The organism is Paraburkholderia sp. RL17-347-BIC-D, from assembly GCF_046027915.1.
Taxonomy (GTDB): Bacteria; Pseudomonadota; Gammaproteobacteria; order Burkholderiales; family Burkholderiaceae; genus Paraburkholderia.
Genome location: NZ_JARESS010000009.1, coordinates 56,536 through 171,878 on the forward strand (window position 1 = coordinate 56,536; position 115,343 = coordinate 171,878).

99 protein-coding genes and 1 pseudogene (2 of these 100 only partly in view) are annotated in these 115,343 nt (G+C 62.9%); 49 read left to right on the plus strand and 51 right to left on the minus strand.

The window, feature by feature from the left end; all coding sequences use genetic code 11:
• Together P0D96_RS14560 and P0D96_RS14565 are read right to left on the minus strand one after the other, a co-directional pair.
• Positions 1-271: the 5' portion of a cytochrome ubiquinol oxidase subunit I gene (locus tag P0D96_RS14560; RefSeq protein ID WP_408314025.1), read on the minus strand. Its footprint begins 1,142 nt before the window's first position; the window shows 271 of its 1,413 coding nt (coding positions 1-271); the start codon lies at positions 269-271; its stop codon lies beyond the left edge, outside the window.
• Between the two features lie 188 nt (positions 272-459).
• Positions 460-654, minus strand: coding sequence for a hypothetical protein (locus P0D96_RS14565; protein WP_408314027.1), 195 nt, complete (start codon positions 652-654; stop codon positions 460-462).
• A 376-nt stretch (positions 655-1,030) separates the two neighbouring features.
• Here P0D96_RS14565 and P0D96_RS14570 point away from each other — a divergent pair, with 376 nt between their 5' ends.
• Positions 1,031-1,852 carry an alpha/beta fold hydrolase gene (locus P0D96_RS14570; RefSeq protein WP_408314029.1) on the plus strand — a complete coding sequence of 274 codons (822 nt, stop codon included), beginning with the start codon at positions 1,031-1,033 and terminating at the stop codon, positions 1,850-1,852.
• A gap of 124 nt (positions 1,853-1,976) precedes the next feature.
• Here P0D96_RS14570 and P0D96_RS14575 read toward each other — a convergent pair whose 3' ends face one another.
• Positions 1,977-2,519 carry a DUF2867 domain-containing protein gene (locus P0D96_RS14575; protein WP_132382830.1) on the minus strand — a complete coding sequence of 181 codons (543 nt, stop codon included), beginning with the start codon at positions 2,517-2,519 and terminating at the stop codon, positions 1,977-1,979.
• Between the two features lie 393 nt (positions 2,520-2,912).
• Here P0D96_RS14575 and P0D96_RS14580 point away from each other — a divergent pair, with 393 nt between their 5' ends.
• Positions 2,913-3,749, plus strand: a complete 837-nt coding sequence (locus P0D96_RS14580; RefSeq protein WP_408286055.1) for an NAD-dependent epimerase/dehydratase family protein — start codon at positions 2,913-2,915, stop codon at positions 3,747-3,749.
• A 29-nt stretch (positions 3,750-3,778) separates the two neighbouring features.
• A complete protein-coding gene (locus P0D96_RS14585) occupies positions 3,779-5,071 on the plus strand; it encodes an MFS transporter (protein ID WP_408314031.1) in 1,293 nt (430 codons plus the stop codon).
• Between the two features lie 163 nt (positions 5,072-5,234).
• On the opposite strand, the gene P0D96_RS14590 is transcribed toward P0D96_RS14585, so the two are convergent.
• From P0D96_RS14590 to garL, 3 genes are all read right to left on the minus strand, one after another.
• Positions 5,235-7,241, minus strand: coding sequence for a glycoside hydrolase family 28 protein (locus P0D96_RS14590; RefSeq protein WP_408314144.1), 2,007 nt, complete (start codon positions 7,239-7,241; stop codon positions 5,235-5,237).
• A gap of 249 nt (positions 7,242-7,490) precedes the next feature.
• Positions 7,491-8,384, minus strand: a complete 894-nt coding sequence (locus tag P0D96_RS14595; protein WP_408178429.1) for a 2-hydroxy-3-oxopropionate reductase — start codon at positions 8,382-8,384, stop codon at positions 7,491-7,493.
• A gap of 31 nt (positions 8,385-8,415) precedes the next feature.
• On the minus strand, positions 8,416-9,216 hold the full coding sequence (gene garL, locus P0D96_RS14600; protein WP_408314032.1) for a 2-dehydro-3-deoxyglucarate aldolase: 801 nt from the start codon (positions 9,214-9,216) through the stop codon (positions 8,416-8,418).
• A 222-nt stretch (positions 9,217-9,438) separates the two neighbouring features.
• On the opposite strand from garL, the gene P0D96_RS14605 reads away from it, so the two are divergent.
• Positions 9,439-11,022, plus strand: a complete 1,584-nt coding sequence (locus P0D96_RS14605) for an aldehyde dehydrogenase (NADP(+)) (RefSeq protein ID WP_408314034.1) — start codon at positions 9,439-9,441, stop codon at positions 11,020-11,022.
• 98 nt (positions 11,023-11,120) lie between these two features.
• On the opposite strand, the gene P0D96_RS14610 is transcribed toward P0D96_RS14605, so the two are convergent.
• The 3 genes from P0D96_RS14610 to kdgD form a co-directional block, all read right to left on the minus strand.
• Positions 11,121-11,864: a FadR/GntR family transcriptional regulator gene (locus tag P0D96_RS14610; protein WP_132382844.1), complete on the minus strand. Its 744-nt coding sequence runs from the start codon at positions 11,862-11,864 to the stop codon at positions 11,121-11,123.
• A 201-nt stretch (positions 11,865-12,065) separates the two neighbouring features.
• Positions 12,066-13,433: an MFS transporter gene (locus P0D96_RS14615; RefSeq protein ID WP_408314146.1), complete on the minus strand. Its 1,368-nt coding sequence runs from the start codon at positions 13,431-13,433 to the stop codon at positions 12,066-12,068.
• 192 nt (positions 13,434-13,625) lie between these two features.
• On the minus strand, positions 13,626-14,543 hold the full coding sequence (kdgD, locus tag P0D96_RS14620) for a 5-dehydro-4-deoxyglucarate dehydratase (RefSeq protein WP_132382848.1): 918 nt from the start codon (positions 14,541-14,543) through the stop codon (positions 13,626-13,628).
• 236 nt (positions 14,544-14,779) lie between these two features.
• On the opposite strand from kdgD, the gene garD reads away from it, so the two are divergent.
• From garD to P0D96_RS14655, 7 genes are all read left to right on the plus strand, one after another.
• Positions 14,780-16,369, plus strand: coding sequence for a galactarate dehydratase (garD, locus tag P0D96_RS14625; RefSeq protein WP_408178425.1), 1,590 nt, complete (start codon positions 14,780-14,782; stop codon positions 16,367-16,369).
• Positions 16,370-16,423: 54 nt separating this feature from the next.
• Positions 16,424-17,266: an NAD-dependent epimerase/dehydratase family protein gene (locus tag P0D96_RS14630; protein WP_408178424.1), complete on the plus strand. Its 843-nt coding sequence runs from the start codon at positions 16,424-16,426 to the stop codon at positions 17,264-17,266.
• Positions 17,263-18,192 (plus strand): SMP-30/gluconolactonase/LRE family protein, encoded by a 930-nt coding sequence (locus tag P0D96_RS14635; protein WP_408314035.1) that lies wholly within the window; start codon positions 17,263-17,265, stop codon positions 18,190-18,192. The genes P0D96_RS14630 and P0D96_RS14635 overlap by 4 nt, the downstream gene beginning before the upstream one ends.
• Positions 18,193-18,819: 627 nt before the next feature.
• A complete protein-coding gene (locus P0D96_RS14640) occupies positions 18,820-19,812 on the plus strand; it encodes a TRAP transporter substrate-binding protein (RefSeq protein ID WP_408314036.1) in 993 nt (330 codons plus the stop codon).
• 146 nt (positions 19,813-19,958) lie between these two features.
• Positions 19,959-20,438: a TRAP transporter small permease gene (locus tag P0D96_RS14645; protein WP_132382858.1), complete on the plus strand. Its 480-nt coding sequence runs from the start codon at positions 19,959-19,961 to the stop codon at positions 20,436-20,438.
• 7 nt (positions 20,439-20,445) lie between these two features.
• Positions 20,446-21,798 carry a TRAP transporter large permease gene (locus P0D96_RS14650; protein ID WP_408314038.1) on the plus strand — a complete coding sequence of 451 codons (1,353 nt, stop codon included), beginning with the start codon at positions 20,446-20,448 and terminating at the stop codon, positions 21,796-21,798.
• Between the two features lie 98 nt (positions 21,799-21,896).
• A complete protein-coding gene (locus P0D96_RS14655; protein WP_132382860.1) occupies positions 21,897-23,096 on the plus strand; it encodes a porin in 1,200 nt (399 codons plus the stop codon).
• A 26-nt stretch (positions 23,097-23,122) separates the two neighbouring features.
• On the opposite strand, the gene P0D96_RS14660 is transcribed toward P0D96_RS14655, so the two are convergent.
• The 4 genes from P0D96_RS14660 to P0D96_RS14675 all read right to left on the minus strand — a co-directional run bounded on the left by P0D96_RS14660 (position 23,123) and on the right by P0D96_RS14675 (position 25,312).
• On the minus strand, positions 23,123-23,260 hold the full coding sequence (locus P0D96_RS14660) for a hypothetical protein (RefSeq protein WP_408178422.1): 138 nt from the start codon (positions 23,258-23,260) through the stop codon (positions 23,123-23,125).
• A 16-nt stretch (positions 23,261-23,276) separates the two neighbouring features.
• Positions 23,277-23,462 carry a 4-oxalocrotonate tautomerase gene (locus P0D96_RS14665; protein ID WP_106280598.1) on the minus strand — a complete coding sequence of 62 codons (186 nt, stop codon included), beginning with the start codon at positions 23,460-23,462 and terminating at the stop codon, positions 23,277-23,279.
• A 52-nt stretch (positions 23,463-23,514) separates the two neighbouring features.
• Positions 23,515-24,291, minus strand: a complete 777-nt coding sequence (locus P0D96_RS14670) for a class II aldolase/adducin family protein (protein ID WP_408178421.1) — start codon at positions 24,289-24,291, stop codon at positions 23,515-23,517.
• 70 nt (positions 24,292-24,361) lie between these two features.
• Complete coding sequence (locus P0D96_RS14675; protein ID WP_408314148.1) at positions 24,362-25,312, minus strand: urea transporter; 951 nt, start codon at positions 25,310-25,312, stop codon at positions 24,362-24,364.
• Between the two features lie 254 nt (positions 25,313-25,566).
• Between P0D96_RS14675 and P0D96_RS14680 the strand changes: the two genes are divergently transcribed.
• Positions 25,567-26,121 carry a putative glycolipid-binding domain-containing protein gene (locus P0D96_RS14680; RefSeq protein WP_408286043.1) on the plus strand — a complete coding sequence of 185 codons (555 nt, stop codon included), beginning with the start codon at positions 25,567-25,569 and terminating at the stop codon, positions 26,119-26,121.
• Here the strand turns inward: P0D96_RS14680 and P0D96_RS14685 are convergent.
• The 11 genes from P0D96_RS14685 to P0D96_RS14735 all read right to left on the minus strand — a co-directional run bounded on the left by P0D96_RS14685 (position 26,096) and on the right by P0D96_RS14735 (position 36,949).
• Positions 26,096-27,058 carry an alpha/beta fold hydrolase gene (locus P0D96_RS14685; RefSeq protein ID WP_408314040.1) on the minus strand — a complete coding sequence of 321 codons (963 nt, stop codon included), beginning with the start codon at positions 27,056-27,058 and terminating at the stop codon, positions 26,096-26,098. The genes P0D96_RS14680 and P0D96_RS14685 overlap by 26 nt on opposite strands.
• Positions 27,055-27,936 (minus strand): metal-dependent hydrolase, encoded by an 882-nt coding sequence (locus tag P0D96_RS14690; RefSeq protein ID WP_408314042.1) that lies wholly within the window; start codon positions 27,934-27,936, stop codon positions 27,055-27,057. The genes P0D96_RS14685 and P0D96_RS14690 overlap by 4 nt, the downstream gene beginning before the upstream one ends.
• Before the next feature lie 81 nt (positions 27,937-28,017).
• Positions 28,018-28,926, minus strand: coding sequence for an SDR family NAD(P)-dependent oxidoreductase (locus P0D96_RS14695; RefSeq protein ID WP_408314044.1), 909 nt, complete (start codon positions 28,924-28,926; stop codon positions 28,018-28,020).
• Positions 28,927-28,979: 53 nt separating this feature from the next.
• Positions 28,980-30,581, minus strand: a complete 1,602-nt coding sequence (locus tag P0D96_RS14700; protein WP_408314046.1) for a flavin-containing monooxygenase — start codon at positions 30,579-30,581, stop codon at positions 28,980-28,982.
• 123 nt (positions 30,582-30,704) lie between these two features.
• The gene (locus tag P0D96_RS14705; protein ID WP_408314048.1) at positions 30,705-31,700 is read right to left on the minus strand and encodes a sulfonate ABC transporter substrate-binding protein; all 996 of its coding nucleotides are present in this window, start codon (positions 31,698-31,700) and stop codon (positions 30,705-30,707) included.
• Between the two features lie 472 nt (positions 31,701-32,172).
• Positions 32,173-33,030 carry a MerR family transcriptional regulator gene (locus tag P0D96_RS14710; protein WP_408314050.1) on the minus strand — a complete coding sequence of 286 codons (858 nt, stop codon included), beginning with the start codon at positions 33,028-33,030 and terminating at the stop codon, positions 32,173-32,175.
• Positions 33,031-33,282: 252 nt separating this feature from the next.
• On the minus strand, positions 33,283-33,876 hold the full coding sequence (locus P0D96_RS14715) for a GNAT family N-acetyltransferase (RefSeq protein ID WP_408314052.1): 594 nt from the start codon (positions 33,874-33,876) through the stop codon (positions 33,283-33,285).
• Positions 33,877-34,056: 180 nt separating this feature from the next.
• Positions 34,057-34,341, minus strand: a complete 285-nt coding sequence (locus P0D96_RS14720; RefSeq protein WP_408178412.1) for a hypothetical protein — start codon at positions 34,339-34,341, stop codon at positions 34,057-34,059.
• Between the two features lie 56 nt (positions 34,342-34,397).
• On the minus strand, positions 34,398-34,961 hold the full coding sequence (gene ddpX, locus P0D96_RS14725; protein WP_408178411.1) for a D-alanyl-D-alanine dipeptidase: 564 nt from the start codon (positions 34,959-34,961) through the stop codon (positions 34,398-34,400).
• 22 nt (positions 34,962-34,983) lie between these two features.
• The gene (gene sapR, locus P0D96_RS14730) at positions 34,984-35,880 is read right to left on the minus strand and encodes a sap1 transcriptional regulator SapR (RefSeq protein WP_132382874.1); all 897 of its coding nucleotides are present in this window, start codon (positions 35,878-35,880) and stop codon (positions 34,984-34,986) included.
• A 178-nt stretch (positions 35,881-36,058) separates the two neighbouring features.
• Entirely contained in the window at positions 36,059-36,949 is an 891-nt protein-coding gene (locus P0D96_RS14735; RefSeq protein ID WP_408178410.1) for a DMT family transporter, read from the minus strand.
• Positions 36,950-37,233: 284 nt separating this feature from the next.
• On the opposite strand from P0D96_RS14735, the gene P0D96_RS14740 reads away from it, so the two are divergent.
• On the plus strand, positions 37,234-40,608 hold the full coding sequence (locus tag P0D96_RS14740) for an autotransporter outer membrane beta-barrel domain-containing protein (protein ID WP_408314054.1): 3,375 nt from the start codon (positions 37,234-37,236) through the stop codon (positions 40,606-40,608).
• A 214-nt stretch (positions 40,609-40,822) separates the two neighbouring features.
• Positions 40,823-41,350 (plus strand): hypothetical protein, encoded by a 528-nt coding sequence (locus P0D96_RS14745; RefSeq protein ID WP_132382880.1) that lies wholly within the window; start codon positions 40,823-40,825, stop codon positions 41,348-41,350.
• 52 nt (positions 41,351-41,402) lie between these two features.
• Here P0D96_RS14745 and P0D96_RS14750 read toward each other — a convergent pair whose 3' ends face one another.
• From P0D96_RS14750 to P0D96_RS14760, 3 genes are all read right to left on the minus strand, one after another.
• Positions 41,403-42,479: a TAXI family TRAP transporter solute-binding subunit gene (locus P0D96_RS14750; protein ID WP_408314056.1), complete on the minus strand. Its 1,077-nt coding sequence runs from the start codon at positions 42,477-42,479 to the stop codon at positions 41,403-41,405.
• Between the two features lie 193 nt (positions 42,480-42,672).
• Positions 42,673-43,947, minus strand: a complete 1,275-nt coding sequence (locus P0D96_RS14755) for a zinc ribbon domain-containing protein (protein WP_408314058.1) — start codon at positions 43,945-43,947, stop codon at positions 42,673-42,675.
• A 375-nt stretch (positions 43,948-44,322) separates the two neighbouring features.
• Positions 44,323-45,858 carry an MDR family MFS transporter gene (locus P0D96_RS14760; protein WP_408314060.1) on the minus strand — a complete coding sequence of 512 codons (1,536 nt, stop codon included), beginning with the start codon at positions 45,856-45,858 and terminating at the stop codon, positions 44,323-44,325.
• A gap of 74 nt (positions 45,859-45,932) precedes the next feature.
• Here P0D96_RS14760 and P0D96_RS14765 point away from each other — a divergent pair, with 74 nt between their 5' ends.
• Complete coding sequence (locus P0D96_RS14765) at positions 45,933-46,727, plus strand: TetR/AcrR family transcriptional regulator (RefSeq protein ID WP_408314062.1); 795 nt, start codon at positions 45,933-45,935, stop codon at positions 46,725-46,727.
• A gap of 65 nt (positions 46,728-46,792) precedes the next feature.
• Here P0D96_RS14765 and P0D96_RS14770 read toward each other — a convergent pair whose 3' ends face one another.
• The gene (locus P0D96_RS14770; RefSeq protein WP_408286132.1) at positions 46,793-47,512 is read right to left on the minus strand and encodes a ribonuclease activity regulator RraA; all 720 of its coding nucleotides are present in this window, start codon (positions 47,510-47,512) and stop codon (positions 46,793-46,795) included.
• Between the two features lie 479 nt (positions 47,513-47,991).
• On the opposite strand from P0D96_RS14770, the gene P0D96_RS14775 reads away from it, so the two are divergent.
• Positions 47,992-48,504, plus strand: coding sequence for a response regulator (locus P0D96_RS14775; RefSeq protein WP_408286020.1), 513 nt, complete (start codon positions 47,992-47,994; stop codon positions 48,502-48,504).
• A 136-nt stretch (positions 48,505-48,640) separates the two neighbouring features.
• Here P0D96_RS14775 and P0D96_RS14780 read toward each other — a convergent pair whose 3' ends face one another.
• Positions 48,641-49,216: a Fur family transcriptional regulator gene (locus P0D96_RS14780; RefSeq protein WP_132382892.1), complete on the minus strand. Its 576-nt coding sequence runs from the start codon at positions 49,214-49,216 to the stop codon at positions 48,641-48,643.
• 133 nt (positions 49,217-49,349) lie between these two features.
• Positions 49,350-49,976 carry a glutathione S-transferase family protein gene (locus P0D96_RS14785; protein WP_408178402.1) on the minus strand — a complete coding sequence of 209 codons (627 nt, stop codon included), beginning with the start codon at positions 49,974-49,976 and terminating at the stop codon, positions 49,350-49,352.
• A gap of 215 nt (positions 49,977-50,191) precedes the next feature.
• On the opposite strand from P0D96_RS14785, the gene P0D96_RS14790 reads away from it, so the two are divergent.
• A complete protein-coding gene (locus P0D96_RS14790; RefSeq protein ID WP_408286018.1) occupies positions 50,192-51,877 on the plus strand; it encodes an ATP-binding domain-containing protein in 1,686 nt (561 codons plus the stop codon).
• Between the two features lie 27 nt (positions 51,878-51,904).
• Here P0D96_RS14790 and P0D96_RS14795 read toward each other — a convergent pair whose 3' ends face one another.
• Entirely contained in the window at positions 51,905-52,852 is a 948-nt protein-coding gene (locus tag P0D96_RS14795) for a phosphoribosyltransferase (RefSeq protein ID WP_408314064.1), read from the minus strand.
• 250 nt (positions 52,853-53,102) lie between these two features.
• On the opposite strand from P0D96_RS14795, the gene P0D96_RS14800 reads away from it, so the two are divergent.
• Both P0D96_RS14800 and P0D96_RS14805 read left to right on the plus strand, forming a co-directional pair.
• Positions 53,103-53,648 (plus strand): putative pterin-binding protein, encoded by a 546-nt coding sequence (locus P0D96_RS14800; RefSeq protein WP_408314065.1) that lies wholly within the window; start codon positions 53,103-53,105, stop codon positions 53,646-53,648.
• Positions 53,618-55,474, plus strand: coding sequence for an ATP-binding protein (locus P0D96_RS14805; protein WP_408314067.1), 1,857 nt, complete (start codon positions 53,618-53,620; stop codon positions 55,472-55,474). Before P0D96_RS14800 ends, P0D96_RS14805 begins: the two co-directional genes overlap by 31 nt.
• 81 nt (positions 55,475-55,555) lie before the next feature.
• On the opposite strand, the gene P0D96_RS14810 is transcribed toward P0D96_RS14805, so the two are convergent.
• From P0D96_RS14810 to P0D96_RS14820, 3 genes are all read right to left on the minus strand, one after another.
• Entirely contained in the window at positions 55,556-56,410 is an 855-nt protein-coding gene (locus P0D96_RS14810; RefSeq protein WP_132382904.1) for a helix-turn-helix domain-containing protein, read from the minus strand.
• Positions 56,411-56,704: 294 nt separating this feature from the next.
• Positions 56,705-58,045: a type II toxin-antitoxin system HipA family toxin gene (locus P0D96_RS14815; protein ID WP_408314069.1), complete on the minus strand. Its 1,341-nt coding sequence runs from the start codon at positions 58,043-58,045 to the stop codon at positions 56,705-56,707.
• Between the two features lie 2 nt (positions 58,046-58,047).
• Positions 58,048-58,302, minus strand: a complete 255-nt coding sequence (locus P0D96_RS14820) for a helix-turn-helix domain-containing protein (RefSeq protein ID WP_310815576.1) — start codon at positions 58,300-58,302, stop codon at positions 58,048-58,050.
• Between the two features lie 263 nt (positions 58,303-58,565).
• Here P0D96_RS14820 and P0D96_RS14825 point away from each other — a divergent pair, with 263 nt between their 5' ends.
• The 6 genes from P0D96_RS14825 to zwf all read left to right on the plus strand — a co-directional run bounded on the left by P0D96_RS14825 (position 58,566) and on the right by zwf (position 64,983).
• Positions 58,566-59,906, plus strand: a complete 1,341-nt coding sequence (locus P0D96_RS14825) for an NAD(P)/FAD-dependent oxidoreductase (RefSeq protein WP_408314070.1) — start codon at positions 58,566-58,568, stop codon at positions 59,904-59,906.
• Between the two features lie 35 nt (positions 59,907-59,941).
• Positions 59,942-60,574: a cysteine peptidase family C39 domain-containing protein gene (locus P0D96_RS14830; RefSeq protein ID WP_408314072.1), complete on the plus strand. Its 633-nt coding sequence runs from the start codon at positions 59,942-59,944 to the stop codon at positions 60,572-60,574.
• A gap of 97 nt (positions 60,575-60,671) precedes the next feature.
• Positions 60,672-60,923 carry a hypothetical protein gene (locus tag P0D96_RS14835; RefSeq protein ID WP_132382914.1) on the plus strand — a complete coding sequence of 84 codons (252 nt, stop codon included), beginning with the start codon at positions 60,672-60,674 and terminating at the stop codon, positions 60,921-60,923.
• A gap of 200 nt (positions 60,924-61,123) precedes the next feature.
• On the plus strand, positions 61,124-62,230 hold the full coding sequence (locus tag P0D96_RS14840) for a potassium channel family protein (protein WP_408314073.1): 1,107 nt from the start codon (positions 61,124-61,126) through the stop codon (positions 62,228-62,230).
• Positions 62,231-62,275: 45 nt separating this feature from the next.
• Entirely contained in the window at positions 62,276-63,211 is a 936-nt protein-coding gene (lhpI, locus tag P0D96_RS14845; RefSeq protein WP_408314075.1) for a bifunctional Delta(1)-pyrroline-2-carboxylate/Delta(1)-piperideine-2-carboxylate reductase, read from the plus strand.
• Positions 63,212-63,501: 290 nt separating this feature from the next.
• Complete coding sequence (gene zwf, locus P0D96_RS14850) at positions 63,502-64,983, plus strand: glucose-6-phosphate dehydrogenase (RefSeq protein WP_408178393.1); 1,482 nt, start codon at positions 63,502-63,504, stop codon at positions 64,981-64,983.
• A 356-nt stretch (positions 64,984-65,339) separates the two neighbouring features.
• Here the strand turns inward: zwf and P0D96_RS14855 are convergent, their stop codons facing one another.
• From P0D96_RS14855 to tssJ, 4 genes are all read right to left on the minus strand, one after another.
• Positions 65,340-65,819, minus strand: a complete 480-nt coding sequence (locus P0D96_RS14855) for a DUF2778 domain-containing protein (RefSeq protein ID WP_408178392.1) — start codon at positions 65,817-65,819, stop codon at positions 65,340-65,342.
• A 181-nt stretch (positions 65,820-66,000) separates the two neighbouring features.
• The gene (icmH, locus tag P0D96_RS14860) at positions 66,001-66,780 is read right to left on the minus strand and encodes a type IVB secretion system protein IcmH/DotU (protein WP_408178391.1); all 780 of its coding nucleotides are present in this window, start codon (positions 66,778-66,780) and stop codon (positions 66,001-66,003) included.
• Positions 66,777-68,123 carry a type VI secretion system baseplate subunit TssK gene (tssK, locus tag P0D96_RS14865; RefSeq protein WP_408178390.1) on the minus strand — a complete coding sequence of 449 codons (1,347 nt, stop codon included), beginning with the start codon at positions 68,121-68,123 and terminating at the stop codon, positions 66,777-66,779. The genes icmH and tssK overlap by 4 nt, the downstream gene beginning before the upstream one ends.
• Positions 68,124-68,231: 108 nt before the next feature.
• Positions 68,232-68,858, minus strand: coding sequence for a type VI secretion system lipoprotein TssJ (gene tssJ / locus P0D96_RS14870; RefSeq protein ID WP_408286130.1), 627 nt, complete (start codon positions 68,856-68,858; stop codon positions 68,232-68,234).
• Between the two features lie 363 nt (positions 68,859-69,221).
• Here tssJ and P0D96_RS14875 point away from each other — a divergent pair, with 363 nt between their 5' ends.
• The 9 genes from P0D96_RS14875 (at position 69,222) to tssA (ending at position 80,042) form a co-directional block, all read left to right on the plus strand.
• Entirely contained in the window at positions 69,222-69,908 is a 687-nt protein-coding gene (locus P0D96_RS14875) for a tetratricopeptide repeat protein (RefSeq protein WP_408178388.1), read from the plus strand.
• A 36-nt stretch (positions 69,909-69,944) separates the two neighbouring features.
• Positions 69,945-70,493, plus strand: coding sequence for a type VI secretion system contractile sheath small subunit (tssB, locus tag P0D96_RS14880; protein WP_106280696.1), 549 nt, complete (start codon positions 69,945-69,947; stop codon positions 70,491-70,493).
• A gap of 14 nt (positions 70,494-70,507) precedes the next feature.
• On the plus strand, positions 70,508-71,998 hold the full coding sequence (gene tssC / locus P0D96_RS14885; protein ID WP_132382930.1) for a type VI secretion system contractile sheath large subunit: 1,491 nt from the start codon (positions 70,508-70,510) through the stop codon (positions 71,996-71,998).
• 72 nt (positions 71,999-72,070) lie between these two features.
• Positions 72,071-72,574, plus strand: a complete 504-nt coding sequence (locus tag P0D96_RS14890) for an Hcp family type VI secretion system effector (protein WP_020070381.1) — start codon at positions 72,071-72,073, stop codon at positions 72,572-72,574.
• An 85-nt stretch (positions 72,575-72,659) separates the two neighbouring features.
• Positions 72,660-73,139 (plus strand): type VI secretion system baseplate subunit TssE, encoded by a 480-nt coding sequence (gene tssE, locus P0D96_RS14895; protein ID WP_408286003.1) that lies wholly within the window; start codon positions 72,660-72,662, stop codon positions 73,137-73,139.
• 135 nt (positions 73,140-73,274) lie between these two features.
• The gene (gene tssF, locus P0D96_RS14900) at positions 73,275-75,113 is read left to right on the plus strand and encodes a type VI secretion system baseplate subunit TssF (RefSeq protein WP_408314078.1); all 1,839 of its coding nucleotides are present in this window, start codon (positions 73,275-73,277) and stop codon (positions 75,111-75,113) included.
• The gene (gene tssG, locus P0D96_RS14905; protein WP_132382934.1) at positions 75,077-76,171 is read left to right on the plus strand and encodes a type VI secretion system baseplate subunit TssG; all 1,095 of its coding nucleotides are present in this window, start codon (positions 75,077-75,079) and stop codon (positions 76,169-76,171) included. Before tssF ends, tssG begins: the two co-directional genes overlap by 37 nt.
• A 35-nt stretch (positions 76,172-76,206) precedes the next feature.
• Positions 76,207-78,882 carry a type VI secretion system ATPase TssH gene (gene tssH, locus P0D96_RS14910; protein ID WP_408314080.1) on the plus strand — a complete coding sequence of 892 codons (2,676 nt, stop codon included), beginning with the start codon at positions 76,207-76,209 and terminating at the stop codon, positions 78,880-78,882.
• Positions 78,883-78,935: 53 nt separating this feature from the next.
• Positions 78,936-80,042, plus strand: coding sequence for a type VI secretion system protein TssA (tssA, locus tag P0D96_RS14915; RefSeq protein ID WP_408286128.1), 1,107 nt, complete (start codon positions 78,936-78,938; stop codon positions 80,040-80,042).
• A gap of 94 nt (positions 80,043-80,136) precedes the next feature.
• On the opposite strand, the gene P0D96_RS14920 is transcribed toward tssA, so the two are convergent.
• From P0D96_RS14920 to P0D96_RS14935, 4 genes are all read right to left on the minus strand, one after another.
• Positions 80,137-81,093, minus strand: coding sequence for an OmpA family protein (locus tag P0D96_RS14920; RefSeq protein ID WP_408285994.1), 957 nt, complete (start codon positions 81,091-81,093; stop codon positions 80,137-80,139).
• Positions 81,094-81,097: 4 nt separating this feature from the next.
• Entirely contained in the window at positions 81,098-82,090 is a 993-nt protein-coding gene (gene tagF / locus P0D96_RS14925; RefSeq protein WP_132382940.1) for a type VI secretion system-associated protein TagF, read from the minus strand.
• Positions 82,087-85,971, minus strand: coding sequence for a type VI secretion system membrane subunit TssM (tssM, locus tag P0D96_RS14930; protein WP_408314082.1), 3,885 nt, complete (start codon positions 85,969-85,971; stop codon positions 82,087-82,089). The genes tagF and tssM overlap by 4 nt, the downstream gene beginning before the upstream one ends.
• A 259-nt stretch (positions 85,972-86,230) precedes the next feature.
• Positions 86,231-87,076: a M15 family metallopeptidase gene (locus P0D96_RS14935; protein WP_408314084.1), complete on the minus strand. Its 846-nt coding sequence runs from the start codon at positions 87,074-87,076 to the stop codon at positions 86,231-86,233.
• Positions 87,077-87,200: 124 nt separating this feature from the next.
• On the opposite strand from P0D96_RS14935, the gene P0D96_RS14940 reads away from it, so the two are divergent.
• Both P0D96_RS14940 and P0D96_RS14945 read left to right on the plus strand, forming a co-directional pair.
• Complete coding sequence (locus P0D96_RS14940) at positions 87,201-88,145, plus strand: hypothetical protein (protein ID WP_408178381.1); 945 nt, start codon at positions 87,201-87,203, stop codon at positions 88,143-88,145.
• Between the two features lie 173 nt (positions 88,146-88,318).
• The gene (locus tag P0D96_RS14945) at positions 88,319-89,461 is read left to right on the plus strand and encodes a nucleoside hydrolase (protein ID WP_408178380.1); all 1,143 of its coding nucleotides are present in this window, start codon (positions 88,319-88,321) and stop codon (positions 89,459-89,461) included.
• 41 nt (positions 89,462-89,502) lie between these two features.
• Here the strand turns inward: P0D96_RS14945 and P0D96_RS14950 are convergent, their stop codons facing one another.
• Positions 89,503-90,459 (minus strand): LysR family transcriptional regulator, encoded by a 957-nt coding sequence (locus tag P0D96_RS14950; protein WP_408178379.1) that lies wholly within the window; start codon positions 90,457-90,459, stop codon positions 89,503-89,505.
• Positions 90,460-91,193: 734 nt separating this feature from the next.
• Complete coding sequence (locus P0D96_RS14955) at positions 91,194-92,246, minus strand: NAD(P)-dependent alcohol dehydrogenase (protein ID WP_132382952.1); 1,053 nt, start codon at positions 92,244-92,246, stop codon at positions 91,194-91,196.
• A gap of 317 nt (positions 92,247-92,563) precedes the next feature.
• Between P0D96_RS14955 and P0D96_RS14960 the strand changes: the two genes are divergently transcribed.
• A complete protein-coding gene (locus tag P0D96_RS14960; RefSeq protein ID WP_408314086.1) occupies positions 92,564-93,532 on the plus strand; it encodes an AraC family transcriptional regulator in 969 nt (322 codons plus the stop codon).
• A 25-nt stretch (positions 93,533-93,557) separates the two neighbouring features.
• On the opposite strand, the gene P0D96_RS14965 is transcribed toward P0D96_RS14960, so the two are convergent.
• From P0D96_RS14965 to P0D96_RS14975, 3 genes are all read right to left on the minus strand, one after another.
• Positions 93,558-94,334: a molybdopterin-dependent oxidoreductase gene (locus P0D96_RS14965; protein ID WP_408314088.1), complete on the minus strand. Its 777-nt coding sequence runs from the start codon at positions 94,332-94,334 to the stop codon at positions 93,558-93,560.
• The gene (locus P0D96_RS14970) at positions 94,331-94,963 is read right to left on the minus strand and encodes a cytochrome b/b6 domain-containing protein (protein WP_408178376.1); all 633 of its coding nucleotides are present in this window, start codon (positions 94,961-94,963) and stop codon (positions 94,331-94,333) included. Before P0D96_RS14970 ends, P0D96_RS14965 begins: the two co-directional genes overlap by 4 nt.
• A gap of 92 nt (positions 94,964-95,055) precedes the next feature.
• The gene (locus P0D96_RS14975; protein ID WP_132382959.1) at positions 95,056-95,688 is read right to left on the minus strand and encodes a hypothetical protein; all 633 of its coding nucleotides are present in this window, start codon (positions 95,686-95,688) and stop codon (positions 95,056-95,058) included.
• Positions 95,689-95,890: 202 nt separating this feature from the next.
• On the opposite strand from P0D96_RS14975, the gene P0D96_RS14980 reads away from it, so the two are divergent.
• Positions 95,891-96,562, plus strand: coding sequence for a heavy metal response regulator transcription factor (locus tag P0D96_RS14980; RefSeq protein ID WP_408178375.1), 672 nt, complete (start codon positions 95,891-95,893; stop codon positions 96,560-96,562).
• Entirely contained in the window at positions 96,559-97,959 is a 1,401-nt protein-coding gene (locus P0D96_RS14985) for a heavy metal sensor histidine kinase (protein ID WP_408178374.1), read from the plus strand. The genes P0D96_RS14980 and P0D96_RS14985 overlap by 4 nt, the downstream gene beginning before the upstream one ends.
• On the opposite strand, the gene P0D96_RS14990 is transcribed toward P0D96_RS14985, so the two are convergent.
• Entirely contained in the window at positions 97,956-98,372 is a 417-nt protein-coding gene (locus P0D96_RS14990) for a VOC family protein (RefSeq protein WP_408314090.1), read from the minus strand. The genes P0D96_RS14985 and P0D96_RS14990 overlap by 4 nt on opposite strands.
• A gap of 54 nt (positions 98,373-98,426) precedes the next feature.
• Positions 98,427-98,768, minus strand: coding sequence for a zinc ribbon domain-containing protein YjdM (locus tag P0D96_RS14995; RefSeq protein WP_408314091.1), 342 nt, complete (start codon positions 98,766-98,768; stop codon positions 98,427-98,429).
• A 270-nt stretch (positions 98,769-99,038) separates the two neighbouring features.
• Between P0D96_RS14995 and P0D96_RS15000 the strand changes: the two genes are divergently transcribed.
• Positions 99,039-99,341, plus strand: coding sequence for a putative quinol monooxygenase (locus P0D96_RS15000; protein WP_408314093.1), 303 nt, complete (start codon positions 99,039-99,041; stop codon positions 99,339-99,341).
• 124 nt (positions 99,342-99,465) lie between these two features.
• Here P0D96_RS15000 and P0D96_RS15005 read toward each other — a convergent pair whose 3' ends face one another.
• Positions 99,466-100,953 carry a sensor domain-containing diguanylate cyclase gene (locus P0D96_RS15005; RefSeq protein ID WP_132382970.1) on the minus strand — a complete coding sequence of 496 codons (1,488 nt, stop codon included), beginning with the start codon at positions 100,951-100,953 and terminating at the stop codon, positions 99,466-99,468.
• 247 nt (positions 100,954-101,200) lie between these two features.
• On the opposite strand from P0D96_RS15005, the gene P0D96_RS15010 reads away from it, so the two are divergent.
• The gene (locus tag P0D96_RS15010; protein ID WP_408314095.1) at positions 101,201-102,133 is read left to right on the plus strand and encodes a 2-hydroxyacid dehydrogenase; all 933 of its coding nucleotides are present in this window, start codon (positions 101,201-101,203) and stop codon (positions 102,131-102,133) included.
• A gap of 21 nt (positions 102,134-102,154) precedes the next feature.
• Here the strand turns inward: P0D96_RS15010 and P0D96_RS15015 are convergent, their stop codons facing one another.
• Entirely contained in the window at positions 102,155-102,913 is a 759-nt protein-coding gene (locus tag P0D96_RS15015; RefSeq protein WP_132382974.1) for a GntR family transcriptional regulator, read from the minus strand.
• A gap of 258 nt (positions 102,914-103,171) precedes the next feature.
• On the opposite strand from P0D96_RS15015, the gene P0D96_RS15020 reads away from it, so the two are divergent.
• The 8 genes and pseudogenes from P0D96_RS15020 to P0D96_RS15055 form a co-directional block, all read left to right on the plus strand.
• Positions 103,172-103,516 (plus strand): UxaA family hydrolase, encoded by a 345-nt coding sequence (locus P0D96_RS15020; protein ID WP_240975458.1) that lies wholly within the window; start codon positions 103,172-103,174, stop codon positions 103,514-103,516.
• Positions 103,517-103,575: 59 nt separating this feature from the next.
• Positions 103,576-104,751 carry a UxaA family hydrolase gene (locus P0D96_RS15025; RefSeq protein ID WP_132382976.1) on the plus strand — a complete coding sequence of 392 codons (1,176 nt, stop codon included), beginning with the start codon at positions 103,576-103,578 and terminating at the stop codon, positions 104,749-104,751.
• Positions 104,752-104,946: 195 nt separating this feature from the next.
• Positions 104,947-106,317, plus strand: coding sequence for a C4-dicarboxylate transporter DctA (gene dctA, locus P0D96_RS15030; protein ID WP_132382978.1), 1,371 nt, complete (start codon positions 104,947-104,949; stop codon positions 106,315-106,317).
• A gap of 188 nt (positions 106,318-106,505) precedes the next feature.
• Complete coding sequence (locus P0D96_RS15035) at positions 106,506-107,504, plus strand: Ldh family oxidoreductase (protein ID WP_408178369.1); 999 nt, start codon at positions 106,506-106,508, stop codon at positions 107,502-107,504.
• Positions 107,505-107,681: 177 nt separating this feature from the next.
• Positions 107,682-110,606, plus strand: coding sequence for a molybdopterin-dependent oxidoreductase (locus P0D96_RS15040; protein WP_408178368.1), 2,925 nt, complete (start codon positions 107,682-107,684; stop codon positions 110,604-110,606).
• Between the two features lie 27 nt (positions 110,607-110,633).
• Complete coding sequence (locus tag P0D96_RS15045) at positions 110,634-111,389, plus strand: 4Fe-4S dicluster domain-containing protein (RefSeq protein WP_408178367.1); 756 nt, start codon at positions 110,634-110,636, stop codon at positions 111,387-111,389.
• A 20-nt stretch (positions 111,390-111,409) separates the two neighbouring features.
• Positions 111,410-112,360 (plus strand): dimethyl sulfoxide reductase anchor subunit family protein, encoded by a 951-nt coding sequence (locus P0D96_RS15050; protein ID WP_408178366.1) that lies wholly within the window; start codon positions 111,410-111,412, stop codon positions 112,358-112,360.
• A gap of 436 nt (positions 112,361-112,796) precedes the next feature.
• A pseudogene (locus tag P0D96_RS15055) lies at positions 112,797-115,343 on the plus strand (type VI secretion system Vgr family protein) (it continues 121 nt past the right edge of the window).

Below are 115,343 nucleotides of genomic sequence, written 5' to 3' on the forward strand. Positions count from 1 at the left end.
CGAAACTGGAGAAGCCCGACCAGTTGGTGCCGAACTGATAGCTCATCACCACGCCGGAAACCACGCCCATGCCGAAGGCCACTGCGAAGATCTTCGACCAGAACAGGCAAAGGTCTTTGTAGTACGCCTTGCGGGTTTTCAGCCAGCGCCATTCGAGCACGGCGATGAAGCTGGCGAGGCCGATGCTGAGCGCCGGAAAAACGATGTGGAACGAGACGGTGAACGCAAACTGGATGCGGGCGAGATCGAAGGCCGAGAGAGCGGAGTTCATGAGCGTGAAGTGCGTGATGGCCGCGAGGGCGGACTACGCGCGTCGACCGTTGTCGGTGCGCACTGCGCTGGGCAGATGGCGCAAGAGTAGGGGATGAGGAAATTCTTTGCTGCGACGCGACGTGCGTCAAAAAACCGCGTTGTTTTGCGGCGTTTTTTTATTTTGAGACGGCAAGTCGTTGATGGATATCAAGTTTTCCTGATCGGCTTGGTGGGCGCGCCCGGCACGGTTTCGGTGCGCCGATGGCGCGACTGCGGCAATCGACCGCGCTGCAGCATTGTCGCGCGGGCGGATTCGAACGCCTTTGAGCCGGGCTCGGCATCGGTCTGGAGCAAGTTAAGGCCGCCGCCCGCAGATTCGATCCACAAGGCGATGTTCGGCAATTGGGATCGGCTTGTCATCAACCGACAATCACTCCGTCGGAACGGACTTTCCATGCGCCCGGCGGCTAGCCAACGGGCTCGATTGCCCATACCATGCAGGCAGCCAAACGGCAGCATTTTTCAAATGAGCGCATGCTACTCACGCATGCACGCCGTATAGCCAGTCCAGTATTTTTTCCCGTTATTCGCTTCGAATAGTCATCGCCGACGCACCGGCTGAATCGCCTGGGCGCATCGCTAGTCCGTCATCAACGTGTGGTGCGAGGCATGCCGTGCCTCGAATGGGCGTCGTGTCGCGTGCCGCGCGAATGGTTCAAGAGAACACGCTTCATCCACCTGCCGGCGACGGCAGACTTCAACTAACAGGAGTCAGCAGATGAGCACGATCAAGACGAAAGACGGTACGACCATTTTCTATAAGGACTGGGGCAAGGGTCGCCCGGTCGTCTTCTCGCACGGTTGGCCGTTGAGCGCGGACGCCTGGGACGCGCAGATGATGTTCCTCGGCAACAAAGGCTTTCGCGTGATCGCCCATGACCGGCGCGGGCATGGCCGGTCGGAGCAGACGTGGGACGGCAATGACATGGACACCTACGCCGACGATCTCGCCGCGCTGATCGAGCAACTCGATCTGAAGGACGCCACGCTCGTCGGCCATTCGACGGGCGGCGGGGAAGTTGCGCATTACATCGGCCGGCATGGCACGCAACGCGTCGCGAAGGCCGTGCTGATCGGCGCGGTGCCACCATTGATGCTGAAGACGGAGAGCAATCCGAACGGCACGCCGCTCGACGTGTTCGACGGCATCCGCAAAGGCGTGGAAGACGACCGCTCGCAGTTCTTCAAGGATCTGGCGCTGCCGTTTTACGGCTACAACCGTCCGGGCGCGAAGGTGTCGCAAGGCGTGATCGATTCGTTCTGGGTCCAGGGCATGGCCGGCTCGATCAAGGGACTGTACGACTGCATCAAGCAGTTCTCCGAAGTCGACTACACGGAAGACCTGAAGAAGATCGACGTGCCGACGCTGGTGCTGCACGGCGACGACGACCAGATCGTGCCGATCGATGCGGCCGGCCGTCTGACCGCGAAGATCGTGAAGAACGCCACGCTCAAGGTCTATCCGGGCGGCCAGCACGGCATGTGCACCGTCGAGGCCGCGAAGGTGAACGGCGATCTGCTGGAGTTCATCGGGTCGTAATGCGGTGACGTGTTGATGCGTCGATGTCGCGAGTGCGGTGGGCTGCGGGCAAGCAAGCACGCCCAGTTGCACTTGAACCCGAACCGCGGGCCGTGATCGTTCACGCGCCCGCGTGTCGAACCGCTCAGGCGGTCGGCCAGCCGATGCGCGCCGCTCGCCGCAATGACGAGCGCACCACCATCCGGTGGAACGGCGCGATCGCGAGAATATAGAAACGGCCGAGTCGATTGTGGCAATGCACGACGGTGGACAGGATCAGATAGCGCGAGCGTCCTTCCTGCGTGCCGCGAGTTTGCTGCAGCACTGAAACCCGGAAGTCGAGATGACGGTCGTTTTCGCCGAGGATGATCTCGTGCGCGCTACGCGTGTAGATCCTGAAGATGTCGAGGCGCTCCCTTGCGGCGGCGGGATCCTTGATGCTGCGTAACTGCGCCGCGGTCTTCAGGCCGAAACGGGCGACGATCGCATCGCGCAAGCCCATCAACCTCGCGACCCATCCCGCCTGATGCGCGAACACGAAGCGCGCCAGCAACTCCGGATCGTCGATGGCGTTCTCGGGCAGGCGGACGGCGTACGCGTCGGCCAGGTCCGGCGCGTCGTACAAACGCGCGACGCTCGATTCAGCCGGAAGGGCAACGGACTGCACGGAACAGTGGACAGTGAGCATGGTGGCGTGCGGCGCTAAAAATCAATCGAAGAGGGGCGCTGCGCCGGGCCATGGCGGCAGTCCGGCTTGCGCGTGAGCGCATCAAGTCTACGCGCTTGTGTGCGTCTGCGCGGAGCCGGCCGACGAGGTCCTTCCCATCCCGGACTCTGGAGCAAAAACGCGTTTCTAGTTATACGATGTCACATAAATAGTGTCCGCCTATTCGCTTGTTTATTAAGAGAAATCTGGCGGGCAGCTCATTGAGATAAGGGTAAGTGCCTAATTGAAATCCGGTCTGGCATCGTCGATAGTACGTTATCGTACAACTATCGCTGAATCGGCAGACACTGCCGGCATGACAGAAGCGACGGCTGTACCCAAGTTCGATCGCGCGCGGCGCAGGAAAGGAACCTTATGAAGAAGATTGCTCTGAGCGGAGCCGGTGGCCAGCTTGGCTCGGTGGTACGCGCTGCGTTGATCGCACGCGGCACGCCGTTGCGTTCGGCCGCGGGCTCGAAGGCCCTCGTGCCGCTCGTGGAAGGCGAGGACGTGATGCACGGCGATCTGCGCGACCCCGCGATCGTGGATCGTCTGCTGGAAGGCGTGGACGTCCTGATCCATTTCGCGGGTACGAGCGTGGAGCGTCCGCTGCCCGAGATCATCGAAAACAACCTTCGCGGGCTGGTCGAAGTGTACGAAGGCGCACGCCGGCAAGGCGTGAAGCGCATCGTGTTCGCCAGCTCCAATCACGCGATCGGCATGTATCCGGTCACCGAGCATCTCAGCCTCGACTGCGAACTGCGCCCGGACGGCTTCTACGGCCTGAGCAAGGTGTGGGGCGAAGCGCTCGCCAGAATGTACTGGGACAAGCATGGCATCGAGAGCGTTTGCGTGCGCATCGGCAGCTGCCTCGAGCGGCCGACCGAGCCCCGGCACCTGAGCACCTGGTTCGGTCATCGCGATCTGCTGCATTTCCTCGACCGCTGTGTCGAAGCGGAGAACGTGGGCTTCCTGACCATCTGGGGCGTGTCGGCCAACACACGCAGCTGGTGGGACAACAGCGGCGCCGAACGTCTGGGCTATCAGCCGACGCAGGATGCCGAGGTCTACGCCGAGGAAATCCTCGCGCGGCCGAATCCACTCGACGCGCTCGGCCAGCGCTTCCAGGGCGGCAGCTTTGTGGGTATCGATTATTCGCGCGATGACGCCGCTCCGGACGGCTCGGCCGCTTCCACTACGCGGCCTGTTTGAGCCGTTCAGGATTACGAGGAGACGCAGCAATGAAAATCAAGGGCATCCGCTGGTGGATGGTCAGTCTGGTCGCGGCCGGGCTCATTATCAATTACCTCGCGCGCAATACGCTGTCAGTCGCGGCGCCGACGTTGATGAAGGACCTCCACATCACCACGGAGCAGTATTCGCACGTGGTCGTGGCGTGGCAGCTTTGCTATGCATTCATGCAGCCGGTCGCCGGCTACCTGCTCGACACTGTCGGCACCAAGATCGGCTTTGCGGCGTTCGCGCTGGCATGGTCGCTGGCTTGCGCGGCGGCGGCGTGGTCGACGGGCTGGCGCAGCCTCGCGTTTTTCCGCGGCCTGCTCGGCATTGCCGAGGCGGCCGGCATTCCGGCCGGCGTCAAGGCGACGAGCGAGTGGTTCCCCGCCAAGGAGCGTTCGGTGGCGATCGGCTGGTTCAACATCGGCTCGTCGATCGGCGCGTTGCTGGCGCCGCCGCTGGTGGTGTGGGCGTTGTTGCGCGGCGAGTGGCAGTTGGCCTTCGTGATCGTCGGCGTGGCTGGGATTATCTGGAGCGTGCTGTGGATGGTGCTCTACAAGCACCCGCGCAACCAGAAGCTGTTGAGCGACGCTGAACGCGACTACATTCTCAGCGGCCAGGAAGCGAAGCACAGCGACGCCGGCGCCGCCAAGCGCAGCTGGCGCGCCATGCTCGGCAGCCGCGATTTCTGGGCGATCGGCATTCCGCGCATGCTCTCCGAGCCGGCCTGGCAGACCTTCAACGCGTGGATTCCGCTGTACATGATGACCGAGCGTCACATGAACCTGAAGGAAGTCGCGCTGTATGCATGGATGCCGTTTCTGGCCGCCGACATCGGCTGCGTGCTGGGCGGCTATCTCAGTCCGCTGTTTCACAAGTACGCGAAGGTGTCGCTCTTCACGTCGCGCAAGATGGTGTTCGTGGTCGGCGCGCTGTTCATGATCGGACCGGCCTGTGTCGGCTTGGTGGCGAGTCCTTATGTGGCGGTGGCGCTGCTGTGCGTCGGCGGTTTTGCGCATCAGACCTTGTCGGGTGCGCTGTACGCGATTACGTCCGATATGTTCGGCAAGAACGAAGTCGCTACCGCGACCGGCATGGGCGGTATGGCAGGCTACCTGGGCGCGGCTGCGTTCACGGCGCTGTTCGGCGTGCTGGTCACGCAGATCGGCTACAGCCCGTTGTTCGTGGTGCTGGCGGTGTTCGACATCATCGCGGCCGCCGTGGTGTGTCTGCTGGCGAAGAGCGCCGACAAGACGCCCGAGCCGCGCTGGACACCGGCGAGCGCGGTGGTCAAGTGAGTCAGGCCAGGTCGCGATGAATTCCGGACGCTGATCAGTCGAGCCGGAAATGAAAATGGCGGCGCTTTCGGGCGCCGCCATTTTTGCTTTGTTCCCTGCGTTTCTTGAATCTCCACGGCTGAACGAAGCTCGCGCTTCGCCCAGCCGTTCAACCGCTAACTGCTTAACGCTTATCGACGACCGTCGTGTTGTAAGTCGTCGCGCCGATCACCACATTGTTCAACGTAATGCCGTTGACGTTGTACGCGTAGATCGGTCCAGGTGTAGTCGCGCTCGCTGGCCCGGCCGAGACTGCCGTGCCCAGATTGCAGTTCGAGATCGTCACGCCGCTGATCGGCGGAATGGTCGGCGTCGGGGCCGCGCCGTTGTAGTCGAACGCGACGGGCCCTTGAGCGACGATCGCCTGAAAGCACGAGCCGGTCACGCCGTTAAGCGTCACGTTGCTCGCCGTCACGTTCGAAATGTTCACGTTCTGCACGACCGCCGGACGGATTCGAATGGCGTCGTTCGCCGGTTGATAGTCGCAGTCGAACGTGATCAGGCCGCCCTGCGCCGCCGACGGATTGGCTGCGCTCGCCGTCACGACGCCGAGCGGCACCGTGGCGTTGATCGGGCTGCCGCTCAGCAACGCGCTGCCGTAACCCCCGCCTTTCAGGGCGACGCCGTTGGGCAGCGTGACGGTATCGACGTAGAAGTTCTTCACGAAGCCGCCGCGATTCATATTCGTCTTGATGCGAATCGCGATGTTCAGCGGATTGGTCGCCCAGTTCTGATTCAGCATCTGCAGATTGCGCGCATAGATGTTCTGCACGCCGCCGCCCATTTCGCTGCCGAGCGTGATGCCGCCGTGACCGCTGTTCATGATGCAGTTCTGGATCACGTGATTCTGCGCGGGACCGTATTGCGTATCCAGATCCTTGCCCGACTTGATCGCGATGCAATCGTCGCCGGTGTTGAACGTGACGCTGTCGCACAGCACGTTGTTGCACGCGTCCGGATCGAAGCCGTCGTTATTCGGGCCGATGCTGTTGGTCGTCACGCCGCGAATCACGACGTTCTTGCAATCGGTTGGATGATGCTGCCAGAACGGCGTGTTGTTGGTGCTGTAGTTCTCCATCAACACATTCGTGCAGCCGATGAACTCGACCATGCACGGACGCAGATAGTGGCCGACACCGAAGACGCGCTGCGCAATCGGCACACCGGCTTCGGAGAGAGCGGGCAGGTAGTTCTGGTCTTCCTGCCACGGTGTCGTGGGACTGGTCAGTTGCGCGTAGAGCGCATCGGAAATGCCGGGTGCGGCGGTTTTCAGATCGACGTTCTTCGGATTGAGGTACGCCTGCGAAGGCGTCGATGAATTTACGCAGCCGTATGCGCCATTCGATCCCTTGAAGGTCCACCAGCACGTCGCGGTGTTGCCGCTGCCGGCGAACGGCGTCATGGCTTGGCCGTTGAGCACCGAGGTTGCGTCTTCGCCGGTCAGCGCGATGTTGGTCTGGTTGCGCGCGTAGACCGGTGAGCCGTAGTTCAGGCAATCGTTCGCCTGCCAGCGGCTATAGAACAGATTGCCGTTGGCGCCGCAGGCGACCGGGCCGTCCTTCGCGTAGTCGGCGGGGTTCGGGCTGAAGTAGATCGTGCAATTCGCGCTGAGGTGAAAGTTCACGTTGCTCAGCAGGACGATCGGGCCAGCGCAGTACCACGTGCCGGCCGGCACGACCACGCGTCCGCCGCCCGCGGCATTGCAGGCCTGGATGGCGGCGAGGAACGCGGGGCGCGAGTCGAACGAGGCAGCGGCGTTGGTCAGGTTGGAACCGGGACTCGCGACCGACGCCGAGCCCGTGTACGGATTGGTCGCGGCAACGACGGCGCACGGTGTGGCGCCGTATTGCGTGACCAGGAAGTCGCGTGTGGGAAACATCGACTGGGTGATGCCTTGCAAGGAAGCGATGATCTGCGTCGCGGCGCCCGAGGTGCCCCAGATCGGATCCTGTACCACGGGCGGCGTGGATGGGTCGCCGTTGACGGAGCCGCCGCAGGCGGACAAGCCGCCCAGCAGCGTCGCGCCCGCTGACGTACCCGCCAGCACGATAAAGGCGCGGCGAGCGGGCGAATTCGGTTCAGCCTGGCCGGGCGTTTTCGATGTTGCCCGCTTGCCGTTGGTTTTATCTATGGTTGCCACGGATGTCTCCTTGCCCTTTGCGGGCGTTGTCAATAATCGTTGCTACTTTGGGGAATGCAGCTCGTCGAACCTGTTTACTTAACGTAAGGTATCCTTAATGTTTGTAAAAAAACTTTAGCGGTGGAAGTGACACGACTTCCGTCAACTCGTTGCGAAGCCGGCGAACGCACGTATGCGCCGCTCCGTCCTGCCTATCTGCATAAGGCAAGCGGAGCGGCGCATTAAAAAGCGGCGTGCGGCTTAAGCGGTTTTCTGGCCAATCTCGTGATCGGCAAGGAATTCGAGCGCGCGCACCATCGCCGAGTGGTCCCACGCCTTGCCGCCGTGCGCGACGCAGGCGTTGAACAGCGCCTGGCAGGTGGCCGTATTCGGCAGAGAGACGCCGAGCGATTGCGCGGTGGAGAGCGCGAGGTTCAGATCCTTCTGGTGCAACTCGATGCGGAAGCCCGGATCGAAGGTGCGTTTGGTCATGCGTTCGCCGTGCACTTCGAGAATGCGCGAGGACGCGAACCCGCCCATCAGCGCTTCCCGCACGCGCGCCGGATCGACGCCGGCCTTGGAGGCGAGCAGCAGCGCCTCGCCGACTGCCTCGATCGTCGCGGCGACGATCACCTGGTTGGCCACCTTGCACACCTGGCCGGCGCCGACGCCACCGATCAGCGTGACGTTCTTGCCCATCATGTCGAACAGCGGCTTGACGGCATCGAAGGTCGCGGTTTCGCCGCCCACCATGATGGTCAGCGAGCCGGCCTTGGCGCCGACTTCGCCGCCGGAAACCGGCGCATCCAGATAGTCCGCGCCGGTCTCGCGCACGCGGGCCGCGAACTCGCGGGTGGCCATCGGCGAAATCGAGCTCATGTCGACGACGGTTTGTCCCGCGCGCAACGATCCGGCGAGACCTTGTTCGCCGAACAGCACGCGCTCGACGTCGGGCGTATCCGGCACCATGATGAAAATCACGTCGGCCTGCGCGGCCACGGCGGCGGGGCTGTCGCACGCGACAGCGCCCGCCTGGATGAGATCGTCGGGCACGCCGCTGCGTGTGAACGCTGCCAGCGCGACGCCGTTCTTGAGAAGGTTGGCGGCCATGGGCTTGCCCATGATGCCGAGTCCGATAAAGCCTGCTTTTTGCATGGAATGCTCCGAAGATGTCATGGCGGCCGGGTTATTGCTGGCCCGCCTGTTTCTGCATGAAGTGTTTTTGAACCGTCTGCGCGGCCGCTTTCAGCAGCCCCATATCCGCGCAGACCGCGACGACGCGGCAGCCCATGGAGATGTAGCGCTCCGCGTCGGCCTGCACCGGCGCGAGAATGCCGCTCGGCTTGCCCGCGGCTTGCGCGCGTTCGAACACGCGCGCGATCGCCGCCTGCACGTCGGGATGATTCGGATTGCCGAGATGGCCGTACGCGGCCGCGAGGTCGGACGGCCCGACGAACACGGCGTCGATGCCGTCAACGGCGAGAATTTCGTCGATCGCGTCGACGGCCTTGCGGCTTTCAATCTGCACGATGACGCAGACGTTGTCGTTGGCGACGTCGAAGTAGTCGGGCACCGTCGCGTAACGATTGCCGCGATGGCTCACCGAGACGCCGCGAATGCCCTGCGGCGGGTAACGCGTGGCGGCAACGGCGCGCGCCGCGTCGTCGGCGCTTTCCACGAACGGCACCAGGAAATTCGAAAAGCCGGTGTCGAGGAGCCGCTTGATGAACACGCTGTCGTTAGCGGGCGGCCGTACGACCGGCGCGCTGCCGCTGTCCTTGAGCGCCATCAACTGCGGGATCAGCGTAAGGACGTCGTTCGGCGCGTGCTCGGCGTCCAGCAGCATCCAGTCGAAGCCGATAGTGCCGAGCAGTTCGGTGACGATCGGGCTGGCGAGCGACGCCCAGCAGCCGATCAGGGTTTCACCGCCGCACACTGCTCGGCGGAAACTGTTGGGTAAGGGCTGGTAAGGCGTGACGGCTGGCATCGGCTGTTTTCCTCGAACGGTAATGGATCGGGCAAGTTCCGACGACGGCTCAACACGAGTTATAGGTCGTCGTATGTCTTAGTCGCAGATTAGCACCGGCCTCGCCGGTTGTAACGGTCACGTTAACCCGAATTCCTCGCCAGGCAAGCGTTTCAGGTTGCGCGCATACCTCGTAATGTTGTAGGATGACCTATATCTTAGGCCTTCACTCAAGGAAAGCAAATGTCTATTACCGGCGAAATGCTGATCGGCCGCCAAGCGGTGCGCGGCGAGGAAAAACCATTGCATGCGTTCAATCCTGCCACGGGATTCGATATCGCGGAGCCGGTTTTCGGCAGCGGCTCGGTGGCCGTCGTGGGGCAGGCGTGCGAGCTGGCGCAGCAAGCGTTCGATCCGTACCGGCAACTGCCGCTCACGGTGCGGGCCGAGTTTCTCGAGCGTATCGCCGACGGCATCACGGCGTTGGGCGACGCGCTGATCGAACGGGCGCACCAGGAATCGGGTCTGCCGAAGGCGCGTCTCGAAGGCGAACGCGGCCGCACCACGGGCCAGCTCAAGCTGTTCGCGCAAGTCGTGCGCGCCGGCCAGTGGCTCGCCGCCACGCTCGATTCGCCGCTGCCGGAGCGCAAGCCGCTGCCGCGCTCTGACCTGCGCATGCAAAAGATTCCGCTCGGCCCGGTCGCGGTGTTCGGCGCCAGCAATTTCCCGCTCGCGTTTTCGGTGGCGGGCGGCGACACGGCGGCAGCGCTCGCGGCCGGCTGCCCGGTCGTGGTGAAGGCGCACCGCGCGCATCTCGGCACGTCCGAGATGGTCGGCCGCGTGATCCAGCGCGTCGCGCAAGAGATGGACTTGCCTGAAGGCGTGTTCTCGATGATCGTCGGCGCGGGGAATTCCGTCGGCGAGGCGCTGGTTGCGCATCCCGCGATCAAGGCGGTTGGCTTCACCGGTTCGCGCGCGGGCGGCACGTCGCTGATGCGCGTCGCGGCGGCGCGTGCCGAGCCGATTCCGGTCTACGCGGAAATGAGCAGCATCAATCCCGTGTTCCTCCTGTCGAATGCGCTGGCTGCGCGCGGCGAGAGCATCGCGCGCGGTTTCGTCGATTCGCTGGTGCTAGGCGCCGGCCAGTTCTGTACCAATCCGGGTCTCGCAATTGCCGTCGACAGCGACGCGCTCAAGACTTTCGTCGCCACGGCGACGGACGCGCTGAGCGGCAAGCCCGCGCAGACCATGCTGACGTCCGGCATCTGCGCTGCTTATGAAGAAGGCGAAGGCAAGCTGGCGGCGATCAAGGGCGTCGAGGCTGTAGCGCGCGGTGTCGATACAACCGGCCCGACGCAGGCGCGCGCGGCGTTGTTCGTGACCGACGCACAGACGTTCCTCGCCACGCCGGCACTGGAAGACGAGGTGTTCGGCCCGGCGTCGACCATCGTCCGTTGCAAGGACGAGCGGGAACTGCTCGCGGTCGCCGAGCACTTTGCCGGCCAGTTGACCGCCACGGTGCAGATGGACAGCGCCGACCTGGCAGCGGCGAAGAAGCTGGTGCCGATTCTCGAACGCAAGGCCGGCCGGATTCTGGTGAACGGTTTCCCGACGGGTGTCGAGGTGTCGCACGCGATGGTGCACGGCGGCCCGTTTCCGGCGACGTCCGATAGCCGCGCGACTTCGGTCGGCACGACGTCGATCGAGCGCTTCCTGCGTCCGGTGTGCTACCAGGATTTCCCGGCCGATCTGCTGCCGCAAGCGCTGACCGACGGCAACCCGCTGGACCTGTGGCGTCGTCGCGATGGCGAGATCACGCGCAGTTAAGTGGCGGGTAATCGAGTGAGATAAAAGAATGGCCGGGATATCCCGGCCATTTTTCTATTGCGTCCGCCTTAGCGAACCCGAATCAGAAGCGAGCCGAATCAGCTATTCGCCTCGGCGGCTTCGTTAGCGCGCCGCAGACGCTCGCGGCTGTTGGACAGATGCATGCGCATGGCCGCGCGCGCGCCTTCCGCGTCGTGCCGCGTGATTGCTTCGAGAATGCTTTCGTGCTCGAGGTTGACGAGCGACAGATACGCGTCCGGTTCCGCGCGCGCAATGCCCGCCGAATCGAGCCGGTTCCGCGGAATCAGCGCGCTGCCCATTTGCGTGAGGATGTCGACGAAATAGCGGTTGCCCGTGGCGCGCGCCACCGAGATATGAAACTGCAGATCGGCGTCGACGCTGTCCAGCCCGTTATGGCGCGTGGCTTCGATTGCGTCGAGCGCGCCGCGCATGCGCGCGAGGTCGTCCGGCTTGGCGCGCTGGGCCGCGAGACCCGCGCATTCCGTTTCGAGACTGATGCGCAGTTCCAGGATCGACAACACGTCGCGCAGGGTGGTGGCGGGCACCATGTCGATGCCCAGCTTTTCGCGCTGCGGCTCGAGCACGAAGCTGCCGATGCCGTGCCGCGTCTCGATGATCTTGCCCGCCTGCAAACGCGAAATCGCCTCGCGAATGACGGTGCGGCTCACGCTCAGCGTGACCATGAGTTGCGATTCGGTCGGCAGTTTGTCGCCGGGCTTCAGCGCGCCGGACGCGATTTGCTCGGTGACGTAGCTGACGACGAACTCGGCAAGATTACGAGCGCGTCGTGGCGGTGCCGCGGATGCCAGTGGTGTAGCCATCGAAAACGCCCCTTGAATCAGATAGTTGCAGACACTTCATGCGTTTCATTATACCGTCGTCTGACGACTGATTATAACCACGCCATATCATTTTGCGGGCCGGCGCCCGATACGGCGCCGGGTTCCCTTTGTAGCCTGCGTTTCACGCTGCGACGGCGCTCATTTCGCCGTCCGCAGAGAAGTACGATAACCGCCGCGCGATCAGCGCGGGCGCAACTCGACCCGCTTGATGTCTTTCACGATCACGAGATAGCTGAACACCGTGAGCAGGGCATTGATGCCCACGAACACCAGCGCGCCGTTGAACGAGCCGGTCTTCGCCACGAGATAGCCGATCACGATCGGCGTGACGATACCGGCCACGTTGCCGAACATATTGAAGATCGCGCCCGAGAGGCCGAGCGCTTCTTTCGGCGACGTATCGGCGACGACAGCCCAGCCGAGCGCGCCGATGCCTTTGCCGAAGAACGCGAGCGACATGAGCGCGACGACGACCCAGTCGGTCGACACATAGTTGCAGCCGATGATGCACACCGACAGCAGCATGCCGCCGACGATCGGCACCTTGCGCGCTATCGTGAGCGAATGGCCGCGACGGATCAGCCCGTCGGAGAGAATGCCGCCGAGCACGCCGCCCGAGAATCCGCAAATCGCCGGCAGCGAAGCGACCAGACCCGCTTGCAGAATCGTCATGCCGCGCGCCTGCACGAGGTAGATCGGAAACCACGTCAGGAAGAAGTAGGTCAGCACGTTGATGCAGTACTGCGCAAGATAGACGCCGACCAGCATGCGGTTGCTGAGCAGTTGGCGAACCAGGGACCAGCCGCCGGTACTTTCGATCTTGTCGGCGGATCGGGCTTGCTTCTGCCCGCTGATCACGCCGCCGCCCTGTTCGATGTACTCCAACTCGGCGCGCGAAACACGCGGATGATCCGCGGGGTTCTTCATCACCTTCAGCCAGGTGAGCGCGAGCAGGAGCCCCATCACGCCCATCACGACATAGACCATGTGCCAGCCGAACGCGTGGGTAAGCCACGCCATCAACGGCGTGAACACGACCGCCGCGAAGTATTGCGCCGAATTGAAAATGGCCGACGCCGTGCCGCGTTCGTTGGTCGGAAACCAGCTCGCCACGACCTTCGCATTGGCCGGAAATGCCGGCGATTCGGCCGCGCCCATCGCGAAGCGCAGCACGAACAGCGCGGTGACGGCGGCCGCCGCGCTGCCCAGCAAGCCGATCGAGCTTTGCAGCAGCGTGAAGAGCGACCAGAAGAAAATGCTCGCCGCGTAGACGCGCCGCGCGCCGAAGCGGTCCAGCAGCCAGCCGGCCGGCAGTTGCGATAGCACGTAGGCCCAACTGAACGCGGAGAAGATGTAGCCCATGCGGATCGCGTCGAAGCCGAACTCGGCGCGCATGGCCGAGCCGGTCACCGACAGCGTGGCGCGGTCTGCATAGTTGAAGGTCGTGATCAGAAAGATCAGCAGCAGGATTCCGTAGCGGACTCGGGTGCGCTTTGCGACGTGGGCGGCACTGACGGTGCGGCTCATTTCCATGGTCATCTCCTGAATTTCTTTTGCGCGGGAGGAGTGGGCTCCCGAGGCGTTTTGCGCAAAAAGCGGCTACGACGCCTCGTCGATACATTCGTGCGGCACAAAAACGCCCGGCGACGTTGCCGTCCCGGGCGCTCTTTGCGGTGCCGTCTACGCGGTCATCGTTCGCACGGCCGCCGGGTGTTGACTGCTGCTAATAGGCCAGGCCGATTACTGCGGGCCGAGCGTCTTGATGAGCGCGTCCAGCTTGCTCATTTCTTCTTCCGTCAGATCGGTCAGCGGCGCGCGGACCGGACCGGCGCTGTGGCCGACCAGCTTCGCGCCCGCCTTGACGATGCTGACCGCGTAGCCGGCGCGGCGGTTGCGGATCGCCAGATACGGCAGGAAGAATTCGTCGATCAGCTTGCCGACGGTCGCGTGGTCGTCCGCGGCGATGGCGCGATAGAAGTCCATCGCGGTCTTCGGGATGAAGTTGAACACTGCCGACGAATACACCGGCACCCCCAGCGCCTTGTACGCCGCGGCATAGACTTCCGCGGTCGGCAAGCCGCCGAGATAGGAGAAGCGGTCGCCGAGGCGGCGGCGGATCGACACCATGTTCTCGATCTCGCCCACGCCGTCCTTGAAGCCGATCAGGTTCGGGCAGCGCTCGGCCAGCCCTTCGAGCATATCGGCGTTAAGCTTGGAGTTCGCACGGTTATAGATGATCACGCCCATGTTCGGCACGGACTTGCAAACTTCTTCCGCGTGCGCGGCGATACCTTCCTGGCAGGCTTCCGTCAGGTAGTGCGGCATCAGCAGAATGCCGTTCGCGCCGTGGCGCTCGGCTTCCTGTGCGTAAGCGATCGCGACGCGCGTCGGGCCGCCCGCGCCGGCGAGAATCGGCACCTTGCCTTTGCAGACTTCGGCGGCCGTCTTCACGACGTTCGAATAGTCGTTGTGCGTGAGCGAGAAGAATTCGCCCGTGCCGCCGGCGACGAACAGCGCCGACGCGCCGTAAGGAGCGAGCCATTCGAGGCGCTCAGCATAGGTGTCGGCGCGGAAATCGCCTTGTTCGTCGAAGTCGGTAACGGGGAAGGACAGGAGGCCTTCGGAAACGATCTGCTTCAGTTCCTGCGGTGTCGTCATGATGAGTATCCAGAGCGTCGGAATGGTTCGCGGGTGGTTCGCGGTGGTTCGTTCAGGTAGAAATTGAGATTTCTTATACGTCATCGTACAACAACAAAACGGCTAACTCAACGGGCATTTCACGGCATAATGCTCCTCCTAGGGTAAATACGGAACGTTGGTGCAATCTCCTGTGTTGTAGGATGACGTATGAATAGCTGGCGCAGCAGGCGTACATCGCCATAAGGATCGATGCAATGGAACAATCTCCGCTCTACATTCGCGTTCACCCCAATGACAATGTCGCGATCGTCGTCAACGACGGCGGCTTGGGTGAGGGCGCGGTATTTCCCGATGGCCTGGCGCTGCGCGAGCGCGTGCCGCAAGGGCACAAGGTCGCGCTGGCGGATCTGGCCGAGGGCGACGAGGTCATCCGCTACAACGTGGTGATCGGCTATGCGCTCAAGGCGCTGCCCAAGGGCAGTTGGATCAACGAACATGTGATCCGCATGCCGAGCCCGCCGGGACTCGAGGATCTGCCGATCGCCACGATCAAGGCGCCTGAGATGCCGCCGCTCGAGGGTTACACGTTCGAGGGCTACCGCAACGCGGACGGCTCGGTGGGCTCGCGCAACATTCTCGCCATCACGACCACGGTGCAATGCGTGGCCGATGTGGTCCAGCACGCGGTCACCCGCATCAAGGCCGAACTGCTGCCTAACTATCCGAACGTCGACGACGTGGTGAGCCTCGGCCACACCTACGGCTGCGGCGTCGCGATCGACGCACCCGACGCGATGGTGCCGATCCGCACCGTGCGCAATATCAGCCTGAATCCGAATTTCGGCGGCGAGGTGATGATGGTCAGCCTCGGCTGCGAGAAGCTGCAGCCCGAGCGCCTGATGCCGCCCGGCACGATTCCGATCGCCGCGGCCGCGAATGTGGCCGAAGTCGCGGACATCGGCGATATCGAGGCCGATCTGAACGGCGACGTCGTCGTACTGCAAGACGAAGCGCACGTCGGCTTCCAGTCGATGATCGAGTCGATCATGCGAATGGCCGATGGTCATCTGAAGCGTTTGAACAATCGCCGCCGCGAGACTTGCCCCGCGTCCGATCTCGTGATCGGCGTGCAATGCGGCGGCAGCGACGCGTTCTCCGGCCTCACCGCGAACCCCGCAGTGGGCTACGCGACCGACTTGCTTGTGCGTGCCGGCGCCACCGTCATGTTCTCCGAAGTCACCGAAGTGCGCGACGGCGTCGATCAATTGACGGCGCGCGCGGCCAACCCGGAGGTCGCCGCGGCGATCATCCGCGAGATGCAGTGGTACGACGATTATCTGAAGCGCGGCGGCGCGGACCGCAGCGCCAACACCACGCCGGGCAACAAGAAGGGCGGCTTGTCGAACATCGTCGAAAAGGCGATGGGATCGATCATCAAGTCGGGTAACTCGGCGATTTCCGGCGTGCTGTCGCCCGGCGAGAAGGTTCGCCAGAAAGGCCTGATTTACGCGGCCACGCCGGCTAGCGACTTCATCTGCGGTACGCTGCAAGTCGCGGCGGGTATCAATCTGCACGTTTTCACCACCGGCCGCGGCACGCCGTATAGCCTCGCCGAAGTGCCCGTCATCAAGGTCGCGACGCGCTCGGATCTGGCGCGCCGCTGGCACGACCTGATGGACATCAACGCCGGCACCATCGCGACCGGCGCGGCGACCATCGAAGAGGTGGGCTGGGAACTGTTCCGTCTGATGCTCGATGTCGCCAGCGGGCGCAAGGAGACCTGCGCTGAAAAGCTCAAGCTCCACAATGCGTTGACGCTGTTCAATCCGGCGCCGGTGACCTGATGGGCCGGCTGGCTGCCTTGCCTGATCTGATCGCACTCACACCACTATAGAAACATGACTGACTCGAACCTTGACCGCGGCGCGGCACAGAAACCCTTTCGCCGCCTGCTGCTCACCGGCGCGGCGGGCAACCTCGGCAAGCAGTTGCGCGGCGCGCTCGCCGCGTGGGCCGATATCGTGCGCGTCACGGATATCGCTCCGCTTGGCGACGTGGCGGCGCATGAGGAAGCTTCGACCGTCGACCTCGCGGACGAAGCCGCGGTCCACGCACTGCTCGAAGGCGTGGACGCGGTGATTCACCTCGGCGGCATTTCCGTCGAGGCGCCGTTCGAAGATCTGATCGAAGCGAACATCCGTGGCCTGTACAACCTCTATTCGGCTGCGCAGAAGCAGGGCGTGAAGCGCATCGTGTATGCGAGCTCGAATCATGCGGTGGGTTTTCATCCGGTGACGGAGGTGGTCGATATCGATGCGCCGCTGCGTCCCGACAGCCTGTACGGCGTGACGAAATGCTTCGGCGAATCATTGTCGCGTTACTACTTCGATCGCTTCGGTCTGGAGACCGTGTGTCTGCGGATCGGTTCGTCGTTCGAGCAGCCGAAGAATCCGCGCATGCTCGTGACCTTTCTGAGCTATCGCGACTTCATCGAACTGGTGCGCTGCTCGCTGTTCACCAACCGCGTGGGTCACGCGATCGTCTACGGCGTGTCGGATAACCGGACCAAGTGGGTGGACAACACGAAGGCCGCGTTCCTTGGTTTTCGTCCGCAAGACAGTTCGGTCGAATTCGAGCATCTCTTTCCGGTCACGGCACCGACTGCCGAACTCGACGATCCGACGCAGCGTTTCCAGGGCGGCCCGTTTGTGCTCGCCGGTCCGATGGAGCCGAAACGGTGAGCGCCGCGGCGAACCCGCGAGTGGAGCGAGTCGAGGCAGCGGGGCAGGCGCCGGCCTCAGTCGGTGAAAGTCCGGTGTGGCGCGTCGCGGAGCAAGCGCTGTACTGGGTGGATATTCCGGCGCAGAAGATCGTGCGCTTGCGGATCGATTCGGGCGAGCGCTCTGAATGGCTGCTGCCGGAGAAAGTCGCATGCATCGCGTTCGATCATCGCGGCACGGTGCTGGCCGGCTGCGAGACCGGGCTCTTTGCGGTCACGCTGACCGAGCCCTCGGCGAACGGCGAACCCGTGCAGGTGACAGGGCGCAAGCTCGCCGCCCCGGATTTCGCTTGCGACGACATGCGTTTCAACGACGGCCGTTGCGACCGGCAAGGACGCTTCTGGGCCGGCACGATGGTGCAGGACATGGCGGCGGCCAAGCCGGCCGGTGCGCTCTATCGTTTCGATACGCACGGCGTGCTGTCCGCGCCGGTCGTCGACGCGCTCATCACGCAGAACGGCCTCGCGTGGTCGCCGGACGGCACGACCATGTATCTGTCGGACTCGCATCCGTTGCGCCGGCAGATCTGGGCCTTCGATTACGACGTCGAGACTGGTGAGCCGCGCAACCGTCGCGTGTTCGCTGATTTGAACCACCATGCAGGCCGTCCGGACGGCGCCGCGGTGGACGCCGACGGCTGCTACTGGATTTGCGCGAACGACGCAGGCCTGTTGCTGCGCTTCACGCCCGAAGGCAAGCTGGACCGGCAGATCGCCGTGCCGGCCATCAAGCCGGCCATGTGTGTCTTCGGTGGACGCGATCTGGACACGCTGTTCGTCACGTCGATTCGTCCCGCAGCGAACGCGAGCGAGCACGACGGCCATCTGTTCGCCGTGCGTCCTGGCGTGACCGGACTGCCCGAGCCGGAGTTCGCCGGCGAGCTGTAAGCGAAGCCCGCATGAGAAGGGCGCCGGGCATGTCGTCATGCTCCGGCGCCCTTTGTTTGTCTGCTCGATATTCATAGGTCGTCGTACAACATTGTGGTGTAAAGACTACGGTCTCGTCACATTTCGCTACGAAAAACAGCGTCTCCGGGGCATGCCGGTTTTACCCCGGGAGCGCCGCGCAAGCTGGCGTAGGGACTCGCCGTGCGATGCATCGGTCATCCGCGCCGGATGCCTTCGCGGTGCGGGTAAATACCGTCTGTACAACTCAAACTTCGTTTTATAGACTTCATATGTCGTCGTACAACGTATAAGCCCAAACGAATTCCTTTCTGTGAATTTTCAAGTTTTCGGTATGAACGAGGCGGCGTCGACGCGCGCGACTACTCGCACGCGCGACGCAAGCCGATGCAGTTGAAGCAAAAGTAAAAGAGTCGAGTTGTCTGACAGGAGTGCTGAGCATCTGCGCCGGGGACGTTGCACAGACCAGCATGGCAAAGCGCTCGTGACCGCAAGCGGTGGCGAGCGTCGAGCCGGGAGACGCAGCAAACCATGTCGCATCCGCGGGCGGCCACCGCAAGCGGGCCCTCCGCAATCGATTGGATGGTCAATTTTTCAAGGAATTTCACGATGAATAAGAAGTTTGCCTCTTCCCGTGTTTCGATGATCGTCACAGCCTCGCTGCTGGCCTTCAGCTCCGTGTCGGCACAAGCGCGTGTATTCCGCGTGTCCGACGTGCATGGCGACACCTATCCGACCAACATGGCCGTGAAATACATGGGGGAACAGATCAACAAGGCAACCGGCGGCAAGGATTCCGTGAAGGTGTTCGGCAATAGCGCGCTCGGTTCCGAAAACGACACGATCGATCAGGTGCGCATCGGCGCATTGGACATGGCGCGTGCCAACGGTGCCGCTTTCAACGAGATCGTGCCCGAATCGATGATCCCGTCGCTGCCGTTCCTGTTCCGCGACATCGACCATTTCCGCAAAGTGATGTACGGCCCGGAAGGCCAGAAGATTCTCGACGCCTTCAAGGCGAAGGGCATGATCGCGCTGACGTTCTACGAGAGCGGCGCGCGTTCCATCTACACGAAGAAGCCGATTCACACGCCGGCTGACATGAAGGGCCTCAAGGTTCGCGTGCAGCCGTCCGATCTGATGGTCGACGAAATCCGCGCAATGGGCGGCACGCCCACGCCGATGCCGTTCGCCGAGGTCTATACGGGCCTGAAGACGGGTCTGGTGGATGCCGCTGAGAACAACCTGCCGTCGTACGAAGAAACCAAGCACTTCGAAGTCGCGCCGGTCTACTCCGAAACCCAGCATTCGATGACGCCGGAAGTGCTGGTGTTCTCGAAGAAAGTGTGGGACACGCTGACGCCGCAAGAGCAGGACATCATCAAGAAGGCTGCCGCCGACTCGGTGCCGTACTACCAGAAGCTGTGGACGGCGCGTGAAGCCGACGCCGGCAAGACGGTCACGAAGGGCGGCGCGACCATCGTCGCCTCGACGCAGATCGATCGCGCCGCGTTCGTCAAGGCCATGCAGCCGGTCTGGGCGAAGTACGAAAAGACCCCGCAAATGAAGCAGCTCGTCGACGAGATTCAGGCAGTCAAATAAGGTTCGCCTGAACGGAGGCACAACTGCGGCGCACAGAGCCTGCGAGAAGATTCGCGGGCTCTGCCGCTGCGTGCTTCCTGAATCGATAAGTCGAACAGGATTGCTGACTATTAAAGACAGGTCGGTCGTATGCAAGGATGGGTTCAATGAGATTCATGAAACGCCCAAATGATTTTCTGTTCCGCGCGCTGGTTATCCTGGCGTCGGTGAGTCTCGCCGTGCTGAGCCTGCTGGTGATCTATAGCGTCGTGATGCGCTACGTTTTCAGCGATGCGCCGGATTTCGTCGAGCCCATCGCGCTTTTGCTGGTGATCGTGATCGCCATGTTCGGCGCCGCGCTCAAGGTGCGTGAGGGCGGTCATATCGGGCTCGATTCGCTCGTCAAGAAATTGCCGCCGAAAGGGCAACTCATCGCCACGGCGTTTCAGCATATTTGCCTGATCGCGTTTGCGGTGATGGTTTTCTTCGGGTGTCTGCAGATGGTGGAGGCCACCGCCGAAGACCGGATTCCAATTATCGGCTTGCCTGAATCGTTGCGTTACTGCATTCCGGTTATTGCCAGCGTCTGCATTGCAATGTTCTCGATTGAGAACCTGCTCGCGCTTTTCGCACAGAAACAAAACTAGAGCAATCATGGAACTTGCCATCCTCTCCGTTAGTTTTCTTGTTTTTCTCCTTCTCGGCGTTCCTGTTTCCTTCGGGCTCGGGCTCTCGTGTGTCCTGACTTATCTGTACGAAGGCTTGCCGGCGGCCACCGCCATGCAGTCGATGATTTCGGGCATCAACGGCTTCTCGTTTATCGCCGTGCCGTTCTTCATTCTGTCCGGTGAACTGATGCTGCACGGTGGCATCGCGGACCGCATTCTGCGTTTCGCGCAAGCCACGGTCGGGCATTTCCGCGGCGGCCTCGGTATGGCCAACGTGGTCGCCTGCACGCTGTTCGGCGGGGTCTCCGGTTCGCCCTCGGCGGATACGTCGGCTATGGGCGGCGTGGTCATTCCGTTGATGAAGCGTGAAGGTTATAGCGCGGCCTATGCAGTCAACGTGACGACGCACTCGTCGCTGGCGGGCGCGCTGATGCCGACGTCGACCAATATGATCATTTATGCATTCGCGGCCCAGGGCATCACGGGCACGTTGAATGGACACCCGATGAGCGGCGTCTCGATCGGCGATCTGTTGTTTTCCGGTCTGCTGCCGGTGTTGTGGGTGATGGGTTTCGTGCTGATCGCCGCGTACTGGCAAGCGGTCAAGTACGGTTATCCGCGTCGTGCCGATGGGTCGACGGAACTGCAAAAATTCCCGGGTTGGTACGCCGTGGCCCGCACGTTCCTCGGCGCGTTGCCCGGCTTGATGGTGATTGCGATCATTCTGGTTTGCGTGGCAAAAGGCATTGCCACGGCGACGGAAGCCGCCGCTATCGCAGTGTTTTATTCGCTGGTGCTGACGATCGTCGTGTATCGCTCGATGACGATGAAGAAGCTGTTCCACGCATTGTCCAAGGCGGCCAAAACCACCGGCGTGGTGCTGCTGCTGATCGGCGTGTCGAACATGCTGCGTTACCAGATGGCCTATCTGGAGATTCCGGATGCGATCGAACACATGCTCGACGGCGCGACCAGCCTGCCGTGGCTGATGCTGCTGTACATCAACCTGATCCAGATTTTCCTCGGCACGTTCGTCGACATGGCGGCGCACATCCTGATCACCACGCCGCTGTTCCTGCCGATGGCGATGCACGCCGGCGTCGGTCCCGTGCAGTTCGGGATCATGATCCTGCTGAATTGCGCATTGGGTCTGGTGCACCCGCCAATCGGCTCGGTGCAGTTTATCGGGTGCGCGATCGGCAATGTGTCGATTGGTGAAACTACCAAGGTGGCGTGGCCTTATTACCTGGCTATCTTCAGCGCGATCAACATCGTGACTTACGTACCGATGTTCTCGACATGGTTGCCTAGCCTGATCAATGGTCATCCGGTATTTTGAAATCCTTAATTAATGCCGGAGCATTCGAAAAATATCCACACTCCGCGGCACTCGAAGGGTGCCGCGATCAAAGAATAATCTTTTAAAGAGGAGCAGAAATGAAAAAGGCATTGGCAACTTCGGCGCTTGGCTTGGTCGCCCTCGGCGCGCACGCTCAGAGCAGCGTGACGCTGTACGGGATCGTCGATACGGGGATCGGCTATCAGAGTAGCCAAACGTCGCTCGGTTCGACCAGCGGCGGCCGTTCGGTCGTGAAGATGGTCAACGGCATCTGGGCCGGCAGCCGTTTCGGCCTGAAAGGCGCCGAGGACCTGGGTGGCGGCACGAAGGCGATCTTCCAGTTGGAAGAGGGCTTTAACAGCGCAACTGGCGCGCAGTCGGTTTCCGGTCTCGCGTTCAACCGCCAGGCTTACGTCGGTGTGGCGAATGCCAGCTACGGTACGTTCACCGCAGGCCGCCAATATACGTCGTACTACACGCTGCTCTCGCCGTACAGCCCGACCACCTGGCTGACGGGCGCATACGGCGCACACCCGGGCGATATCGACTCTCTGGATACGCTGTACCGCGTCAATAACTCGCTGGTGTACACGTCGCCGAACTTCTATGGGCTGACGGCTAGCGGCTCGTATGCGCTGGGCGGCGTGCCGGGCAGCTTCAACGCCGGTTCGACGTGGAGCGCGGCCTTGCAGTACCTGAATGGTCCGTTCGGCATTGCGGCGGGCTTCCAGCGCATCAACAACTCGACGCCTGGCGGCGGCGCATGGGGCGCTGACTCCACGACGTCGAACAACGGCGCCCAGGCGGGTGTGTCGGGCATCAACAACGGCTATCAGCGCGCCCAGGCACAGCAGCGCGTGGCGGTAACGGGCGGCTATGCGTTCACTCCGCAGTGGGACGTGTCGTTCTCGTACTCGAACGTGCAATACGTTCCGGGTATCAACTCGCCGTTCCACACCACCGCGATCTTCAACACGGGCGGTGCCGTGCTGCACTTCAAGCCTTTGACGGCACTGGACCTGGCTGCGGGCTACAGCTATACGCGTGCTACCAAAGCGAACGGCATCACGAGCTCGGCTAGCTACCAGCAGTTCAACCTCTCGCAGTACTACAGCCTCTCCAAGCGCACCGGTCTGTATGCGCTCGAGGCGTATCAACGCGCAGGCGGTCAGACCCTGGGCACGAACGGCGTGAGCATCATCAACGCGACGGCCGATATCGGCGACGGCCAGAACAGCGCGCCGTCCTCGTCACGCAGCCAGTTTGCTGCCGGTGTGGGCATCATCCACAAGTTCTGATGGCGTAACTTGGTGGCGGTGTGTTGTTACGCCGCCACGGCGATGCGTTGTAAATACGCTTCGTTGAGCATCACAAGCTGCGCGCGCAACGCGCGCAGCTCAAGGTGGGAACCCTTGGTAACGCGGGTTTGAAGCGCCAATGCACGGCCAGCGTCGTCAGCCATGCCGCACGCTTCAGCCTCAGGCGTCGGACCACAAACGCCCAGCCGTTGCCCAGTTTTCGCGTTTCACGTCGGTCAGAATGATATCCACCGAATTCGGTTCGACGCCGAGCGATTCGCAAGTCGCCTTGGTAATGGCTTCGACGAACTGGCGTTTCTGTTCCACCGAGCGGCCTTCGAAGAGTTCGATATGAAACGTGGGCATGGTGTGACTCCGTTAAGAACGAGATTGGGATTGAAGTGAACGTGGCGCGAATTCAATCGCGATAGCTGGCGTCGAGGCGGTCGAGTTTGCGCAGCAAGGCAGGCCATTCGAGCACGCCTTCAATGGCGCCGCCATCGTACAGTTGTTCCGCCGTGCGTGCGGCGACTGCGTCGCTTGGCACGACGAGTTCCGCGCCGCATGCTTGCGCCTGCAACTGGATCTCGCAGGCCTTGAGCAGCGTTGCCATCAGCACGTAGGCTTCGGCGACCGTGCGGCCGGTGGTCAGTGTGCCGTGATTGCGCAACAGCATGGCGGGCTTGTCGCCGAGATGCGCGACGAGTCGCTCGCCTTCCGCCGGCGTGAACGCGAGGCCTTCGTAATCGTGGTACGCGAGTTGGCCGTAAAAGCGCAGGGCGTGTTGCGAGGCGGGCAGCAAGCCGGCCGGTTGCGCGGAAACCGCCACGCCCGCCGTGTTGTGCAGATGCATCACGCAGAAGGCATCGGCGCGTGCCGCGTGGACCGCTGCGTGCAGCGCGAAGCCGGTCGCATTCACCGCATGTTCGCTCGCGCCGACGATATTGCCCGCAATATCGATTTTCACGAGATTCGATGCGCGCACTTCATCGAAGGCGAGGCCGAATGGGTTGATCAGGAAGTGGCCGGGTTCGTCCGGAACGCTCGCCGAGATATGCGTGTAGATCAGGTCGTCCCAGCCGTTGAGCGCCGCGAGCCGGTAGGCCGCGGCCAGGTCGACGCGGGTCTGCCGCTCGGCATCGGACAATGGCCCCGCCTCGGCGACGCGGCCGGCAGGGCTGTGAGTGAACGACATGTCTGTCTCCTGAAGTTGCATGATCGCCGAAACGTGTGGCGCGAGCTTGTGACGAAACCCGGCGGCGTAACTAGCTCGCGCGGCTGGCCTGGACCGGCGTCGTCGCGCCGCGTGCGGCGTCCACAGGTTGCGCGGGTTCGGCGGCCGCCGCGCTCACGCCGTGGGCCGAGCGTCGCTTGAGCCACTGCACGCTCCACGTCGCGAGGACGAAGGGCGCCGTCATAACCGGCCAGCCAAAGTGCGCCGCCGACGCTTGCAGCACGACCGACACGGCCACGCCGCCGAGCATCGTGACGAGGCCGCAGTCGGCCAGCGCAAGCGCGGTCAGCGCGCCGTTGAATCCTAACAGGCCCGCGTCGAAGGAGGTTATCGTTGCGCCGAGCAGCAGATGCGCAGCGCTGGCGAATCCGGCGCCGATCAGCGCCCGCAGCGCATGCCTGCGCGACGCCGCTGCAATCCCGACCAACACCAGTAATCCGGGCAATGCGTCCGATGCAAAGCCGGTTTGCGCGAAGCCGGCGAGCAGTCCGCTGCCCACTTGCGTCGCGCTCAGCGCGTGCGCCGGGGGCACGCTGGCGAATGGCGCGTTGACCGTGACCATCGGCAGCCAAAGCCACGTGACGATCAGGCACGGGCTCGAAAAGAAGCCGAGTCCGCGCGCCCGCAGCCAGCGCGACCACGGCTCCACGAACCACGCCGAGCACGTGGCGGCGAGAATCGCCACCGCGCCCGCTGTCGCATTGTCGGCGATGAAGTTGAAGGCGGCGAGTCCCGCCAACGCGCCGTTGAAACCGTGCAATCCGGCGCGCGTATCGTCCTCGCGATAGCCGGCCAATACCGCGCTCACATTGGCCGCGACCGCGCCCATCAGCGCCGCGCAAGCGAGGCGCGGGTCGTAGAGCAGCCAGGCGGCGAGCAGGCACGCGCCGGTGAAGGCGTTCGGTTGCAGCACGATCTGGCCGAGGCTGCGCAGCAGCGTGCGCAAGGCGGCGGATTGAGCTTCGGTCGCGGCGGCGTGCATGATGGGAAGGCGGGTGATTTCGATGATGCGCAATTTCGCCGCGCGAGCGTCGGGCGCGCGCCGGTCGGATGACTGCGAACCGCGAGCATAGGCCAGCCAGGCCGCGCCGGGCATCGCTGCGCGTTGATAGTGGCTATTTGCGACACACGCCCGCGATGTCCAGGAGTCGGCGAGTCGAAAGCATTCGCGCTACGATATGAGCCCGGCGGAACCCGGCAGAACCCGGCTGCGCCGCCTCACGAGGAGACAGGCACATGCGTGAATTACGGTGGGCATCGGAAGAGGGCGACGGCATCGAACATCTGGCGTTCGACGCGCACGAGGACGGCTTCGCGGTGGAAAGCGTCGTGGTCGGGCAGCGCTACGGCAAGCCGTATGGGCTGCACTACAAGGTGCGCTGCGACGCGCAATGGCGCACGCGCTATGCGTGGCTGAAGATCGTCGGCGCTGGCGAGCTGGAGTTGCATGGCGACGGCGCCGGCCATTGGCACGATGGGCACGGCCTCGCGCTGAGCGCGATCGAAGGCTGCATCGACATCGATATCGCCGCTACGCCGTTCACCAACACGCTGCCGATCCGCCGCTTGCAACTGGCCGAAGGCGAGCGTCAGCCGATTTCGGTGGCGTATATTTCGACGCCTGATTTGCAGGTCACGCGCGTCGAGCAAGCGTATTCGTGCATCGAGCTGCATCGCGAGTATCGCTACGAGGGCATCTTCCGCAACTTCGCGGCCGACATGAAGGTGGACGAAGACGGTCTCGTAATCGACTATCCGACGCTGTTCACACGCCTGCCCCGCGAGCGTTGAGCGTTGGCGCTGGGCAGCCGCCGCAATCCGTGCGGTGCCGCTCTACGAAGCGTTCGATGCTCGCCGCGATCCGGTTGGGTTCGCGCAACACGACCCAGTGGCCCGCATCGATCTCGGTGCGCTCATACGCGCCCAGCCAGCACTCCAGTCCGAGCGAGAGCGGCGGCCCGACGTAGCGGTCACGCAGCGGCACGATGAATTGCACCGGCGCGTGCGCATGACGCGCGCGTGGGCGCAGCAGCTTGTCGATGAAATTGGCGCGGTAGAGGTTCAGACCATTGATCGCGTTGCGCATCTGCGCCGGATCGGGCGCGGGGCGCACGCGTTCCGTCACACGCAGCCAGAGCGGCCACAGGCGTGCGCCGCCCGCGCGCCACATAAGTTCCGGCAGCCACGGCAGATGAAAGAAGAAGATGTACCAGGACTTGAGCGTTTGCCGAACGCTACTGCCGAATGGGGGCTTCGTTATGGGATGTGCGGTTTGAGTGTCGTCGTCGCCGTTACCCTCGCTCTCGTCGCGCAAGCCGAAGGACGCGTGATCCAGGCACGGTCCCGAGATAGACGTGTACGAAACAATGCGGCCTTTGAACGCAGGGTCGGTCACCGCTTCCCAGCTTTGAATCGAGCCCCAGTCGTGTCCGACCAGATGAAACGGCCGCGCGCCGCAAGTCGCGTCCGCGACCGCCGCAAAATCGGCGGCGAGGCGGTCGAGCCGGTAAGCGTGGCGCGTGACCGGCGCCTCGGAAGAGCCGGCGCCGCGCACGTCGTAGGCGATCACGCGGTAGCGCGCGTCCAGTTGCGCGCGTACCGGTTCCCACACGGCCGCCGAGTCGGGATAACCATGCACCAGCACGATTGGCGGCGCGTCACGCGGTCCGCTCACGTAGACCGCGAGCCGCACGTCGCCGGCCTCGACCGACAGCGTGTCGCGTATCACGCGGCCGCCTGCACGCCGCGCCGCGCGGCCTTGCGGGCGCTCGGCGTGACCGCGTTGGTGGCATCGACCGCGGCAACCAGACCGTCGATGCGCGCAAGTTGCGCACGGTTGTCGTGATCCCACGGATGGAAGCCGGGCCGGAAAAAGCTCAGCCATTCGCCAGCGATGCGCGGAAACACACCATGACGCGGGCCGTACAGATACTTCACGACGCGCCACATGCCGCGGAGATGGCCGCCGCGTTTGCGGTCGGCGATGATGAGCCGCACGTGGTAATCGAACACGATCAGCCAGAACGTCACCGTCGTGGCGAGCATGGTGCCGGTGCGCAGCAGATAACGGCCGAGGCCGGGTTTGAGCACGGCGTTCCATACATCGTATGAAACGGACTTGTGCTCGGTTTCTTCGAGCGCATGCCAGGTCCACATCTGCGTATAGCCTTCCACCGAACCGCCGATGCGCGACGCGTCTTCCAGCAGCAGGCCGGCAAGCATCGCCGTGTAGTGTTCGAGGCAGACGGTGACGGCGAGTTGGTACGAATGCGGCAAGATCTTGCGGCCGAAGTTGAGAATCGCCCACAGCCTTTTGTCCAGCTTGTGCGCGGGCAGGCCGGCTTCCTGCAGCAGATCGTTGTATTCCACATGCTCGCGCGTATGCATGGCTTCCTGGCCGATGAAGCCGAGCACCTGCTTCTTCAGCTCAGGGTCGTCGATCTGATCACGGTAGTTGCGCACGCTGTCCATAAAAAAACGCTCGCCGGCCGGAAAGAGCAGCGAAAGCGCGTTGAAGAAGTGTGTCACATGCGAGCCTTGCACGTGCCAATCGCAGGCGCGTTCCTGCGGCAAGTTGAAACGGAGGTCGCGGCGAATCGGCATCATGGCCTTTCTCCTTGTGATTCTCGATGTGTTGCTGAGCGTGATCGGATCACGTGCGTGGCGCCTATGGGCGCGGCGGCGATGTCAGGCGCGCTTTCCGTCCAGGTGCGCGGCGCGCCGCGCGCGTTTTTCCGCGATGCGTTTCATCCGGCGAATTTGCATCACCACCAGCGCCTGATAGGCCGCCGGCAACGTGCGCGCCAACCAGTCGGCGGCGCGCGCGTCGCGTCCGATCAACACGCGTCGCTTGTTCTTGCGCACGCCGTCGAGGATCACGCGCGCGGCTTCATCGGCGGTGGTGATGAAAAACTTTTCGAAGTCGTCCTTGCCTTGCTGTTCGGTTTCCAGCATGAAGCCGACCATGTTCGAGGCGATGCGGCTCGATTGCGCGATGCCCGTGCGGATGCCGCCCGGATGCACGCAGGTCGCTGAAACGCCGCACTTCATCAGGTCGAGTTCCTGACGCAGCGCTTCGGTAAAGCCGCGCACCGCGAATTTGGTCGCGTTGTAGCCGCTCATGCCTGGCTGCGAGAAGAGGCCGAAGACGCTCGACGTATTGACGATATGGCCCGCGCCGGAGGCCTTGAGATACGGCAGAAACGCCTTCGTGCCGTGCACCACGCCCCAGAAATTGATGCCGACGATCCACTCCAGATCGGCGTAATCCATCCCTTCGATGGTGCTCGACAGCGCGACGCCCGCGTTGTTGAACACGAGATTGACACGCTGATGCTGCGCGGCCGTTTCGGCGGCCCAGTCGAACATCGCGGCGCGGTCGGCGACGTCTAGCACGCGCGTGGTGATGCGCAGCGGCGAGCCGACGATCTGCGGCGTTGCGGCTTGCGCCAATTGCGCCGTTTCGGCGAGGCTCGTGGAATTGCGGTCGGCAAGCGCGAGGTGGCAGCCCTCGCGCGCCAACTGGATCGCGAGCGAGCGGCCCATGCCTGAGCCTGCGCCGGTGATCGCGGCTACTCTGTCGGTGAAGTTTTTCATGGCTTATCTCCAGTTCTCCCTGAACGGTGCCTTGTCGTTGTCGTTATGTTTCGTCAGGCTGCTTCCACAGGCGCTGAAGCAGCGCCGCCGTGCGCATGCGTGCCGTGCGCCGAACCCATCGGCGCAACGGCCGCATGCGGCGCCGGCGAATACGCGAGGTAATCACCCATGCTGAATGTGCTGGTGGCCTGGCGGAATTTGTAGGCAAAGCCCGGCCACAGCGCGGTGTTCTTGCCCGTTGCCGGATCGAGATACCAGCTCTTGCAGCCGCCCGTCGACCAGATCGCGCGGCCCAGTTTCTGCTGAATCCGCTCGTTGTAGGCGCGCTCCACTTGCGGGCGCACTTCGATGGCATCGGCGCGCTCCGCACGCATCGTGTTCAGCGCGCGCAGGATGTACTCCACCTGCGACTCGATCATGAACACCATCGAGTTATGGCCGAGACCGGTATTCGGTCCGACCACCATGAAGAAGTTCGGATAGCCAGGCAATGTCGTGCCGAGGTATGCATGCGCGCCGTCACGCCACGTATCGACGATATCGACGCCGCCACGCCCGCGCACCACGCCGCGCGGAAACGGATCGGCCACCTGGAAGCCGGTGCCGAAGATCAGGCAGTCGGCGCTGTGACGCGCGCCGTCGGTGGTGACGATCGCGTCTTCCTCGATGCGGGCGATGCCCGTGGTCGTCACCGACACGTTCTGACGCGACAGGGCGGGGAAGTAGTCGTTCGAGATCAGCACGCGCTTGCAGCCCATCGTGTAGTTGGGCGTGAGCGTGGCGCGCAATTGCGGATCGCGCACCTGGCGGCGCAGATGCCGCTCCGCGGCTTTCTGCGCGGTCTTCATCAGCGAAGGATGAATCGCAAAACCGAAGGCGCGCGATTCGAGCATGCAGTAGAGCGCCGAGCGCATGATCTTCTGCGTGAACGGCAGGTGTTTGAACAGCCACTGTTCGAGCGGTGTCACGGCACGGTCGGCCTTGGGCATGATCCACGGCGGCGTGCGCTGGAACAGGTCGAGATGCGCGACGCGCGGCGCGATCTGCGGGACGAACTGGATCGCGCTCGCGCCGGTGCCGATCACGGCGACGCGTTTGCCTTCGAGCGAATAGCCGTGATCCCACCGCTGCGAATGGAACGTTTTGCCCTTGAATTTTTCAAGGCCGGGAATGTTCGGCACCGCCGCGCGCGAGAGGCCTCCCATGCCCGAAATCAGCACGCGTGCCGACCATTGCTGGCCATTTGCAAAGGTCAGTTGCCAGCGGTGGCGCGTCTCGTCGTAGATCGCGGTGGCGAGTTCATGGCCGAAACGCAGATGCCGCTGAATGCCGAAGCGCTGCGTGCAGTCCTCGAGGTAAGCGTGGATTTCCGGTTGGCGCGCGAACATGCGGGTCCAGCGCGGATTCGGGGCGAAGGAGAACGAGTAGACGTGGGATTGGACGTCGCAGGCGCAACCGGGGTAATGGTTGTCGCGCCACGTGCCGCCGACGGAATTGGCCTTTTCGGCGACGATGAAGTCGGTCACGCCGGCCTGGCGCAGGCGGATCGTCATGCCGAGGCCCGCGAACCCGGACCCGATGATGGCGATATCGGTCTCGATAGGCGCGGATGCGCCGGGCGTCGCGGCGTCGTGGGGCATCATGCGTGCGTTCATCCGATCCGTCTCCTTTTTACGCTCTTAACTGTTACATTGTTCGATGTAACAATAGAGGCTGGCAACGGATGACGCAAGCGGGTGGCTAGACGCCCGCCTCTACGCGCGGAGGGCCGCCGGGAGTTACTTCGCGGCGAGGGCCGACGTGACTTCGCGGTTCTGCCAGACGCTGTCTTTCACGGTGATTTTCTGTGGGATCAGGTTGGCGCCGTAGAACGCATCGGCGACGATCTGCTGCGAACGCACGATCTCGTCGGTGACGGCGGTGGTGCCGTACGGATACCGGCGCACCCACGTTTCGACCAGCTTCTGATCGAGGCCGACCTTCGGCGCGATCAGCGCGGCGGTTTCCACGGGGTGCGCATTGACCCACAGCCCGGCAGTGCGCAACTGTCCGAGAATCGCGCCGATCACGTCGGGATGCTGCTGCGCGAAGTCGCGCGTCGCTTCGTAGAAGTTGTACGGGGCGTTGAGCTCGGTGTAGTCGGCAAGTGTGCGCGCCTTCAGAGCCTGCTGCGCGGATGCATAGTAAGGATCCCAGATCACCCATGCATCGACACTGCCGCTTTCAAAAGCGGCGCGCGCGTCGGCGGGCGGCAGATACACCGGGCGAATATCTTCGTAGCGCAGGCCCGCTTTCTTGAGCGCTTCGAGTATCAGATAGTTCGAGCTCGAGCCCTTTTGCAGCGCGACGCGTTTGCCCTTCAGATCGGCCACGTTTCGCAGTGGCGAGTCGCTTTTGACGAGGATCGCTTCGGCATGACTTCCCGAAGGCTCGGCTCCCACGTACACGAAGCGCACGCCGCTAGCTTGAGCGAACACCGGCGGCGGTGCGCCCGTGTAGCCGAAGTCGATGCTGTTCGCGTTCAACGCTTCGAGCAGTTGTGGTCCCGCCGGGAATTCGAACCACTTGATGCTGTAGCCGAGCGGTTTGAGTTTTTCGTCGAGCGAGCCTTGTGCCTTGAGCACCGCGAGCAGGCCCGATTTCTGATAGCCGATGCGCAAGACTTTGGCCGGCTCGTTGCTACTGCCGCTGGTCTGCGCGGCGGCGTTCAAGGTCGTGAATGCCGCGAGCAAAGCGGCGGCGAGTTGAAGCGAATAACGGGCGTGACGGGCCATCCTGCGAATCTCCATTGCGTTCGATTGGTGTGGCCGCCGCGTGTTGTCAGCGTGATTCGTTCGAGTCCGCGAATGGCATGGCGCGGGCCCGCGGATGCGACTGAAAACGCGTTGCGGCGACGTTCGGGGATCGTCGCATGGACGTCCCGCCGTTCAAACGAAGCAATGCAGATTTGAATATGACGCGCGGCGGAACATGGCGTGGGTCTTGGTGTGTTCGTCTAGCTGCGCAAGCGGGTGGGCGCATAAGCGCGAGAAGGCGAAGGCTTAGACGCGGGAGAAAGTGGGTGCGAGGGCGAGGTTGAAGGCGAAGCGAGGGCGAACGAAAGCAAGAGCGGATGCGAAGGCGAGGGCGAACGAAGGCAAAAAGCGAATGCGAGCGCGAACGTCACGGCAGGGGCGAACGCAAGGACAAAATGCGAAGGCGATAGCAACGCGAAGTTCAACGCGAGAGCGAGACTACGCGCACGGCCTACTTCTTCGTCTTGTCCCTCTTCGCCGTACTCGCAGCGCCTTCAGCAGCATGGCCCAGTTTCTTTTCCATGATGGCCGCGACACGGTCGCCAAGATAATCGCCCGAGGCTTCTTCTAGCGCCCGGTTCATTTCACTTTCCACCAGCACCATCGCCAGCGGCCGCAGGCGCCAGATGGCGTCGACCAGAGCGGGCACATCGGCGGGCGGCGGCAGCGCGTCGGCGTCGTAGCGGTCGAGTTGGCGGACCACCAGATCGACCAGCGCTTTGGCGACCGCATTGAAATGCGGCCTCGCGATGCCCACGGCGTCGAGCAGATCGGCAAGCGGAATGCCTTCCTTCGCCATGGTCGCGCCGGCGGCCAGCGCCGTCGGGCTGCCTGACACGAACGAGAGACCGTCGCGCTCCAGCAGACCGAGGTCGACTGCTTTGCCGAGCGCGCTCGGCGAGGCCTTGTCGTCGAACATTTGCAGCAGTTCGATCAGCGAGTATTTTTTCGGCCGCTCGCGTGACCAGCGGCCGCCGATCGCCGTTTCCAGACCGAGAATCGAACGCAGATCGTGGCCTTCGTCGACGGCCATGATCAGGTCCTGGATGTTCGCGAGCGTGTAGCCGCGGGCGAGCAAATGGTTGATCAGCTTGAGACGCGAAGCGTGCGTGTCGTCGTACACGCCGACGCGGCCGCGTTTTTCCGGCGGCGCGAGCAGGCCGCGGTCCTGATAGGCGCGCACGTTGCGCACGGTGGTGTCGGTGACGCGCGCGAGTTCGTCGACGGTGTATTCGTTGCGCGGCGTGGTACCGGCCGGGTCGTGCGAGTCGGCGGCCAAGGGCGGGACAGGAGGCGGCGTGTTGGGCATGGGAGGGATTCTAACGCGGCGGCGCGTGCGGCTACCAGTGCGCCGCCCGATGCAGGCCCGCGATGGAAATTTTCACGTGGCTTCGCTTATATTTCCGGTCTCGCGCTTGGGCTACTCACTGTCTGCATATGGCAACCGAATCGCACTACGTCAGCGGCGGTTGCCGTATGCCTGTGCCCTCGGACGACTGGCCGGTCACCTACACCGCGGTACTGCGCAACTCGCGCTGAGTCGAATATAAGACACGGCGCTTCAGTCGCGCCCTGACGCCTCATCGTCCGGCATGCTCGAGTCACCCTTGCCGAGCGTTCGCTGCATCAACGTCGTATCGAGCCACCGGCCGTGTTTGAAGCCCACCGCCTTCAAGGTGCCTGTCAATTCGAATTCCAATTGCGTATGCAGTGACAATGAACCGCCGCTGCCGCCATCCGCGATCACGGCGACCATCTGGCGCCACGGTCCGGTTTCGCAGCGTTCGATCAGCGCCTGGAGCAGCACGCGCCCCAGGCCTCGACCGCGATAGGCGTCGTTCACATAGATCGAATCTTCGATGGTGTTGCGATACGCGGCGCGCGGCCGGTAAGGCGTGGCGTAGCAATAGCCGGCGACTTCGCCGTCGATCTCGGCCACCATGTACGGCAGCCCGTGGCTGCGTACCGACGCGAGCCGCGTGCGCAGGTCATCGACGGAGGGAGGTATCTCTTCGAACGAGGCGACGCCGGTCAGCACGTGGTGCGCGTAGATCGCCTGAATCGCGGGAAGATCGGCTTCGATGGCGTCGCGGATCAGCGGGGCGGTTGCATTCGCTGATCCGGAGGTGCTGGGCGCGGGATGGGTGGTGCTCATACATGTTCCTGTCGTGGCGAAAAATCGGCGGATACGTTTTACTATGCCCGCCGCGCGCGCGAATTTGAAGCGAGTCAAAAATCACCACGACGTATGGCGGGTATTTCGCGTTAGCCCATGCGCGCGTCAGCAAGCTTTAGCGAAGACGACGCACGCTCATGGTCACCCGCCTGGCACCGCTCAGCTATGCGAGTACGTATCCGGCTGCGTCACATGCCCACGATGATGCCGATGATACTTCGCCTTATGTTTCGGCTTGGCCTCGGATACAGGCGCATGTTGTTCGGCGGATTGCTGCGAAGCCGGCGCCTGTTGGGCCTGCGCGCGAGGCGCGGGAGCGGGCTGCGCATGACCGGACGGCAGCGAGCTTTGGCCTTCGCCGAAACGGAAGGTTTGCGAGGTCTGGGCGTACGCGCCGACAGACAGCGTCAGGGCGGCAACCGCCAGGCAAATTGAAAACTTCATGGATCCTCCTTCTGAACGAGCCGGTGAGGATACCCGTTTTCCTGGCAGTCGATCGATCACATCAGGCGCAGCGGCCCGCTTGCGCTGTTGTCGATCAACGGCAACGCGCGCGAACCCGGCAACTCGTAGTGCCACCATTCGCTCTTGATGTGCGTGAAGCCCGCGCCATGCATCACACCCAGCAACAGCATGCGATTGCGTTGCACCTCTAGCCGCAAGCCCGGGTGAAAGTGCTCCGATTCGATCGTCATCGCGTCGAAGCCGGTGCCCATGTCGAGTTCCTCGCCGTGTGCGTCGAGCAATGTCAGGTCGAGCGCCGTGCCGCGGCTATGGTTCGAGCCGCGCGTCAGGTCCGCCACGTAAGTCGGGTCGGGCAGAAAATCCCACAGCACTTGCTGCGCTTGCGGCGGCCGGTACGCATCGAAAATGCGCAACGTCGTGCCGATCTGACTCGCCAGTTCGACCGCGCGGCGCAACGCCGCCTCTGCCGGTTCGAGCAGCAGACAATGCGCCGTCTTGTAGATCGGTTTGCCGGTGAGATTGCGCGCGGTGGCGTAGACGAGGTCGATGTCGACGCCATGTGTGGCGGACGTGATTTCGATGAGTCGATGGTCGGTCATGAGGCGAAGGACGTGGCGTGCATCAGAGGTCGTCGAACTGATCGAATTCGCTTTGCAGTTCCCGGTTGCGCGCGACACGTTCGTCGATACGCGGCCCGAGTCTTTCGACGATCGCCGAGATCAGCAGATTGAAGAGACACGTGAGCGGCGCGAGCGAATCCCAGAATTGGCCGACGTCGGTTTTCACCTGCAGCAGATCGCCGTCGAATTCGCGCGCCCACGGACAATAGATGTCGGTGATGAGCGCGAAGGGCAGGCTGCGGCGCGTCGCGGCTTCGCAATAGCGGCGCGCGACCTTCGAGTAAGCGCGCGTGTCGGTGACGATCAGATAAGGCGATTCGAATCCGGAGTTCAGCGAATCGACGTACGAGCCCGACATGCCGTCAGAATAGAACACGCGTGGGCGGATGTATTCGAGGTAGCTGTAAAACGCGTTGCTGATGCCGCGCGTGGACTGAATGCCGAGAATGTAGACGGCGTCCGCGTTCGAGATGCGCTCAGCCACGCGCGCGAACACCGGCGACTGCGCGAGTTGATAGACATGCTGGATCGCGCTGGTTTCGAGTTCAAGCGAACGGGCGAGCGCGGGGTTGGGCTCGGCAGGCGAACTCGCGTCCGGCGTGGTTTCGTCGTGTTGGCCGGCAGCGCGGCGGAACGCGTCGAGCCGGTCCGTGATCAGCCACGGACGCTCCTGAGCGCCGCGCAGTTCGCGCTTCAGGTCGTCGAGATTCTGATAGCCGACGCTGCGCAGGAACCGGCCGACCGAAATGCCGCTCGTGCCGGCTTGCTGGGCAATCTGATCGGCGGTTTCGAGGCCGAGCCGGTCGAGGTTGGCCAGCATGTAGCTGGCGACGCGCTTGGAGGTGGGCGTGAGTTCGGCAAAGCGGGCTTCGACGGTTTGAGCAAAAGCGGTCGGCATCGTAGTCGCGGCGCTGGGTAGTGGTTAGTCGATCATGGGAATGATGACATATTCGACTGGCCACCCGCGCCGCGCGGGCTCGAATGTCGATGAGACGCATGCTAGTCGGATACCAGCCGAAAGCGAGACGAAAGCTTGATGCAAGCGAGACCTAGGTCAGCCGCAGTCGAGACGCGCGTCAGATGGCCGGTCGCGCCGACGCCGGTGCCCGCGAGAAGTGCCGCGCGCCCGCCACGCAGCCCACCACGACCACAGAGACCACAATCATCGCCAGCGGCACCTGTTCGTGCAGCAGCAGCCCCGCAAGCAGCAGGCCGAAGAACGGCTGCAGCAACTGCAATTGTCCGACGCCCGCGATGCCGCCGAGCGCGAGGCCGCGATACCAGAACACAAAGCCGATCAGCATGCTGAAGAGCGACACATAGGCGAGGCCCCAGAGCGACGCGTGACTGACACCCTCGAATGATGCCGGCCGCGTCCACACCGCGAGCGGCAGCATGAGCGGCAGCGACAGCACGAGTGCCCACGAAATCACCTGCCAGCCGCCGAGGTGGCGCGACAGTCGCGCGCCTTCTGCATACCCCAGCCCGCATGCGACGATGGCGGCCAGCATCAGCGCGTCGCCGATCGGTGAGGCATCGAGCCCGTGACGCAAGGCAAACGCCACCACCGCGCCGCTACCGAGCGCCGAGAACAGCCAGAACGCCGGTTGCGGACGCTCGCCGCCGCGCAGCACGCCGAAGATCGCCGTGGCGAGCGGCAGCAGGCCGACGAACACGATGGCATGCGCGGCGCTCACGTGGCGCAGCGCCAGCGCCGTCAGTAGCGGAAAGCCGACCACCACGCCAAGTGCGACGATCAGCAGCGGAATCAGCTCGCGGCGGGACGGCCGCGCCTGGCGAAATACGAGCAGGAGCAGCAGACCGAGCGTACCGGCGATCGTCGCGCGGGCGACCGTGACGAATAGCGGGTCGAGGCCTTGCACGGCGACGCGCGTGGCCGGCAGCGAGCCGCTGAAGATCAACACCCCGATGAAGCCGCTCAGCCAGCCGTTTGTCGTTTTGTCCATTGGGAAGGTCCGCGCGCGTGGGGAAAGAGACTCATAGCATCCGCTATCTGGGCATGGACGGTAAGGTACGGATCGGTGCAAATCGTCCAAACTGTACCGAGGAATGGGGCGGTACAGCGGTCACATGGCTGGCGATGTGTTCGTCACGGCAACCGGCTCGTGGCAGGGCGAAACAGGCCCACGCCTAAAGTCCCGCCAGGAATCCAACCTGGTAAGAGCCTGTTTCGAATGCTCTAACTCAGCGAGTTTGTCCACATGAAGCATCAGGGAAAGGGACAAGACACATGCTGAAAACGCTTGGAACCAGGCTTGGTTTTGCCGTGCTGCTGTACCGAGCGTTTGCTCCGTTTGCAGTGGCGTCATGCACCGGTACTGCTCCGCCCAGCGGGACAGCTGTGGCATGTACGGGAGCCGGCATCCCTGCTGTGGCTGCCCAGACGGGCAGCACGGGCGTAACGATCAATGTCGACTCGACCGCCGTCGGCAATTTTGCGCGGGCTGTGCAGCCGGTGGCTCTGAGCGTCGACGCCGGCAGCGCGATCACGAGCAGCGGCAATCTTTCGCTCACCGGTGGCGGCGGTAGTGGGGGCGCGCGCGGGGCGGTGCTGCTCGGCGTGGGCAGCGCAAACCTGCTCACCAATGCGTCAGCGGGCGTGATCAGCACAACCGGCGCGTTCAACGACGGCATGGCCGCGAACGGCAGCAACAACACGCTGACCAACAACGGTTCGATTACCACCAGCGGCCCCAACGCCTATGGCATGTCCGCGGCGTGGGGGCAGACCAATCTCGGACAGGCCGGCAACATGATCGTGAATACCGGCACGGTGTCCACCTCTGGCAGCAATGCCCGAGCTGCATCGATACTCGGCGGAAGCGGCACCGTCAACAACAGCGGCCAGTTGTCCACGACCGGCGCGGCGGGGCAGACCGTCTACATGCAAGGGAACGCCGATCACCTGATCAACACCGGGACGATTACCGCGAGCGGCGCGACTGCCGGCGGTACTTCGGCTGACGCAGTGTTCTCCAACACCGCAGGCTCGAATTTCACGGCGCTGATCGAGAACCGCGCGGGCGGCCAGATCATCAGTCAGAACGGCTCCGGTATCCGCACGCTGAACGGCAATTCGACGATCATCAACGCGGGGCTCGTGCAAAGCGGCATTGGTACGGCCATTACGATGGGCAATGGCAACGACTCGCTGATCCTGCAAAGCGGCTCGGTCATCAACGGCAGTGCGAACGGCGGCGCCGGCTCCAACACGGTGACCTTGCAAGGGAGCGGGACGGCATCGAACGCATTCACAAACTTCCAGACCTTGCTCATGCAAGGCACGCTGTGGAACTGGACCGGCACCGGCACCTTCACGCTCGCTCACGTGCAGACCGGCACACTGAACCTCACCGGGACACTCGGCACATCGGCGGCGGCGCTCGTCGATGCCGGCTCGACGCTGCAAGCTAATGCGCAGACCCTGCCGCAGAACGTCACGGACAATGGACTGGTCCGCTTTGCGCAAGACAGCGCGGGCACTTATGGCGGCCTGATCTCGGGCACCGGCTCGGTCGAAAAGGCCGGGGCAGGAACATTGACGCTTGCGCCGGCCGCAGCGGGTGGCAACAGCTATTCGGGCGGTACCGTGCTAACTGAAGGGACGCTGTCGGCGTCGGCGGACAACGCGCTTGGCGCGGCGAACGGCGGCGTGACATTCAACGGCGGCACGCTGCAGTTCGGTAGCAGCTTCGACCTCGCCGCGACGCGGGCCATCACGATTGCGGCCGGCGGCGGCACCATCGACACGCAAGACTTCCAGTCGACGATCACGCAGAACATCTCAGGAGCGGGCGCGTTGAACAAGGTCGGCACCGGCATGCTGATTCTCGACGGCGCGAACTCGTACGCCGGTGGCACGACCGTCAGCGCGGGCACGTTGGTAGTAGGCGATGCCGCGAGCCCGGGCGCCGCGCTCGGCGGCGGCGCGACGACGGTCGCGTCCGGTGCGACGCTCGGCGGCTACGGTAGTGTAACCGGCGACGTCACGAACAATGGCACGATCAGCGTCGCCAACGCGCTCGCACAGTTCGACGATCAGCCTAACGGCGCGTTCACCATCAATGGCCAGTTGGTCAACGCCGGTCTCGCGCAAATCGGCAACGCCCGAAGCGTCGGCAACACGCTGACGGTCAGCAACTACGTCGGCCAGAACGGCACGATTTCGCTGGGTGCCGTGCTTGCCGGTGACAACTCGGCATCCGACAAACTTGTTGTCAACGGCGGCAAGGCCACGGGTTCGTCGACGTTGCAGGTCACTAATGTCGGAGGCGCAGGCGCGCCGACGCTCGCTGACGGCATTCAGATCGTGCAGGCAGCGAACGGCGCGACGACGGACCTATCCGCGTTCAGACTGTCCGGCGGCGTGGTCGCGGCCGGTGCGTATGACTATTACCTCGCTAAAGGCGGCGTCACGAACGGCACGTCGGAGAGCTGGTATTTGCGCAATACGGTGCCGCCCGCGCCGAGTACGACGACGGGAACGCCAACGGGAACGCCCCCGACCGGAATACCAGGTGGGACGCCGACGGGCACGCCGCCAACCGGTACGCCGCCTGGGACACCAACAAGCACACAACCGAACCTTCCAATCGCCGCGGCCGGCACGCCGCCGCTTCCAAGCCTGTCGCCGAGCGCCGCACCCATGCCTCTATACCGCCCCGAGGTCGCGATCTATGCCGAGGTCCCAAGTGTCGCGCGTCAGCTCGGCATTCTGCAGGTCGACAACTTTCACGACCGTCAGGGCGAGCAGTCGTTGCTCTCCGAAAACGGCGCCTTGCCCGCTGCATGGGGCCGCGTGTGGGGCGGCCATAGCACGCTGAGTCAAAGCGGCGACGTGAATCCTGAATTCGACGGCTCCGTGGTCGGCGTGCAGGCCGGCCACGACATTTACGCCGACACCACGGCGAGCGGCCAACGCAACCATTTCGGCTTCTTTATCGGCTTCGCGCGCGCAACCGGCGACGTCAGCGGTCTGGCGGACGCCACGCCGAACGCCGACGTCGGGCATCTCGCGATCAACGCATACAGCCTCGGCGGATACTGGACGCACGTCGGCGCCGGCGGCTGGTACACCGACGCGGTCGTGATGGGCAGCTCGCTGGTGGTCGATCCCTCGTCACGCAACGGCATCGCGACGACGACGCACGGCAATGCGGTGACCGGCTCGCTCGAAGGCGGCCTGCCAATCGCCATCGGCTACGGCCTGACGCTCGAACCGCAGGCGCAACTGATCTGGCAGCATCTGTCGATCAACGATCTGAACGACGGCATCTCGACGGTGACGTTCAACAACGGCAATACCTTCGTCGGCCGTTTCGGCGTGCGGCTCGCGGGTCACTACGATGTCGAGCACACGACTTTGCAACCCTACTTGCGCCTGAGCGTATTGCGTTCGTTCGGCAGCGACGACAAGGCGACCTTCGCCGGCGTGACGCCGATCGTGACGACGGTGGGCCAAACCGCCGGGCAGATCGGCGCGGGAGTCGTGGCGAAGCTTACGAAGCAGGGCAGCGCGTTCGCCACCGTCAGTTACGTCACGAATCTTGGTGGCGAACATCAACGGACGATCATCGGCAACGCGGGCGTTCGTTGGGCGTGGTGAGGTCCCGCTTTGCGTGGGATCAAAGTAAGCGCTAAAGCGCTAACTCTGATCGACCGCTTTGCGTGGGATCAAAGTAAGCGCTAAAGCGCTAACTCTGATCGACCGCTTTGCGTGGGATCAAAGTAAGCACTAAAGCGCTAACTCTGATCGACCGCTTTGCGTGGGATCAAAGTAAGCACTAAAGCGCTAACTCTGATCGACACCGGAGACGAACATGAGCAAACTGACCGCGAAGATCAAGCACGAATTTATGGAGATGCTTCCGCCGACGATCTATTTCTTCGTCATCCTGCATATTGTCGCGATCATGCGCGCGCTGATCAACCGAGGCTACGACGTCACGCTGCCAACGTCGGTCTCCGTGACCATCGCCGCGTTGATTCTCGGCAAGTCGGTGTTGATCGCCAACATGCTGCCGTTCATCAACCGTTTTCCCCGGAAACCGTTGATCTGGAATATCGGCTGGAAGACGGCGATTTATACGCTGGTGGCCTTGATCGTGCACTACCTGGAGCATCTCTATGAATACTGGAAGGAGGCGCCGAGTCTCGCCGCCGCCAACCAGAAGCTGCTCGCCGATCTGAACTGGCCGCATTTCTGGGCCATCCAGATCTTGCTGGTGACGCTGGTCGCCAGCTATTGCGTGGTCGCCGAACTGGTCCGCGTGATCGGCCGTGACAAGTTCATGGCGATGTTCTTCGGCCCAATGCCGCCGAAGCCGGCTGGTCAGGCTGCCGGCTAGTTCAGTCGTTGCCGATGGCGCGCCTGAACATTCGCTTGCCAATGTGCCGAACTTACTTGCACAGCAGAAGCAAGCGTTCCTGATCCGTACACGTCGGACGCGGTTTCGGCGCGGCCTGCTGGACCGCCGTGGCGTTCATCGCGGCGCTCTTGTTCACGAGACACGCGCGCAGATGCTTCTCGACCGGTGAGTAGTATTTCCACCCGCGCACGAGAGGCGGCAACTCCAGCTTCACCTGCTTCCATTTCGGATGCCCGTGCTCCTGAAGATTGTCGAAGTTGGCGCATAGCGAATCAGCAAAGCGATTCAGATTGCCGACGGTATCGCGCAGGCCATAGTCGTACGTGACGAGAAACGCCTTGACGGTCAGCGCGGGCACGTCTTCCTTCAGCCAGGTCGGATAACTGGCCGCGCGAATCGTCGTCGGGAAATAGGTTTGTTTGGCGCGGGTGGTTTCGGGTGCGGCCGGATCGGCCCTTAGAAGGCGGATTTGCTGCAACAGGTCGGGGTTCATGTCGTTGAACAGTTTCGCCGGCTGTCCGACCACGATGATCGCGACGTCCACTTTCTTGACGATCAGCGCGGCCAGCGCGTCTTCGTTGCTGAGATGCTGGATGTTCTGCTCAGGAATTGCCTGACCGAACATCAGGTGATAGAGCGTCGTGGCCGACTGCGCGGTGCCGCTGCCGATCAGGCCGACACTGATGCTTTTGTCCTTGATATCAGCGAGGGTTTTCAGCGGCGAGTCCGCGCGCACCACGACGTTGATTTCCTCGTCGTAGAGCGGCATGATGAGCCGCAGCGGCCGGATTGCCGTGCCGGCATCGGCATTGCCGGCGTTGGCCATGTCGATGTAAGCCTGGTACACGTCGGATTGCACGAGCGCCAGTTTCACGCCCGGCTCGAAGCGCATGCGTTGCACGTTTTCAGCGGAGCCCTTCGAGGCCATCACTTCCAGGTCAATGCCCGCTGGTTGCGCAACCCATTTCGACAGATCCTGGCCGATCTGAATATACGTGCCCCGTTCCGGACCGGTGACGATCTTGTAATGCGCCGGCTCCGCGCAGGCCAGTGAAGATACGACCATCAGCGCCAGCCCCAGCCATCCCGCCAGAAGTCTCTTCAGCATGGTCTATCTACCTATCGGTCAGGTTCGTACGACTTCGCGCGTCGACGCGCGTGAAGCACCAGTGAGCCGGATTGCCATGTCATGTTCTATGTGCCGCGCCCGCCACGTCCGTCTGTTACCTCTCAAACGATACGCGCTGACGTGCGCGATTTTCGGGCGGATTGTTTATACGATTCGGTATCCAGATTATCTGTCACTGGCTCGGTGAACCACCCGCGGAGGGCTTCGCGGCATTCGTCGCCGGACGTTTCCAGCCGGAGTCCTTGATGGCGCGTTCGCGTGCCTCGACGCTGTTGCCCTCCGGCGTCGCGGCGGCGGAACGCGGGGCGGCCACCACGACTTCGCTGTTCGGGGGCGTGCCTTTGGGCAACGGCGTCTGTAGCTGAACCGCTTGCTGCGACGATGCTGCGGCTTGCGCTTGCGCCGACGCTTTGACTTGTGGCGGCGTGCCTGCCGCGGCGCGCGGGTTGAGCGGCGCCCAGCCGGTCTCGCGAATCACGCGTTCAAGAATGGACTTCGCCGTGTCGTTGCCGGTATCGATCGCCAGCGCTTCGTTGGCGTGTTGACGTGCGCAAGGCCACGACTGCTGCGCGGCGCAAGTTTGCGCTGCTTGCAACGCGGCGTCGCGGCGGGCGGCCAGCGACTTCAATTCTGCCGCGAGGTCTTGTGCGTCGGAACTGCCCGGTTGCATCGTTTGCGCGGCGCCGAGCGCGGCTTGTGCCGCGGAGAGATCGTTGGCGCGGAAAGCGAGGCGCGCCGCCTGCAAAGCTTGCGCGGCATCGCGGAACTGCGGCGCGGGTTTGGCGGGCGCAGCGGCCACCGGTGGCGCGGCGGGCGTCGCCGGCATCGCCTGTACCGGCCTGGCGGGATTGACGGGCACGGCGGGTTTGCCCGCGGTGGCAGCCTGGTTGGCGGACTGAGCCGGCGAATACAGTGCGATCGTGCCGGTCGTCGTTCTGGCGTCCTGAGTAGTTTCGGTTTCAGCCGACTGGTCGCTACTGCCGCTCAGTGAATCGCGATCGCTGAATAGCGCATATCCGACATACGCCAGGCCGATTACGACAACTGCGCCGATGGCATAGAGCACCTTGCGAAGCGGGATTGCGCCGTGAGCCGCCGCATTGGGCAGCGCATGAAGATGCGGAATCGGCGCATCCGGTGAAACGAGTGCGGACGCAGGCATCACTGCCTCGCCACGAGCGGGTTCGCTCGCGAACGTGGCACGCGTCGTGGGGTCGGTCTCGTCGGCTGTCGCCGCGTCGAGGCTGTTCTCGAGGCTGTTCTTTTGCGCGGCTTTATTCATGGCGCTGGCGCGGCTGCCGGGAATCACTGTGCGCTTGTGCGGACCCGCGTCGAGTGGATGGACCGCGCCGCAATATGGGCAATAGTCGACTTGCCGGTACAGTGCGCCGCCACACCGCTTGCAAGGCGTTGGAAAACTATGTCCGAGTAGTGTCTGGGTGGACATGCTGTGGACCCACCTTTGGAAAACGATGCCATTACGGCATGTTCCGGATCATGTTGAAGCGGGAGCAATGTCCGCGGAAATCACAATCCACATGCGCCGGAGAGTCATTGCGGCAAGGCCACGCTTGCGATGCCGCTGGTTGCAATATGTGGCGTTTCAGTGAGAACGTCAATCGCCGTTGCTACCTAGGTTATGTGCGCTAGTGCACATTTGCAGGTACGACGAAATACCCCCTATATCGGCAGGACGAACGGGCGTGAAGGTTTTTTCACACCATTCGAAGGGCGCTGAAAATAGAACGAGGTCGGCGCGCGTGGCGTCCGACCTCGTCATTTAAGCGCTTGCATCAAGCGCCTGAGAAAAGCGGGAAAATAATCAGTGCTTGCGTAGCGGATGATCCTTCAGCAGCCATGCGAGCGCGAACGCCAGCACCACCACGCACGCAGCCGAAAGGTACACCGTGTGCAACGCGCCCGCGAATGCTTGCAGATAATCGTCGCGCAACGCTTGCGGCAACTCGTGGATCGCGGCAGGTCCGAACGCGTGCGGCAATTCGGTGTCGGGCGGGATCAGCTTTTCGAGGCGCGCGGCGAGACCGTTGGAGAACACAGCGCCGAAGCTCGCCACGCCGATCGAACCACCGATCGAGCGGAACAGCGTCGCGCCCGAAGTCGCCACGCCCATATGCTTGAACTCCACGGTGTTCTGCACCGCGAGAATCAGCACCTGCATCACCATGCCAAGCCCGCAGCCGAGAATGCCCATGTCGAGATACATCACATGAATCGGCGTGCTGATCTGCAGGCGCGCGAGCAGCAGCATTGCGACCGCCACGAGAAACGTGCCCGCGATCGGGAACATGCGGTACTTGCCGATCTTGCTGATCACCCGGCCGGTCACCATCGACATCAGGAACAGGCCGCCCATCATCGGTAGCATCTGCATGCCGGCTTCCGATGGCGTCGAGCCTTTGACCACCTGCAAATACAGCGGCAGGAACGTCACCGAGCCGAACAGCGATACGCCGATGATGAAGCCGATCAGGCTGCTCAGCAAAAACGTACGCTGTTTGAAGAGTTCGAGCGGCATGATCGGTTCGACCGCGCTGCGTTCTTCGTGAATGAAACCCCAGATCGCCACGAGGCCCATGCCCAGCGTGAACCAGAGTTGCGGCGACGACCACGGCAGGATCGTGCCGCCCTGGCTCGTGAACAGGATGATGCAGGTGAGGGCGCCGGCAAGAAACGCGGCGCCCATGTAGTCGATGGTGTGCTTCACGTGGCGAACGTGCGGCCTGAAGACCGCGCCGATCACGACGAGCGAAATGATGCCGAGCGGCAGATTGATGTAGAAGATCCAGCGCCACGTCAGGTGCTCGACGAGAAAGCCGCCGAGCAGCGGGCCGATCACGGTCGCAAGACCGAACACACCGCCGAACACGCCCTGATAGCGACCGCGTTCAGCCGGCGGAATCACGTCGGCGATGGCGGCCATCGTCACCACCAGCAAACCGCCGCCGCCGAGACCTTGCAGCGCGCGCAGCACGATGAGCTGCGTCATGTCCTGCGCGATACCGCACAGCGCGGAGCCGACCAGGAACACGATGATCGCTGTCTGCAGCACGATCTTGCGGCCGAACAGGTCGCCGAACTTGCCGTACAGCGGCACGACGATGGTCGAGCTGAGCAGGTAGGCGGTCACCACCCACGACAGATTATTGAGCCCGCCCAGTTCGCCGACGATGGTCGGCAGCGCCGTCGAGACGATCGTCTGATCGAGCGCGGCGAGCAGCATGACCAGCAGCAGTGCCGGAAACAGCAGACGGATCGGCGGGTGAGCGGCTGCGTGCGCGCTCGCCTGCGCGTGGGTCTGCGTCAGCTCGGCGGGTTGTGTCGTGGTCGATTGGTCCATGGCATCACGGGTTGAAATTAATTAATTCGGAGATTAATATATGCGACATCGCGTCACCAGTCAATTTGAAGGCAATGGCAAGGATTCCGTCCGATGGTCGAAGGGTGAAAAACACGGTGCCTGACACGGCTGCCGTGAAGGTTCGCAAGGCGCGCTCCGCGCCGAGCCACGCTGTTGAAACCCACGCAGGCGCGCTGTCGGTAAAACCTGAGGCCGCCGCCGCACCCGCGCGGCGGCCAGGCAGGCCTTCAGGTGCCGCGCGCGGACCGGAGCAGCGCAACCGCTTGCTCGATGCCGCGCTCGTGCTGTTCGCGCGGCAGGGCATCGTCGACACCACGCTTGGGGAGATTGCCCGCGAGGCCGGTTTCACGCCGGCGATGATGCATTACTACTTCAAGACGCGCGATCAACTGCTCGACGTGCTGATCGACGAACGTTTTGCGCCGCTGCGCGCGGGGCTCGGCGTGCCGTTCCAGGAAAATCCCGACGATCCGGTCGCGGCGATCACGCAACTCGCGCAGCGACTGGTGCAGGTGGCGGCCGACCATCCGTGGTTTCCGTCGCTGTGGGTGCGCGAAGTGATCAGCGACGGCGGTCTGTTGCGTCAGCGCATGCACGAGCGCTTCGGCAACGCGCATCAGAAGGCGTCGCTGTCAGCCATTGCCCGCTGGCAGAAAGAAGGGCGCTTGAACGCCGGACTGGAACCCGCGCTCGTATTCGTCACGCTGCTAGGGCTGACGATCTTGCCGCTGGCCACGTCGAAGCTGTGGTGCAACGATCCCGTGCGTCGCAATATTGGCGGCGAGGAAATCGCGCGGCATGCCGTGGCCTTGCTGATGCAGGGCATTGGTCCGAAGAAAGCCGATTGATAGCCGATTGATGGCCGCTGCTTGCTGAACCGCGCCGGGGTCACACGGATCGCGATCACCCCGCCTTACGCTTTGCGTTTTTCCTTCCACGCCTCATAAGCGGCTTTGGTCGTTTCGTTCGGCGGGTAAGTGCCGGGCAAGGCGGCACCGTCACGAATCCGCTCGGTGAGAAACGCTTCGAGTTGCTCCTGTTCGGCAGCGGCTTGCGCGACCTCTACCGCCATTTTCAAAGGAATCACCACCACACCGTCCGCATCGCCGACGATCACGTCGCCTGGAAACACCGCGACGCCGCCGCAGCCGATCGGCACATTGATATCCACCGCGTGATGGCGAATCAGATTGGGCGGCGCGCTCGCGCCCGCGCAAAACACGGGGATGCCGAGCGCCGCGATCGTCGTGCTGTCTCGCACCGGGCCGTCGGACACCATGCCCGCCACGCCGCGAACCTTCAAGCGTTGCGTCAGGATCGAACCGAACGACGCGCTGCCACGCTCACCGCGGCAATCCTGCACGAGCACATGGCCGGCCGGAATCGTTTCGACACATTTGCGCTGGGCGTACTCGGGATCGGCGAAGAGTTCGAGCACGTCGATGTCTTCCCGCGACGGAATGTTGCGCAGCGTGAACGCCGGCCCGACCAGGTTCGCGCCGCTGTGCGCGGCGAGCGGCGCGACGCCCTGCATGAACGTATTGCGCAGGCCGCGCTTGAACAATTGAGTCGTCAGCGTGGCGGTGCTGACCTGGCGAAGGGCTTCGAGCGTGGCGGAGTCGAGATCGAACATGGTGTCGGGCGGCCTCAAGGTGGGAAGCGGAAAACGGGGCATGGCAAGCCCATGACGCGCGGCGCCGCAACGGCGCAATGCCCGATGCGGTGCGCCCACGATGATAGCGCCCCGCGCAGCCAGTTCAGCAAGGCCCCGCGCCGCGCCGCATTCGTCCGACGCCGAAGCCGGCGAGGCACGCAACGTGCTACTGATGGGTTGGATGTAAATGCAGGCGGCATCAACACAGGTCGCCGGCTTTGCAAAAGAACAGGAATGTGAATAGAGGCGCCAGGCGGGAAGGGCCGTGCCAATGGGGTTTGCACGAGCCGCCGCGGCGAATCGGGAGTCGGCATCGGTCAGCCATGACTGTGGCGCCGAGGGCCGGTTTTTCATTGGCGTGCAATTTTGGCGCGTTACTGTGCGCGCGTTGGTGCTCGGGCCATGTTTTACAATCTTGGGCCTGTGTGCAACTCGGCGTACGAAATCGAGTCGGAACCATGAACAGCAATATCGCAGCCGCGCAAATCGGCGGCAAGCAGCAGGGCGAAACGTTGGCCAAGTCGGACGGCCTAACCGGTTTTTTAGAGCAACAACGGAAAATGAACGGAGCATTGAGACTCGATCAGGCCACGATCGTGCTCGTAGAAGACGACCCGGACAGCCGGGAATCGTTGACCCTATTACTCGAAGCGGAAGGCGCGCATGTCGTCGCTGTGGCGGATGCGGAAGAGGGCGTGGAGGCGGCGCTGCGGTTATTGCCCGACGCCGTGGTGTGCGATCTGGAACTGCCCGCCATGGACGGTTTCTACCTGATCCAGCGCCTGCGCGACCACGAGATTCGCGGCGACCACCCGCCGTCGGTGGCGGTGGCGCTCACCGGCCACACTGACGACGCCTACCGCTTACGCAGCATCGGCGAAGGCTTCCAGCATTTCATGACCAAGCCGGCTTTGCCCGATGACCTCGTGACGCTGCTGCACGACGCGATCCACGCTCGCGCGGCGGGCTGAATCAGGGCTTCGAGCTAACCCACGGATTCGCGGCACGACTTGACAGTCGCGCCGTGAGACGGCTGGATCGTCAGATGCCTGGCTTGATGGCAAAGCAGGGTCGAGTGCGGTTTGCGCATGTTGCCGTTCGTTGCCGCTACTTGACGGCGGCGACAGGCGTTCCCGAATCCTTGCTCGACGCCGCCGCTTCCAACGCCTGGCAGGCAGAACACAATCCCTTCAATTCGATTTCATCGCTCGCGAGACGGTAGCCCGAGTCTTCGATTTGTGCGACGAGTGCCTGGCGCAGTTTTGGCTGATGCAATTCGGTGACGTTGCCGCATTGCTGGCACACCACCAGGATGCCGTGCTGGCATTGCGTCAGATCGTGGCAGACGGTGAAGGCATTGATCGATTCGATCCGATGCACGAGCCCCGCCGAGAGCAGAAAGTCCAGCGCCCGGTACACCGTGGGCGGCGCCGAGCCGGGATGGATCTGGCGCATCTCGTCGAGCAGTGAATACGCTTTGGTGGCGCGCCCGGAATTCAGCAGCAATTCGAGCACTTTGCGACGGATCGGCGTGAGCTTTTCGCCGCGTTCGCGGCAATATTCTTCCGCGAGTGTCAGTGCGGCTTCCTGCGAAACACCGTGCGTGTGCCCCGGCTCATCGGAATGAGCGGAGGCGGCGGAGGTGGCTTTGTCGGCGGTCGCGGCGGGCTTGGCGGTCTTCATGCGTTCGATTATAAAGGCCATCGCGTCTTGCCGTGCCGGCGCGCGAAGCGCGTGGCCGCCGCCTTGGCTATGCGCGGCATGATCGAGCGGTAGCGCGCGTGGCCAGAGCACGGGCCGCGCGCGGCCCGATGGCTCAAGTCAGCGGGAAGTCGACGTACTTCTTGAACCCCGTGCGCGTCGCAATACGCGAATACCAGCGCTCCAGATTCGGCAGCGGCGGTCGCGCCACGCCGTCCAGCCCGAACCAGCGTTTGGCGTAAGCGCCGATCACGATGTCGGCCAGCGTGAACTTCTCGCCTTCAAGGAAGAAACGTCCTTGCAGATGCGTGTCCAGCATGCGCCACAGCGCGGTGACGGCGTCGAAGTCGGTGGCGAGTTTGGCGGCGTCGCGCTCGGCGGCCGGCGTGCGCACGAGCGCCCAGAATACCGGTCGTTCGGCGGGTTGCAGCGTGGACAGCGACCAGTCCAGCCAGCGGTCGATGCTGGCGCGCGATGCCGGCTCCGACGGATACAACAGACTACCTTCGCCGTACTGCGTCACGAGATAACGCAGGATCGAGTTCGATTCCCACAGCACGAAGTCGTCGTCGACCAGCGTCGGGATCTTGCCGGTCGGGTTCATCGCGAGATAGTCGGCTTCGTTGTTACGGCCGAATTGCAGGCCGGCGTCGATACGGTCATACGGCAGCACCAGCTCATCGCAGCACCACAACACTTTCTGGACGTTGACCGAATTGGCGCGTCCCCAGATCGTAATCATCCGGTAAATCCTTTTCTTTACGTTGGTAAGCCGCGCCGGTCGCGCGGCGTTCAGCCAGTAACGATACACGATGCGCGTGATTTTGCGCGCCGCCGGGCGGCAGCCGGCCGGGCCGAAGATGGCGGGAAGCGCGTCTGAAAGCGACGCCCCGGCAGGCATTCGGCAATGCGCGCGCGTTGCGTACAATGAGCCCACCCGAATCCGACGAGGCACGCATGGCCCGCATTGTTCCCGACGATTGGAAGAGCCTCGCCGCCACCGGCGCGGCGGCCCGCGAACGCGAAACGCTGGCGTTGCTCGAAGAGGCCCTGCCGGATGGCTACACCGTCTATCACGGCGTGCACTGGACGCGCCTGAACCAGAACTTCTCGGTGTTCGGCGAAGCCGATTTCGTGATCGTCAGCCCGGCTGGGCGCGTGATGATCGTCGAACAGAAAACCGGCTTTCTGCGCGAAACGCCGAAAGGGCTCGTCAAGGTCTATCTGCAAACCGAGCGCAATGTGGCGATCGCGCTCGCGCACACCATCGAAAGTCTGCATCGGCGCTTTACCGCGGCGTTTGGCGCGGGCACGTATTTCGTCGAGGAACTGCTGTACTGTCCGGACCACATCGTCAAGGACGCGGCGATCGCCGGCGTGAATCCCGCGCGGATCGTCGATGCAACGCGTAAAGACCGGCTCGCGGCGATCATCCGCGAAGCCTTGCCGGCCGACGAACCGCGCCTTGCCTGCGCGCCCAAAATCCACCACTTTCTCGCCGACGAACTGGCGCTCACGCCCGACGCGAGCGCGCTGGTCGGGCAAGCAGGCACGCTCGTCACGCGGCTCGCGGGCGGTCTCGCGACATGGGCGCGGCGGCTGGAGTTCGCGCCGTTCCGGCTGCGCGTGATCGGCACGGCCGGCTCCGGCAAGACGCAACTCGCGGTGCAGGTCATGAAGGACGCGGTGGCGCGCGGCCAGCGTCCGTTATACGTGTGCTTCAACCGGCCGCTGGCGGATCACATCGCACGGGTCGCGCCGCCCGAGGCGAAGGTAGCGAACTATCACCAGCTCTGCGACTGGATCGCGCGCGACGCGGGCCGCGAACCCGATTTCCAGGCGGGCGATGTGTTCGACCAGCTCGAAACGACTTTCGCCGATACGCCGATCGATCCGCGCTGGCAATTCGACGTGCTGATCGTCGACGAAGGCCAGGACTTCCAGCAGCCGTGGGTCGCCGCGCTCGAACGTCTGTTGCGCCCCGGCGCCGCGTGGTGGTGGCTCGAAGACCCGCTGCAGAATCTGTACATGCGTGAACCCGTCGCGCTACCTGGCTGGACCACGCTGAAGGAAACCACCAACTATCGCAGCCCGCGCGACATTCTCGATTACGTGCGCGACGTGGTCGGCGCTTCGGTGCCGGTCGCCGCGGCGCTCGCGTCGGGCAGTCCGTTCGACGGCTCCGATATTTCCCTCTCGGTCTACGACGAAGCGAATGCCGCCGAAGGCAGCATCGAGGCCACCAAGCGTGCGATCACGCAGGCGCTCTCGCTCGGCTTTCGCAAGCAGGACATCGTGGTGCTGTCGTTTCGCGGCCGCGAGGGCTCGGCGATGAGCGCGCTGGATCACCTTGGGCCGCATCGGCTGCGCAGTTTCACGGGCAAGTACGATCTGTTCGGCAACCCCGAATACCGCGAAGGCGACGTGCTGTTCGAGTCGATCTACCGCTTCAAGGGACAGGCGGCGCCGTGCGTGATATTCACCGAGGTCGACTTCGAGACCTTCGACGAACGCATCGCGCGCAAGCTGTTCGTCGGCGCCACGCGCGCAACGATGAAGCTGATCGTCGTCGCGTCGCAGCGGGCCGCGCGGCATCTACACTTGCGCGACGGCAAGGAGATCAAGGAAGCGAAAGAAGTCTAGCGCCCAGGCGCCCAGGCGCCCAAGCGCTCAGGTCCACGCGCGCGCGCCGACCAGCATGCCGGTTTGCGTGGCTGCGTCCCACCAGATCACGCGCAAGAGCGGCGCTTGCTGCGCGATCAGCAGCGCCTGCACCGGATCGCTCTCGATGAAATGCGTGACGCCGCCGCGCAGTGCGGCCGCGGCCTTGTGCGCGGCGCTGCCGGCGGGACTTTCATCGTGCGTGTCGGGCGTGCGCATCACCAGTTGCAGATGGGCGAAGCCGTGCCGCGCGAGCCACGTTTCGGTGCGCGCGCGATCCACTTCCGGCCGGCCGGTGATGATCGTGCGAACCCGCTGCAAGTCGATCTCCGGCAGCACCTCGAACGGCAGCAGTGCATCGCGTTCGGCTAGCGCGCCGGCCAGATCCTCGTCGTAACGCGCGAGCGGCACGTCGGGCAGCAGAATGCCGTCGAGGTCTATCGCGTAGGTGGCGTATTCGTGATCGTCGGCCATCGCGGGCGCGGCGCCTGATTCGACGCGCGCCCAGTCGTCGCGATAACGCTCGGTGTACGCCTGGCGCTCCCACGGAAACAGCGCGAAGTAGCCGCGCGCGTCGATTGCATAGTCGGGTTGCGTGCGGCTCAGGTCGTCGACGGCGCCGGTCAGCGTCCTGACCACGAGACCGTGCTGCTGAAGAAACGCGATGCAATCGGTCAGCGTAAAACCGCGCCCGGCGATGTCCTCGCACAGCAGCACGGTCGAGCCCGCGGGCGGCATCGGCAGCGTCGAATCCCAGGCCACCGTGCGCGCCTGGCGATCGTAGCGCAGAAAGGCGACCGGCGTGCCGACGGCATGCGAGACCATCAGCGCGAGCGGCGCGCCGCCGCGCAGAATGCCGATCGCGATCGTGAAGCGCTCCGCCAGCAAGGCAGGCTGCAGCGATTCGATCCAGTGATCGAGTTGTTCGTACGTCAGGGGCAAAACCGGCTTGTTCATGACTCGTAGGGCGTCGCGTGGCGCGGGTGGGGCGAGCGTCTCTGGCGCGGCCGAGGGACCTCGTTTTTGAGACAAAGAATTTTGGCGATATTATGCATGCGGTTCAAAGATCGCGCGTCGGGGTGACGCGCGGCACCCCGACGCGCGAAGCGAGACCGCGGCCGGGGCGAGGGGCGGCGGGCCGGCACCAGACCGAGCCGGCGACTGTCAGGCCGCCCGCAAGAAAATAGATAACGGAATAAAAAAGCAGATGACCAACTCGACCACCAGGGTGAATGACCGAAAAAAACGCGCCATCACGGGCGCACGCTGGGCTGCGGGCCTCGTCCTCGCGCTGGCCGCGTGGAGTGCGCAGGCTCAGTCGGAACAGCCACTTTTAGCGCTCGACGTGCAAGGCAAGATCGGCAAGACCACCGATGCCGCGCACAAGACATACCACCTCACCGAAGCTCAACTGCTCGGTCTGCCGGTCCATTCGATCACGACCTCGACCACGTGGACGCCGCGCTCCACCTTCACAGGACCGCTGCTGGCGGATATTCTGAAGACCGTCGGCGCATATGGCAGCCAGGTCGAGATCCATACGCTCGACGACTATACCTACACCATTCCGGTGTCGGACTGCGATCGCTATGGCGTGGTCGTTGCGTACAGCATGAACGGCCGGCGTCTGAAGATCAGCGACTTCGGGCCGCTGTTCCTTATCTACCCGCGCGATGCGTTCCCGGATGAACTCACGGGCGCCTCGGGCGATTCGAAATTCGTATGGCAGATCAAGGCCCTCATCGTCAAATAATGCGCCATCCGTGGCGCCGTGCCCTCTACGTGCTGATCTGGCTGACCGCGCTCGCGGCGCCGGTCGGCGCGATCGGCTATCTGTTGTACGCGAATCTGCTCAACCCGCGCGCCACCGAGCAGTTGACCGGCTCGTACGACGGCTTCTACTGGGACGCCGCGCAACTGCAAATCGCTTACGCGCGCTTCGAGAATCAGTTGCTGCTGTATCAGTCGGGTGTCGACGACGACTATCAGCGGCTCATGCTGCGTTACCAGTTGCTGCAATCCAAGCTGCACGTGATGGCCGGCTCGACGCGCCGGCTGACTACCCAGCTCTCGCTGCTGCAAAGGCAATTGGACGAAATCCATGCGCTCGATCAGTTGCTGGGCGGCATCGAACCCGAAGTCGACGCGCTGCCGAAAGACCGCAGCCAGGCCAACCGGATCGTCGCGCAACTGCGCCAGCACTGGAACGAGGTCAACGATCTCGCGCTGAGCCGCCGTTTCGCCGACGTCGCCGATCGCGAAGCGATGAACCGCGACTTCATCGACAAGCGCCGCATCCTGTTCGCTGGCGGCATGTTGCTGCTGTTGCTGTCGGCGGCGGCGACGCTGCTGCTCGTGCTGAACGGACGGCGCCGTACGCGCCTGATGCATCAGCAGCACGCGGCGCTCGAAGCCGAGCACCAGGCGAGCCGTGCTGCGCGCGAGGCAAGCCATGCGAAGGACGCGTTTCTCGGCATGATCAGCCACGAACTGCGCACGCCGTTGCATGCGATCGTGTCGTCGATCGAATTGCTGGGCTTCAACTATCACTCCGAGGCGGACCGCAAGGTGATCCAGCGGCTCGAAACCGCGGCGCGGCATCTGGAGGCACAGATGAAAGATCTGACCGACTACGCGCGCCTCGGCGCCGGCAAGCTCGAATTGCGTCACGAGCATTTCGAGCCGCGCGAACTGCTGGCGTCGATCGTCGACGAACATGCGATGTCGGCCGCCGCGCGCGGTCTGCAACTGGAGAGCGAGGCGAGCGGCATGAGCGGCCTCGTCGATTCCGATCCGCACCGCATCCGCCAGATCGTCAACAACCTCGTCACCAACGCGATCCGCTATACCGAGACCGGCACGGTGCGCGTGCAGTTGCGGCAGCGGCCGGCGATGCTGGTTTTCGTCGTCAGCGATACCGGGCCTGGCGTGCCGCATGCGCAGATTCCGCTCATCTTCCAGGAGTTCACTCAACTGGACGCGTCGCGCACGCGCCGCTTCGAAGGCGCGGGCATGGGGCTGACGATCGTGCAGGGGCTGGTCAAACTGTTCGGCGGCACCGTCGAGGTGGCGAGCAAGGTCGGCGAGGGCACCACCTTCACTGTGACGATTCCGGTTACGCCGGTCGCGGCTGCGCAGCCGCAGAGTGTGGCGGCGCGCGCCGAGCCAGGTGGTGGCGCGCGTCCGTGCGTGCTGATCGTCGACGACAACCGCCTGATCCGCGAGTCGCTCAGCGAAATGATCGCGCACATGAATTTCGACGCGCACGCCGTCGCCAATGCCGACGATGCGCTCGCCTGGCTCGATGCGCGCCGTTGCGACGTGGTGTTGCTCGATCTGCATATGCCCGAGCGCGACGGCTATACGTTTCTCGCGGACTTCGCCACGCGGGGCGGGCCGTCCGCGGGTGTGCCGGTGATCGTGGTCAGCGCGTATGCGCCGGAGGAGGAAGTAGCCGGAGGGGCGGGAGAAGGAGAAGCCGGCTCGCAGCCGTTCTTCGAAGCGTTATTAAAGCCGGTACATTACGAAGAGCTCCGCAGCGCGTTGCAGCGGGCTTTGGCTTCGCGGCATACGGTGTGATGCGAAGCGTGGCGGCCGGGCGAAGGTGGGCATCAACCTGAGCACACGCCTTCAGCCGTTTGCCGGCGCGAGTGGATCCGCTTAAGGCCGGTTCAGCCGCTTCGACAGATCGGCGACCAGGATCGCCATGCGCGCGGGCTTTTCATAGCACGCGACGTCGTAATTGCGGATCACCTGGCTGATCTCCGATTCGCTGGCCTTGCCGGTCAGCAATTCGCCGGTCAGCACGAAGATAGGCGCGTCCGGATTTTCCGAGGCGCGCACCGCGCGAATCGCGTTCGCCGAAGTCTGCGCGCCGAACAGCCAGTCGATCACGATGCCGTCGAACACCTGGCTTTGCAACTGGTCGGCAAAGGCCGCGAGTCCGTAGATCGCCACCGCCGCGAAGCCGCTGCGCTCCAGATAGTCGCGCAGGTTGTCGGCGCTGGCCTGATCGTCGTCGACCACCGCGATGGTCGGCTTGTCGGTTTCGGCGCGGCGCGGATAGATCTCGATCTTGTGAACTTCGTACGCGCTCTGGTAAAGCGTACCGTCGTGGCGGGCCACGCGCCATTGACCGAGCCGGGAGTACGCGACGAATTCGGGGCGGCTGCCCGCCTCGAGCGCGGCGCCGACCCAGGCCGTGCAGGCCAGTTCGATCGCGCCGATGCTGAACACGGCTTCCTGGGCGATCGCGCCGACCATGCCGGGATCGAGCGATTGCGCGCCGAACAGCTGGGCGGCCGGTTCGCCGAACACCTCGGCGACCTTTTTGATCTGCGAGAGCGTCCACGGGCTGTTGCCGCGCAACTTGCGGTGCCCCTGTGAAAAACTCAGATCGAGGATGCGGCACAGCTCCGTGGTCTGCTGGCGTTTGCCGATTCCGTGCCGGCTCATCAACTCGCGCACGCGCTCGGCGACTGCGATGGAGTCAGGTGAGTTTGTTTCGTTGGCCATACTGCGTGAGAATCCGCCGTCTTAAAGGGTACTGGGGAGTGCGATACGACAGGCGCAGCGCGGCCATGCACATTCAATGCGCAAAGACGCGGCGTCGCAGGGGACAGCAAATGTACCGTAAAAAGTATCGCAATCTGTAGTTTTGTACGACCGCCGCCGAGCCCGTCCGCGCGAGAGTCGGCAAGGACCGGTTTGGCGATCTTTTTATGCATTAAGCATCAATGTATTTTACCGATGAAACCTCGCTGCATCTGAAGAGAAATATGTCGCCCGATGCCAGCCGCCCGAAAACCTCTAACCAGCAGACATCGTGCCGAGCTTCGCCGCCGAGTTTTTCAGGCCTTTGAAAATCCGCTCGGCGACCTTGGCCGGAAAGCGTTCGGGCAATTCCGCCGAGACCCGCTCGATCACGCCGGGCGTCTGTTCGATCAACCGCTGGATCAGCGGTTCCGCGTCCGCGCCGTACGAGCACTTCAGCGCCATGGTGTTGAAGTGGCGCCGCTGCACGTCGCGAAACGCGTCGTGCTTGCTGCGCGACCACATGCCCATGGCTAGCCTCGCCTTGAACCATGACCACTGGTTCGGGCCGCTGCCTTCCACCGGCCAGATCGACATCACGTCGTAAAGCGGCGTGAGGCGGTAGTGGCCGCCCGCCAGCAGGCGGATGCTGAAGTTCTTGGCGTGGCCGTCCGGCGCCGCCAGCATCCAGAACAGAATCTGGCTTGCCAGCAACGTTTCGATGTCCTGCCGCGCCTCGACCGATTGCTGCAGAATTCGCGCGAGGTCGAGCACGCCCGGGCCGCCTTCGTTTTCGTATTTGCGATGCGACGGCACGCCGTACACCTGGCAGAAATCTTCCTGTGGCAGACGCAGCAGCCATTGCCCGCTCGAATGCATTTGCCGGTCGAAGCGCTCGACGCTCAACACCCGCTGCTTGCCGAACGTCATGATCTCCGAGTTGGCGACCGGCAGCCCATAGGCGCGCAGAATCCGCAGGCAGAGCCACTCGTTTTCAACCGAGGTGCTGAGGTCGGCGAGCTTGTTGCCGACCAGGCCGAGCGGTAACTTGAAAATGTGCGTGGTGGGCGTGGCGCCATGCGGCCGCTGCCACTTGCCGTCGTGCCACAGCAGCGCGGTTTTCTCCTGCGCGCCGGCGAGCGAGATGCGGAAGTCGTCCGTCTCGTCCGGAGCGCCGAGCGCGGGGTTGCTGACCGTGCGCGCCAGCATGGCCTCGATCTCGCCGTCCGTGAGCGGCGTGCCCTCGATCCGTTCGACGCCTTGCGGCGCGTCGTCTTCGGCGAGCAACTGCACGGCGCCCACGCAATCGCGGCCGATGGCTTGCAGCAGATCGAACGCCTCGAGCGTCTCGGTCTGGTAGCGTTGGCCGATGCGTTTTCTGATCGCCTCGCTGTCCGGCAACAGGTTGTCGAAATAGTTGAGGACGCGCGGGCCTTTTTGCGCCAGGTTGCCCGGCGTGAACGGCAGCGACAGCGACAGCGGCCGTCCCGCGGGCGAGGCGACCCACGCGGGATCGTAGGCGAACTCCATGGGCCCGCGAGCGGGCAGGCGCCAGACGCCGACGCGCTCGCCGTTGGCCCATACCGATAGCGCACGTGAGTGAGTTTGGCGGCCCATGCTCACCACTCGATCAACGGCGCCGGGCCCGGCAGCGCCTGGCTCTTGTCGCGCAACTGCAATTGCAGGCCGTAGACGCCGCACAAGGCCAGCAATTGTGCGAGGGTGAGGGCGGCGGCGTCGGTTTCGAAGGCCGAAATGCGGCTCTGGCTGACGCCGATCCGCGCGGCGGCCTCGGCCTGCGTGAGGCCGGCTTGCCGCCGGCTGGCGGCAAGCAGCTGGGCCATCTGGTCCGGCGTGGCGATGAGGTGGAGCATGGCAGATTATCCGCGACACGAATAAATGCACTTTATGCGTCACACGAATATTTGTCAAATATTCGTGTGACGCATATTTTACGTATATCTGTTTGGCGAATAAAATGCAGATATCTGTGTGGCGAATAAACAGCGCGAATGGCATGAGAGCCCCTGCGGACGCGCTTCAACGCGCTTGCACCGTCGGTCTTCAGGCACAGCGGCATTGCGGACAACCGGGCCGCCTGCGAAGATTACGCCCACACTTAAAACCTGCCCGCCCGATGACCACGACTTACCCGTTGCACGCGAGCCTCACTTCCGCCGACCAGGTGTTCCCGAAACATGCCGATGTGGTGATCGCCGGCGCCGGCATCATGGGCTGCGCCGCCGCTTACTACCTGGCGCGCCGTGGCCTTTCGGTGGTGGTGCTCGACAAATCGCGGATCGCCGGTCAGCAGTCGTCGCGGGCGTGGGGATTCGTGCGCCAGCAGGGCCGCGAATCCGCCGAAGTGCCGCTGATGATGGCCGGCATCCCGATGTGGGAAAAACTCGAGAGCGAGCTGAATTTCGATCTCGAATGGCGTCAGGGCGGCTGTCTGTACGTGGCGACCGGCGAGGAGGACTGGGCCTCGTTCCAGCAATGGATGGACGTCGCTCGTCAGCACGGGCTCGACACGCGCACGCTCGACCGCAAGCAGATCGACACGGTCGTGACCGGCATGCACGCTCCGGCGCTCGGCGGCCTCTACACGCCGAGCGATGGCCAGGCGGAACCGCGTCGCGCCGCGGCTGCTTTCGCGGCGCGGGCGGCGGAGGCCGGCGCGCTCTTTTTCGAAGGCTGCGGCGTGATCGGCGTGGAGCGCGCGGGCGGTGCGATTGCCGGCGTGGTCACCGAGCGCGGTACGCTGCGCACCTCGCGCTTCATCTGCGCGGCCGGCGCCAGCAGCTGGCGTCTGCTCAAAACGCTCGGGCTCGAACTGCCGCAGCAGGCGGTGCGCGGCACCTGCATGCGCACCAATCCGCTGCCGCGCATCAGCGCGTCGACGTTCTGGGGCCACGGCCTCGGCGTGCGGCAGCGCGCGAACGGCGCGATCAATCTCGCCGACGACATGCAGGTCGACGTCGACATGACGCTCGGCCATTTCCGCGCGCTCAAGTGGTTCCTGCCCGAGTTGTGGGCGCAGCGCGAGAAGTTCAGCTTCCACCTGAACGGCGCATGTCTGCGTGATCTGCGCGAGCGTTTGCCGGGCGGCGTGTCGAAACACGAACGTGTGCTGCATCCGCGTGATCCGCATCCGCAGCCGAACGTGGGCCATGCGCCCCGGGCGTTGAAAAAACTGCGCGCCTTGTTCCCCGTGTTGAAAGATGCGCAGGTGGTCGAATCGTGGGCCGGTCTGATCGACGTGCTGCCCGACGGCATTCCGGTGATCGACGCGCCGCCGCAGGTCAGCGGGTTGACGATCGCCACCGGCTTTTGCGGTCACGGTTTCGCGATGGGGCCGATCGTCGGCAAGCTGCTCGCGGAATTGAACGATGGCGGCCAGGCGTCGCTCGATCTGTCGGCGTTCCGTCTGCAGCGTTTCTTCGACGGCACGATGCAACGGCCTCGCAGCATGCTGTAAAACGCTTCTGTCTCAATCTTCCTCCCGCACCACCAATGAACGAACCGACCTTGCGCCACGCCGGCGTGCCGTACTACACGCAATGGGGCAGCCCCGACTGGGTTGGCCGGATCGTCGAGCAGCACGGCGATCCGTGCGCCGATCCCGGCTGGCAGCGCAGCGGCTTCTCCGATCCCGAGCGTTACCGCTTCTGGGCCAAGCGCCTGTGCGGCCTGACGTGCCTCGAGTCGGCGCTCGACTATTGGCGCATCGAACACGCACCGCGCGCCGCGCTGCTCGACGAAGCGTTGCGGCATGGCGTGTACCGCATGCGCGAGGATGGCGGCGTCGACGGTTTGATCTACCGGCCGTTTGCCGATTGGGTGGCCGGCGCGTTCGGCGTTCAGGTCGACGTGCTGCCGCAAGCGTCCATCGAAAATATGGCCGCGCGCCTGAACGCCGAGACGCTGGCGATCGTCTCCGTGAGCCCCGAAATCCGCTATCCCGAGCGGCCCAATCAGCGCCAAGGCGGCCATCTGATCCTGCTGCACGGACGCGGCCGCGATGGCGTGTGGTTTCACAATCCCTCGGGCATCGCGCCGCATCAGGCCGATGTGTATCTGCCGTTCAAAACCATGGCGCGTTTCTACGCCGGGCGCGGCATGACGCTCAGCCGGATCGCGCGCTAGGCGCGACGTGCGGCGGGCGGGGCGTCCGGTGGGCGCGATGTTCGGGCCCGTTTTCTGCTGGATAGCCGGTACCGACTTCTGCGTTACCGGAACCGCCATGAAACGAACCTACGCCCTCCTTGCCGCCAGCTTGATGGCTCTTGGCTCCGCCGCCTCGGCGGACGCTGCCAGCCGCGACGATCAGGCCAAGGCCTGCCGTGGCGACGCCATGCATTTCTGCGCCGCCGACATTCCCAACGAAGACAAGATCACCGCCTGCATGAAGCAGCACGTCGATGAACTCAGCCCAGCGTGCCGCGCGATGTTCAAGGGTGGCAAGAAGGGCGGCGACAAAGACACGTCGCAGTGATCGCGGCGCGGCTGGTTTTGGGTTTTGCCTGGCTTGAACGCACGGCCATGCGCGCGGCTGATCAGGCTGTGTCGAACCGATCTTCAACCGCGCGCTAGCGCGCCTGTCGTCGCGCAACTTACCGCCGCGCTTTCCCGATCCGGCCCCAGGGCGCGCGCGGCGTCGTAGAATCGCTTGTCCTCGACTCCCGGAGCCGCCGCGTGCCTGATTCGCCCAAGCCGGAGCCACCTCCGCCGCGCTTCCGTTTGTCGCGCCGCGCCCGCACGCCCTGGCAGGCGCCGCGCGCCCGCACGCTGTTCACGCGGCCCGCGGCGTCGCCGCAGCGCATGCTGCTGCATCGCATCTATCTGGTGGTCGGCCTGTGCGTGCTCGCCTTCGCCGTGCTCTACATCGATCGGGACGGCTTGCGCGACGCTAACCGCAAAGTCCTCGGCATCATCGATTTGATGTACTTCACGATGGTGACCGTGGCCACCGTCGGCTACGGCGACATCGTGCCGGTGACCGCCCGCGCGCGGCTCATCGACGCCTTTTTCATCGTGCCGATCCGCATCGTCATCTGGTTCGTGTTTCTCGGCACCGCCTATCAGTTCGTCATTCAACGCGTCATCGAGGAATTCCGCATGAAACGCCTGCAAAAGCAGTTGCGCGATCACGTCGTGATTTGCGGCTACGGATTGAGCGGTTCGGTCGCGGTGCGCGAGTTGCTGGAAAGCGGTTTCGCCGCGGAATCGATCGTCGTGATCGATCCGCAGCAGGCGGCGCTCGAAGCGGCCACGGGGCTCGGCGTCGCCGGCCTGCTCGGCGATCCGTCGCGCGAGGATCTGTTGCAGCAGGCGCAGGTGCATATTGCCCGCGCGGTCATCATTGCCGTCACCGACGACGCCACCGCGATCCTGCTCACGCTGACCGTGCGCAGCGTCGCGCCGCAGGCCAAGATCGTCGTGCGGATTCAGGAGCAGACCTATCAGCGCCAGTTGCGCCAGGCCGGCGCGAACGTGATCGTCTCGTCGACCAAGATCGGCGGTTTGCTGCTCGCCGACGCGGTCGACAGCGAATACATCGTGCCCTTCGTGAACGATCTTTTGTCGGCACGCGGCCGCGTCAACCTGGTCGAACGCCAGGCGACGGCGCAGGAAGTCGGCCGCTGGAGCAATGCGTTGCCGGGCGCGGTGGTGGTCGGCCTGGTGCGCGCGGGACGCGTGCTGTCGTTTTACGAAGACGAGCCGTGTCCAATCGAGGCGGGCGATCTGCTGATGGTGATCCAATCGTCGCGCCAGCCGAACGAAACGCCCGCCGCCTGCTAGCCCATTCGAACTCAACCTTCTGCCAAGGACTGGAACGACCTGCCCATGACCCACCCGACCACGCAGACTTTCGACGCCGCCGCGACCACGCGGCTGATTCCCTATGCCGCGCTCGTCGACGCACTCAAGCGCGCGACTATCGACTACGCGCAGCAGCGCATCGCGAGTCCCGAGCGGCTCGTCGTGCCGCTCAACGAAGACGGCATCATGCTGTCGATGCCCGCCACCGCGCCCGACCTCGCGATCCACAAGCTGGTCAACGTGTGCCCTGGCAACGGCGCGCGCGGCCTGCCGACCATCCACGGCAAAGTGATGGCATTCGACGCCGACACCGGTGAGACGCTCTTCATTCTCGACGGCCCGACTGTGACGGGACGCCGCACGGCGGCGATCTCGATGCTCGGCGTCGACACCTTCGCCGCCGGCACGCCGCGCGAATTCCTGTTGATCGGCACCGGCACGCAGGCGCTCAACCATCTGGAGGCGATCGGCGAACTGTTTCCCGACGCGCGCGTGTGGGTGAAGGGTAGTGCGCCCGCGCGCGCCGAGGCGTTTTGCGCCGTGCATCAGGACAAGGCGCGCGATCTTCAACCGCTGCTGCAGCCCGGCGCCACGATCCCCGATTCGGTCGACGTGGTGATCGCGCTGACCACGAGCAGACAGCCCGTCTACGACGAAGCGGCGCGCGCGGAGCGGCTCGTGATCGGCGTCGGCGCATTCACGCCGGCGATGGTCGAGATCGGCGCGCGCACCCTCGGCGGCAGCGCGCTTTTCGTCGATGATGAAGCGGGCGCCCGCCACGAAGCCGGCGACTTCATTCAGGCGGGCGTAGACTGGGCTCAGGTCGGCGGCATCGCCTCGGTGCTCGACAATCCAGCGTTGTTGCCGCAAAAAAAACCGGTCGTATTTAAAAGCGTCGGCTGTGCGGCGTGGGATCTGGCGGCGTGCCGCGTGGCGCGCGAGGCGTTGTCAGGTGGTTGAAGGCTTGGCGAAAAATCGTGCGTGAGAGGGCCGCGTGAGCGGCCTGCGGGCGTGCTTTGCAACAGCATAGGACGTGGCTCGCGAACATCGAAAAAGGCCTTGAAAACAGGCCTTTACGGCGTCCGGTTGGCATATTGCGCTAACCTGACGCACATGTTGCCGTGCAAACAATCGCAAAACGTTGCACCATAGGCGTTTGCCAGAAAAAGTGCCGGTCCGCCGGCACGGCGCTGCTGCTTTTTTCTGCCCGTTGACCGACGCCTTATCCATCACGACGCTGCGACCGCGCTATGACGACCCACCACGCTTCTGCCACTCCCGACCTGCCGCTCGACATGATCATCTTCGGCGGCACCGGCGACCTGTCGTTTCGCAAGCTGCTGCCCGCGCTCTACATGGCGCATCTGCACTGCAATCTGCCGCCGGACACCCGCATTCTCACGATCGGCCGCAAGCCCTGGTCGCGCGAGGAGTACATCAACGAATTCATGGAGCTGAAGGCCAAGCCCTTCATCGAAAAGAAAGCATTCGATGCCGGCGCCTGGGACAAATTTCTCGCGCTGTTCGAATACGTGCGTATGGACGTCGATTCGGTCGAAGACTATCAGCGCCTGAAAGAAGTGTCGCGTGAAGGCGTGCGCCGCGTGTTCTATCTCGCGACGTCGCCGGATCTGTTCACGAATATCTGCGACAACCTCTCGGCGGCGGGACTGGTGGACGCCAACTCGCGCATCGTGCTCGAGAAGCCGCTGGGTCACGATCTGGCCTCCGCGCAGGAAATCAACACGGCGGTCGGCAAGCATTTCAGCGAAGCGCAGATCTACCGGATCGACCACTACCTCGGCAAGGAAACCGTGCAGAACCTGATGGTGCTGCGCTTCGGCAATCCGATTTTCGGCCCGCTGTGGCAAGCGCCGTATATCAAGAGCGTGCAGATCACGGTGGCGGAAACGGTCGGCGTGGGCAGCCGTGCGGGCTTCTACGATAAAACCGGCGCGCTGCGCGACATGGTGCAGAACCACTTGCTGCAATTGCTGTGCATCGTCGCGATGGAGCCGCCGGTGTCGCTCGACCCGGACGCGGTCCGCGACGAAAAGCTCAAGGTGCTGCGCTCGCTGCGGCCCATGACGCCCGAGGACATCGTGCGCGATACCGTTCGCGGCCAGTACACTGCGGGCGCGGTGGATGGCGAGGCCGTGAAGGGTTATCAGGAAGAAGACAACGTGCCGGCGGGCAGCCGCGCCGAAACCTTCGTGGCATTGCGCGCGCATATCAACAACTGGCGCTGGGCGCACGTGCCGTTTTTCCTGCGCACCGGCAAGCGGATGCAGAAGAAGGTGTCGGAGATCGTCATTGAATTCGCCGAACTGCCGTTCTCGATTTTTCCGAAGGGCGGCCGCAATTACGGCAATCGTCTGGTGATCCAGTTGCAGCCGGAAGAATCGATCCAGTTGCAGGTGCTCGCGAAAGAGCCGGGCAGCGGCATGCATATGCTGCCGGTGAATCTGAATCTGGATTTGCAGCAGGCCTTCACCGAGCGTCGCGCGGAAGCGTATGAGCGCTTGCTGATCGACGTGATTCGCGGACGCCTCACGCATTTCATGCGGCGCGACGAACTCGAAGCGGCATGGGCGTGGGCCGAACCGATTCTGGAAGGCTGGGGTAAATCGGGCGAAAAGCCGCGCGGTTATACGGCTGGTACGTTTGGACCGGCGGCATCCACGGCGCTGATGGCGCGCGAAAATGCCGTGTGGGCGGAAGAGTCGCAATAAGCTTTGCTTCAGCGCTAGATGGAGATGGCCCGCATTTGCTGGCGGGCCACAAAATCGGCATCCCGAAGCCTATCGCCTGCTGGACAGGTGCTTCCATGCAACTACGCTTGTGAATACAACAACGACGGCCGCGATCAGATAGCCCGAAACGATGAGGATAAAGTTAGTCCACGCCTCGATATCGTAGGCATCGGGCATCCAGGCGGGATACAGGGAACGCAGGAGGCGTCTCACGAAGTCCGCGAGCCATGGCGGTATTTCAAACGAAAGCTGTTGCGATCCCCAAGCGAGTGCTGTGCCCAATGCCAACCATACTGCGAGCGTGCTAGCGCACCATCGAAGCAATCGTGCATGTCTCATCGGACGTCGACCCGCCCGTATGCTCGCATGTCAGTTCCGGGCATTTGCATTGTGGGTTCGAACGCGCGGATATGACGTTGGAGGCGTTCGAAATCAGCCGGATTCTTGACGGTAATGCAGCCTTCGCTGAGACGCCTTTCGCCTTCGGGGTGAAGGCGAAACTGGCCTCGCCGGATACCATTGATCATAGTGAGATCGCCGCCGTGCGGATTCCAGAGCATGAACCACTTGTGTCGGTCAGTACTACCCACGTGCTCGGCAATAAAATCTCTTAGCCCGCCGAAGCGCCCACCCGATTGCCGATCCACGATGTAGTAGGTGCCGGGAGGAATCGGGCCGACATCCACATCGGCCACTTCGTCCGGGTTGTCCCGGCCTATCTTCTGCCCTGAGTAAGCCTCGACCTGGCCGAAGCCGGAGCAGACCAACTGCGAAGTCTCTTTTCGATTGAGTGTGAAGCTACAGAACACAGGCATCGTTTTTTTTCGTAGTGGAGAAAGACTCCTTCTAGCATTGCTCTTGCGGGCTTGTATATAGGACGATTTATTCTTGACGAAGTTTTACACTGGACGATTCCATGCGCATATCCAGGCCGTCGAGGACGAAGAAAAGCCCGCGCGATGGCGGGCCACAAAGTACCTATGGATCGACGCGATTCTAAGGCAACGAAATCGTCAACGTAGCCGACTGCGGCCCGAGTTTGACCACCTGCGAATACGGCGCGAGCGAGCGCAAGGTCTGATCGCGCAGATAGGTATTGAGGCCGAGATAAGCCAGCAATCCAACCAGCGCAAACACCGCGCCGATCGACCACAACGGCACTTCGCGTTTCAGACGATGCGCGACCTGATCCGGCAGCGGCCAATGCGGCGCGAACTGCGCGCGCTTGCCCTTCAGATGCGCGATTTCGTCGCCGATGCGCGCGGTCAGATACGCGAGCTTCTCCGGTCCTTCGAGCAGATACTTGCCCTGATAACCGAGCAGCAGGCACATGTGAAATACTTCGAGCGACTGCAAACGCGCCGCGCCTTGGGCGCGGCACTCCTCGAGATACTGGAAGAATTTCTCGCCCGCCAGTTGCTCGCCGAACAGCACGAGTTGCAGCGGCCGGCGCTCCCACTCCGTGCGGATCCTGAAGGTGGACGACAAGACCGATTCGTCGATAGCCGCGCAGAACGCAAACTTCGATGCGTAGACATCTTCGGCCGACGCATTGAGCTTCTTCGCGCCGCGTTCGAAGTCGCCGAGGAACTGCTGGATGCGCTGGCTGAATTCCTGCGCGTCGCCGGGTTCGCGACCGTTCTTCAACAGGAACAGCATGAAGAAGCCGTCGTACAAGAGATCGAGCAGCGAGCGGACCTGATAGCTCGGCTCCGTGATCGGTGCGGGCGTGGCGGTAGGCGTGCTGCCGCCAAAGAGGGATGGCGCGTAGCTCATGATGTGACGGCGATCAGTTCGAGTTGAAGATCGTTGATGCCCGATGGCGCGTAGATCATTGCCGATTGGGCCTGTAACATACGGTCGTACAGCGCGCCGCGCGCTTCGAACGAGAAGTAGCACGCACCCGGACGAACCGGAATGGCGGGCGGCACCTGCGGCGTGTAGACGAGCCGCACGCCCGGCATGGCCGAGAGCACCAGCTTGTCGACGTCGTCCGGCGCGCCGACCTTGAAGCGCGCGGGCACGGCTTCCACGAGTTCGGCGGTCGGCATGTCCGCCGACACCGCGATATAGAACATGGTCTTGTCGTCGATCTTGCCCGAGTCGAGGCGGCCCGCATGGAACGACGGACGCACTTCCTCGAGCGCGATCGCGAAGTAGCGCGTGGAGATCACGGTTTCGAGCAGATCGCGCAGGATCGTGTCGAGGCGCGCGAAGCCGGGGCCCGGATCGTCGTGCCGGTAAGCCGGCAAGTCGGACAGCGCATAGCCCTTTGAAAACGTCATCAACTGGCCGGCAAGGCGCAGCAGTTCCTGGAACAGACGTTCGGGGTGCAGCGCCGAATGCTGGTACAGATGCGCGAGCGAAGCGAACGCCGCGCTCGCGGTATGCAGCAGCCAGAACGAAGCGATGTCGCCGGAGCGGAACTCGATGATGTTCTTGGTCGGCTCGCGGTGAAAACCGTACAGCGCATTGACCTTGGCCTGTAGTGCGTCGATCAGTTGGCGCAGGCGCTGATGCAGGATCGGCGATGCGTCGATGGCGAGGCAGGGCGGCACGAAGTTGTCGTCGATCTCGAAGCCCGAGGTGGCCGTGCGGCGCACGCGCACGAGCGGCACCGAAAGCAACTGGTCGCGCGGCTCGCTGTGCGCGATGAGTTTGACGCTGGTCTTCAGGAAGGTGATGTCGGCTTCGGCGGCGTCGGTGAAATGATCGGCCACCGGCGTCTGCTCGCTGACGTAACGCGACACGAAACCGGCGTTGCTGTCCTGCGCATAGTTCGCGCCGGTTTCGCGCAGCGGATGCAGCGCGAGATAAAACGTGAATTCGTTGATGCCGTCGGGCAATGTATCCAACGCGATGGGCGGCGGCAGGTCGTCGGCTTGCGGCGCGGAATAGAGCGCGCCGTCGGGGAACACCAGCGAGAGTTCGCTCACACGCAGCACATTGCTGCCGAGCGCGTCGCGGTCGAAGCGCGCCGAACGCACGCCCCAGTTGTACGGCTGGATCGCCTGGATCGATTCGAACAGACGCGCCTCATGATAGGCGTCCTGACGCTGAAAATGCTGCGGCCTTAGAAACAGGCCTTCCCCCCAGAGCACTTTTGCGGAATAACTCATCTCAAACCTGTTATATGCGTTCAGCGTGTGGCGCACCCGGAGATAACCGATTCGAGCGCCGCATTGTTAATTCTCTAAAAACTGTTAAATCGTATTTGACCGGCATCTTTATCCGCAGCTTACCGAAGAAAGCATATTCAGCGGTTGCGCGGGCAATCCCTGTTCCGGCGGGATCACAGTGCCGTTGGTCACCGTCATTGCACAGTTATGCAGGCCGATCATTATGCCGGATTTCTCCGACTTCGCCGGGTCGAAGGCGAATTTCCAGCGCTGCATCGCCGGATCGCGGAATAGCGCGACGATACCGAATGCCTGCGCTTCACGCGAGACTTTTTCGGTAACAACGTAGCGCTGGCCCGGGATCAGTGTTACTTCACGCACGCCCAGCAAATCGCCGCCCAGTGTGGTTTTTTCCTTGGCCGGATCGGTAAATGCGTCGAATGGCGCCTGCTGGAATGAAGTCGGGTCTTTCAGGGTGTAAAGCCGTACCACCAGCGCCAATGGCCGTTTGTCATTCGCGGCATTCAGATTCGGCGCGGCATATAAGGTAAGGCCGACATTGCGCGGCGGTTTCTGGGCATCCGGCAGGTCCGGCTTGCCGAGGCCGCTCGCCTGCAAAGCCGCGTTGGCAGCGGCTCCCAGCACCGTCACGCCGGCCGCGCAGCCACCCAGCAGCGCGCAGGCAGAGGCATGGGCAATCAATAGCGATGCATAGCGAATAACACGCGAATTCATATACATCGACCGGCTCGGCGCCGTCCCCCGTCAAAACACCAATAACGAATTCAATCCGGCAAATTTGCAGCCACGCTATGCCGCGTAATGCCGCTTTATGCAAAGCGCATGCAACTACCGGTGCTCCTGTGTTTGCGAGCGGCGAGTGGAAATTTTTTCCGGCACCCGCATCACCGCTATTGCATCAGGAAACAATTTCTGCTTGTTTCGTTTAAATGATCCACATGCATTTTTTTCGTGCAATCCTTCTTCACACGAAAGTTGAATTATCGAAAATTGGCCTGTACTATACCCGCGCACTTGAAGCAAAGCAAAACTCCGGTTTCTCCTTGAATTAGAAAATTCGCACGTCGGTGAAAAACGATGAATGAGCGTCTGTTAGTAAAACTATCTGGGGTTGTGTTGGCATGCGGCGTGATGGCCGGTTGCGCGACACAGGGCAACGTGGCGAGCACACCGGAGGCTTTTAATAAGCAACTTGCGGATGCCGATACCGTCGCAAAGGGCGGTGATCAGGATCGCGCTATCGCGCTTTATCAGCAACTTTCCAAATCCGATCCGACGCGTGAAGAACCGTGGTCGCGTATTGCGCAGATCCAGTTCACACAAGGTCATTACGGCCAGGCTATCGTTGCCGCGCAAGAAGCGCTGCAACGCGACCAGACCGATCGTCAGGCAAAGAGCGTGCTGGCGGTGGCCGGCCTGCGCGTCGCCACGCAATCGCTCGGCGAATTGCGTCAGGACGCGTCGCTCGCGGGTGATGCGAAGTCGGACGCGCAAGCGCTCGCCAAGCAGCTGCGCGACACGCTCGGCGAAGCCACGCTGTTCCCGCCCGACCCGAGCGACAAGCAGGCGGTGAAGAAGAAGCGCGTGATTCGTCACGTCGCCAAGGGCAAGGCCGTGGATGCACCGGAAGCCACCACGACCACCACCAGCGCCGCGGCGCCCGCCGCCACGCCGGCTGCTCCCGCCGCGCCGGCAGCGCCTGCCGCACCCGCCAAAGCCGCGCAAAGCGGCGGCGCGTCCGATCCGTTCAGCGCGCTGCGCTGATCCACACGCCTGATCCATCAGCACCGGGAGCCGACGATGGCGAAGAAAGAAAGCATTCAAAAACGCTTGCAAAAAGTGCGGCCGCCCCGCGTTCAATTGACCTATGAGGTCGAGCGCGGCGATGCGATCGAGGTGAAGGAGTTGCCGTTCGTCGTCGGCGTGGTCGCCGATCTGGCGGGGCAGTCTGAAGTCGAGCAGCCGAAGCTGCGCGATCGCAAGTTCGTCAATATCGACCGCGATAATTTCGACGACGTGATGAAGGCGATCGAGCCGCGCGCCGCGTTTCAGGTGGAAAACCGTCTGAGCGAAGCCGGCGGCAAATTCGCCGTCGACCTGCGCTTCAAGTCGATGGCCGATTTCAATCCGGACGAAGTGGTCGCGCAAATCGAACCGCTGCGGCGCCTGCTCGAAGCGCGCTCGAAGCTCGCCGATCTGCGCAACAAGCTGGCCGGCAACGACAAACTCGAAGACCTGCTGAGCGAAGTGCTCAACAACACGCAGCAGTTGCAAACGCTGGCGAAAGACCAGAGCAACGCGGCGGACCAGCACGGCGGCGCGCCGGACCACGACAAGCAGGGCGAATAAGCACGGGGTGTGAGATGAATCAGCAAACGGCAGCAGCCCAACTCGCTACCGCGCAAAGCGGTACGGAATCCACGCTGCTCGACGAAATCGTCGAGAAAAGCCGCGTGGCGAAGTCCGATTCCGAGCACGCGCGCGCGAAAGACCTGATCGGCGAACTCGTGCATCAGGTGCTCGACGGCACCGTGGTGGTGTCCGACAACCTGTCGGCTACCATCGACGCACGCGTTGCCGAACTCGACCGCCTGATCTCCGCGCAGTTGAGCGCGGTGATGCACGCGCCGCAATTCCAGCGCATGGAAAGCACGTGGCGCGGTCTGGACTATCTGTGCAAGGAAAGCAATACCGGCGCAACGGTCAAGATCAAGGCGCTGCATGCGCCCAAGCGCGACCTGGTGCGCGACTTCAAGACGGCGATCGAATTCGATCAGAGCGCGCTCTTCAAGAAGATCTACGAAGAAGAATTCGGCACGTTCGGCGGCTCGCCGTTCGGCACGATCATCGGCGACTTCGAAGTGACGCGCCAGCCCGAAGACATGTACTTCATCGAGCAGATGTCACACGTCGCGGCGGCCGCGCATGCGCCGTTCATCGCGTCGGCGTCGCCCGAATTGATGGGCCTTGAAACCTTTGCCGATCTCGGCAAGCCGCGCGATCTCGGCAAGGTGTTCGACACGGTCGAATACGCGAAGTGGAAGTCGTTCCGCGACGCCGAAGATTCGCGCTACGTCGGTCTCACGCTGCCGCGTTTTCTGGGCCGCCTGCCGTTCAATCCGAAAGACGGCGCCACGGCCGAGGGTTTCAACTTCGTCGAAGACGTGGACGGCACGGACCACAGCAAATACCTGTGGTGTAACGCGGCATGGGCATTCGCTGCACGCCTGACAGCGGCATTCGACGACTTCGGCTGGTGCGCGGCGATTCGCGGCGTGGAAGGCGGTGGTCTGGTGGAAGATCTGCCCACCCACACGTTCAAGACCGACGACGGCGAAGTCGCGCTGAAATGCCCGACTGAAATCGCGATTACCGACCGCCGCGAAAAGGAACTGAGCGACCTCGGTTTCATTCCGCTCGTGCACTGCAAGAACTCGGACTACGCCGCGTTTTTCGCCGCGCAATCGGTGCAGAAACCCAAGAAATACAGCACCGACAGCGCGAATGCCAACGCAGTGTTGTCCGCGCAATTGCAGTACATCTTCTCGGTATCGCGCGTCGCGCATTACCTGAAGGCGATGATGCGCGACAAGATCGGCAGCTTCGCATCGGCACAGAACGTCGAAGTATTCCTGAACCGTTGGATCTCGCAGTACGTGCTGCTGGACGACAACGCGACGCAGGAGCAGAAGGCGCAGTTCCCGCTGCGCGAGGCATCGATACAGGTCTCGGAGATTCCGGGCAAGCCTGGTGCGTATCGTTCGGTCGCATTCCTGCGCCCGCACTTTCAACTGGACGAGCTGTCGATCTCTTTGCGACTTGTCGCTGACCTGCCGAAACCGGCTAATTCATAAAGCAAGTCAGCTAACCCGCGCTGGCCGCCCGGGTTGGCTGTTAAAACCACCTCTTTGGGGAGTCGATGAGTTATGAAGGATATCTATTTAAAATTCGGCAATCCGGCGATCAAGGGCGAGTCCGCCGATAAGGATCACGCCGGCTGGATCGAAATCGATTCGTGGAGCCACTCGATCACGCAACCGCGTTCGGCAACCGCCTCGACGGCAGGTGGTCACACCTCCGAGCGCTGCGAACATGCCGACATGCAGTTCACGAAAGACATCGACGTGGTCAGCCCGCTGATCTACCAACACGCGTCCGGCGGCACGACGTTCGACGAAGTCACGATCGACTTCATGCGTTCGGATGGCGAAGGCAATCGCATCAAGTACCTGGAAGTCAAACTCAAGTACGTGATTATTTCGAGCGTGACGCCGAGCGTGGTGGGCGAAGGTCTGCCGACCGAACAGTTCTCGCTGAAGTACGCCGCCGTGCAGTGGAAGTACACGCAGCAGAAGATCGGCGGCAACCAGGGCGGCAACGCGCAAGGCGCGTGGAGCCTGACGAAGAACGACAAGACGTACGCGGTCTGATGCACGGGTGCACACGGCGCGCGGGGCTCGAAAGGGTTGTCGCTCACGGTGTGTGCCTTGCATCGATCCGTTTCTTCGGACGCTGATGAAACGCTTCGAACCCAGCTTTCTCGACAAGCTGTTCGACGACGAACCGCATCTGCCGGCTTCCCCGGCGATGCGGCAATTGTCGTTGGATGAATTGAAGAGCACGGTCGCGCGCGACGTCGAGGCGATCCTGAATACGCGCATTGCGCTGACTGAACACGAATTGGCGGCGCTGCCGGAATGCCAGCGCTCGGTGCTCACGTACGGTCTGAATGATTTCGCGGGCCTGAGCCTCGCAAGCCATTACGACCGCACCTTCATCTGCAAATCGATTCAACAGGCCATCGCGCGGCACGAGCCGCGCTTGCAGCAGGTGGCGGTCACGCTCGAATTGAACGAACAATCCACCAATGCGTTGAACTTTTCGATTCAGGCGCTGCTGGTGGTCCATCCGGCGGAAGAACCGGTGAGTTTCGATGCGATGCTGCAGCCTTCCACGTTGCAATACTCGGTGACGCGCGCACGCGCGAAGCTGTAGTAGCAGAATTTTCAACCGCTGCATTCGCGTAGCGGCGTTGTCTAGCAGTTGCTTTGTGTACCGCTTTGCCGCAGCCGTTACGCGCAACGGTGGCGATCGTTTGGGCGGAGAGGCTTCAGGTCCGGGGATAGATCGATGGAAGAATTGCTGCCGTATTACGAGCGCGAGTTGTCATTTCTGCGGCGCTATTCGCGCGACTTCGCCGAGCGCTACCCGAAGATCGCGGCGCGTCTGGCCATGTCCGGCGAGCACTGCGAAGACCCGCACGTCGAGCGGATGATCGAATCGTTCGCGTTGCTCGGCGCGCGCATCAACAAGAAACTCGACGACGATTACCCCGAATTCACCGAGGCGCTGCTGGAAGTGCTGTATCCGCACTACCTGCGGCCGTTTCCGTCGTGCTCGATTGCGCAGTTGGGCACGTCCGCCGCACTGAGTCATCTGACCGAACCGGTTCGGGTCGAACACGGCACCGAACTCAAGTCGCGGCCCATTCGCGGCGTGCAATGCCGTTTCCGTACCGCCTACGACGTGACGCTGGCGCCGATCCGCATCTCGGAGGCGAAATACACGTCGGTGGCGATGGCGCCGAGTGCCACCGTACTGCCGGGCAATGCCACGGCGATCGTGTCGATCACCTTTGAATCGACGGCGGCGCAACTCGATCTCTCCGCGCTGAAAGTCGGGACACTGCGCACGCATCTGCACGGCGAGCAGTCTTTTATCGCGGCCTTGGCGGACTGCCTGTTCATCAACGGAATGGCCACTTACGTGGAAGCCGACCGTCGCGGCGTGTGGAAGCAACTACGCGAATTGCCGGTCGTGCAAGCCGGTTTCGACGAAGAAGACGCGCTGATCGACTATCCGGCCAAATCGCACCCGGCGTACCGGTTGCTGACCGAATACTTCGCGTTCCCCGAGAAATTCAATTTCGCCGACTTCGATCTGGCGGCGATGACACGCGCAAGCGGCCGCTGCCAGCGTTTGACGCTGCATGTCGTGTTGAAGGAAGTGCGCAGCGACTCGCACATTGCGCGGCTGCTGGATTCACTGGCCGCGCATCATTTCCGCCTGTTTTGCACGCCGGTGGTGAATCTGTTCGAACAGCACGGCGAGCCGATCCGTATCAGCCATCAGGCGATTTCGTATCCGGTGATCGCCGAAGCGCGCCGCGCGTTTGCCTACGAAGTCTATTCGATCGATTCGGTGAAACTCGTCAGGCAACAGGCGCATGAAGAATCGGTGATTGAATTCCGGCCGTTCTATTCATTGCATCACGGCGAAGCGGCGCGTGCGGGTCACTATTGGTTCGCACGGCGCAATGATTGGGTCGCGCAGAAAAGCCCCGGCTACGAGACTGAAATCTCGATCGTCGATATCGACTTCGAACCGGCCGCGCCGCAAACCGATACCTTGAGTCTCGATCTGACGTGTACCAATCGCGATTTGCCCGCGGGCCTCGCGGTGGGACTCGAAGGCGGCGATCTGTTTCTCGAAGGCGGCTCGCTGACCGGCAGCATCGCGATGCTGCGCCGGCCCACGCCGAGCGTGCGCTTCGAGCGCGGACGCGCCGCGCATTGGCGGCTGATCTCGCATCTGGCGTTGAATCACGTATCGCTCGCGAATAGCGGCTTGTCGGCGCTCAAGGAAATGCTCGTGCTCTACGACTTGCGGCGCACGGCGGTATCCGCGCGGCATATCGACGGCCTGGTCGGCATCGAGCAGCGCGCCGCCGTGCAATGGCTGCCGGGCAAACCGTTCGCCACGTTCGTGCGCGGCATTGAGATTCGTTTGACGATCGACGAAGAGCATTTCGTCGGCACGAGTCTCGCGTCGTTCGTGCGCGTGATCGACACGTTTTTTGGGCTGTACGTGCATCTGAACAGCTTTGTGCAACTGGTCGTCGTGTCGAAGCGCACTGGCGAGGAGATTCTGCGATGCAAACCGCGCAGCGGCGAATCGATCCTGGCGTAGTCGAGCAGCTTCTCGACGAGCCGCATCGCTTCGAGTTTTTTCAGGCGGTGCGGATTCTCGAGAAGTGGTTCGCGCAGCAATCGCCAACCCACACCGGACGTCCCGGCGAAATCGTCGCGCGGCGTATTGCCTTTCGCAATTCGCTGTCGATGTCGTTTCCGCCGAGCGAGATTCACGGCGCGCAGTCTTACGACGACGCGGGCGCGGCGCTGAAGGAAAAAGCACAACGCACGGTGGCGCTCGAAAACGGCTCGCTCGACAAGGTCGATATCACACCGGCTTTTTTCGGTTTGCTCGGCGGGCAGGGCGCATTGCCGCTGCATTACACCGAGCAGATCATCGCGCGTGAGCAGATCAAGCGGGATCGCGCCGCGCGTGAGTTTTTCGACGTGTTTTCGAATCGTGCGACGGCGCTGTTCTACGCGGCGTGGAAGAAATACCGCTTACCGTTTCACTACGAGCTGGATCGCGACGAACGCTATTTGCCTTTGCTGCTCGCGCTCGCCGGCGTCTCCGACGACGATACGCGCAACAGCCTGCAAAGCGGCGACGGCGCGCTATTCGACGAGGCGATTGCCGGTTACGCGCTGGCTGCGCGGCATCGGCCGGTTTCGGCGGCTTATTTGCAACGCACGCTGTCGGAGTACTTCAAGGTGCCGGTGCGCGTCGAGCAGTTCATCGGCAAATGGTACGACGTGCCACGCGATCAGTTGACCTTGCTCGGCAGCGTTAACGCGACGCTCGGCGCGACCGCGCTGGCGGGCGAGCGCGTCTGGCAGCGCGACATGCGCGCGCGTCTCGTGATCGGACCGCTCGACAAGGCCGACTATGAAGCGTTTTTACCGGGCGCCGATCGCGCCGTGGCGCTCGAACGCATGCTCACGCTGCTGGCCGGCGTTACGCTCGAATACGAGGTGTCGCTGGTGCTGCGCCGCGAGGCCGTCGGACCGAGCCTGTTGAGCAAGGGCGCGCGCCTCGGCTGGGACGCGTTCCTCTGCACGAAGGAAGCCGACCGTGACCGCGCGGATGCCCGCTACGAATTGCACGTGATTCACTGACCATAACGACAGAACCCGGACCCGGACCGCACGACATGAGCACGTCCCTCAATACCCTGATCGCCAAACTGAACCCGACCTGCCGGCAGGCGGCTTTGCTGGCGGCGAACAATTGTCTTGCACGCGGTCACTACGAGGTCGACCTCGAGCATCTGGTGCTGGCGCTGCTGGACGAACCCGCGAGCGACGTCGCGCTGGTGCTGCGCGCGAGCAGGATCGACATGCACGCATTGCGCGCGGATCTCGAGCGCGAGTTGCAGCGTTTGAAAACCGGCAATACGCGCACGCCGGTATTTTCGAAGCATCTGATCGAGTTGCTCGAACAGGCGTGGCTGATTGCGTCGCTCGATTCGCAGATCGGGCGGATCCGTTCAGGGCACCTGTTGCTGGCGCTGCTGACCGCGCCGGATCTCGCGCAATTCGCCGAGCGCATGTCGCCGTTGCTGCGCGAAGTGCGCGTGACCGACCTGAAGCACAAGTTCGATGAGTTGACCGCGGGTTCGCGCGAAGTCGAGCGCAGCAATGAGACGCAAAGCGCGGAAAGCGGCGCGGACGATGGGACGCCGACCGATACCGCGCCCGGCGCGCCGTCGAAAACGCCCGCGCTCGACACGTACACGAGCAACCTCACGCAGCGCGCGCGTGAAGGCAAGATCGATCCGGTGATCGGCCGCGAGGGTGAGATTCGCCAGACCATCGACATTCTGATGCGCCGCCGCCAGAACAACCCGATCATGACAGGCGAAGCGGGCGTCGGTAAAACGGCGGTGGTCGAAGGTCTCGCGCTGCGCATTGCCGTCGACGACGTGCCCGCGCCGCTCAAAGGCGTAGCGCTGCACGTGCTCGACATGGGTTTGCTGCAAGCCGGCGCGAGCGTGAAAGGCGAGTTCGAAAACCGCCTGAAGAACGTGATCGACGAGGTGAAGAAGAGTCCGCATCCGATCATTCTCTTTATCGACGAAGCGCACACCATCATCGGCGCTGGTGGCCAAGCGGGGCAGAACGATGCGGCCAATCTGCTGAAGCCGGCGTTGGCGCGTGGCGAATTGCGCACCATCGCGGCCACGACATGGAGCGAGTACAAGAAGTACTTCGAGAAAGACGCTGCGCTCGCGCGGCGTTTCCAGGTCGTGAAGATCGAGGAGCCGAGCGAGACGCTCGCCGCGGCCATGCTGCGCGGCATGGCCGCGTTGATGGAAAAGCACTTCAACGTGCGCGTGCTCGACGATGCAATCACGGAAGCGGTGCGCCTGTCGCATCGCTACATCAGCGGCCGGCAACTGCCGGACAAAGCGATCAGCGTGCTCGACACCGCTTGCGCGAAAGTCGCGCTCGCGCACAGTTCGACACCCGCAGCAATCGACGACACGAAGAAGCGCCTGGAACGTATCGACGCTGAAATCGCCGCGCTGGAACGCGAAGTGGCGAGCGGCGCGCTGCACGACGAACGGCTCGCCGAATTGCGCGGTCTGCGTGAAGAAGACCTTAAGGATCTCGCCGAAGACGAAGCGCGCTACGACAAGGAACGTGCGTTGGTGACGGAAATCGTCGGCTTGCGCGCGGACATCGACGCGGCGCGCGTGAGCAGCGCTGACCCTGAACAAGCCGACAAGGCACAGCAGGCACGCGAAACGCTCGGCACGCGCGTAGCCGAATTGCACGCCTTGCAAGGCGGCCAACCGATGGTGCCGTTGCAGGTCGACGGTCATGTGGTCGCCGAAATCGTCGCCTCGTGGACCGGCATTCCGCTTGGCCGCATGGTCAAGGATGAAATCCAGACCGTGCTGAACCTGCAACCGTTGCTGGCCGCGCGCGTGATCGGCCAGGACCACGCGCTCGACGCGATCGCGCAGCGCGTGCGCACCGCGAGTGCGAATCTCGAAGACCCGAACAAACCGCGCGGCGTGTTCATGTTCGTCGGACCGTCGGGCGTCGGCAAGACCGAAACCGCGCTCGCGCTGGCCGACGTGCTGTACGGCGGCGAACGCAAGATGGTCACGATCAACATGAGCGAGTATCAGGAAGCGCACAGTGTGTCCGGTCTGAAAGGCTCGCCGCCGGGCTATGTCGGTTATGGCGAAGGCGGCGTGCTGACCGAAGCGGTGCGCCGCAATCCGTATTCCGTGGTGCTGCTCGACGAAGTCGAAAAGGCGCACCCCGATGTGCTCGAAATGTTCTTCCAGGTGTTCGACAAGGGCACGATGGACGACGCCGAAGGCCGCGAGATCGATTTCCGCAACACGCTGATCATTCTCACTTCGAACGTCGGCTCGCAGGCGGTGATGCAGGCCTGCCTGAACAAGAGCGCGGAAGAGTTGCCCGACGCCGACGAACTCGCGGAGACCTTACGTGCGCAACTGTACAAAGCGTTCAAACCGGCATTTCTCGGCCGCATGAAAGTGGTGCCGTACTATCCGATTTCCGACGACGTGCTCGCCGAAATCATCGAATTGAAGCTCGATCGGATTCGCCGCCGCATCGAGTCGAATCACAAGGCGGTGTTCGAGTGGGACGAGTCGCTGGTCGATGCGGTGCTCGCGCGTTGCACCGAGGTGGACTCCGGCGCGCGCAACGTCGATCACATTCTGAACGGCACGCTATTGCCCGAAATCGCGCAGCAGGTGCTGGAGCGTGTGGCGAACGGCGCGGCGATCGAACGCATTGCCGTGCGCGCGAGCGAGGCCGGCGAATTCGATTACACGGTGGTGTGAACGGACGCGCCAATCTGTTTTAATGCCGTACCGGATACTTATTGCTTTCTTTCATGCCGATCAATCTGAACACGTTGCTGGCTCCGCTCAGCGAAACCTCGCCTTGTGGCGAAGATCTGCTGTTTTCAGCGGATTTCGATGCGATTCAGCACGCGCGCCGTTTCGAAGACCCGTCGCTGGATCAGGGCGAATGGGTCACGGAGATCAAGGAGGCCGATTGGCCTTTTGTGGTCGAGCGTTCGGGCAGTCTGCTGCAAACGCAGACCAAGGATTTGCGCCTCGCCGTGTGGCTCACTGAAGCACTCGCGATCGACGAGGGCATCAATGGTCTTTCGCAGGGCTACGCGCTGTTGACAGGGCTTTGCGAGCGCTACTGGGATCACGTGCATCCGCTGCCGGAAGGCGACGACACCGAGTATCGTCTCGGCAACGTCGCGTGGCTGGTCGGCCGCACCGGCGATCTGCTGCGCGCCATGCCGCTCACGTCGTCGCAAGGCAATGCGTACAGCACGATCGATTGGGACGTGGCCACGCACGTCGCGCAAGCGGTCAAGCGCGATCCGGATCACGCCGACGATATCGCGCGCGGCAAGCCGTCGATCGAACAAATCGAGGCGTCGAAGCGCGCTACGCCGCCGGCGTTTTACTCGGCGCTGCTGCTAGATCTGAAAGCGTTCGAAGCGGCCATGCTCGCACTCGAACAGGAGCTGGACCGGCGCGCCGCCGACTCCGCGCCGAGTTTCCGTCAGGCGAAGGACGCGTACGAAAGCGTCTACCGCCTGGCCGAGCGCTTTGCACGCGAACTGGGCGTGAACGCCGAAGCGCCGCCGCCCGCGAAAACGCCCGCGCCCAACGAAGTCGAACGTGCCGAGCCTACTTTCAAGACCGCACCGCAACGCGAGGAACCTGTGTTGACGACCATGCCGACGAGCCCGATTGCAGGAATCCAGAGCCGTGCGCAGGCCGTCGCGCAGTTGCGTGCGGTGGCCAAGTTCTTTCGCGCGACGGAGCCGCATAACCCTGCCGCGTATTTCGCCGACAAAGCGGCGGAGGCAGCGGATATGCCACTGCATCAATGGCTATCGACCGTGGTGAAAGACGACGGATCGCTCGCGCATATTCGCGAGTTGCTGGGCGTGAAGCCGGAAGAGAACAGCTGAACAAAGCCTTCAACGCAGCAAACAAAAAAGCCTGCCTTCGGTTATCTATCGAAGCCAGGCTTTTCTTCACGCACACCGCCACGCTGGCGCTAACTCAAGATCCCGCACGAAACTCGATACGCCGATTCCGTGCCCGTCCATCGGTCGTGTCGTTCGACGCGATCGGCTGATCCGGGCCGACGCCCGTCGTCGTCATCTGTTGCGGCGGGATGCCTTTCGCGACCAGATAACCCTTCACCGCATCCGCGCGCGCCTGGCTCAGCGCGATATTCGACGTGCGGTTGCCCGAGTTGTCAGTGTGCCCGATGATCGCGACGGTTTTGGTCGTCATTTTCCCCATCGCGGCGGCCATCTGATCGAGAATCGCGCGGCCTTGCGGTGTGAGCGTCGCGCTGCCGGTTTCGAATTCGATCGTGCGATTCGCGAGCGTCTGATCGAGCAGGCCTTGTTCGGAAGCGCTCACGCGCAGGCCGTTCTTGATCGTGTAAGTCGGGTTCAGCGCATTCGCCATGTCGCTCGCGAGCTGCTGGCGCTGCGATTCGTTGTGCACTTCGCCCTTCATGTCGATCTGTGTGCCGTCGATTTTCAACTGGCCCTTGCTGATCTGCTTCAACTGCGGGCCGATCAACTTTTGCACGTTCGCGGACCAGTTCGGCGGCGTGGCCACATCGGCGACTTCAATCTGATCGACCACGTTGGCCGCGCCGTACGTGTCGCGCAAGCGCGCGAGCACGGCCGCCTTGGTCGCTTCGTCCGGCACCTTGCCGCCGACCACGACCTGGCCCGGCGTCGCGTTGGCGGGCGGCGGCGCCGCGGTAATCGCGCCGGTGCCGGAGCCGGTCGTGCCGCTCGCGAGTCCCGCCGTATTCACCGCAGGGCCAGCATTGCCCACCGGCGCCGACGAAGCCGGCGGCAGCATCGTGGTGTGAATCGAAATGCCGCTGTTGTCGACCGGCGTGACGCGAGCGGGGCCGTCGTTGTCGGCATGCGCGAGGGCGCTCAGCAGAAGACCGGCGAGCAGCACGGACGTGCGAATGGAGAGATTCAGCATCGTGTCACGCTCCCGTGAATGCTTCGCGGAACGTGTCGATGCTGACGCGCAGCGACAGTTGCGGTTGATCGAGGTAACTGACGAGCTTGCTGATGCCATGATCGTTTTGTGCGTGTTCGTCGATCCACTCGGGATCGTCGATATCGATGTTGTGCGCCGCGTACGACTGCGGATCGACCACGCTGTGCAGCGTCTTGGCCGAGGCGCCGTTAAAGCCGATGATGAGCCGCTCGCGCTCGGCAATCGTGCCGATGAAAATCGCCAGCTCGAAATCCGCCTGCGCGACGAACGGCGCAATTAGTTCGAGCCAGAACGCGGCAACGAGGCTGCGGTAGAACGGATCGTTCGGCAGCGGCAAGGTCAGTCCGCGTTCAAGGTGCGACGAGCCGCTTTGCATCACCGGACGCAGCAGTGAGCCGAGCGCCAGCATCGCGCCACGCAGACGCACCGGATGGCCGCTCGCGAGCAGCATCTGTTCGAGCCCGGAGAGTGTCTGGTGTTCGACGAAGTCGTTGAAGGTGCCGTCGTGCGGATTGCCCGGACCGGCGCCGATCTCGATGGGAACCTGCGTCTCGCCGAGCGCCTGCAGCGCGCCGGGCGGTTCGCTGGCGCCGAGTAGCGGCTTCATTTGCGCCGCGACGCGCGACCAGAGGCGCGCGAAGGCGAGCGGACTGTGCGCGAGGAACGTCAGCGGCTTTTCGACTTCGAGCGCGGTCGCGGCAAGAAACGGAAAGCGCCGCGACGACTGATCGTGGCTCGCCATCATATGCCCGGCGATCGCCAGCTTGCTGCGCGAACCGAGGAACGCGAAGTGCATCGGCTTGGCATTTTCGTAGACGATCTTCCAGCGCGGATCGTCGGTGAGCAGTTCCATTGCTTCGGCGATCCAGCGGTCTAGCGTGGCCAGCAATTGCGGGTTATGCGCGCTCTTCACGAAGTCGCCGCGCGACGGGATCTTGCCGAAGTAGGCGATTTGCGCCTGCACGGTTTGCGTCATTGCGCACCCCCTGTATTCGAAACCGCGGTGGCGGCCGTAGCCGGCCGTGCCGCGGGCGTTGCCGGCGCGGCGGCGGGCAGGGAGCCCGGCGCACCCGCGGCGGTCGCATTGACCGAATTGGCCGCCGCGCTCACATCCGCCACCGAGGACGGCAGCCGCAAGCCGCGCAGGCTCTGCTGTTGCGGCGCATCGCTGCTGGCGCTCGACGCCTGCGACGTGCTGATGATGCGCATGCTGACCGCCACCGTCACGCTGCCTTGCGTCCACGACAGATCGAACGTGCCGTCCGGACGACGCTTGCGTTGCGCCGAGTTGATCAGTTTCTCCAGACCGTAGCGGCCCGGTTCGTTGACCAGTTGCAGCGTGCGGCCGTCGAAGGTCGTGGCGCTCAGTGTCGCGCCCGGCGAACCCGACGGATTCGGCCACACGAAGTTGGTCCACTGCGGCGGTGTATTGCGGTAGCGCATCTGCTGACCGTCGATCGCCAGCGTGTATTCCGTCGTGCCGCTGCTCGGCTGCGGCAGGATCTGGAACACGGTCTGCGGTTCAGCCGAGCCTTGACCGGCCGCTGCGCCGGCCGCGCCGCCTGCAAGCGGCGCTACCCAGCGCGCGAAGCCGTTGGTGAAGTCAGGCGTGAGCGCGAGACCCATATCGCCCCACGTGCGAGCCGTCAGTGTGTCGCCACGGCGCACCGCGAGCGGCCCGAGCGTGGTGCCGACGAACTTGGCGATCGCGCCGTCCGGGCCGAACACCTGGGCGATTTCGCCGGCGCCGGCTTCGACCTTCGCGTCGCTGGCAAACGGATACTTGTTCGCGAGCGAGCCCTGGAAGCTCTGATACACCTGCGCATTCCACACCTTGTTGACTTCGACGCTGGCCGGCTGGATCACCACCGCATACGCCGCCATCAACGGACGCACGAGCAGCGGACGCAGGGCTTTGCGCTGCGAGTCGGTGAGGCCCGTAAGCATCTGTTCGTCGACGTACTTCAGCGAATCGGCGAGTTCGGAGCCGCTGCCGTCGAGCGTCTGCTGCATCAGCTGGCGCGCGCCCGGTCCCGGATCGCCCTGATTCTTGATCACGTTAAAGCGCGTGCGGACTTTCGACAGCGTGTCCATATAGCCCTTGAGCATCGAGCCGTTGTCGCCGCTCACGACGATACGGCCCAGCGCCGAGAACTCCTGGCCGATCGGACCCATCGGCACTTCGACCGGATTGCCGTTGATGTCGATGTTCGCGTTGAGCTGGCCGGTCGGCGCACGCGAGAACCAGTTCTTGAACCAGCTCGTCACGCCCGTTTGCGCGCGCTTCAGGTTCGCGTTGAAGAGCGACGGGTTGTCCCATGAAGTCTGGTCGTACGCGGTTTCGAGCACCTTGCGGATCGGCGAGTCCTGCGGATCGCCCAGACGGTTCATCGCGTCCACGGCCTGGCCGAAGCTGCCGAAACTCTGCACCGCAATGCCTTGCATGAACTTCTGCCAGTGCATCGCGTACTCGGTCTTGTACATCGCGACGAGCGCTTTCTGGATCTGCTCGGGGCTGCCTTCGAGCGTCAGGTCGTCGTGCGCGGACGTGTTGAGCACCCAGTCCTTCGCCTGCAACTCTTTCGTGGCGGCGTCGCGAATGGCGGGTTGCACGTACTGGAACCACGCCTCACGCGTGAAGGTGCCGGGGATCGCATAGCTGCCCGCCACCAGCGCCGTATTGTTTTCGCCGACAATGCGCGCGATCGTCATCGGCGCGAAACGGGTCGACGCACGCGCCTTGATTTCCTCGTAGACGCGCTGACGGGCCGGCATGCCGCGCACCACGCGGCGCAGGTTCTCACGCGTCTGATCGACAAGGCCGAGGTTCTGGTCGATCATCGGCCAGTCGTCGTCGGAAACGCGCGACAGGTAGAACGTGATCATGCGTTCGGCGCTGCGGATCATCTCGTCACGAGGCATGTTGCCGCGATTCGTTTCGAGCCAGCCGCGCCAGAAGCGGGCGACCTGATCGGTGAGGTGAGCCGTTTCCACATGACGCTTGTCGCTCAGCATCAGGTAGGTCTTGAGCGCGTTGTACGCGTCTTCGACGTTGGTCGGCGAGGCGTCGCTATACAGGCCGCCCTGGCTGTTCGCGCTCATCGCCGAGTGCGTGGAGACAGGAATTGCGGCGGCGTCCGGCGCGCGGTTCAACGGCGCGAGCTGATCGGGATGCGCGTTGACGTCTTTCAGGAACGACGCGAGATTCTGCGAGACCGGATCGAGCAGGATCTGACGCACGCCGTTGTAGTACTCGGTGAGCAGGCGCTGTTCGAGGCGATCGCCTTGATAGAGCCCGAGCGACACCGCGAGCGGCCGGTCGCGGCGGAACTGTTCGAGTTGGTCGATGCGGTCCTCCAGCACGTCCATGGCCTGCAGGCGCGATTGCAGGTCGTTGCGGTTCTGCTGCAAACGCACGACATTGTCGAGATCGGCCTGCACGTTCGCCGTGAGCTGCTGGTTGTTGACCGTCGACCAGGTCCAGCCGCCGAGCGCCAACGCGAGCACCGCGACGAAGCCGAAGAAGGTCGCATAGCGCATGCGCGTCTTGGCGGGGCTCGCGAATTGCTTGACCGTTTGCCGGTCGGCGAAGATCACCTTCGAAAACAGGTCGCGCAGGAAGAAGCCGTTCTTCGAAAACGCGCTATGCGGCTTGGGCAGGCTATCGGAACTCAGGCCGAAACGGTTGGCGATGCGCGTGGCCGCGGCGCTATTGGTTTCGCCTTCCTGCAAGGCGCTGGTGAAATAGAAGCCGCGGAAAATCGGCTTGTACTGGAACGGGTTGGTCTCGAACAGCGTGGCGAGAAACGCGCGCAACGCGGGCTTGATGGTCGAAAATTCGAGCGGAAAGCTCAGTTGGCCCGGCGAGAGTTTGTTGCCGCGATTGATCGACATTTGCGCGACACTGATCTCTTTCAGGCCGTCGTACAGCTCTTCGAAGTGTTCGTCGAAGAGGCCGACCACGTCGCGCTTTTCATCCGGCTCGTAGGGCAGGGTGGCGCCCCATACGCGGTCGTATTCGTGGCGCTCGCTGCCGCTGAAGAATTCGGTGAAGCCGGTAATCAGGTCGGCCTTGGTGAACATCACATACACCGGCGCGAACACTTCGAGCTTTTCGGTCAACTCCTGCACGCGCTGGCGCAGGTTCTTCGCGAGATTGATTGCGAATTCGGGCTTGCTGTTGGTCAGTTCCGCAATGCTCGCCGTGACGATGATGCCGTTGATCGGCGCCTTAGGCCGGAAACGTTTGAGCAGGCCGAGAAAGCCGAGCCATTCGGTGCGGTCTTCTTCATGCACGGAATAGCGGCCGGCGGTGTCGAGCAGAATGCCTTCGGTCGTGAAGAACCAGTCGCAGTTACGCGTGCCGCCAATGCCGTGGATCACCGCGTTGTTCTTGTCCGCGAAGGGGAACTGCAAGCCTGAATTCAGCACCGCGCTGCTCTTGCCCGCAGCGGGGTTGCCGATCACGATGTACCAGGGCAACTCGTACAGCGCCGAACCGCCCGAGACCTGGCCGATCTTCGAGGTCTTGATGGTCTTCACCGCATCGACGAGGCGCGTGCGCAGCACGTCGAGTTCGGCCTGGCGCGCGGGCGTAGGCGCGGGACCGGCTTCGGCCTGCTTCTCCGCCTGCTGCTCGAGCATCTCACCGAGCTTGCGGTTCGCGCGGCGCGCGCGCAGGCGGCGCACGATCCACACCAGCAGCCACAGCGCGATCACGGCGCCGAGCACGATCGCCGGCCACATCAGGTCGATCTGCAAGGTATCGGCGCCGATGAATAAGACAGCAGCGAGCGCGAGCAGGCCGATGATCGAGAGCGTGCGTGTGTGGGTCAACACGTTGAGAATGCGTCGCATAAGCCGTTCAGGTCTTGATGATGAGTGTTGTGGCGCGTGGTGTGGCAGGCAGCATGGCGCGCGTACGCCGTTTGAAATAAAACGAAAGCATATTCAGGCGAAAGCGAATGCGGCCGAATTGTTAAATCGGCAATAGCCGGCCGTGGCGACAGTGAGCGGAGCAATGCCGTTATGCGTGCGGCATTGCCGCTTTTTGCCAGAAAAATTGATTGAACGCCCCATGTCAACCTCTTTATTACCCGGTTTTACCCATTCGGCCTTAATGACCGCGCCCGAGGACGAAGCCGGGTTTGTGATATTCGACGTGCCCGAGATCCATCATTTTCCAACGGCCACCCCACGTCAGACCGACCTGTTCGGCTGTCTGCCCGTATAACTGATAACCTCGCATGGCCAAAGGATCTTTTTCTGAAATGACGAGCTTGCCGTCGCGCAAAAAGGCATTGTCCGCGGCGAGACCGTATTGGTGATAGCTTTGAAACGCTGCGGCATTGGTGACGTTGCCCCCCATTTGCGCCAGCCGGTTTTGCCGCTCCGGGCTGCGATAACCTTCCAGCAAAGCCATTTCATACCCGTATTGCTCGTGCATGATTTTGTACACGAGCAATAAACGCGTTCTGAAATCGGCATCGAGCAAATTCCAGTCGCGGCTCGCGTCTTTAAGCGCGGGCCGGATCTGCTCGACTTCCTGCGTTGCGAATACCTCCGGCGGCAACGGCGGCGGGGGCACGAGCTGTTCGCCGTTCAATAACGCAGCAATTTTCTCGTCCGGAACCCGTGCAGTGTCATCGAATTGGAATAATTGCCGGCCGCGTAAAGCCAATGCCACCAATGGAGGCGTCGCAAGAATACCTGTCGTGGTAAAAATCAGCAAGCGCCGCTTTACCAGTAACTTTTGCATATCGACTGCCGTCGATTGCGAAATTTTTGCCGAGCGTGCTAATTGACCGCGAGCGCGCGAAGCGCCGCGCGATGCTCCACGCATAACACGGCCGTGAATAGTGAGCGCCGCACCTAATAAAGAGGCGCGTACCGCCGGCAATAGCAGCATTGCAGCGATCACAACGGCGATGGCGAAATAGGCGAGAAGTACTACGGCAATCAAAGGCGACCCCGGAAATTGGAAACAATTGTATTTTGTAATGCTTGCTCTTAGAATCAGGCCTGCTCGGAGACGAGCCGGAACGTATTATCACGGCGAAATAATCTAGGATTCAATGAGACAGTGAATGAGTGCGCCGGAAAGTTCGAATTCCAAAGCCCCGCCTAGCCTGTTATCCGATAAGGCTAAAGGCGCTGATGGCAATGGTTCGCGAATTCTTGCGAACCTCGAAGGCCGCGTTGCGCCGCCTACGGAAAAACCACGCCGGTCGAAAGCGCCGCTTCTATTGGTCGCCTTGCTCGTAATCGCAGCCGGCGGCTGGGGTGCCTGGCATATGCAACAGCGTACGCAGAGCGAGTCGCCGGCAGCGGCCGCGCCGGCCAGTGGAGAGAAGACTGCCGCGGCGGCGGTTGCCGCGAGCGCCGCGCCACAGGTCGTCGCCAAAGCTGAGGCGCCGGCTCCAACTTCCTCGCAAGCGGCGACGATCGTTGCCGACGATAGCGACAGCAAAGCCGCCGCGGCGTCCGCTACGGCGCCCGCCAGCGACGGCAGCCGGCTGTCGCGCGCGCTCGCCGACGGCGCGGAGTCGAGCAGCGCACCCGCGCCGGTTGCATCCGCAACGGCTGCTTCCGCGGCCACGGTGCCGGCGGCGAAGCACGGCAAAAGCGCAACGGCTGTGGCCAGCAAGGACAAGCACGAGAGCGCGGTCCACGGCAAGAAGGAAAGCGCCACGGCCAGCAATCGCCATGCGAGCGCGCCGACCGAGGTCGCTCAGTCGAAGAAGACGCGCGCGAGCGGTAATGCTTCGAAAGATGATTCGGATGCCGATCTATTGGCCGCGCTCGTTGCGCGGACCAAACCCGCGGATGCCAAACCGGCGGCTGGCGGTAACGCGGCGACCAAGGTCAGTGCATCCGCCACGCCTGGGAACGCCAAGCTGGCTGAGCGCGTGAAAGAGTGCGGGCAGCGAGGTTTCTTCGAAGACCAGTTGTGCCGCTGGCGCGTATGTGACGGTCATTGGGGCAAGGATCCGGCGTGTCCAGGTTCAGCACAGCAGGCTCATCAGCCGTAGGCGCGCTTCGTCATTCAATCGCCATGCGCGTCATTCGACGCGCATGCGTTCCACCATTCGCCGCAAACTGATTCCGTGAATTATCCATTCGACATGACGATTTGATTTCATCTGGATTACGTCTATGATGAGCCTCCTTCGCGCGGCACAGCGCTATAAAAAAGGAGACATCAGTGAAGCGACTTCTCGTGGCATTGACGTGTGTGGCAAGCGTGGCGACCGTCACGGCACTCTCGGCGTGTGGTGGTAGCGAGATCAATGCGCAGAACCCGCCGAAGGTGATCATCGACAGCGACTACAACACGCTGAGCGACGATGGCCAGCTCGGCGTCATGGCCGCGCAATTGCAGGCGCAAGGCTCATTGAAAGTGCTCGGCATTACGGTGGTCTCCGGCAATCAATGGTTGAAGCAGGGCGTAGCGGATGCGTTGAAATCGGTCGAACGGCTGGGCGTTGAAAATCAGATCGGCGTGTATGCCGGCGCCAATTACGCTCTGTCTCACGACTTCGCCACCATTCAGGCCGAGCAGAAGCAATTCCCCGGCGGCGACGGTTATCTCGGCGCATGGAATACACCCGAGCCGAAATCGGACAGCGATCTCGTTGCGCCGCCCGACGGTTTCGCGACACACACCAAGGTGCAGAGCAAGAGCGCGGTGGATTTCATCGTCGACTCGGTGAAGCAGTATCCCGGCGAGGTGACGATTCTCGCGATCGGCCCGCTGACCAACATTGCGCTTGCTACGCGTCAACATCCCGAGATCGTGCCGCTAATCAAGCAGATCATTTACATGGGCGGTGCGATCGACGTGCCGGGCAACACCACGCCGACAGCCGAGTTCAATTGGTGGTTCGATCCGGAAGCGGCGAAGGCCGTGTTGCGTCTGCCGATCAAACAGGTGGTGGTTCCGCTCGACGTGACGGACACCGTGAAGATGGACAAGGCGTTGTACGATCGTGTCGCGCACGACCCGACGAAGCAGACCATCATCACGCAATTGTTCAAGACTTTGAACGGTTATGGTTTCGACGGCAAGAATGGCTTCGAGACCAACCCGAACTACACGACGAACATCTGGGACACGCTGACGCTCGCGTATCTGATGCATCCTTCGTTCGCCACGCAGACCGTGGACGAGTGGGTGGACGTGGATATGAGCTTCGGTGCGAATGACGGCAAGGCTACCGGTTATACGAGTTCGCCGCCGGCGGGATTGCAGAAGATGACGGTGGTGAAACGCTTCGACAATCCGAACTTTTTTAATTTCTATGTTGATCTGTTGACGCGGCCGATGCCGGTCAAGTTACCTAATTGACGCGGTTTTCTACCGCGCTGCCTGCGTGCCCGCAACCCGCCTCAGGCGGGATGCAGGCCGCGCAGCAATTGACGGACACGCGAGAGATCCTGATCGACGTGCTCCGCTTTCTCGAACAACTCCGCCAGCCAGTCCACGAACGCGCGCACGCGCGGCGACACGCGGCGATTCTTCACATAGGCCACCGAAACCGGCATCGGCACGGGCTTCCATTGCGGCATGACTTCGCGCAATAGTCCCGAGTCGAGATACGGTTGCGCGGCGATCCGTGCGGGCTGGATCAAGCCGAGGCCTTGCAGGCCGCAGGTGAGATAGGCCTGTTCGTCGCTGACCTTGACGAAGCCTTTTACCTTGACGTTTTGCGCTTCGCCGTCCACCTCGAAATCGAAGTCCACTTCGCGGCCGTTATGCGGCGACATGCAATTGACGGCCACGTGTCCACGCAAATCGTCGAGGTCCGCGGGCGTGCCGTAGCGGGCCAGGTAGGCCGGACTCGCGCAGGTCACGTGCTCGAGGGTGCCGAGTTGGCGCGCGACCAGATTCGAATCCGGCAATTCGCCGAGCTGGATGCTGCAGTCGATGGCTTCGGTGATCAGATCGACGGTGCGGTTGCTGATGCCGATGGCGAGATCGAGGTTAGGGTAGCGCGTGTGGAAGTCGTCCAGGGCCGGCAGGATGATGGCGCTGGCCACGGCCCCTGGCATTTCGATACGTAGACGGCCGGTCAGGTTATCGGTGGCGTGACGGATGCTGGCTTCCATTTCGTCGATGTCGGCGAGGATTTGCGCGCAGCGTTCGTAGTAGGCCGCGCCTTCGGGCGTGACGCTTAGGCGCCGCGTTGTGCGGGCGAGGAGGACGGTGCCTAATAGCGCTTCCAGATTCTGAACGATGGTGGTCGCCGTGGCGCGGGGAATGTTCAATGATTCCGCTGCGCGGGTGAAGCTGTTGGTGTCCACGATTCGGATGAATGTGCGCATTGCAGTTATTCTGTCAATCACGGTTCATGCTCCAGTCGAGGGTTTAGGGTTTTGCCTTGCTATTGCTGTTGCCTGCGCGGCGGATTGTGGGGTTTTTTTGTGTTGGCCTTTCCTTGAAATCACGGTGGTCTATTAGCGTTGCCCCTGTGCGGGGCGGCACCTACTTTCTTTGCCGCCGCAAAGAAAGTAGGCAAAGAAAGCGGCTTCACACCGCCAGCTCAGAAGCGGATCCCTCGCGCAGTCACGGCAGTGGTGCATCTGGAATCTGTCGTCTCGCACATTCCGCCACAGTGACACGGCAGTCATACTTCCCGCCTCGCGCTCCGCGCTCGCCGGAAGGGTCTGGTTAAAACAAATGACTTCGTCTGTGCGCGGTGGGGGCCTCGCCTCGGCGACACGCCGAAAAAGGCCGGTGGGTTAATGAAGTACCGTGGGGCGCGCGTAGCGCCGCCGGAAGAATGACGGCCTTGTCACCGGGGCTGAGTGTGCGAGGGCACAGATTCCAGATGCACCACTGCCGCGACTGCGCGAGGGACCCGCTTAAGAATTGGCGGTGTGAAGCCGCTTTCTTTGCCTACTTTCTTTGCGGCATGCAAAGAAAGTAGGTGCCGCCCCGCACAGGGGCAACACTAATAGACCACCGTGATTTCAAGGAAAGGCCAACACCCCAAAGCACACAGTCAGAAAAAACGACTACAAAAAAGCCCACGCCGCAGGCCAAAAAAACCCACGGCGCAAGCCTAAAAAAAACCGACTCACTTCCGCAAGGAATCCAAATCAACCACAAACCGATACTTAACATCACTCTTCAGCATCCGTTCATAAGCCTCATTAATCCCTTGCATAGGAATCACCTCAATATCCGAAGTAATCCCGTGTTCGCCGCAGAAGTCCAGCATCTCCTGCGTCTCAGCAATCCCACCAATCAGCGACCCAGCCAGCCGGCGACGCTTAAAAATCAGATTAAACACTTGCGGCGACGGATGATCATGCTCCGGCGCACCGACCAGCGTCATAGTCCCATCCCGCTTGAGCAGATTCAAAAACGGATTCAAATCATGCTGAGCAGCAACGGTATTCAGAATGAAATCGAAGCTATTCAAATGTGCTTCCATTTCTTCGGCATTCTTCGAAATCACCACCTCATGCGCACCCAACCGCTTCGCATCTTCGATCTTCGACGGTGACGTAGTGAACAACACAACATGCGCACCCATCGCACGTGCGAGCTTCACCCCCATATGCCCGAGCCCGCCAAGGCCAACAATGCCGACCTTCTTGCCAGGACCGGCACCCCAGGTCCGCAGCGGCGAATACGTCGTGATACCCGCGCACAGCAACGGCGCGACACCAGCAGGATCGAGATTCTCCGGCACACGCAGCGTGAACGCTTCATCCACGACGAGCTGCGTGGAATAGCCACCGTAAGTGATCTGACCATCAACCCGGTCGACACCGTTATACGTGCCGACAAAACCGTTCTCGCAATACTGTTCGAGATCTTCCTTGCAACTCGCACACGTGCGGCACGAATCGACCAGACAGCCGACGCCGACCACATCGCCCGCCTTGTATTTCGTCACGTTCGGCCCGACCGCGGTCACGCGGCCGACGATTTCATGGCCCGGCACAACCGGAAACACCGTGTTTTTCCATTCGTTGCGTGCCTGATGCAAATCGGAATGGCACACACCGCAAAACAGAACTTCCATCTGCACGTCATGGGCGCGCAGTTCGCGGCGCTGGATTTCGAACGGGGCGAGCGGCGCGGTAGCGTCGGTCGCTGCATAGGCATAAGTCGTGCTCATGGGTAGCTCCAGCAAAGAGGGTGAAGTCGCAAGGCGCCAGCGATGGGCGACGCAAATCGCCGATGTGGCCAACCTCGTTATGAACCGGGATCACGGCGCGGGCGGTGGCTGGCAAATTCGTCAAACTGGAATTGGCAACCGAGCCCGGCGCAGCGCGGAAAAGGATGATCCGGCAGGGTTCCCATGATAGGAGCGGGGAGGGAGCCCGGGAATACCTGAATGTCTTGAAGATTTGCCTAAAACTCCTGGCGAGGAGCGCGATAGGTCGTTTGGTGATAAATTTCAAGCATTATTCTCTCGCACGTCACTATACCGTCATGTCAACCCGTTCCGCTGAACCCGTCTCGGTCGATCCCGCCCAGCAGCGCGTGGTCGAATTATTCGATGCGCTCGCACCCACCCCGGGCCTCACGCGCACGAGTCTCGAAGGCGTCAACCTGATGCGCGCGAATAGTCCCATGCCGCGTATGCCGGTTATGTACGAGCCGAGCATCGTGATCGTCTGCCAGGGCCGCAAGCGCGGCTTTCTTGGCGATCAGGTGTTCCAGTACGACGCGCAGCAGTACCTGGTCCTCTCAGTGCCCTTGCCATTCGAATGCGAGACCGAGGCGAGCCCGGAAGAGCCGTTCCTCGCCATCTCGGTGCGCGTCGATCTGACCATGGTGGCCGAATTGTTGATGGCGCTGAATGAAACGCACGGCGCCGCGCAGCACGAACCCGTCGGCATCTATTCGACGCCGCTCGACCCGGCGCTATGCAATGCGGTGCAACGTCTGATGGACGCGCTGGCGTCGCCGCTCGACGCGCGCATTCTCGCGCCCGGCGTGGTGCGCGAAATCTGCTATCGCGTGCTGACTGGCGAGCAGGGCGACGCGATTCGCGCGGCGCTCACGCATCAGAATCATTTCGGCCGCATTGCCAAAGCGCTGCGGCGAATTCATGCCGATTACCACGGCGTACTGGACGTCGATACGCTCGCGTCCGAAGCGGGCATGAGCCTCGCCGTGTTTCATGCGCAGTTCAAAGCGGTCACGGCCACTTCGCCGATGCAATACGTGAAGACCACACGCTTGCATCACGCGCGTTTGTTGATGGTGCAGGATGGGTTGAATGCGGGCGCGGCCGCGGCGCGCGTCGGTTATGAAAGCGCGTCGCAGTTCAGCCGCGAGTTCAAGCGTCTGTTCGGGCTGAGCCCGGTCGACGAAGTGAAGCGCATGCGCGCCGTCTACGATGCACCGCCGCCGCGCGTGGTCAAGGCGGTGGCGCGTTACGTCACCGCAGTGTGATCGGGCAAGCGGGCCGCGCTACAGGTTACAAACCGCTGAACCAGTTGTACCCCTGGTCTTCCCAATAGCCGCCGGGATTCGTGTTGGTCACGAAGATCGCCGCGATGTGCTTGGGATTCTTGAAACCGAGCTTGGTCGGCACGCGCAGCTTCAGCGGGTAGCCGTACTTGGCCGGCAGCGGCTCGTTGCGGAAGTCGAGCGTGAGCTGCGTCTGTGGATGCAAGGCCGTTGCCATATCGAGGCTGGAGTAATAGCGGTCCGCGCATTTGAAGCCGACATAGCGCGCGTTCAGATCGGCGCCGATGCGCTCCAGAAACGTGCGAAACGGCACGCCGCGCCATTGTCCGATCGCGCTCCATCCTTCAATGCAGATGTGGCGCGTGATCTGCGAAGCCTGCGGCAATGCGCGTAGCTGATCGAGATTCCAGCTGCGCTTATCCGACACGAGCCCCGACACTTCCAGTTGATACGTCGAGCCGTCGATGTCCGGCGCGTCGAACTCCGGATAAAACGCATTGAACGGGAACGGGTCGGTGATTTCGCGTGCCGAATAGGTCGGTGCGAGCTTGTTGCGGTCGAACAGCCACGCCTGCACGCGATCGTTCCAGCGCGACATGGCCCACAGCACCTTGTCGGCCGAATCGCCGTCCTGCATGTTGCAGCCCGAGAGCATTGCCAATGCGCCGATGGAGAGCGACGAGCGCAGGAACAGGCGTCGTTGCAGCCGTTCGATTTGCGGCTGATGATCGGCAAGTACGATGCGGGAGCGGCGCGCGTCGTCGTTGGATTTCGATGCGCTCATGCCTGGCTCCTTTCATGCGTCGAATGCCGTGCGCGCCCTGTCAGCATCGGCAGCAACGTGCGCGGCACGAGCAGCACCAGCGCCAGATGCACGACCACGAAACCGACTACGCCTGCCATCGCGATGAAATGCACGCGTCGAGCGAAGTCGAAGCCGCCGAATAGTGCGGTGAGCCAGGAGAATTGCACCGGCTTCCAGATGGATAGTCCCGATGCCACCAGCAACACGCCAAGACATAACACGAGCAGATATAGCGCACGTTGCACCGCGTTATATCTGCCGGTATCGTGCGGAAGCTTGAAGCGTAGCGCGAGGCTCGCATCATGCACCACGTCGCGCGGATGAACCGGCAGCAGCTTGCGCCGGAAATGCCCGCGGCCGATGCCATACGCAAGATACAGCAGCCCATTCGCGCAAAGCAGCCACATCGCCGCGAAATGCCACGCGATCGAGCCGCCCAGCCATCCGCCGACGGTCGCCCACACCGGAAATCTGAACGGGAAAAACGGCGACGCGTTATAGATGGCCCAGCCGCTCATCACCATGCAGACCATCGCGAATGCGTTGATCCAGTGCGTGATTCGCACGACGAGCGGGTGAACGAGCAGGCGCGTTTGCGGTTCGGGCATGGTGCAAGGGTCGCGAGGCGAACAGGAAGTGGAAAGCCGCGCCATTGAAGAACGCGGCTGTTCAAGCAAACAGAAAAGCTGGCAACGCCGTATTACATCGGCGGCGTCACGCCATGCTCGCCCGCGGAGATGAAGTTGGCGGCCATCGAGCCGTCGGCTTCCTTGTGTGCAAACAGCACGACTTTCGCGCCCGGCACCAGCAGCGAACGGTCACCCGGTTCCAGCGCGACGATAGGCACGTCTTGCGGAATCACGATTTTCTTTTCACCGTCCTTGTACTTCACGGTGATCGTGCGGCCGTTGCTGACCACGAGCGAACCCACGGTGCCGTTGGTCATCGAGCTGTTGCCGCCCAGATCCCACGGACGGTGGCCTTCGCCCGAGCCGCGCATGCTGGCCGGGAACACGTGCACTTCGAGCGCCTTCAGCGTGCCGTCCGCTTGCGGGATCGCGGCGGTGCCGACATAGCTGTCCGGCTTGATGTCGTTCACGTTGGCGAGCACGACGCCGCGAATCGGCGTGTCCTTGGCGAGCTTCACGTCGACATCCTTGCCGTCGCGCGTGTGGACCTTGAGCAGATCGCCCGACAGCGACGTCACCGTGCCGCGCACGCCGGTAGGCATGGCGTTCTGGGCTTGGGCAGCCGGCCCGGCGGCGAGCAAAGCAGCGGCAACGAGCGCGGGGGCGGCGAAGGCGCGCAACGCGTGCGCGGAAACGATCTTCATGAATCAGCTCCAGGTGGTGACGGATGGGGCAGATTAGACCCGGGACCGGCTCCGGCGAGTGACAGGCAGATGACAAAAACGTCATGAATGGCGCGCGGCAGCCACGTAAAATGGCCGGCATATCCACGTCCAGCATTTCAGCGTTTCAGCGAGCGCCAGAACGAACCGCTGAGCGGACGTCCGAATCGGAGCACCGAGCACCATGAGCATCCTCGTCATCGAAGACGATCCGAAAACCGGCGACTACCTGAAGAAGGGTTTGCGCGAGAGCGGCTATGCGGTCGATCTCGCGCGCACCGGCACGGACGGCCTGCACATGGCGCTCGAAAATGCTTACGACCTCGTGGTGCTGGACGTGATGCTGCCCGGTATCGACGGTTGGGAAATCATGCGCGCGCTGCGCGCGCGGCGCGATTTGCCGGTGATTTTCCTGACCGCGCGCGATCACGTTAGCGACCGTATTCGCGGCCTCGAACTCGGTGCGGACGATTATCTCGTCAAGCCGTTTTCATTTACGGAGCTGGTGCTGCGTATCCGCACGCTGCTGCGCCGCGGCGTGATCCGCGAAAGCGACGTATTCGAAATCGCCGACCTCAAGCTCGACGTGCTGCGCCGCAAGGTGACGCGCGAAGGCGTGGAGATTCCGCTCACCAACAAGGAATTCATGCTGTTGCATCTGCTGGTGCGCCGCCAGGGCGAAGCGCTGTCGCGCACGCAGATCGCCTCCGAAGTGTGGGACATGAATTTCGACAGCGACACCAACGTGGTCGACGTGGCCATCAAGCGGCTGCGCGCCAAGATCGACCATCCGTTCGAAAAGAAGCTGATTCATACGGTGCGCAGCATCGGCTACACGTTCGGCGACAGCTCATGAAATTCTGGACCGGGCGCTCGCTCACGGCTCGCACCACGGTGCTGTTCGCGGCGATCGCGTGCGTGGTGATCGGCACGCTCGGCGCGTATTTCTATCACTCCGCGGAAGTGTCGTTGCAACGCCGCGCGGACGTGGTGCTGACCGCCCGCGTCGAGCACTTCAGCCGCATCGTGCGCGATCTCTATTCAGTGAGCGAATTGAAGAGCCGGCCGCTGCTGTTCGAGACCATGCTCGGTGCGGAACAGGACGTGCTGCTGTTTCGCCGTCCGGGCGAGGCGCCGTTCATCGACGTGAACCCGGCGGGCGTGGCGGTGCCCGCGCTGCAAGCCGGTGTGGAGGACCGCTTGCCGACCTTTGCCGACATTCGCCAGACACAGCTGGGCAACGGTGTGCCGGTGCATTGGGCGATCGCCACCGCCAAAGCGCGCGAGGACGGCACCGAAGTCGAAGTGATCGCCGGCCACCCGATGACGGAGGAAGTGCGCATGCTGGCTGCGTACCGCAACCGCATCGTGCTGGCCACGCTGATCGGCATGCTGGCCGCGACGCTGCTTGCCTGGTACGTGCTGCGCCGCGCGTTGCGCCCGGTTCGGGAGATTGCCACGCGCGCCGCGCAGATCAGTCCCACGAGCCTGTCCGTGCGGCTCGACAGCGAGGCGGCGCCGCTCGAATTGCGCCAGCTCACGCACGCGTTCAACGCCATGCTCGACCGTCTCGCCGACGGTTATCAACGGCTCTCGCAGTTCTCCGCCGATCTGGCGCACGAGATCCGCACACCGGTCGGCGCGTTGATCGGGCAGACGCAAGTGACGCTGGCCCGCACCCGCGAGCCCGACGAATATCAGCAGGTGCTCGAATCGAATCTCGAGGAGCTGAGCCGCCTGAGCCATATCGCGGAAAACATTCTGTTTCTCGCGCACGCTGACCATGCGGCGCTTTCAGTGGAGCGTGAACGGGTCGATCTGCGCGAGGAACTCGTCAGGATCGCAGACTATTTTGAAGGTCTCGCCGATGAACGCGGCATGCGCTTCGTGGTCGAGGCCGCAGGCGTGGCATCGGTCAATCCGATGCTGTGCCGCCGCGCGATCAACAACCTGGTCGTCAATGCCGTGCGTTACGGCGCGAGCGATACGGTGGTGCGTCTGCGTGGCACGCAGGACGAAGCGGGCGCCACCGTGGTGGTCGAAAACGACGGCGCGCCGATTCCCGACGAGCAACTAGGCCGTCTGTTCGATCGTTTTTATCGCGCAGACGCGGCACGCAGCGCGTTCACCGAATCGAGCGGTCTGGGCCTCGCGATCGTCAAGGCGATCATGCATCTGCATGGCGGCACGGCGCGCGTGGTGTGTCCGGCGCCGGGCGTGGTGCGTTTCGAGTTGCGCTTTCCGGGCGCTTAAGTGCTGGCCGCCACGGCCGGGGTCTGCGGCTCATGACAGCACACGCAGAGCTTGTTGCCGTCCTGATCGCGAAAGTAAGCGCCGTAATAGTTCGCGTGATACTGCGGGCGCAAACCCGGCGGCCCCTCGCACGTGCCGCCGTGAGCGAGCGCCGCGGCGTGCGCGCGATCGACCGTGGCGCGGTCGGCGGCGAGCAGGGCGATCATCTGACCGTTGCCGGCCGACGCTGGTTGACCGTCGTAAGGCTTGCCGATCACGAACAGCGGGCGCGGCGCATCTGCCGCCATCCAGCCGGACCAGCATGCGTCGGGATCGCGGAACTTGAGCCGCAGATCGAGCGTATCCATCAGCACGTCGTAAAAGCCGCAGGCACGCTCGAAATCACTGATGCCGATGAAAACGTGGGAAAGCATGGCTGTCGCTCCTCGTGAGTGCTGCCCGTGCTGGCCAGCGCCGTTGGTTCAGACTCAAACCTTCTTCAGATATGCGGCCTTCAGCATGAAGTTGCCGGCGTCCATCTTGCAGTCCACTTCATGATCGCCGCCGACAAGGCGAATGCTCTTCACCTTGGTGCCCATTTTCAGCGTGATCGACGAGCCTTTCACTTTCAGGTCCTTGATCAGCACGACTGCATCGCCATCCGCCAGCGGGTTGCCGTTGGCGTCCTTGACCACGCGCTCGTCGGCGTCGTCGGCGGACACGGCAGCGTTCGTCGGCCATTCATGCGCGCAATCGGGGCAGACGTAGTTGTCGCCGTCCGGGTAGGTGTTTTCCATCGCGCACTGCGGGCAGGCGGGAATTGTCGACATGATTTTCTTTCCAGACCGCGGCGGGCCGCGGATAACTTCAGGGTCGGCGAGTATAGCGGACGCGTGGCGGGCCGCCGGCGTCCGATGCGCGGGATGCTGCGCCAGCGCAAACTAGCGAGTGCGGAGGCCGGCGCGAGTCACGTGTGGTGACGCTGCACGGGCAGCGGACTATACTTTTCCGATAGCCTGGCGGTCCCGCAAGTTTCGTCACGCCTGGCGAAGCTTTGCAAAGCACACCGATTGCTCGAATCTCACAACAGGAGTTCTGTCATGGTCAAACTCGCACTGTACGTTCGTCTCGAAGCCAAGCCCGGCAAGGAAAAAGAGGTCGAAGCGTTTCTGCTTGGCGGCTTGCCGCTCGTCGAGGAAGAGCCGGGCACCGTCGCGTGGTTCGGTTTGAAGCTGGGGCCGTCCACGTTCGGCATCTTCGACGCCTTTTCGGATGAAAGCGGCCGTGACGCGCACCTGAACGGCAAGGTGGCGGCCGCGTTGATGGCGAAGGCCGGCGAACTGTTCGCCTCGCCGCCCACTATCGAAAAGGTCGATGTGCTGGCGGCCAAATTGCCGGGCTGAACGAGCCGCTGACGGCGCGGCCGGTCGCACGGCCTTCCCGTTTGCTGCCACTGCAACGCGGAATATGGCGGTTATCACGCCGACGCAGCGCCGGCGCCGCGTCGCGATCCGGCGCGTGCGCTTTTCAGCCGCCTGCCGCGTCGGACGCGTTCGCAGCCGGCTGATTTGCGTAGGTCGCGCGCTTTTCCTCGTACATCAGCAGATCGGCGCGCTGCACGCCTGCTTCGAGCCGGTCGCCGCGCTGGCAGGTGGCCGCGCCCATCGAGAAGCTGAGCGGCGAGCCCGGATAGAACTGATTGTTCAACTCCACCAGTTGCCTGATCGCATCGACCATCGCGGCGCCGCCGCGCTCGTCGGTGTCCGGCATCAGGATCGCGAACTCGTCGCCGCCGATGCGCGCCGCGTGAAACGGCGTCTCAGTCGCCTTGGCCAGCACCTCGCCGGCGCGCCGCAAAAGCGCGTCGCCCGCGGCGTGGCCGAGCTGATCGTTCACGCGTTTCAAACCGTTCAGATCGGCCATGATGATCGTCACGGGCCACGGGCCCTTGCGTTCGAGCCGGTTCAGTTCGTCCACGTAGAAAGAGCGGTTGCGCAGTTTGGTCAGCACGTCGTGCTTGCCGAGGAACTCGAGATAGGCTTCGGCCTTCTTGCGCGCCGTGATGTCCGTGAGCGCCACCAGCACCAGATCCCAGGTCTTCTCATGGCCCGGCAGGACGGAGAACTGCAGGTGCACGTGCACCTCGCTGCCGTCGAGCGAATAGTTGAGCACTTCGCGCTGCTGGAACAGCTTGCCGTCCCACAGGTCGACCAGTTGCTCGCGGAAATGCGGACGCATGTCATCACGGAACACGTCGGCGAGACGCGCGAGCAGCGTTTTCTTGTCTTTCGCCGCGAACATGTCGAGCGTGTGCTGGTTCACGTCGAGCACATGGATTTCCTGCATGCAGCGTTCGACGAACTCGGGATGCACGTCCGTGAACACGCGGAAATCGTTGATGCCGGCCGCGCGCGCTTCGTCGAGCAGACGCTTGACCGCGCTGAAATCCTCCACCCAGAGCGACACCGGCGAATACTCGAACAGGCCGCGCACATACTGCTCGGCAAGCGTCACGCGATGCCGCGCGCCTTCCAGTTCCGTAATGTCTTCGACCGACACCAGCACGCGGTCCCAGCGCGCCTCGTGGCCGGGCAGCACGGCGCCCTTGAGCAGCACGTCGAGGCGCCGTCCGCCGAGCGTGTAGTTGACCGTCTGGCTGGTGAACTGCGATTGCCCGGCCCACAACTGGCATAACTCTTCGAGGTGGGTCTTGAGCATGTCGTCGCGGAATACCGAGGCGAGATTGCCGGTGAGCGCCTCGAAATCGGCGGCCTCGAATTGCGTCAGCGTCTTCTGATTGACCTTGATGACGCGGATGCTGTGCGCGCATTGCGCGACACAGCCCGGATTGGCAGCGAAATGCGCGCGCAGATCGGTCACGCCGTCTGCCCGCCATGCTTCGAACAAGCTGCGCACGCCGCTGAAGTCTTCGAGCCAGAGCGAGACGGGCGCGAGTTCGAACATCTCGGAATCGTCGTTGGCGGGCGCAGGGCCGCGCGGGAGGATGTCCAGCATGAGGTTCTCACGATCGGAAGTGCCGCTATTTTAAGACGGGTTGGGCTGTGGCTGAAAAGAAAGACCAGTTACGCATCATTTTTGCGTCAGGGCGTCAAACAAGATAACGGCGGGGTTCCGATCGACTTGAGGTGCGCCCGGCGGGGCATCCAGCTCTCGGGACGCTTGCCGGCAAGCGGTCTGGAGCCTTGTTACACTGGCCTGAAACTTGTCCGGTCCATCCACGTTGCCAAGAAAAAGCGCCGCCATGAAGCCATCCCTGCTAGTTCTGATCCACCTCAACGATGCAAGCCGCGCCAAGATCGAGGCGGCGTTCGAAGTGGTCTACGCGCCCGATGCCGCCGAACGAGCCGCCGCGCTCGACGCGCACGGCAAGACGATTCGCGCCGTGCTGACCAACGGCACGACCGGGCTCGCCGCCGCGGACATCGACCGCATGCCGCAGCTCGAACTGCTCAGCGCGCTGGGCGCGGGCTATGAAAACCTCGCCGTCGACCACGCCCGCTCGCGCGGTATCGTGCTCGTCAACGGCGCGGGCACCAACGATCATTGCGTGGCCGATCATGCATTCGCCTTGCTGCTCGCGGTCGTGCGCGACGTGCCGCAACTCGATCAGGCCACCCGCGAGGGCGTCTGGCGCGACACCTTGCCGATGCGCCCGAACGTCTCCGGCAAGCGCCTCGGCATTGTCGGGCTCGGCAATATCGGTGAGAAGGTTGCGCGCCGCGGTGCGGGCTTCGAGATGGAAATCGGCTATCACAACCGTAAGCCGCGTGAAGGCTCGCCACATCAGTACTTCGACAGCGTGGAAGGGCTCGCGCGCTGGAGCGACTTTTTGATCGTCGCGACGCCGGGCGGTGCGGGCACGCGTCATCTGATCGACGAGGCGGTGTTCGAGGCGCTCGGTCCGCACGGCTTCTTGGTCAACGTCTCGCGCGGCAGCGTGCTCGACACGGCAGCGCTCGCCCACGCGCTTACAGCCGGCACGATTGCCGGCGCCGCGCTCGACGTCTACGAGGGCGAGCCGAATCCACCGGGCGCCTTGCTGGCACTGCGCAACGTGGTGTTGACGCCGCACGTGGGCGGCCGCTCGCCGGAAGCGATCACGGCCTCAGTCGATAACTTTCTGAGCAACGCCCGGCGGCATTTCGCGGGAGAGCCGGTATTGACGCCAATCTGACGTCGCAAGCGCGTTCCGCGGTTACTTCTCTTCGTTGCCGCCCGGCCGGTTGCCGATGTACTCGTACTCTTCGGTATTGACCCGTGAAACACGCAGCTCGACCACGCTGCGGTGATACGAGTAGGCGATACGCCGGATCTCCAGCAACGGCGCACCGACCTCGACGCCGAGTTGCGCGCTCTCCAGTTCGCTCGCGAGACCCACGCTCACGCGTTCATCGGTTTCGACCACGTTGATGCCGAAGCCGTCCTGATAGAAGTTGTACAGCGTGTTCGGCCGGTTGCGCAGTTTCGTTTCGGTGAGGCCCGGAAAATGGGCCTCCGGCACGGTGATATGTTCGATCAGCACCGTTTTGCCATGCAGCGCCAGGCCGTTGACGAACTGGAATACGCGCGCGCCGGTTTCCACGCCGAGCGCGGCCGCCACGTCGCGCGAGGCGCGGGCCTTTTTGAAATCGACCAGCGTGACGACGGGATAGGCCTTGTCGCCGTCGCGCCGCACGATCCTGAAGAAACGGAAAAAATGCCGGTCGCGCTGATGCATGGACACGAACGTGCCCAGGCCCTGGTGACGGATCAGGATGTTCTCGGCACAGAGTTCGTCGATCGCTTTGCGCAGCGTGCCGATGGACACGCCGAAGCGCTCGGCGAGCCGCTTCTCCGAAGGAATGCATTCGCCGCCTTTCCATTCGCCTGCCGAGAGCGCGGCGAGAATCGCGCTCTTGACCTCTTTGTAGCGCGTGCCGCCCAGCGCGGGCGGATTGATGGCGAGCGTGCTCATGACAACCTCTGAAATACGCGAGTCGCGCGACGCCGCTCGCGAAGGTTAAACCTGCCTGGATTTTAAACGACAAACTCATCTAGTCCATCTAGATGAGATGGATTATCTCGACACTACTGGAAAACACTCATCTAACACATATAGATGACCTAGTTGACATCCATCGATGCGGCGCCTACTATCGATTCACAGCAGCGCATCTGGCTGCGCTTTCCCCGGCGGCACGACACCGCATTCAATACACGAACGGAGACGCTAATGAGCAATCCCACGGCAGACATCAAGGGCACCGCGGCAGCGGGCGCATCGCCCGAACGCAAGACGATTCACATCGTGTTGCACGAGGCGAAGGACACAGTCGGTGTGGCGGTCGTCGAGGGCATCAAGGCGGGCACGCAACTCAACGCGTGGATCATGGACGACGACGAGATCGTGACTTTCCCGGCCAAGCAGGACATTCCCATCGGTCACAAGGTGGCGCTCAAGGACATGGCGGTGGGCGACACGGTGTTCAAGTACGGCGTCGATATCGGCAAGGTGGTCGCGCCGATCAGCGCCGGCGAACACGCCCACGTGCACAACATCAAGACGAAGCGCTGGTAAGTCGCGCCGGACAGACTGCCGCAATTGAATCGCCCCCACACCTGAACGAGAGATACACCATGAGCGTGATTGACCTGGATACGACTTTCCGCGGCTATCGTCGCGACAATGGCCGCGTTGGCGTACGCAACCACGTGATCATCCTGCCGGTCGACGATCTATCGAACGCCGCGGCGCAAGCCGTGGAGAACAACATCAAGGGCACCATGGCGCTGCCGCATCCGTACGGGCGACTGCAGTTCGGCGCCGACCTCGACCTGCACTTTCGTACGCTGATCGGCGCGGGCAGCAATCCGAATGTCGCGGCGGTGGTCGTGATCGGCATCGAGGAAGGCTGGACCAAACGTGTGGTGGACGGCATTGCGAAAACCGGCAAGCCGGTGATGGGCTTCGGCATCGAACTGCACGGCGACCACGACACGATCATGCGCGCTTCGAAGGCGGCCAAGGAAATGGTGCAGTACGCCACGTCGCTCGATCGCGAGGAATGCCCGATCTCGGAGCTGTGGGTCTCCACCAAATGCGGCGAGTCGGATACGACCTCGGGCTGCGGCGCCAATCCGACTGTCGGCAATGCTTTCGACAAGCTGTACGGACTCGGCACCACGCTCGTGTTCGGCGAGACCTCGGAGTTGACCGGCGGCGAGCAGATCGTCGCAGCGCGCTGCGCCAACGACGGCGTGCGCGAGCGCTTCCAGTTCATGTTCGACCGCTATCAGGACATGATCAACCGCTGGAAGACGGACGATCTTTCCGAGTCGCAACCCACCAAGGGTAATATCGCGGGCGGCCTCACGACCATCGAGGAAAAGGCGCTCGGCAATATCCAGAAGATCGGCAAGAAGTGCATGGTGGACGGCGTGCTCGACAAAGCCGAGGAACCGACGCACTCCGGTCTATGGTTCATGGATTCGTCGTCGGCGGCGGCGGAGATGGTGACCTTGTGTGCGGCGTCCGGCTTCGCGGTGCATTTCTTCCCGACGGGGCAGGGCAACGTGATAGGCAACCCGATCGTGCCGGTCATCAAGATCTGCGCGAACCCGCGTACGGTGCGCACCATGGGCGAGCATATCGACGTCGATGTAACCGGCATCCTGCAGCGCGAACAGAACCTCGATCAGAGCGGCGACAAACTGCTCGAATGCATGATGGCCACGATCAACGGCCGCTTTACCGCGGCGGAAGCGCTCGGTCATCGCGAGTTCGTGCTGACCCGGCTGTTCGAAAGCGCCTGAGTCTGGCGGCCGGGCAAGCGCGGTTTGAGCGGTTGTTTCGCTTGCCTCGCGCTTGCCTGGTAGTATCGCAGTGGACCCCCAATTCCCGGCGCGCGCCGGCACGGAGAACGGCCACGACGCCGCCCGTTGCCGGCAAGCCATGCCGCTACGGCGCCGGTTCGACACCTGGCGGCAGCGAGTGGAGGAGACACCATCTTGCGCGTGCTCAAACATCTCTACGTGCAGGTCCTGATCGGACTTGCGGCCGGAATTCTCGTCGGTTACTTCGCGCCCGCGTTCGGCGTCGAAATGAAGCCGCTCGGCGATACCTTCATCCGCCTCATCAAGATGCTGATCACGCTGGTGATCTTCTGCACCGTGTCAGTCGGCATTGCGCGGATGGAAAGCCTCAAGCAGGTCGGCCGCGTCGGATTCAAAACATTGCTCTACTTCGAGGTGGTGACCACCATCGCGCTCGTGATCGGGCTGGTCGTGGCAAACGTGCTGCATCCCGGCGCGGGGCTGAACATCGATCCCGCCACGCTCGACGCGCACGCCGTGACGCACTACGTGGCGGACGCGCATTCGGCGTCCTCGAGCTTCTTCGATATGATCGTGCCGAATTCGGTGGTCGGCGCGTTCGCGCGTGGCGATCTGCTGCAGGTGCTGCTGTTCTCGGTGCTGTTCGGCATCGCGCTGTCGATCATGTCGCAGCGCAGCCGGTTGCTCATGCGTGGCATCGAACAGTTCGGCGATACGCTCATGCGCATTGTCGAGATGATCATGCGGCTCGCGCCGCTCGGCGCATTCGGCGCGATTGCCTTCACGGTCGGCAAATACGGCATCGGCACCTTGCAGCAACTCGGTCTGCTGATTCTCTGCTTCTACATCACCAGCATCCTGTTCATCGTCGTCGTGCTCGGTGCGGCGGCGCGCTGGGCAGGCGTCGGACTCTGGCCGCTGTTGCGCTACTTCCGCGAGGAACTGCTGATCGTGCTGGGCACGTCGACCACGGAATCCGTGCTGCCGCGCCTGATGGAGAAGCTCGAACGCATGGGCTGCCCGCGGGCGATTGTCGGCCTCGTGCTGCCCACGGGCTATTCATTCAACCTCGACGGCGCCGCGATCTATCTGACCATGACCTCGCTGTTCATCGCGCAGGCCACCAACACGCATCTCTCGCTGATGCAGCAACTGGGATTGCTGGCGATTCTGATGCTGACGTCGAAGGGCGGCGCGGGTGTGGCGGGCGCGGCGCTGGTCGCACTGACGGCGACGCTGTCGACGCACAACATCATTCCCGTGGCGGGCATCACGCTGATTCTCGGCGTCGATCGCGTGCTCAACGAAATCCGCGCGCTCACTAATATGATCGGCAACGTGGTGGCGACGCTGGTGGTTGCGCGCTGGGAAGGGGCTTTCGATGCGCGCGCGGCGCGGGAATTCCTCGCGGCTCCGCGCGAAGTCCGGGATCAGGTGCAGCCGCAGTCGCAGTCGAAACCGCAGGCTCAGGGGCCGTCGACTCAACCCGGCCTCGAGGAGAGACGCCCGGCCGCCGGCACGACGCTGCTGGAAAAGGGCGGCTAAGTAGGACAATCACGACAGCGATCCGAATGAGGATCGTCATGGGCAATGCCGCAATCGATGCATTGCGGCATTGCTTCGTGTGCGCTTCGATCGCATGCTCGGCGCAGTGCGTGGCTGGGTTTCCGGTTGAACGGTTCGCCGCGGCGCCCGACCAATACCAACAACACAACAACTTGAGGAATGACCCGATGGCCCGATTGTCTCCCGACGCGCTCACCATGCTTGCCGTCGACTCGCTGCGCCGCGCGGGCGCGTTGCCGGCCACCGCCGAGTCCACGGCTCGCGCGCTGGTCTATGCGGACCTGCGCGGTTTGTCGTCGCACGGTGTATCGCGTTTGCCGATGTATTGCGCGCAGTTGCGCAACGGCCGCGTCGATCCCGCCGCGCAAGCGACGATCGTGGCGGATCGCGGCGCGGCGGTGCTGATCGACGGCGCGGACGGTTTGGCCTATCCCGCGTGCGACCTCGCGGTCTCGACGCTTGCCGAGCGCACGAAGCAGTACGGCAGCGCGGTCGCGGGCGTGAAGCGCAGCCACCATTTCGGCGTGGGCGCGGCCCATCTGGCCGCGCTCGGCGCCGCTGGCATGGTTGCTCTTGCGTTCAGCAATTCGCCGGCGGCGATGCCCGCGTGGGGCGGCCGCCGTGCGCTGTTCGGGACCAACCCGATCGCCGCCGTGTTCCCGCGTCGCCATGGCGAGCCACTCGTGATAGACCTCGCGCTGTCGCAGATCGCGCGCGGCAAGATCGCCCTGGCCGCGCGCGACGGCAAGCCGATTCCCGAAGGCTGGGCGACCACCCCCGACGGCCAGCCGACCACCGACGCCCGCGCGGCCCTCGACGGCATGATGCTGCCGTTCGGCGGCGCCAAAGGCGCGATGCTGGCGCTGGTCGTCGAGCTGCTGGCGGCGGCTCTGACAGGCGCGAACTTCGGCTACGAAGCCGGCTCGTTTCTGACCGAAGAGGGAGAGCGCTCGCGCATCGGCCATCTGTTCTGGGCGATCGATCCAGGCGCGCTCGCCGGCGACGAAACCTATCTGTCGCGCGTGGAAGCGCTGATCGACATGATGCTCGCGGACGACGACGTGCGCTTGCCCGGTGATCGAAGAGAGCGTCTCGCGGACACGGCGCAGAAAGACGGCGTCGAGATCCCGGACGCGCTGATCGCACAACTCGAAGGTAGCAGTTAGCCGGCGTCGAGGAAGCGCCACAACCGGCGCGCCCTTGAAAGGCAAACGGAAACTATCGGCGTGGCGGATAGTTTCTCTCGAAAATGGCGATTTCCCTTGTGAGGCCACGGCGCATAGGATGAGCGGTATCGCATCACCACCGCTTCGGCCCCACCGGAGCAGCGACGGAGATCCCGCATGGAACACCACGCCCGCACGCAGGATGAACGGCTCGACATCAAGACGACCACCTGCTACATGTGCGCCTGCCGCTGCGGCATTCGTGTGCATCTGCGTGAAGGCGAGGTGCGCTACATCGACGGCAATCCGGAGCATCCGCTGAACCAGGGCGTGATTTGCGCGAAGGGCGCCTCGGGCATCATGAAGCAGTACTCGCCCGCGCGCCTCACTCAACCGCTGATGCGCAAGCCAGGCGCGGAGCGCGGCAGCGCGCAGTTCGAGCCGGTGTCGTGGGAGCATGCGTTCGACGTGCTGGAAAAGCGCCTCGGCGAAATTCGCGCCACCGACCCGAAAAAATTCGCGCTTTTCACCGGGCGTGACCAGATGCAGGCGCTAACCGGCCTCTTCGCCAAACAGTTCGGTACGCCTAATTACGCGGCGCACGGCGGCTTCTGCTCGGCCAACATGGCGGCGGGCATGATCTATACGATCGGCGGCTCGTTCTGGGAATTCGGCGGGCCGGATCTCGACAGCGCCAAGCTCTTCTTCATGATCGGCACGGCGGAGGACCATCACTCGAATCCGCTCAAGATCGCCATTTCGAAGTTCAAGCGCGCGGGCGGCCGCTTCATTGCGATCAATCCGATCCGCACCGGCTACGCGGCAATCGCCGACGAATGGGTGCCGATCAAGCCCGGCACCGATGGCGCGCTGTTCATGGCATTTCTGCACGAACTGATTGCCGCCGACGCGTGGGATCACGAATTCGTGCGCCGCTACACCAACGCGGCGGAACTCGTCGATCTCGACGAAGCCAGCGAAAACTTCGGCCTGTTCGTGCGTGATCCCGAGCGGCCGGTCGGCAACCCGCTGTTTCCGCAGAATCATCTCTGGTGGGACGCTCAAGCGGCGCGCGCCGTGCCGCATCACACGCCCGGCGTCGAACCCGCGCTCGACGGCCGCTATACGCTCGACGACGGCACGCCGGTTACGCCGTCGTTCGCCTTGCTGCGCGAACGCGTGGCCGATTGCACGCCCGAGTGGGCGGCAGGCATCACCGGCATTTCGGCGGACACGATTCGCCGCCTCGCGGGTGAAATGATCCAGACGAGCCGCGATCACCGCATCACCTTGCCGATCCGCTGGACCGACGCATGGGGCGAGACGCACGAAACGGTCACCGGCAACCCGGTTGCCTTTCACGCGATGCGCGGCCTCGCGGCGCACTCCAACGGCTTCCAGTCGATCCGCGCGCTGGCCGTGCTGATGTCGCTGCTCGGCACGATCGACACGCCCGGCGGCTTTCGTCACAAGTCGCCGTTTCCGCGCGCCGTGCCGCCGTCGGCGAAACCGCCGAACAGCCCCGACGCCGTCAAGCCGAACACGCCGCTCGCCACCGGTCCGCTCGGCTGGCCCGCTGCGCCCGAGGACCTGTTCATCGACGATCAGGGTGGGCCGGTGCGCATTGACAAGGCCTTCTCGTGGGAATATCCGCTCGCCGTGCATGGCCTGATGCACAGCGTGATTACCAACGCGTGGCGCGGCGATCCGTATCCGATCGACACGTTGATGATTTTCATGGCCAACATGGCGTGGAATTCTTCGATGAACACGATGAAAGTGCGCGAGATGCTGGTCGACAAGCACGCCAGTGGCGAGTACAAGATTCCGTTTCTGGTGGTGTGCGACGCGTTCCAGTCGGAGATGACGGCGTTCGCCGATCTGATCCTGCCCGACACGACGTATCTGGAACGGCACGACGCGATGTCCATGCTCGACCGGCCGATCTCCGAATTCGACGGTCCGGTGGATTCGGTGCGCGTGCCGGTCGTGCCGCCTACCGGCGAATGCAAGCCGTTCCAGGAAGTGTTGATCGAGCTTGCGTCGCGTCTGAAATTCCCGGCGTTCACGACCGCCGAGGGCGCAAGGCGTTATCGCGACTATCCCGACTTCGTGGTCAATTTCACGACTTCGCCGGATTCCGGCGTGGGCTTTCTGATCGGCTGGCGCGGCAAGGATGGCGACAAGGCGCTGGTGGGTGAACCGAATCCGAACCAGTGGGCGCAGTACGCGAAAAACAATTGCGTGTTCCATTACCGGCTGCCTGAGACGCTGCAGTACATGCGCAACTGCAACGGGCCGTATCTCGAGTGGGCGGTCAAGCACGGTTTTCGCAAGTTCGGTGAGCCGATTCTGATCCAGTTGTATTCCGATGTGATGCAGAAGTTCAGGCTCGCCGCGCAAGGCCGTACGAGCGGCAGGCAGCCGCCGGATCACTTGCGCGCGCGCGTCGAAAAGTACTTCGATCCGCTGCCGTTCTGGTATGCGCCGCTGGAAAGCGCGGCCACCGACCTCGACCAGTTTCCGCTCGCCGCGGTGACCCAGCGGCCGATGGCGATGTACCACTCGTGGGACTCGCAGAACGCGTGGCTGCGGCAGATTCACGGCGAGAACTATCTCTACATGAATCCGTTGATGGCCGCCGAGAACGGTATCGCCGACGGCGCCTGGATCTACGCCGAATCGCAATGGGGCCGCGTGCGTTGCATGGCGCGCTTCAGCGAGACCGTCGAGCCGGGCACGGTATGGACATGGAACGCGATCGGCAAGGCGTCGGGTGCATGGAACCTCGGCCCGGGCGCGAATGAATCGCAACGCGGTTTCCTGCTCAATCACCTCATCACCGACGAGCTGCCCGGCCGCGACGACGACGTGGCGCGGCGCATGTCGAATTCCGATCCGGTGACGGGCCAGGCCGCGTGGTACGACGTGCGCGTGCGCATCTATCCGGCGGAAGCCGACGCGCGGCACACGCTGCCGCAATTCGCGGCGATGGCCGCGGTGCCGGGTGAGAACGGCGTGATCTCGCGGATCGTGCAGACCTACTTCGCGGGACGAGGGGAGTTCGCGGCGCGGCTACGCGGCGCGACGGGGCGCAAATAGCATCGAGACAGCCGCAAGGAGCCTTTGATGACACAGATGGCATTGGTGATCGATCTGAACGTGTGCGTGGGGTGCCATGCGTGCGTGACGAGTTGCAAGGAGTGGAACACGTCGGGCGAATCGGGCAGTCTCGCCGATCTGAATCCGTACGACGCGGATCCGTCCGGCACCTTCTTCAACCGGGTGCAGAGCTTTGAAGCCGGCAGTTTTCCCAACGCCGAGACGATCCATTTTCCGAAGTCGTGTCTGCACTGCGAGGACCCGCCGTGCGTGCCGGTCTGTCCGACCGGTGCGAGCTATAAGCGCAAAGAAGACGGGCTCGTGCTGGTGGACTTCGACCGCTGTATCGGCTGCAAGTATTGCGCGTGGGCGTGTCCGTACGGCGCGCGCGAGCTCGACGAAGGGCGCAAGGAAATGACCAAGTGCACGCTGTGCGTCGATCGGATCCACGATGAAAATCTGTCGGAGCGCGACCGTCAGCCGGCCTGTGTGCTCGCTTGCCCGACTTCGGCGCGGCTGTTCGGCGATATTCATGATCCGGATTCGGTGGTGTCGAAGGCGATCGAGGAGCGCGGTGGCTACCAGTTGATGCCCGAGTGGAATACACGGCCGGCGAATCACTATTTGCCGCGTGTGCCGACCGAGGCCGCGGGTTGCGGCAGCGGTTCCTGTTCATGCAAATCGTCCGGCTCGCTGCAGGAGCCGGGCGTGTCGCCGGAATCGCTCGATGCGCAATTCGAGCGCGGCGAGTTGCACCTTGCGTCGATGGCGACGCGCATCTAATGAACCGATAGGACCTCACGATGAATCCCGCATTCTCCGTGGTTTTTCTGACCACTTTGAGCGGCGCGGCGCAGGGGCTGCTGATCGCGCTCGTCGGCGTGGAAACTGCCGCGCATCTTGGCCTGCTCGCGTCGCCTGTCGAGGCGTTCTATGTCGCTGGCGCGGGCGTGTCGGTGGTGTTGGGCGGGCTCGGACTGATCGCATCGTTCTTCCATCTCGGCCATCCCGAACGCGCATGGCGTGCGATCGCGATGTGGCGGACCTCGTGGTTGTCGCGCGAATGTCTGTGCCTGCCGGCGTTTCTCGCCTGTGCGTTTTTCTACGGTGTCGCGCATTGGTTCGGCTCGCCGTGGTCGCTCGCGATCGGCTGGCTCGGCGTGCTGGCGAGCGCCGTGCTGTTCGTCTGCACGGCGATGATCTACGCGTGTCTGCGCTTTCTGCAGGAGTGGGCTACGCCGCTCACACTGGTCAACTTCGCGCTGCTCGGCTGCGCGTCAGGCTTCACGCTGGCGACGGCTTTGGCCGCGTGGTTTGCGCCTGAGTGGACTGCTGGGCTCGCTGTCTGCGCATGCGTGCTGACGCTCGCGGGTCTCGCGAGCCGCTCGGCGTCGCTCATGCGCAATGCGCGGTTGCGGCCGAAGTCGACGGTACAGAGCGCCACCGGCATTCACAATCCGAAGCTGGTGCAGGTGTCGCGCGGCTTCACCGCCGGGGCGTTCAATCTGCGCGAGTTCTTTCATGGCAAATCGGCGGGGACGCTGCGCGGTGTCAAATGGGGCTTTCTCGCGACGGCGTTCGTCGCGCCGGTGTTGTTGATGGCGTTAGGGGCGAGCTTGCATTCGATCGGCGTTTCGCTCGGTCTGCTGGCTGCGGCGTGTCTCGTGCAGTACGCGGGGCTGGTGGCGGAGCGCTGGTTTTTCTTTGCAGAGGCGAAGCATCCGCAGAATCTTTATTACGCGAGGGTGGGGTGAGGAGCGGGGTCGCGCGGGCTTGGGTTATTGACGAGCCATTCGCCATGTGAAAAAACGGTGGGAAAATCATCCTGCAATAGAAGAATCAGAAAATCCGAATCATTTTGACTTCTAAAGCGAATTCATAAGGCCTGCATTTTTTCTGAGGGCTCCGCTGTACCGGTCGGTCAGTTCATTGCCGATAAAAGAACGACACACTGCTAAGTCAAAGGTCAGCCAAAGCGCAGACCCGTATGGCCGTGGCCGCTGTATGACGTGTTTACCCATCCAACGCCTCTCATGCCGAAGCATTTCCCCGTATGCCCGACGCATATTTAAAATCCAAAGATTAATGTCGCTTCACGCTTGCTGACCGTTAATGGCTCGCCGATTCTTCTGATGTTTTGTAGAATCGCGCAGAGCGCGGTCGCGCAGTCGGCTAACAAGAAGAGGCGGTATGAGTGCGCAGGACATAATCGGGGCGATAACCGGCGGGCTTGTCCAGAGTGACCGCATATTGAAGCTGGATACCTCACTGGGAACTGATGTCCTGGTGCCCCAGCGGGTCGTCGGTCGCTCACGAATCGGTCGTGACTACGAGTTCACTGCCGATGTCGTTTCCACATCGGGCGCGGTTGAGCTCAAGACCCTGATCGCCCAGCCGGCGACGTTGTGGATCCAGCAGACAGACAAGTCCTATCTGCCTCATCACGGATATGTGCATACCGCACGTCGCCTCGGATCGGAGAGCGGGCTCACGAGCTACCAGATCGCGTTTGCATCGTGGATGCACTTTCTGCGCTTCCATAAAGATGCGCGTATCTGGCAAGACAAGCCGGCCGACGAAATCCTGACCGATGTATTCAACATGCACCCGCAGGCCCAAGGTGCATTCCGCTTCGCCCTAAGCAAGCCCTTGCCCTCGCGTTCGTTCTGCGTGCAATACGAGAGCGACTGGAATTTCGTTCACCGGCTCATGGAAAGTGAGGGACTGTTCGGCTATTTCGAGCAGGCGGGCGACGGCAAGTCGCATACGTTCATCGTCACGGACAGCTTGGACTCGCTCCCCTCACTTTCACCGCAGACGGTTCAGTTCTATCGCGCCGGCACGAACAGCGAGACCGATGCGTTTGTTCTCTGGTCGGGCACGCGAATGCTGCAAAGCGTGACGCTCACGACTCGCACCTTCGATTACAGGGCGCCCGCTTCGCCGGGCAATCCGAAGGGGACTAACATCCCGACGCTTCCTACTCAAGGAAGCCTGCCCCAGCAAGCGGAAGTGTATGAATATACCGGGGCTTATAGCTACGGCAAACAGGACCGGGGCGATAGCCTGTCCAAAGTTCGCGTGGAAGAGTGGGAATCACGAGCCAAGCGGTTCTTCGGTGCGGGCGGTGTGCGAGGCGCGGATGCCGGCCGCTGGTTCGAACTCGACAATCACCCCGCGCACGCCGCAGATAGCGCCCAGAACCGGCGGTTCGCAATTATCGAGGCCACCTGGTTCGTTGAGAACAACCTGCCCGCGCCCGGCCACGCTGCGGATTTCCCTGATGGCCTGAAGGGCGACCTCGCGGCCATCAGAACAAACTATGCCGCTGAAGACGGACTGAAAGTTCGGCACGCTGATGGTAGTGAAGGCTTCTTCGTTGTCGAAATTGAGGCACAACGCAAGGCCGCTCCATATCGAGCATCACAAACCTGACATGCATTTGCAGTCAGCGATTGTCGCCGGCCCTGCCAATGAAGAGGTCTACACGGACTCGCTGAACCGCATCAAGGTGCGCTTCCATTGGGACCGGCTCAATAACGGCGATGAAAACTCGTCATGCTGGGTGCGCGTTGCCATGTCCGATACGGGTGGTGGATATGGTGGCGTACATGTGCCACGGGTCGGTGAAGAGGTTCTGATCAGTTGGTTGGACGGCGACTGTGACAGGCCGCTAGTCACGGGCCGCGTCTACAACGGCGCAACAAAACCTCACTGGCATTCCAACGGGTTGCTGTCCGGCTACCAATCCAGGGAATATCAGGGCAGCGGCTACAGCCAGATGTTAATGGATGACTCTACCGGCCAGAATCGCGTTCATCTATATTCCACGAACTCCAATGCCCAATTGCATTTGGGGTACCTGATCGATCAGTCCGGTAATAGGAGAGGACGTTACCTCGGCAGCGGCTTCGATCTGAAGTCCGATGCCTACGGTGCAGTGCGCGCGGGTCAAGGTCTGTACGTCACCACCTATCCGGCGGCCAGCCAACCGCTGGACGCGCGGGAAACGTCCGCCCAACTGGTCAATTCGGAAAGCGTGCTGGAAGCGATGTCGAATTCCAGTACCACGCATCAGGCGGAAAGCCTCAAGGATGGGTACGACTCGCTGAAGTCATTCAGTGACGCGACACAGAACAGCGTGTCGGGCTCATCATCAGGTGGAAACACCGCGGGCGGCGGAACGGGGAGTGCGAACGCATTCAAGCAGCCGGTCATGCTGTTTGGCAGCCCGTCGGGCATCGCCATGTCCACGCAGAAGTCCGCACATTTGTCCGCTGACCAGCATCTGAACCTCGTCGGCGGACAGAACATGCATATCGCAGCCGGTAAATCACTGATCGCGAGCGTCTCAGAGAAAATCAGTCTGTTCGTGCAGAGCGCCGGGATGAAACTGTTTGCGGGCAAAGGCAAGGTGGAAGTTCAGGTGCACGCGGACAACATCGAACTGACCGCACAAAAGACGTTGAAGCTGTTGTCGGCAACGGAAAAGGTCGAGGCGGCAGCGAAGCAGGAAATCCTGCTTACATCGGGCGGTGCGTATATCCGAGTTAGGGACGGCAACATCGAGATTCATGCGCCTGGCAAGATCGATGTCAAGGGCGGCCAGCATTCGTTCGCAGGGCCAACCCAAATGTCCGCTGCCATCCCCACCATGCCCGGTTCGGAAGGTAACTACGATCAGGCATTTATCGCGCATTGGGCAGGCACGGATATCCCCGCGGCCAATACGAGGTT

Excerpts from the sequence above, each read along its gene's own strand:
- P0D96_RS14570 (WP_408314029.1), top strand. The coding sequence starts at position 1,031 with ATGAGCACGATCAAGACGAAAGACGGTACGACCATTTTCTATAAGGAC.
- P0D96_RS14575 (WP_132382830.1), bottom strand. The coding sequence starts at position 2,519 with ATGCTCACTGTCCACTGTTCCGTGCAGTCCGTTGCCCTTCCGGCTGAA.
- P0D96_RS14580 (WP_408286055.1), top strand. The coding sequence starts at position 2,913 with ATGAAGAAGATTGCTCTGAGCGGAGCCGGTGGCCAGCTTGGCTCGGTG.
- P0D96_RS14585 (WP_408314031.1), top strand. The coding sequence starts at position 3,779 with ATGAAAATCAAGGGCATCCGCTGGTGGATGGTCAGTCTGGTCGCGGCC.
- P0D96_RS14595 (WP_408178429.1), bottom strand. The coding sequence starts at position 8,384 with ATGCAAAAAGCAGGCTTTATCGGACTCGGCATCATGGGCAAGCCCATG.
- garL (WP_408314032.1), bottom strand. The coding sequence starts at position 9,216 with ATGCCAGCCGTCACGCCTTACCAGCCCTTACCCAACAGTTTCCGCCGA.
- P0D96_RS14605 (WP_408314034.1), top strand. The coding sequence starts at position 9,439 with ATGTCTATTACCGGCGAAATGCTGATCGGCCGCCAAGCGGTGCGCGGC.
- P0D96_RS14610 (WP_132382844.1), bottom strand. The coding sequence starts at position 11,864 with ATGGCTACACCACTGGCATCCGCGGCACCGCCACGACGCGCTCGTAAT.
- kdgD (WP_132382848.1), bottom strand. The coding sequence starts at position 14,543 with ATGACGACACCGCAGGAACTGAAGCAGATCGTTTCCGAAGGCCTCCTG.
- garD (WP_408178425.1), top strand. The coding sequence starts at position 14,780 with ATGGAACAATCTCCGCTCTACATTCGCGTTCACCCCAATGACAATGTC.
- P0D96_RS14630 (WP_408178424.1), top strand. The coding sequence starts at position 16,424 with ATGACTGACTCGAACCTTGACCGCGGCGCGGCACAGAAACCCTTTCGC.
- P0D96_RS14640 (WP_408314036.1), top strand. The coding sequence starts at position 18,820 with ATGAATAAGAAGTTTGCCTCTTCCCGTGTTTCGATGATCGTCACAGCC.
- P0D96_RS14645 (WP_132382858.1), top strand. The coding sequence starts at position 19,959 with ATGAGATTCATGAAACGCCCAAATGATTTTCTGTTCCGCGCGCTGGTT.
- P0D96_RS14650 (WP_408314038.1), top strand. The coding sequence starts at position 20,446 with ATGGAACTTGCCATCCTCTCCGTTAGTTTTCTTGTTTTTCTCCTTCTC.
- P0D96_RS14655 (WP_132382860.1), top strand. The coding sequence starts at position 21,897 with ATGAAAAAGGCATTGGCAACTTCGGCGCTTGGCTTGGTCGCCCTCGGC.
- P0D96_RS14660 (WP_408178422.1), bottom strand. The coding sequence starts at position 23,260 with ATGGCTGACGACGCTGGCCGTGCATTGGCGCTTCAAACCCGCGTTACC.
- P0D96_RS14665 (WP_106280598.1), bottom strand. The coding sequence starts at position 23,462 with ATGCCCACGTTTCATATCGAACTCTTCGAAGGCCGCTCGGTGGAACAG.
- P0D96_RS14670 (WP_408178421.1), bottom strand. The coding sequence starts at position 24,291 with ATGTCGTTCACTCACAGCCCTGCCGGCCGCGTCGCCGAGGCGGGGCCA.
- P0D96_RS14675 (WP_408314148.1), bottom strand. The coding sequence starts at position 25,312 with ATGCACGCCGCCGCGACCGAAGCTCAATCCGCCGCCTTGCGCACGCTG.
- P0D96_RS14680 (WP_408286043.1), top strand. The coding sequence starts at position 25,567 with ATGCGTGAATTACGGTGGGCATCGGAAGAGGGCGACGGCATCGAACAT.
- P0D96_RS14690 (WP_408314042.1), bottom strand. The coding sequence starts at position 27,936 with ATGATGCCGATTCGCCGCGACCTCCGTTTCAACTTGCCGCAGGAACGC.
- P0D96_RS14695 (WP_408314044.1), bottom strand. The coding sequence starts at position 28,926 with ATGAAAAACTTCACCGACAGAGTAGCCGCGATCACCGGCGCAGGCTCA.
- P0D96_RS14700 (WP_408314046.1), bottom strand. The coding sequence starts at position 30,581 with ATGAACGCACGCATGATGCCCCACGACGCCGCGACGCCCGGCGCATCC.
- P0D96_RS14705 (WP_408314048.1), bottom strand. The coding sequence starts at position 31,700 with ATGGCCCGTCACGCCCGTTATTCGCTTCAACTCGCCGCCGCTTTGCTC.
- P0D96_RS14710 (WP_408314050.1), bottom strand. The coding sequence starts at position 33,030 with ATGCCCAACACGCCGCCTCCTGTCCCGCCCTTGGCCGCCGACTCGCAC.
- P0D96_RS14715 (WP_408314052.1), bottom strand. The coding sequence starts at position 33,876 with ATGAGCACCACCCATCCCGCGCCCAGCACCTCCGGATCAGCGAATGCA.
- P0D96_RS14720 (WP_408178412.1), bottom strand. The coding sequence starts at position 34,341 with ATGAAGTTTTCAATTTGCCTGGCGGTTGCCGCCCTGACGCTGTCTGTC.
- ddpX (WP_408178411.1), bottom strand. The coding sequence starts at position 34,961 with ATGACCGACCATCGACTCATCGAAATCACGTCCGCCACACATGGCGTC.
- sapR (WP_132382874.1), bottom strand. The coding sequence starts at position 35,880 with ATGCCGACCGCTTTTGCTCAAACCGTCGAAGCCCGCTTTGCCGAACTC.
- P0D96_RS14735 (WP_408178410.1), bottom strand. The coding sequence starts at position 36,949 with ATGGACAAAACGACAAACGGCTGGCTGAGCGGCTTCATCGGGGTGTTG.
- P0D96_RS14740 (WP_408314054.1), top strand. The coding sequence starts at position 37,234 with ATGCTGAAAACGCTTGGAACCAGGCTTGGTTTTGCCGTGCTGCTGTAC.
- P0D96_RS14745 (WP_132382880.1), top strand. The coding sequence starts at position 40,823 with ATGAGCAAACTGACCGCGAAGATCAAGCACGAATTTATGGAGATGCTT.
- P0D96_RS14750 (WP_408314056.1), bottom strand. The coding sequence starts at position 42,479 with ATGCTGAAGAGACTTCTGGCGGGATGGCTGGGGCTGGCGCTGATGGTC.
- P0D96_RS14755 (WP_408314058.1), bottom strand. The coding sequence starts at position 43,947 with ATGTCCACCCAGACACTACTCGGACATAGTTTTCCAACGCCTTGCAAG.
- P0D96_RS14760 (WP_408314060.1), bottom strand. The coding sequence starts at position 45,858 with ATGGACCAATCGACCACGACACAACCCGCCGAGCTGACGCAGACCCAC.
- P0D96_RS14765 (WP_408314062.1), top strand. The coding sequence starts at position 45,933 with ATGGCAAGGATTCCGTCCGATGGTCGAAGGGTGAAAAACACGGTGCCT.
- P0D96_RS14770 (WP_408286132.1), bottom strand. The coding sequence starts at position 47,512 with ATGTTCGATCTCGACTCCGCCACGCTCGAAGCCCTTCGCCAGGTCAGC.
- P0D96_RS14775 (WP_408286020.1), top strand. The coding sequence starts at position 47,992 with ATGAACAGCAATATCGCAGCCGCGCAAATCGGCGGCAAGCAGCAGGGC.
- P0D96_RS14780 (WP_132382892.1), bottom strand. The coding sequence starts at position 49,216 with ATGAAGACCGCCAAGCCCGCCGCGACCGCCGACAAAGCCACCTCCGCC.
- P0D96_RS14785 (WP_408178402.1), bottom strand. The coding sequence starts at position 49,976 with ATGATTACGATCTGGGGACGCGCCAATTCGGTCAACGTCCAGAAAGTG.
- P0D96_RS14790 (WP_408286018.1), top strand. The coding sequence starts at position 50,192 with ATGGCCCGCATTGTTCCCGACGATTGGAAGAGCCTCGCCGCCACCGGC.
- P0D96_RS14795 (WP_408314064.1), bottom strand. The coding sequence starts at position 52,852 with ATGAACAAGCCGGTTTTGCCCCTGACGTACGAACAACTCGATCACTGG.
- P0D96_RS14800 (WP_408314065.1), top strand. The coding sequence starts at position 53,103 with ATGACCAACTCGACCACCAGGGTGAATGACCGAAAAAAACGCGCCATC.
- P0D96_RS14805 (WP_408314067.1), top strand. The coding sequence starts at position 53,618 with ATGGCAGATCAAGGCCCTCATCGTCAAATAATGCGCCATCCGTGGCGC.
- P0D96_RS14810 (WP_132382904.1), bottom strand. The coding sequence starts at position 56,410 with ATGGCCAACGAAACAAACTCACCTGACTCCATCGCAGTCGCCGAGCGC.
- P0D96_RS14815 (WP_408314069.1), bottom strand. The coding sequence starts at position 58,045 with ATGGGCCGCCAAACTCACTCACGTGCGCTATCGGTATGGGCCAACGGC.
- P0D96_RS14820 (WP_310815576.1), bottom strand. The coding sequence starts at position 58,302 with ATGCTCCACCTCATCGCCACGCCGGACCAGATGGCCCAGCTGCTTGCC.
- P0D96_RS14825 (WP_408314070.1), top strand. The coding sequence starts at position 58,566 with ATGACCACGACTTACCCGTTGCACGCGAGCCTCACTTCCGCCGACCAG.
- P0D96_RS14830 (WP_408314072.1), top strand. The coding sequence starts at position 59,942 with ATGAACGAACCGACCTTGCGCCACGCCGGCGTGCCGTACTACACGCAA.
- P0D96_RS14835 (WP_132382914.1), top strand. The coding sequence starts at position 60,672 with ATGAAACGAACCTACGCCCTCCTTGCCGCCAGCTTGATGGCTCTTGGC.
- lhpI (WP_408314075.1), top strand. The coding sequence starts at position 62,276 with ATGACCCACCCGACCACGCAGACTTTCGACGCCGCCGCGACCACGCGG.
- zwf (WP_408178393.1), top strand. The coding sequence starts at position 63,502 with ATGACGACCCACCACGCTTCTGCCACTCCCGACCTGCCGCTCGACATG.
- P0D96_RS14855 (WP_408178392.1), bottom strand. The coding sequence starts at position 65,819 with ATGCCTGTGTTCTGTAGCTTCACACTCAATCGAAAAGAGACTTCGCAG.
- icmH (WP_408178391.1), bottom strand. The coding sequence starts at position 66,780 with ATGAGCTACGCGCCATCCCTCTTTGGCGGCAGCACGCCTACCGCCACG.
- tssK (WP_408178390.1), bottom strand. The coding sequence starts at position 68,123 with ATGAGTTATTCCGCAAAAGTGCTCTGGGGGGAAGGCCTGTTTCTAAGG.
- tssJ (WP_408286130.1), bottom strand. The coding sequence starts at position 68,858 with ATGAATTCGCGTGTTATTCGCTATGCATCGCTATTGATTGCCCATGCC.
- P0D96_RS14875 (WP_408178388.1), top strand. The coding sequence starts at position 69,222 with ATGAATGAGCGTCTGTTAGTAAAACTATCTGGGGTTGTGTTGGCATGC.
- tssB (WP_106280696.1), top strand. The coding sequence starts at position 69,945 with ATGGCGAAGAAAGAAAGCATTCAAAAACGCTTGCAAAAAGTGCGGCCG.
- tssC (WP_132382930.1), top strand. The coding sequence starts at position 70,508 with ATGAATCAGCAAACGGCAGCAGCCCAACTCGCTACCGCGCAAAGCGGT.
- P0D96_RS14890 (WP_020070381.1), top strand. The coding sequence starts at position 72,071 with ATGAAGGATATCTATTTAAAATTCGGCAATCCGGCGATCAAGGGCGAG.
- tssE (WP_408286003.1), top strand. The coding sequence starts at position 72,660 with ATGAAACGCTTCGAACCCAGCTTTCTCGACAAGCTGTTCGACGACGAA.
- tssF (WP_408314078.1), top strand. The coding sequence starts at position 73,275 with ATGGAAGAATTGCTGCCGTATTACGAGCGCGAGTTGTCATTTCTGCGG.
- tssG (WP_132382934.1), top strand. The coding sequence starts at position 75,077 with ATGCAAACCGCGCAGCGGCGAATCGATCCTGGCGTAGTCGAGCAGCTT.
- tssH (WP_408314080.1), top strand. The coding sequence starts at position 76,207 with ATGAGCACGTCCCTCAATACCCTGATCGCCAAACTGAACCCGACCTGC.
- tssA (WP_408286128.1), top strand. The coding sequence starts at position 78,936 with ATGCCGATCAATCTGAACACGTTGCTGGCTCCGCTCAGCGAAACCTCG.
- P0D96_RS14920 (WP_408285994.1), bottom strand. The coding sequence starts at position 81,093 with ATGCTGAATCTCTCCATTCGCACGTCCGTGCTGCTCGCCGGTCTTCTG.
- tagF (WP_132382940.1), bottom strand. The coding sequence starts at position 82,090 with ATGACGCAAACCGTGCAGGCGCAAATCGCCTACTTCGGCAAGATCCCG.
- tssM (WP_408314082.1), bottom strand. The coding sequence starts at position 85,971 with ATGCGACGCATTCTCAACGTGTTGACCCACACACGCACGCTCTCGATC.
- P0D96_RS14940 (WP_408178381.1), top strand. The coding sequence starts at position 87,201 with ATGAGTGCGCCGGAAAGTTCGAATTCCAAAGCCCCGCCTAGCCTGTTA.
- P0D96_RS14955 (WP_132382952.1), bottom strand. The coding sequence starts at position 92,246 with ATGAGCACGACTTATGCCTATGCAGCGACCGACGCTACCGCGCCGCTC.
- P0D96_RS14960 (WP_408314086.1), top strand. The coding sequence starts at position 92,564 with ATGTCAACCCGTTCCGCTGAACCCGTCTCGGTCGATCCCGCCCAGCAG.
- P0D96_RS14965 (WP_408314088.1), bottom strand. The coding sequence starts at position 94,334 with ATGAGCGCATCGAAATCCAACGACGACGCGCGCCGCTCCCGCATCGTA.
- P0D96_RS14970 (WP_408178376.1), bottom strand. The coding sequence starts at position 94,963 with ATGCCCGAACCGCAAACGCGCCTGCTCGTTCACCCGCTCGTCGTGCGA.
- P0D96_RS14975 (WP_132382959.1), bottom strand. The coding sequence starts at position 95,688 with ATGAAGATCGTTTCCGCGCACGCGTTGCGCGCCTTCGCCGCCCCCGCG.
- P0D96_RS14980 (WP_408178375.1), top strand. The coding sequence starts at position 95,891 with ATGAGCATCCTCGTCATCGAAGACGATCCGAAAACCGGCGACTACCTG.
- P0D96_RS14985 (WP_408178374.1), top strand. The coding sequence starts at position 96,559 with ATGAAATTCTGGACCGGGCGCTCGCTCACGGCTCGCACCACGGTGCTG.
- P0D96_RS14990 (WP_408314090.1), bottom strand. The coding sequence starts at position 98,372 with ATGCTTTCCCACGTTTTCATCGGCATCAGTGATTTCGAGCGTGCCTGC.
- P0D96_RS14995 (WP_408314091.1), bottom strand. The coding sequence starts at position 98,768 with ATGTCGACAATTCCCGCCTGCCCGCAGTGCGCGATGGAAAACACCTAC.
- P0D96_RS15000 (WP_408314093.1), top strand. The coding sequence starts at position 99,039 with ATGGTCAAACTCGCACTGTACGTTCGTCTCGAAGCCAAGCCCGGCAAG.
- P0D96_RS15005 (WP_132382970.1), bottom strand. The coding sequence starts at position 100,953 with ATGCTGGACATCCTCCCGCGCGGCCCTGCGCCCGCCAACGACGATTCC.
- P0D96_RS15010 (WP_408314095.1), top strand. The coding sequence starts at position 101,201 with ATGAAGCCATCCCTGCTAGTTCTGATCCACCTCAACGATGCAAGCCGC.
- P0D96_RS15015 (WP_132382974.1), bottom strand. The coding sequence starts at position 102,913 with ATGAGCACGCTCGCCATCAATCCGCCCGCGCTGGGCGGCACGCGCTAC.
- P0D96_RS15020 (WP_240975458.1), top strand. The coding sequence starts at position 103,172 with ATGAGCAATCCCACGGCAGACATCAAGGGCACCGCGGCAGCGGGCGCA.
- P0D96_RS15025 (WP_132382976.1), top strand. The coding sequence starts at position 103,576 with ATGAGCGTGATTGACCTGGATACGACTTTCCGCGGCTATCGTCGCGAC.
- P0D96_RS15035 (WP_408178369.1), top strand. The coding sequence starts at position 106,506 with ATGGCCCGATTGTCTCCCGACGCGCTCACCATGCTTGCCGTCGACTCG.
- P0D96_RS15040 (WP_408178368.1), top strand. The coding sequence starts at position 107,682 with ATGGAACACCACGCCCGCACGCAGGATGAACGGCTCGACATCAAGACG.
- P0D96_RS15045 (WP_408178367.1), top strand. The coding sequence starts at position 110,634 with ATGACACAGATGGCATTGGTGATCGATCTGAACGTGTGCGTGGGGTGC.
- P0D96_RS15050 (WP_408178366.1), top strand. The coding sequence starts at position 111,410 with ATGAATCCCGCATTCTCCGTGGTTTTTCTGACCACTTTGAGCGGCGCG.